106 protein-coding genes and 5 pseudogenes (1 of these 111 only partly in view) are annotated in these 114951 nt (G+C 62.6%); 70 read left to right on the forward strand and 41 right to left on the reverse strand.

The genetic code is table 11. The annotated features are described in order from the left end of the window. Positions 1–96 precede the first annotated feature (96 nt). The 4 genes and pseudogenes from DFR48_RS14555 to DFR48_RS14570 form a co-directional block, all read left to right on the forward strand. A pseudogene (locus DFR48_RS14555) lies at positions 97–372 on the forward strand (integrase core domain-containing protein); the annotation flags it as partial. 324 nt (positions 373–696) lie between these two features. Continuing rightward, a complete protein-coding gene (locus DFR48_RS14560) occupies positions 697–1815 on the forward strand; it encodes a nucleotidyltransferase family protein (RefSeq protein WP_170141889.1) in 1119 nt (372 codons plus the stop codon). 298 nt (positions 1816–2113) lie between these two features. Further along, a complete protein-coding gene (locus DFR48_RS14565) occupies positions 2114–3085 on the forward strand; it encodes a capsular polysaccharide export protein, LipB/KpsS family (RefSeq protein WP_210205999.1) in 972 nt (323 codons plus the stop codon). Between the two features lie 261 nt (positions 3086–3346). After that, positions 3347–4828, forward strand: coding sequence for a hypothetical protein (locus DFR48_RS14570; RefSeq protein ID WP_147273548.1), 1482 nt, complete (start codon positions 3347–3349; stop codon positions 4826–4828). Between the two features lie 194 nt (positions 4829–5022). Here DFR48_RS14570 and DFR48_RS14575 read toward each other — a convergent pair. Together DFR48_RS14575 and DFR48_RS14580 are read right to left on the reverse strand one after the other, a co-directional pair. After that, positions 5023–6325, reverse strand: a pseudogene (locus DFR48_RS14575) (IS3 family transposase). 111 nt (positions 6326–6436) lie between these two features. Next, entirely contained in the window at positions 6437–7120 is a 684-nt protein-coding gene (locus DFR48_RS14580; protein WP_114363881.1) for a class I SAM-dependent methyltransferase, read from the reverse strand. Positions 7121–7383: 263 nt separating this feature from the next. On the opposite strand from DFR48_RS14580, the gene pseB reads away from it, so the two are divergent. The 7 genes from pseB (at position 7384) to DFR48_RS14615 (ending at position 13639) form a co-directional block, all read left to right on the forward strand. Continuing rightward, positions 7384–8424 carry a UDP-N-acetylglucosamine 4,6-dehydratase (inverting) gene (pseB, locus tag DFR48_RS14585; RefSeq protein WP_114363882.1) on the forward strand — a complete coding sequence of 347 codons (1041 nt, stop codon included), beginning with the start codon at positions 7384–7386 and terminating at the stop codon, positions 8422–8424. Then, on the forward strand, positions 8421–9620 hold the full coding sequence (gene pseC / locus DFR48_RS14590) for a UDP-4-amino-4,6-dideoxy-N-acetyl-beta-L-altrosamine transaminase (RefSeq protein WP_114363883.1): 1200 nt from the start codon (positions 8421–8423) through the stop codon (positions 9618–9620). Before pseB ends, pseC begins: the two co-directional genes overlap by 4 nt. Before the next feature lie 62 nt (positions 9621–9682). Beyond that, positions 9683–10603, forward strand: a complete 921-nt coding sequence (locus DFR48_RS14595) for a hypothetical protein (RefSeq protein ID WP_147273549.1) — start codon at positions 9683–9685, stop codon at positions 10601–10603. Further along, positions 10600–11364, forward strand: a complete 765-nt coding sequence (locus DFR48_RS14600) for a cytidylyltransferase domain-containing protein (protein WP_114363885.1) — start codon at positions 10600–10602, stop codon at positions 11362–11364. Before DFR48_RS14595 ends, DFR48_RS14600 begins: the two co-directional genes overlap by 4 nt. A 13-nt stretch (positions 11365–11377) precedes the next feature. After that, positions 11378–12433, forward strand: coding sequence for an N-acetylneuraminate synthase family protein (locus DFR48_RS14605; protein ID WP_170141890.1), 1056 nt, complete (start codon positions 11378–11380; stop codon positions 12431–12433). Next, complete coding sequence (locus tag DFR48_RS14610; protein ID WP_114363887.1) at positions 12430–12909, forward strand: acyltransferase; 480 nt, start codon at positions 12430–12432, stop codon at positions 12907–12909. Before DFR48_RS14605 ends, DFR48_RS14610 begins: the two co-directional genes overlap by 4 nt. A gap of 43 nt (positions 12910–12952) precedes the next feature. Next, the gene (locus tag DFR48_RS14615; RefSeq protein ID WP_170141891.1) at positions 12953–13639 is read left to right on the forward strand and encodes a WbqC family protein; all 687 of its coding nucleotides are present in this window, start codon (positions 12953–12955) and stop codon (positions 13637–13639) included. Positions 13640–13660: 21 nt separating this feature from the next. Here the strand turns inward: DFR48_RS14615 and DFR48_RS14620 are convergent, their stop codons facing one another. Then, on the reverse strand, positions 13661–14425 hold the full coding sequence (locus DFR48_RS14620) for a PIG-L deacetylase family protein (protein WP_245415619.1): 765 nt from the start codon (positions 14423–14425) through the stop codon (positions 13661–13663). Further along, positions 14385–17465: a hypothetical protein gene (locus DFR48_RS14625; RefSeq protein WP_114363890.1), complete on the reverse strand. Its 3081-nt coding sequence runs from the start codon at positions 17463–17465 to the stop codon at positions 14385–14387. The genes DFR48_RS14620 and DFR48_RS14625 overlap by 41 nt, the downstream gene beginning before the upstream one ends. 246 nt (positions 17466–17711) lie before the next feature. Here DFR48_RS14625 and DFR48_RS14630 point away from each other — a divergent pair, with 246 nt between their 5' ends. The 10 genes from DFR48_RS14630 (at position 17712) to DFR48_RS14675 (ending at position 28676) form a co-directional block, all read left to right on the forward strand. Then, on the forward strand, positions 17712–18458 hold the full coding sequence (locus tag DFR48_RS14630) for a FadR/GntR family transcriptional regulator (protein WP_114364163.1): 747 nt from the start codon (positions 17712–17714) through the stop codon (positions 18456–18458). Between the two features lie 39 nt (positions 18459–18497). Next, positions 18498–19475 carry a sialic acid TRAP transporter substrate-binding protein SiaP gene (locus DFR48_RS14635; protein WP_114363891.1) on the forward strand — a complete coding sequence of 326 codons (978 nt, stop codon included), beginning with the start codon at positions 18498–18500 and terminating at the stop codon, positions 19473–19475. 75 nt (positions 19476–19550) lie between these two features. Next, a complete protein-coding gene (locus DFR48_RS14640) occupies positions 19551–20123 on the forward strand; it encodes a TRAP transporter small permease (protein WP_114363892.1) in 573 nt (190 codons plus the stop codon). A gap of 3 nt (positions 20124–20126) precedes the next feature. Beyond that, entirely contained in the window at positions 20127–21533 is a 1407-nt protein-coding gene (locus DFR48_RS14645; RefSeq protein WP_114363893.1) for a TRAP transporter large permease, read from the forward strand. 10 nt (positions 21534–21543) lie between these two features. Next, positions 21544–22587 carry an L-idonate 5-dehydrogenase gene (locus DFR48_RS14650; RefSeq protein ID WP_114363894.1) on the forward strand — a complete coding sequence of 348 codons (1044 nt, stop codon included), beginning with the start codon at positions 21544–21546 and terminating at the stop codon, positions 22585–22587. Positions 22588–22735: 148 nt separating this feature from the next. Then, entirely contained in the window at positions 22736–22873 is a 138-nt protein-coding gene (locus DFR48_RS14655; RefSeq protein ID WP_112691827.1) for a DUF1127 domain-containing protein, read from the forward strand. A gap of 426 nt (positions 22874–23299) precedes the next feature. Further along, entirely contained in the window at positions 23300–24898 is a 1599-nt protein-coding gene (locus DFR48_RS14660; protein ID WP_114363895.1) for a peptide ABC transporter substrate-binding protein, read from the forward strand. A gap of 118 nt (positions 24899–25016) precedes the next feature. Next, complete coding sequence (oppB, locus tag DFR48_RS14665) at positions 25017–25940, forward strand: oligopeptide ABC transporter permease OppB (RefSeq protein WP_114363896.1); 924 nt, start codon at positions 25017–25019, stop codon at positions 25938–25940. Further along, positions 25933–27081, forward strand: a complete 1149-nt coding sequence (locus tag DFR48_RS14670) for an ABC transporter permease (protein WP_114363897.1) — start codon at positions 25933–25935, stop codon at positions 27079–27081. The genes oppB and DFR48_RS14670 overlap by 8 nt, the downstream gene beginning before the upstream one ends. Before the next feature lie 2 nt (positions 27082–27083). After that, positions 27084–28676 carry an ABC transporter ATP-binding protein gene (locus DFR48_RS14675; RefSeq protein ID WP_114363898.1) on the forward strand — a complete coding sequence of 531 codons (1593 nt, stop codon included), beginning with the start codon at positions 27084–27086 and terminating at the stop codon, positions 28674–28676. A gap of 97 nt (positions 28677–28773) precedes the next feature. On the opposite strand, the gene DFR48_RS14680 is transcribed toward DFR48_RS14675, so the two are convergent. Both DFR48_RS14680 and DFR48_RS14685 read right to left on the reverse strand, forming a co-directional pair. Beyond that, positions 28774–29370, reverse strand: a complete 597-nt coding sequence (locus DFR48_RS14680) for a nucleotidyl transferase AbiEii/AbiGii toxin family protein (protein ID WP_425359257.1) — start codon at positions 29368–29370, stop codon at positions 28774–28776. Between the two features lie 123 nt (positions 29371–29493). After that, positions 29494–29763, reverse strand: a complete 270-nt coding sequence (locus tag DFR48_RS14685; protein WP_114364165.1) for a hypothetical protein — start codon at positions 29761–29763, stop codon at positions 29494–29496. A gap of 389 nt (positions 29764–30152) precedes the next feature. On the opposite strand from DFR48_RS14685, the gene DFR48_RS14690 reads away from it, so the two are divergent. The 4 genes from DFR48_RS14690 (at position 30153) to DFR48_RS14705 (ending at position 35181) form a co-directional block, all read left to right on the forward strand. Then, on the forward strand, positions 30153–32219 hold the full coding sequence (locus DFR48_RS14690; RefSeq protein WP_114363899.1) for an ATP-dependent helicase: 2067 nt from the start codon (positions 30153–30155) through the stop codon (positions 32217–32219). 141 nt (positions 32220–32360) lie between these two features. Continuing rightward, on the forward strand, positions 32361–33410 hold the full coding sequence (locus DFR48_RS14695; protein ID WP_114363900.1) for an aromatic ring-hydroxylating dioxygenase subunit alpha: 1050 nt from the start codon (positions 32361–32363) through the stop codon (positions 33408–33410). Between the two features lie 3 nt (positions 33411–33413). Continuing rightward, on the forward strand, positions 33414–34157 hold the full coding sequence (locus DFR48_RS14700) for a GntR family transcriptional regulator (RefSeq protein WP_114363901.1): 744 nt from the start codon (positions 33414–33416) through the stop codon (positions 34155–34157). A gap of 43 nt (positions 34158–34200) precedes the next feature. After that, entirely contained in the window at positions 34201–35181 is a 981-nt protein-coding gene (locus DFR48_RS14705; protein ID WP_114363902.1) for a PDR/VanB family oxidoreductase, read from the forward strand. A 302-nt stretch (positions 35182–35483) separates the two neighbouring features. Here DFR48_RS14705 and DFR48_RS14710 read toward each other — a convergent pair whose 3' ends face one another. The 8 genes from DFR48_RS14710 to DFR48_RS14745 all read right to left on the reverse strand — a co-directional run bounded on the left by DFR48_RS14710 (position 35484) and on the right by DFR48_RS14745 (position 45046). Beyond that, positions 35484–36773: an amidohydrolase family protein gene (locus tag DFR48_RS14710; RefSeq protein WP_114363903.1), complete on the reverse strand. Its 1290-nt coding sequence runs from the start codon at positions 36771–36773 to the stop codon at positions 35484–35486. Between the two features lie 16 nt (positions 36774–36789). Next, positions 36790–37734: an ABC transporter permease gene (locus DFR48_RS14715; protein ID WP_114363904.1), complete on the reverse strand. Its 945-nt coding sequence runs from the start codon at positions 37732–37734 to the stop codon at positions 36790–36792. Next, complete coding sequence (locus DFR48_RS14720) at positions 37731–38780, reverse strand: ABC transporter permease (RefSeq protein ID WP_114363905.1); 1050 nt, start codon at positions 38778–38780, stop codon at positions 37731–37733. The genes DFR48_RS14715 and DFR48_RS14720 overlap by 4 nt, the downstream gene beginning before the upstream one ends. Further along, the gene (locus tag DFR48_RS14725) at positions 38770–40290 is read right to left on the reverse strand and encodes an ABC transporter ATP-binding protein (protein ID WP_114363906.1); all 1521 of its coding nucleotides are present in this window, start codon (positions 40288–40290) and stop codon (positions 38770–38772) included. The genes DFR48_RS14720 and DFR48_RS14725 overlap by 11 nt, the downstream gene beginning before the upstream one ends. Then, positions 40287–41696, reverse strand: a complete 1410-nt coding sequence (locus DFR48_RS14730) for an amidase (protein WP_114363907.1) — start codon at positions 41694–41696, stop codon at positions 40287–40289. The genes DFR48_RS14725 and DFR48_RS14730 overlap by 4 nt, the downstream gene beginning before the upstream one ends. Before the next feature lie 9 nt (positions 41697–41705). Beyond that, positions 41706–42692 carry a BMP family protein gene (locus tag DFR48_RS14735; protein ID WP_114363908.1) on the reverse strand — a complete coding sequence of 329 codons (987 nt, stop codon included), beginning with the start codon at positions 42690–42692 and terminating at the stop codon, positions 41706–41708. Positions 42693–43131: 439 nt separating this feature from the next. Then, entirely contained in the window at positions 43132–43956 is an 825-nt protein-coding gene (locus DFR48_RS14740; protein ID WP_114363909.1) for a transporter substrate-binding domain-containing protein, read from the reverse strand. A 160-nt stretch (positions 43957–44116) separates the two neighbouring features. Further along, positions 44117–45046, reverse strand: a complete 930-nt coding sequence (locus DFR48_RS14745; RefSeq protein WP_114363910.1) for a LysR family transcriptional regulator — start codon at positions 45044–45046, stop codon at positions 44117–44119. Between the two features lie 158 nt (positions 45047–45204). On the opposite strand from DFR48_RS14745, the gene DFR48_RS14750 reads away from it, so the two are divergent. The 9 genes from DFR48_RS14750 (at position 45205) to DFR48_RS14790 (ending at position 53772) form a co-directional block, all read left to right on the forward strand. Next, positions 45205–46374, forward strand: a complete 1170-nt coding sequence (locus DFR48_RS14750) for an NAD(P)/FAD-dependent oxidoreductase (protein ID WP_114363911.1) — start codon at positions 45205–45207, stop codon at positions 46372–46374. Then, entirely contained in the window at positions 46371–46625 is a 255-nt protein-coding gene (locus DFR48_RS14755) for a 2Fe-2S iron-sulfur cluster-binding protein (RefSeq protein WP_114363912.1), read from the forward strand. Before DFR48_RS14750 ends, DFR48_RS14755 begins: the two co-directional genes overlap by 4 nt. Continuing rightward, positions 46618–47964 (forward strand): FAD-dependent oxidoreductase, encoded by a 1347-nt coding sequence (locus tag DFR48_RS14760; RefSeq protein ID WP_114363913.1) that lies wholly within the window; start codon positions 46618–46620, stop codon positions 47962–47964. Before DFR48_RS14755 ends, DFR48_RS14760 begins: the two co-directional genes overlap by 8 nt. Positions 47965–47977: 13 nt before the next feature. Further along, positions 47978–49372 carry an aldehyde dehydrogenase family protein gene (locus DFR48_RS14765; RefSeq protein WP_114363914.1) on the forward strand — a complete coding sequence of 465 codons (1395 nt, stop codon included), beginning with the start codon at positions 47978–47980 and terminating at the stop codon, positions 49370–49372. An 11-nt stretch (positions 49373–49383) separates the two neighbouring features. Beyond that, the gene (locus tag DFR48_RS14770; RefSeq protein WP_114363915.1) at positions 49384–50127 is read left to right on the forward strand and encodes a dihydrodipicolinate reductase C-terminal domain-containing protein; all 744 of its coding nucleotides are present in this window, start codon (positions 49384–49386) and stop codon (positions 50125–50127) included. Positions 50128–50153: 26 nt separating this feature from the next. Beyond that, on the forward strand, positions 50154–51071 hold the full coding sequence (gene dapA / locus DFR48_RS14775; RefSeq protein ID WP_114363916.1) for a 4-hydroxy-tetrahydrodipicolinate synthase: 918 nt from the start codon (positions 50154–50156) through the stop codon (positions 51069–51071). Positions 51072–51236: 165 nt separating this feature from the next. Then, positions 51237–51902, forward strand: coding sequence for an amino acid ABC transporter permease (locus tag DFR48_RS14780; protein WP_114363917.1), 666 nt, complete (start codon positions 51237–51239; stop codon positions 51900–51902). Positions 51903–51917: 15 nt separating this feature from the next. Beyond that, a complete protein-coding gene (locus DFR48_RS14785) occupies positions 51918–52691 on the forward strand; it encodes an amino acid ABC transporter ATP-binding protein (RefSeq protein WP_114363918.1) in 774 nt (257 codons plus the stop codon). 4 nt (positions 52692–52695) lie between these two features. After that, positions 52696–53772 (forward strand): saccharopine dehydrogenase family protein, encoded by a 1077-nt coding sequence (locus tag DFR48_RS14790; RefSeq protein ID WP_114363919.1) that lies wholly within the window; start codon positions 52696–52698, stop codon positions 53770–53772. Positions 53773–53992: 220 nt separating this feature from the next. On the opposite strand, the gene DFR48_RS14795 is transcribed toward DFR48_RS14790, so the two are convergent. From DFR48_RS14795 to DFR48_RS14815, 5 genes are all read right to left on the reverse strand, one after another. Continuing rightward, positions 53993–54280, reverse strand: a complete 288-nt coding sequence (locus DFR48_RS14795; protein WP_114363920.1) for a hypothetical protein — start codon at positions 54278–54280, stop codon at positions 53993–53995. A 60-nt stretch (positions 54281–54340) separates the two neighbouring features. Then, a complete protein-coding gene (locus tag DFR48_RS14800; RefSeq protein WP_114363921.1) occupies positions 54341–55381 on the reverse strand; it encodes a fatty acid desaturase in 1041 nt (346 codons plus the stop codon). 90 nt (positions 55382–55471) lie between these two features. After that, positions 55472–55840 carry a DUF6481 family protein gene (locus DFR48_RS14805; RefSeq protein ID WP_114363922.1) on the reverse strand — a complete coding sequence of 123 codons (369 nt, stop codon included), beginning with the start codon at positions 55838–55840 and terminating at the stop codon, positions 55472–55474. A 176-nt stretch (positions 55841–56016) separates the two neighbouring features. Then, on the reverse strand, positions 56017–56226 hold the full coding sequence (locus tag DFR48_RS14810; RefSeq protein ID WP_114363923.1) for a cold-shock protein: 210 nt from the start codon (positions 56224–56226) through the stop codon (positions 56017–56019). A 231-nt stretch (positions 56227–56457) separates the two neighbouring features. Beyond that, complete coding sequence (locus tag DFR48_RS14815) at positions 56458–56721, reverse strand: hypothetical protein (protein ID WP_170141892.1); 264 nt, start codon at positions 56719–56721, stop codon at positions 56458–56460. A gap of 1074 nt (positions 56722–57795) precedes the next feature. Between DFR48_RS14815 and DFR48_RS14820 the strand changes: the two genes are divergently transcribed. From DFR48_RS14820 to DFR48_RS14825, 3 genes are all read left to right on the forward strand, one after another. After that, positions 57796–58005 carry a cold-shock protein gene (locus tag DFR48_RS14820; RefSeq protein ID WP_114363924.1) on the forward strand — a complete coding sequence of 70 codons (210 nt, stop codon included), beginning with the start codon at positions 57796–57798 and terminating at the stop codon, positions 58003–58005. 111 nt (positions 58006–58116) lie between these two features. Then, a complete protein-coding gene (locus tag DFR48_RS21985) occupies positions 58117–58287 on the forward strand; it encodes a hypothetical protein (RefSeq protein WP_170141893.1) in 171 nt (56 codons plus the stop codon). A 598-nt stretch (positions 58288–58885) separates the two neighbouring features. Beyond that, the gene (locus DFR48_RS14825; protein ID WP_114364166.1) at positions 58886–60802 is read left to right on the forward strand and encodes a putative bifunctional diguanylate cyclase/phosphodiesterase; all 1917 of its coding nucleotides are present in this window, start codon (positions 58886–58888) and stop codon (positions 60800–60802) included. A gap of 31 nt (positions 60803–60833) precedes the next feature. On the opposite strand, the gene DFR48_RS14830 is transcribed toward DFR48_RS14825, so the two are convergent. After that, on the reverse strand, positions 60834–61664 hold the full coding sequence (locus DFR48_RS14830) for a p-hydroxycinnamoyl CoA hydratase/lyase (RefSeq protein WP_114363925.1): 831 nt from the start codon (positions 61662–61664) through the stop codon (positions 60834–60836). Positions 61665–61726: 62 nt separating this feature from the next. Next, a complete protein-coding gene (locus DFR48_RS14835) occupies positions 61727–63274 on the reverse strand; it encodes an AMP-binding protein (protein WP_425359259.1) in 1548 nt (515 codons plus the stop codon). 131 nt (positions 63275–63405) lie between these two features. On the opposite strand from DFR48_RS14835, the gene DFR48_RS14840 reads away from it, so the two are divergent. Together DFR48_RS14840 and DFR48_RS14845 are read left to right on the forward strand one after the other, a co-directional pair. Further along, the gene (locus DFR48_RS14840; protein WP_245415621.1) at positions 63406–63912 is read left to right on the forward strand and encodes a MarR family winged helix-turn-helix transcriptional regulator; all 507 of its coding nucleotides are present in this window, start codon (positions 63406–63408) and stop codon (positions 63910–63912) included. A 213-nt stretch (positions 63913–64125) separates the two neighbouring features. Further along, on the forward strand, positions 64126–64575 hold the full coding sequence (locus tag DFR48_RS14845) for an RrF2 family transcriptional regulator (RefSeq protein ID WP_114363927.1): 450 nt from the start codon (positions 64126–64128) through the stop codon (positions 64573–64575). 30 nt (positions 64576–64605) lie between these two features. Here the strand turns inward: DFR48_RS14845 and DFR48_RS14850 are convergent, their stop codons facing one another. Together DFR48_RS14850 and DFR48_RS14855 are read right to left on the reverse strand one after the other, a co-directional pair. Beyond that, positions 64606–65589, reverse strand: coding sequence for an acyl-CoA dehydrogenase family protein (locus DFR48_RS14850; RefSeq protein WP_114363928.1), 984 nt, complete (start codon positions 65587–65589; stop codon positions 64606–64608). Positions 65590–65894: 305 nt separating this feature from the next. Then, entirely contained in the window at positions 65895–66461 is a 567-nt protein-coding gene (locus tag DFR48_RS14855) for a flavin reductase family protein (RefSeq protein ID WP_114363929.1), read from the reverse strand. 145 nt (positions 66462–66606) lie between these two features. Here DFR48_RS14855 and DFR48_RS14860 point away from each other — a divergent pair, with 145 nt between their 5' ends. After that, entirely contained in the window at positions 66607–68061 is a 1455-nt protein-coding gene (locus DFR48_RS14860; RefSeq protein WP_114363930.1) for an FAD/NAD(P)-binding protein, read from the forward strand. A gap of 49 nt (positions 68062–68110) precedes the next feature. Here the strand turns inward: DFR48_RS14860 and DFR48_RS14865 are convergent, their stop codons facing one another. The 4 genes from DFR48_RS14865 to DFR48_RS14880 all read right to left on the reverse strand — a co-directional run bounded on the left by DFR48_RS14865 (position 68111) and on the right by DFR48_RS14880 (position 72010). After that, positions 68111–68938: an ABC transporter ATP-binding protein gene (locus DFR48_RS14865; protein ID WP_114363931.1), complete on the reverse strand. Its 828-nt coding sequence runs from the start codon at positions 68936–68938 to the stop codon at positions 68111–68113. 10 nt (positions 68939–68948) lie between these two features. Then, positions 68949–69785, reverse strand: a complete 837-nt coding sequence (locus tag DFR48_RS14870) for an ABC transporter permease subunit (RefSeq protein WP_114363932.1) — start codon at positions 69783–69785, stop codon at positions 68949–68951. Positions 69786–69850: 65 nt separating this feature from the next. Continuing rightward, positions 69851–71020 carry an FMNH2-dependent alkanesulfonate monooxygenase gene (gene ssuD / locus DFR48_RS14875; protein WP_114363933.1) on the reverse strand — a complete coding sequence of 390 codons (1170 nt, stop codon included), beginning with the start codon at positions 71018–71020 and terminating at the stop codon, positions 69851–69853. Positions 71021–71047: 27 nt separating this feature from the next. Next, positions 71048–72010, reverse strand: coding sequence for an aliphatic sulfonate ABC transporter substrate-binding protein (locus DFR48_RS14880; protein ID WP_114363934.1), 963 nt, complete (start codon positions 72008–72010; stop codon positions 71048–71050). A 557-nt stretch (positions 72011–72567) separates the two neighbouring features. Here DFR48_RS14880 and DFR48_RS14885 point away from each other — a divergent pair. Genes DFR48_RS14885 through DFR48_RS14915 form a run of 7 tightly spaced genes read left to right on the forward strand, consistent with a single transcriptional unit; the run spans position 72568 to position 80049 of the window. After that, positions 72568–72873, forward strand: a complete 306-nt coding sequence (locus tag DFR48_RS14885; RefSeq protein WP_245415622.1) for a helix-turn-helix domain-containing protein — start codon at positions 72568–72570, stop codon at positions 72871–72873. Beyond that, on the forward strand, positions 72870–74891 hold the full coding sequence (hyfB, locus tag DFR48_RS14890; protein ID WP_114363936.1) for a hydrogenase 4 subunit B: 2022 nt from the start codon (positions 72870–72872) through the stop codon (positions 74889–74891). Before DFR48_RS14885 ends, hyfB begins: the two co-directional genes overlap by 4 nt. Then, entirely contained in the window at positions 74882–75838 is a 957-nt protein-coding gene (locus DFR48_RS14895; RefSeq protein WP_114363937.1) for a respiratory chain complex I subunit 1 family protein, read from the forward strand. Before hyfB ends, DFR48_RS14895 begins: the two co-directional genes overlap by 10 nt. Then, positions 75838–76503, forward strand: a complete 666-nt coding sequence (locus tag DFR48_RS14900; protein WP_114363938.1) for a hydrogenase-4 component E — start codon at positions 75838–75840, stop codon at positions 76501–76503. The genes DFR48_RS14895 and DFR48_RS14900 overlap by 1 nt, the downstream gene beginning before the upstream one ends. After that, a complete protein-coding gene (locus DFR48_RS14905) occupies positions 76500–77963 on the forward strand; it encodes a hydrogenase 4 subunit F (RefSeq protein ID WP_114363939.1) in 1464 nt (487 codons plus the stop codon). The genes DFR48_RS14900 and DFR48_RS14905 overlap by 4 nt, the downstream gene beginning before the upstream one ends. Positions 77964–77976: 13 nt before the next feature. Further along, the gene (locus DFR48_RS14910; protein WP_114363940.1) at positions 77977–79488 is read left to right on the forward strand and encodes a hydrogenase large subunit; all 1512 of its coding nucleotides are present in this window, start codon (positions 77977–77979) and stop codon (positions 79486–79488) included. 15 nt (positions 79489–79503) lie between these two features. Next, the gene (locus DFR48_RS14915; protein ID WP_114364168.1) at positions 79504–80049 is read left to right on the forward strand and encodes an NADH-quinone oxidoreductase subunit B family protein; all 546 of its coding nucleotides are present in this window, start codon (positions 79504–79506) and stop codon (positions 80047–80049) included. 42 nt (positions 80050–80091) lie between these two features. Here the strand turns inward: DFR48_RS14915 and DFR48_RS14920 are convergent, their stop codons facing one another. Continuing rightward, entirely contained in the window at positions 80092–81039 is a 948-nt protein-coding gene (locus DFR48_RS14920) for a LysR family transcriptional regulator (protein WP_114363941.1), read from the reverse strand. A 93-nt stretch (positions 81040–81132) separates the two neighbouring features. Here DFR48_RS14920 and DFR48_RS14925 point away from each other — a divergent pair, with 93 nt between their 5' ends. The 3 genes from DFR48_RS14925 to DFR48_RS14935 are packed head-to-tail and all read left to right on the forward strand — an operon-like array spanning position 81133 to position 83160. Continuing rightward, on the forward strand, positions 81133–81579 hold the full coding sequence (locus tag DFR48_RS14925; RefSeq protein ID WP_114363942.1) for a cupin domain-containing protein: 447 nt from the start codon (positions 81133–81135) through the stop codon (positions 81577–81579). Between the two features lie 29 nt (positions 81580–81608). Beyond that, complete coding sequence (locus DFR48_RS14930; RefSeq protein WP_114363943.1) at positions 81609–82028, forward strand: hypothetical protein; 420 nt, start codon at positions 81609–81611, stop codon at positions 82026–82028. Positions 82029–82071: 43 nt separating this feature from the next. After that, positions 82072–83160, forward strand: a complete 1089-nt coding sequence (locus DFR48_RS14935) for a fascin domain-containing protein (protein WP_114363944.1) — start codon at positions 82072–82074, stop codon at positions 83158–83160. Between the two features lie 55 nt (positions 83161–83215). Here DFR48_RS14935 and DFR48_RS14940 read toward each other — a convergent pair whose 3' ends face one another. The 7 genes from DFR48_RS14940 to DFR48_RS14970 all read right to left on the reverse strand — a co-directional run bounded on the left by DFR48_RS14940 (position 83216) and on the right by DFR48_RS14970 (position 90782). Next, positions 83216–83437 (reverse strand): hypothetical protein, encoded by a 222-nt coding sequence (locus tag DFR48_RS14940; RefSeq protein ID WP_114363945.1) that lies wholly within the window; start codon positions 83435–83437, stop codon positions 83216–83218. Continuing rightward, positions 83434–84084, reverse strand: a complete 651-nt coding sequence (locus DFR48_RS14945; RefSeq protein ID WP_147273550.1) for a hypothetical protein — start codon at positions 84082–84084, stop codon at positions 83434–83436. The genes DFR48_RS14940 and DFR48_RS14945 overlap by 4 nt, the downstream gene beginning before the upstream one ends. A 438-nt stretch (positions 84085–84522) precedes the next feature. Next, on the reverse strand, positions 84523–86250 hold the full coding sequence (locus tag DFR48_RS14950; protein WP_114363947.1) for an acetyl/propionyl/methylcrotonyl-CoA carboxylase subunit alpha: 1728 nt from the start codon (positions 86248–86250) through the stop codon (positions 84523–84525). Positions 86251–86261: 11 nt separating this feature from the next. Next, on the reverse strand, positions 86262–87890 hold the full coding sequence (locus DFR48_RS14955; RefSeq protein WP_114363948.1) for a 5-oxoprolinase subunit B/C family protein: 1629 nt from the start codon (positions 87888–87890) through the stop codon (positions 86262–86264). A 7-nt stretch (positions 87891–87897) separates the two neighbouring features. Further along, positions 87898–88704, reverse strand: a complete 807-nt coding sequence (locus DFR48_RS14960) for a putative hydro-lyase (RefSeq protein ID WP_114363949.1) — start codon at positions 88702–88704, stop codon at positions 87898–87900. Between the two features lie 15 nt (positions 88705–88719). Beyond that, a complete protein-coding gene (locus DFR48_RS14965) occupies positions 88720–89484 on the reverse strand; it encodes a LamB/YcsF family protein (RefSeq protein ID WP_114363950.1) in 765 nt (254 codons plus the stop codon). Between the two features lie 11 nt (positions 89485–89495). Next, positions 89496–90782 carry an NRAMP family divalent metal transporter gene (locus DFR48_RS14970; RefSeq protein WP_114363951.1) on the reverse strand — a complete coding sequence of 429 codons (1287 nt, stop codon included), beginning with the start codon at positions 90780–90782 and terminating at the stop codon, positions 89496–89498. A 365-nt stretch (positions 90783–91147) separates the two neighbouring features. Between DFR48_RS14970 and DFR48_RS14975 the strand changes: the two genes are divergently transcribed. The 19 genes and pseudogenes from DFR48_RS14975 to DFR48_RS15065 all read left to right on the forward strand — a co-directional run bounded on the left by DFR48_RS14975 (position 91148) and on the right by DFR48_RS15065 (position 108639). After that, positions 91148–91810, forward strand: coding sequence for a GntR family transcriptional regulator (locus DFR48_RS14975; protein WP_114363952.1), 663 nt, complete (start codon positions 91148–91150; stop codon positions 91808–91810). Between the two features lie 129 nt (positions 91811–91939). After that, positions 91940–92953, forward strand: a complete 1014-nt coding sequence (locus tag DFR48_RS14980; protein WP_114363953.1) for an IS481 family transposase — start codon at positions 91940–91942, stop codon at positions 92951–92953. Next, a pseudogene (locus DFR48_RS14985) lies at positions 92943–93410 on the forward strand (transposase); the annotation flags it as partial. The gene DFR48_RS14980 and the pseudogene DFR48_RS14985, both read left to right, overlap by 11 nt. A 728-nt stretch (positions 93411–94138) precedes the next feature. Then, positions 94139–94372 carry an acylphosphatase gene (locus DFR48_RS22265; RefSeq protein ID WP_425359260.1) on the forward strand — a complete coding sequence of 78 codons (234 nt, stop codon included), beginning with the start codon at positions 94139–94141 and terminating at the stop codon, positions 94370–94372. Between the two features lie 153 nt (positions 94373–94525). Next, on the forward strand, positions 94526–95179 hold the full coding sequence (locus DFR48_RS14995) for a Rieske 2Fe-2S domain-containing protein (RefSeq protein ID WP_114363955.1): 654 nt from the start codon (positions 94526–94528) through the stop codon (positions 95177–95179). Next, on the forward strand, positions 95176–96021 hold the full coding sequence (locus tag DFR48_RS15000) for an aromatic ring-hydroxylating oxygenase subunit alpha (RefSeq protein ID WP_114363956.1): 846 nt from the start codon (positions 95176–95178) through the stop codon (positions 96019–96021). The genes DFR48_RS14995 and DFR48_RS15000 overlap by 4 nt, the downstream gene beginning before the upstream one ends. Continuing rightward, positions 96021–96674, forward strand: a complete 654-nt coding sequence (locus DFR48_RS15005) for a glutathione S-transferase family protein (protein ID WP_114363957.1) — start codon at positions 96021–96023, stop codon at positions 96672–96674. The genes DFR48_RS15000 and DFR48_RS15005 overlap by 1 nt, the downstream gene beginning before the upstream one ends. A 1-nt stretch (position 96675) precedes the next feature. Further along, entirely contained in the window at positions 96676–98055 is a 1380-nt protein-coding gene (locus DFR48_RS15010; RefSeq protein ID WP_114363958.1) for an amidohydrolase, read from the forward strand. Positions 98056–98082: 27 nt separating this feature from the next. Further along, on the forward strand, positions 98083–99180 hold the full coding sequence (locus tag DFR48_RS15015; RefSeq protein WP_114363959.1) for a BMP family ABC transporter substrate-binding protein: 1098 nt from the start codon (positions 98083–98085) through the stop codon (positions 99178–99180). 2 nt (positions 99181–99182) lie between these two features. Next, entirely contained in the window at positions 99183–100706 is a 1524-nt protein-coding gene (locus DFR48_RS15020) for an ABC transporter ATP-binding protein (RefSeq protein WP_114363960.1), read from the forward strand. Beyond that, positions 100703–101803, forward strand: a complete 1101-nt coding sequence (locus DFR48_RS15025; RefSeq protein ID WP_114363961.1) for an ABC transporter permease — start codon at positions 100703–100705, stop codon at positions 101801–101803. The genes DFR48_RS15020 and DFR48_RS15025 overlap by 4 nt, the downstream gene beginning before the upstream one ends. Further along, entirely contained in the window at positions 101800–102711 is a 912-nt protein-coding gene (locus tag DFR48_RS15030; RefSeq protein WP_114363962.1) for an ABC transporter permease, read from the forward strand. Before DFR48_RS15025 ends, DFR48_RS15030 begins: the two co-directional genes overlap by 4 nt. A 116-nt stretch (positions 102712–102827) precedes the next feature. Next, a pseudogene (locus DFR48_RS22270) lies at positions 102828–102893 on the forward strand (hypothetical protein); the annotation flags it as partial. A 163-nt stretch (positions 102894–103056) separates the two neighbouring features. Further along, positions 103057–104073 carry a LacI family DNA-binding transcriptional regulator gene (locus DFR48_RS15040; RefSeq protein ID WP_114363963.1) on the forward strand — a complete coding sequence of 339 codons (1017 nt, stop codon included), beginning with the start codon at positions 103057–103059 and terminating at the stop codon, positions 104071–104073. 77 nt (positions 104074–104150) lie between these two features. Beyond that, on the forward strand, positions 104151–105146 hold the full coding sequence (locus DFR48_RS15045; protein WP_114363964.1) for an ABC transporter substrate-binding protein: 996 nt from the start codon (positions 104151–104153) through the stop codon (positions 105144–105146). Positions 105147–105202: 56 nt separating this feature from the next. Next, positions 105203–106006 (forward strand): ABC transporter permease, encoded by an 804-nt coding sequence (locus DFR48_RS15050; RefSeq protein ID WP_114363965.1) that lies wholly within the window; start codon positions 105203–105205, stop codon positions 106004–106006. Between the two features lie 4 nt (positions 106007–106010). Next, complete coding sequence (locus DFR48_RS15055) at positions 106011–106799, forward strand: ABC transporter permease (RefSeq protein ID WP_114363966.1); 789 nt, start codon at positions 106011–106013, stop codon at positions 106797–106799. Next, positions 106796–107830: an ABC transporter ATP-binding protein gene (locus tag DFR48_RS15060; RefSeq protein WP_114363967.1), complete on the forward strand. Its 1035-nt coding sequence runs from the start codon at positions 106796–106798 to the stop codon at positions 107828–107830. Before DFR48_RS15055 ends, DFR48_RS15060 begins: the two co-directional genes overlap by 4 nt. Then, on the forward strand, positions 107830–108639 hold the full coding sequence (locus DFR48_RS15065) for a metallophosphoesterase (RefSeq protein WP_114363968.1): 810 nt from the start codon (positions 107830–107832) through the stop codon (positions 108637–108639). The genes DFR48_RS15060 and DFR48_RS15065 overlap by 1 nt, the downstream gene beginning before the upstream one ends. Positions 108640–108833: 194 nt before the next feature. Here the strand turns inward: DFR48_RS15065 and DFR48_RS15070 are convergent, their stop codons facing one another. From DFR48_RS15070 to DFR48_RS15085, 4 genes are all read right to left on the reverse strand, one after another. Beyond that, positions 108834–110105 (reverse strand): ABC transporter permease, encoded by a 1272-nt coding sequence (locus DFR48_RS15070; RefSeq protein ID WP_114363969.1) that lies wholly within the window; start codon positions 110103–110105, stop codon positions 108834–108836. Then, positions 110102–111250 carry an ABC transporter permease gene (locus DFR48_RS15075; protein WP_114363970.1) on the reverse strand — a complete coding sequence of 383 codons (1149 nt, stop codon included), beginning with the start codon at positions 111248–111250 and terminating at the stop codon, positions 110102–110104. Before DFR48_RS15075 ends, DFR48_RS15070 begins: the two co-directional genes overlap by 4 nt. Next, positions 111247–112758, reverse strand: a complete 1512-nt coding sequence (locus tag DFR48_RS15080) for an ABC transporter ATP-binding protein (protein WP_114363971.1) — start codon at positions 112756–112758, stop codon at positions 111247–111249. The genes DFR48_RS15075 and DFR48_RS15080 overlap by 4 nt, the downstream gene beginning before the upstream one ends. A 77-nt stretch (positions 112759–112835) precedes the next feature. Continuing rightward, on the reverse strand, positions 112836–113864 hold the full coding sequence (locus DFR48_RS15085) for a BMP family lipoprotein (RefSeq protein ID WP_114363972.1): 1029 nt from the start codon (positions 113862–113864) through the stop codon (positions 112836–112838). A 333-nt stretch (positions 113865–114197) separates the two neighbouring features. Here DFR48_RS15085 and DFR48_RS15090 point away from each other — a divergent pair. Then, positions 114198–114398: pseudogene (locus DFR48_RS15090) on the forward strand (transposase domain-containing protein); the annotation flags it as partial. A gap of 53 nt (positions 114399–114451) precedes the next feature. Here the strand turns inward: DFR48_RS15090 and cydX are convergent. Together cydX and cydB are read right to left on the reverse strand one after the other, a co-directional pair. Continuing rightward, positions 114452–114586 carry a cytochrome bd-I oxidase subunit CydX gene (cydX, locus tag DFR48_RS15095; protein ID WP_114363973.1) on the reverse strand — a complete coding sequence of 45 codons (135 nt, stop codon included), beginning with the start codon at positions 114584–114586 and terminating at the stop codon, positions 114452–114454. Positions 114587–114599: 13 nt separating this feature from the next. After that, positions 114600–114951, reverse strand: partial view of a cytochrome d ubiquinol oxidase subunit II gene (gene cydB / locus DFR48_RS15100; protein ID WP_114363974.1) — the 3' portion only. The gene runs 800 nt beyond the window's last position; 352 of the gene's 1152 nt are visible here — the last part of the coding sequence; its start codon lies beyond the right edge, outside the window — the gene reads right to left on this strand; its stop codon occupies positions 114600–114602.

Genomic DNA, 114951 nt, shown 5'->3' on the forward strand with positions numbered 1-114951 from the left:
CTGGTCTTCCGGGGCGCGCCCCGGAAGACCAGCGGCCGCAGCACCTGGGGAAGATTCAAACGGCACTATTGGGGAGTATTGCTCCGGTACTGACAGGAGCGACTGGCCGAGGCAGGCATCGAGCCTTCCGTCGGAAGCGTTGGCGACAGTTACGACAACGCCCTCGCCGAAACGATCAACGGCCTTTACAAGGCCGAGGTCATCCATCGGCGCGGACCGTGGCGCAGCTTCGAAGCGGTTGAATTCGCCACCCTGGAATGGGTCGACTGGTTCAACCATCGACGCCTCCTCGAGAGCATCGGAAACATCCCGCCGGCCGAAGCCGAGGAGCAGCACTACGCCATGCTGGACGAACCAGCCATGGCTGCATAACTTAAACCAAACAGCCTCCGGTAAAGCCGGTGCGGTTCATTTCCGCGCCGGAAGCTCATTCCACGGCGATGGCTTTCATACGCAATCGAGAGTCGTCGCAGTTCGGGCTTGTGAAGTCGGTCGCTCGGGGCTATTTTGGCGCGCAATATCGGCTCTGCTGACTTTCTTTCGGTTGTCGTTGCCGGTCTTGGCGCAATAGAGACTTGTGTGTTAAAGTATTGATATTGCTTGACATTCGTGTCGTTGAGTAATGCCTTTATGCTATTGTGTATCTCTGACAAAGCTGTTAATGAGGCCGAAACTTTTCAAGTGCGGAGAAGGATCATGATTGGTGTTTTTCTAAACGGCGTTTCATGCGAGACGGTCACGCACTTCTTTCTTTGGACACCGTTCCAGAATGCAATCATTACCGACGAAAACGGTCGCATGCTGGCCGAGGTTTGCTGTGACCGCTGGCGTCAATTCATATGGGAACACGAAGCGAAGAAGTTTACGGTCGCTGACGCGCTGAGCCTTATTCAAGGCGACGACAGTTCAACCGGACGTCTGCAATTTACGGATGTGCGGAAGTCATCGCGTGTGGAGCTCATTCCGAGGCTCGACGCCAATGGCTGTGTAATGGGTGTCGAGGTGCGGACCGGTTCGTTGTACAGGCCAATTGCCGCTCAAGGGCTGATTATGGCGGGAGGGTTCGGGCGTAGGCTAGGAGAGTTGACGAAGAATACTCCTAAGCCAATGCTGCCCATTGGCGACAAGCCGATTGCTGAACATCTCTTGGACAATCTGCTTGATAGCGGGGTCAGCGATGTCTTTATGTCCGTCCACTACTGTAAGGACGTATTGCTTAACCATTTTGGAGATGGCGAGGACTTTGGTGCGCGTATCCGCTATGTGCATGAGGACAAGCCACTTGGGACTGGTGGTTGCCTTTCACTGATCAGCAAGGACATCGAAGCGCCGCTTCTAGTAGTCAACGGCGACATCTTCACGGATCTGCAATTCCATCGCCTGATTGATCATCACAATGCATCCGGCGCCGATATTACAGTCACCGTTAAGCGCCACGCTGTTACAGTGCCTTATGGCGTGATCGAGACGAATGATTACGGCAATTTCATTATGCGTGAGAAGCCGACTTTTTCACACGCCATTAATGCAGCGATCTACGTCCTCTCGCCCAACATCCTCTCGAAGCTGGAACATGGTATCAGGATCGATATGCCTATGCTGATCCAGCAGATGGTTTCGCTAGGTGCCAAAATCAACCTCTTCCCATTGATGGAGACTTGGATAGATATCGGAACTGAGCCGGAGTTGCGTCGGGCACAAGCGACGGTGGGGGTCAAGCCACGGCCCCAGTTGCGAACGGTGCTGGCTGACTATAACCTCGTCAATGACGATCGTGATGTTGTTGATCTGGCGGCCGTGCGGATGAAGATGTGATTGGCGATCTATAGTTCGTCGACGTATGGCGATGAGTTTCACTAGGCGATAGACGCGCCGATGAAATGTGCAGGGGTATGTCTGTTGAATAAGCTGCTATCGTATGCGGCGCTGAACTGCTTGCGATACAGGTAGGTCGTTGATGAATGCGGTCAGTACCCCGTTACCGTCCAAGAAGGTCGTGCACAAATATAGAACAACGTCGTGGGCGCTTTCCAGGAACCCAACGCTTAGGGTCGCCTTGGGGGGACGCATCTCCTACTTGCCTCCGAGCCTTGAAAGGGGCAAAGGTGCCGTTATGGTCGGGTGGGGGCGCCGGCCATCAGGGCTCCAAGCCGTAATTGCCGCCAAAAAATCAGGTTCTCCGTTCCTGCTATTAGAAGATGGATTCTTGCGTTCGATAGACCGCAATAGCTCGTCTCTGTCTTTTGCCTTTGATTCTCAAGGAATCTACTACGACGCAACCGCGCCGTCGACATTGGAAGAATTGATCCGGCAAGGATTGTCTGAGGAGGAACGAAAGCGAGCTACAGACATCATTGCGCGCTGGCGGCTCTTGAGGCTTTCAAAATATAACGCCGATCCAGAGTTCGAGGGCGTACTCCCGGACAGATACGTCCTCGTTGTCGATCAGGTCGCCAACGATTGTTCCGTGGAGTTCGGGTTGGCGAACTCCAAGTCTTTCGGAGAGATGCTAGAAGCAGCGCTTCGCGACAATCCATCATCGACGATCCTCGTCAAGGTGCATCCGGATACCCTGGACGGCGTTAAGACCGGCTATTTTGATCTTGCTAGTTTGAAGGCCGATCCGAAGATAAGAATAATCGCTGACCGTTGCCATGCTGCTCGACTGATTGCTCAGGCTGAGAAGGTCTACACCGTGACGTCGCAGATGGGGTTCGAAGCTCTCATCTGGGGCAAGCCGTTGCGATGCTTCGGCATGCCGTTCTATGCAGGATGGGGATTAACGCAAGATGTCTTGCCAGCGCCGGTTCGCAGAGGACCTGCCTCCCTGGAGCAACTCATCTTTGCAGCACTCGTCCGCTATCCGCGATATGTCGACCCGGCAAACGGTCTTGCGCGCTGTGAGGTGGAGACGGTCATGGAGTACATAGGGCTGCAGCGTCTCGCGGCGCGCGAACAACACAAGACGTCTGGCGTCGTCGTAGAAGACGACAGTGCGAATGTGTCTCGAAACATCTCCAGACCGCGGGCGCTCGCCAATGGGGTTAGCCTTTGGCTGAAAGAGGTCGGCCTCTTGCGCAGGTGATCGTTGGCGTCGAAGAACGGCGATGCCTTACGGAAGGTTCATTGACTGGTGAATGGCAACGTTTCTCGGATGGGGAGTGCTCAAGGGGCAAGATGGAAGATCGGGCCGGCGGGACTATTTCACGTGGCTATATCTCGTTCGAGAGGTGGTCCGACGCTGAGAATCGATGGAGAACTCTTCGGCATTTCGCGGATGCGGATCCTGTCGACCGTTAGTGCCGACTATCATGTGCTGTGTGATACGCCGAGAGCGGCGGCACTGATGGCTAACGGGATTCCGCCAGAAGCGTGCTATATTCTTGGCAAACGACGACTTCTTTCACTCGACGCGGACAAAGCTGTCTACGAGCGAGCATGGAATATCGCGGCTTATCTTCGGGCCGGAACGCGGGGTGTTCGTCCAACAGCGTATCCTCATGAGGCCACCTTCGGCCTCATGCACGCGATTGCGCCAAAATTGCGAATTCATATGGAAATAAACGCACTCGTCGAAGAGCTCGGAGTCGAATGCATCTACATTTCCTCCGAGCGGCTTTTCGATGCCTTTTGCTTATGCGGCTTTCTAAATAATGGCTTCGGCGAGACCTCGCCACCGAGCGGGAATCCTACTCGGAAACCTGCGCGTGATGCTGCCACGTCGAGATCCGGAGCGATCTCCCTTGCCTTTGTTGACGCGGAGGCTCGAGAACGCCCCTTTTTGCAGAAGGCTGTCGACCAGTTGAAGCACGAGCTCTCTGCGGTTTTCAGACACGAGACCATACGGCTAGCGCCGATCAGATTCGGGCAGAAGACAAGGCTGCTCGGGCTGATGAGAATGATGCACCTGTATAGGCGTCTGAGAAAGGGTGGGCACAGCAAATCCGTTGCGTTGTCGATCGCCTTGTCTGCGGCAAGTTACGAGGGCGGGATGCTCGCTTATCTAAATGACATAGCGGCCAGCTTCCGCAAGAGAGCAATTGCCGAGCCGCAGGCCGTTGCGGTTGCGACAAATATAGCGCGGCTCCCAGTCTTATTTGCGATCGCGGGCGCACGATCCGGTGGAGGTCGCACTGCTGCAATTGAAACCATGCTGATCACGCAGCGGAGGCGCTACCCGACCTTCGAACCTGATGATCGCTTCGTGATCGACGAGGGGCAGTCGACACTTATAAAATCCACGGGCACCAATGCTCGTGTCCATGCTTGTGGGTCTGTGCTCGTTGAAGCACGTTCGAGGGAACTTGGACGCGAGCCGTCCGTGTCGCCCCGGGTAGTGATCGCCAGTCAACCTTCGGATCGGGATATGCGCCGAATTATGGCACTTTGCTCCGAGCTGCCGGCACCTGCGGAAATTCGGATATCTGCCCACGCCGAGGATCAGGCGGCGTTCAGAGCATGGCTTGCTGGCATGGGCGGTCGATTCAAGAACCCGGATGTGAGGCTTGACGAAGGCGGAGTGGATCCCTTGAAGACCGCAACCGTTGTGATTACCGCTACAAGCAACATCGCCGTTCTCGCGCAGGCATTGTCGATACCGTCCATTCTTGTGGCCGCGCGACGTGACCTTGAGGACATTTGGCTGGACGGGCCCTACCCCGGCTTGTGGGTCGACCCGGAGAGGGACGATGCGCAGGTTCTGTTCCTCCAAGCGTATCAGCGTGCGCTTTCGGGTGATCTCGGCGAATACCGGAAGATCAACGAAGATCACTTGCGGCCGGGCGTTGCCGCGAGGATCGCGACTGTCTTTGATCACCAGAGGGACTGACCCCGTCTACATCTTCCTGTTTCGTTCGTTCTGACGCTTGGATGCTTCGACGGGCGCCTGTCCGTCTGCGAATGATTTGAGACAGATTGGCTTTGCGAAGATCGGAGTTTCTGGTCCGTCTGTTTGTTGATTTTAAGCTGCTTGCTGCCGGTGTTGCAACCGGCGCTGTCTGATGGTTTCAGATCAGGTTCAGATCATTTGATCCTTTCTCTTTCCAGCAGAATGGTATGTCCGCGTCCGAAGTAGACGTCGGCCGGTGTCAGGTTGCCCAGACTTTCGTGATATCGGCGATGATTGTAGTGATCGACGAAGGCAGCAATCTGGGCCTCAAGGTCCTGCGAGAAGTAGTAGTTTTCCAGCAGGATGCGGTTCTTCAGAGTCTGGTGCCACCGCTCGATCTTGCCCTGGGTCTGGGGATGGCCGGGTGCACCATGCACTTGTTCGATGGATCGCTGTTCCAGCCAATCGCCAAGATCGGCGGCGATGTAGCACGGGCCATGGTCCGATAGCAGGCGCGGCCTGTGCTCGACCCTCACCATATCGCATCCCGAGGCCGTGAGCGCCAGGTTCAGCGTGTCGGTGACATCGTCGACCTTCATGGTGGTGCACAGCTTCCAGGCGACGATGTAGCGCGAGAAGTCATCCAGGATGGTCGACAGATAGAACCAGCCCCAGCCGATGACCTTGAGATAGGTGAAATCGGTTTGCCAGAGCTGGTTGGGCCGGGTCGTCTTATCCTTGAATTCGTCGCCGGCCTTGATGGCGATGAAGGCAGGCGAAGTGATGAGGTCATGGGCCTTGAGCAGGCGATAGACCGAAGCCTCCGACACAAAATACTTTTCCGTATCAGTGAAGCGCACAGCCAGCTCGCGCGGCGACAGTTCGGTTTGCTCCAGCGCCATGTCGATGATCCGGCTTCGACGTCATCCGGGATGCGGTTCCACACCCGTGACGGCGCTGAATGTCGATCCTCAAGTCCCTCGACGCCATGGGCGAGGAACCGATCATACCATCGATAAAAGGTCGAGCGCGGTATGGCGAGTTTATCGAGTGCGGCCTTGATTGGCAGGTGCGATTGCTCAACGATCCGGATGATCTCAAGCTTCTCGGAGGCGGGATATCTCATTCCTCGTCGCCCCCATCCGCTATCATGCTCTTTTTGAGAAGCCGCAGTTCCAGCGCCTGTTCGGCGACGACCTCCTTCAGATCGCGGGTCTCGCGGCGAAGCACCTTCACCTCGTCGGACATGGCAGCACGCGCCGTATCGCCAGCCAGGCGCTTCTTGCCAGCTTCCAGAAATTCCTTCGACCAACTGTAATAAAGGCTCTCGGCAATGCCTTCGCGGCGGCACAGTGCAGCGATACTCTCCTCGCCGCGCAGGCCTTCCAGCACGATGCGGATTTTGTCTTCGGCCGAGTGATGCTTGCGCGTCGCACGGCGGATATCCTTGATGACTTGCTCTGCCGCCGGTTTCTGCGGCCCGGATTTCTGTCTCATCTTCGCTTCCTATGATCGAGTTACGATGAACCAGAAATCCTCTCTTCTCAATTACAAGCCATTTGTCTCAAGGGCGTTGATGGCGGACAGACTGCTCCATCAGCGGCGCTTCTACTGTTTGATCGCGGAGACGTACCATTCAGCACGATCGAATCGACAATCGACATGGTCCTTGGACGAAAGCTCGCCAAGAGAGACAATTTCCCAGCCGCGGGAAAACGCGCGCCGGATGTCTTCCTCGTCCCAGAAGCAGATCGGACCGATGCCAGAAAGGCCACTGTTGACAATGTCATCCATCAGACCGTCGCCGATCTCCCTCGCCCTTCCAACGACAGGATGAGACTTTGAATAGGGGCTGAAAAGAAAAGCCCCGCCGGGCTTCAGGACGCGGCGAATTTCTTCGATCACATCACACGCAACGGACATACCGGCGCAGGTAATCGCGGCACGGTCTATGACGAGGTCGAAAGAACCGTCGACAAAATCGAGCGCACGGGTGAAGTCCCCAATCCGCAAGTCACCTGCAAGCCCCTCTTCAGCAAGCCGCCTCTTCGCCTTCCCCACCGCAATAGCGCTGCCTTCGATGCCGTGTACGGAAAATCCTTCTCGAGCTGCAAACCAAAGATTGGAGCCCGTCCCGAATCCCACTTCGAAGATGGAGACTTCGCTGCGCGCCTTATCACGCGGCGCGTTCCGGAAGACGAAGCTTACAACCGCATCCCAAGGCCAGTTTTGGCTGAAGCCGGCCTCGTAGACGTCATCCCAAATCTTGTCGTATCCAGCAGTACCCGCCACAGAACGTCCCCAATACTATTCTTTATTCCGTCGATATCGTGCATGCACAGCTGCCACCAGGCGCGCCTTCATTTTGCTCTGCAACGCTATACAGAGAACAGGACCCTTTCAGCAACCGCGAAAATCCCGCCAATCGTCGACGGCAACGTGAAAGTTCCTGGTCACTGACTGATCCTTCCTTCACTGCTCTACGCCCTCTAAAAAGAGTTGCACAGAAGAGCTGTTTTGTCCTAGACGTGCACAAACTTCGGAGGGGCTTAAGTATGTCGGCGACTGCGGGCACACGTCAGTTTGACGAGACAATCGAAAATCTTGACGGGGCCTCTATTCTCGTCACCGGTGGTACAGGCTCTTTCGGAAGAAGCTTTGTAAAGCGTCTCTTTGAGGTCGCTAAGCCGCACCGCGTTGTCGTTCTGTCGCGAGACGAACAGAAACATCAGATGATGATCCGCGACCCGGAGTTTGCGCGACACCCGGAGATTCGCTATTTTATAGGTGACGTCCGTGACCTTGACCGCTTGCAGCAAGCGATGTCACGCATTGATTACGTGGTACATGCCGCAGCGATGAAACACATCGACTTGGCGGAATATAATCCTTTTGAATGCATCAAGACCAACGTGATGGGCGCCGAAAACGTCGTGAAGGCCGCGCTTGCGTGCGGGGTCAGGCGTGTGATTGCGCTATCCACGGATAAAGCATGTAATCCGGTTAATCTTTATGGGGCGAGCAAGCTTGCGTCCGACAAGATTTTTATCGCCGGGAACAATCTCGCTGGCAATCACTCCACGCGTTTTTCGGTAGTGCGGTACGGCAATGTTCTCGGTTCGGCGGGTAGCGTCGTACCCTTCTTTCGGAAACTGATGGCCGAGGGAACGGACCACATTCCGATCACGGATGAGCGGATGACGCGTTTCTGGATCACGCTGCGTCAGGGGGTCAACTTCGTACTTTCCAACTTCACGTTGATGCGCGGAGGCGAGATTTTCATCCCGAAGATACCATCCTCTACGATTCCAGATCTTGCTCAAGCCTTAGCCCCGGATCTTCCCACCAAGATCATTGGCATACGCCCGGGTGAAAAACTGCATGAAGCAATGATCACACAGGACGACGCCAAGAATACCGTGGATCTCGGCGACCGCTATGTTATCGAGCCGAGCATTAATTTCTTTGAGCGCGAGCCCTTTCAGGAAGCCAGACCCGTCGATCCATATTTCGTATACAGTAGTGATCGCAATAGCGAGTGGCTGGACATCGACAGTCTGCGCCACTTGATAGACCGTGCGTTTCGAGGCCTATGAACTCCGAAAAGCGAGCTTTTCTGCCTTATGGCAGGCAGTTTTTGGATGAATCTGATCGCGAGGCCGTGATTGCGGCGCTCGAAAGCGATTATTTGACCACGGGACCGGAGGTCGAGCGTTTCGAAGCTGACCTTTGCCGCCACACCGGCGCTGAACACGCGGTCGCCTGCTCCAACGGGACCGCAGCGCTTCACCTTGCTGTTCTGGCACTCGGTATCGGCAAGGGCGACAAGGTTATCGTTCCGTCTATCACTTTTCTCGCTACGGCAAACGCTGTTCACTTGTGTGGCGGAGAGGTGATCTTTGCCGATGTCGATCCCGATACCGGAATTATGACGCCTGAAACGCTCGAGGAAGCGGCAAAACGTGCGGGGGGAGGTTTCTCCGCCGTAATCCCTGTGCATCTAGGAGGGCAATGCGCCGATATGGCAGCGGTTGCAGCCATTGCAAGGTCTTGTGGCGCGGCAATAGTCGAAGACGCTTGCCATGCACTTGGTAGCGTTACCTCCGATGGCGCCGTCGGTGCATGCGTCCACTCGGATGCGGTTGCGCTGTCTTTTCATCCGGTCAAGACGATAACCACAGCCGAAGGTGGCGCCGTCCTCACCCGACAATCCTCACTCGCGAAAAAGTTGCGCGCCCTGCGAAACCACGGCATGACGCGCGATCCGACTGAATTTCTTGACCACGATCTCGCACTCGCGCCTGACGGCTCGGTCAACGATTGGTACTACGAACAGCAACAACTCGGGCTGAACTATCGTCTTCCCGATCTCAACTGTGCTCTCGGACGTTCGCAGCTGGCCAAGCTCGACCGGCTTGTCGAGAGGCGGCGGGCGCTTGTCGCGCACTATGACGCGCTGCTCCGGCGGCTCAGTGACAAAGTGCGTCCGGTCACTCGACTTTCTGGTCAAGAGCCCGGCTGGCACCTCCAGGTGGTGCTTATAGACTTCGAGTCCGTGGGTAAGGATCGCGCTCAGGTAATGCGCGAATTGCGCGCTCGCGGGATCGGTACGCAGGTTCATTATATTCCCGTTCATCGCCAGCCTTGGCAGCGACAGAAGTGCGGACCCGCGAACCTTCCGGGTGCAGATACCTATTACAAACGTTGCCTCTCCCTCCCACTTCACGCCGGTATGAGCGAAGGTGATGTCGATTTTGTCGTCTCGGAACTCGCCGATATCCTGGAGGGTTGACGATGGGTCGAACGTTACACTTTATCGCAGACTGCGGTCCTAGCATCGGATTAGGACACGTAATGCGATGCGCTGCGATCGCATCGCAGGCCCGTGACGCCGGCGTCAATGTCGTTCTGGAGACTGCGCTCCCCGACCATCCGGCATTGGGCAGATGGAGACAACTTGGCTCGCAAATCCTCCGCGGAGCCGATCTTCCGCCGCTGGACGAACGTCCACCAGCAGATGAGACTGTTATTGTACTAGATCGTTATGGTACGCCGCCTGTGACCGGGGCAGCTTTGAAAGCGATAGCACCACTTTGTGTCATAGATGACCTCGGGGATACTGTCTGGCCTGCCGACCTCGTCATCAACCCCAATCCGGGAGCCGACGTTGTCTTCGCAAATGCCTATGCTCAAGCGGAGACCTGTCTTCTCGGCGCGGCATATGCCCTGATAAGACCCGAGATCGCCAACGCCGGTAGCCGAGAGCAGGAAGGAGGCCTCCTGATTACTGCCGGTGGGGGAGAGATGGCGCGGCTCTGCCTCGATCTAGCACAAAGCGTCGAGCGCGCCGGATGCCGTGTCTCAGTCGAGGTTGCCTGCGCAAGTGCCCGCCCCGACGGTCTGCGCGATGAAGTCATCTGGCACCACAATAGCGACCTAGCATCAGTCATGCCCGAAGCCGGTGCAGTGCTCTGCGCGGGCGGAGTCACTGCGCTTGAAGCGGCAAGTCTCGGCAAACCGCTCATCTTGATGATCCTCGCCGAGAACCAACGTGCTGGCGCAGAATGGCTCGTCGATCATGGGGCAGCCGTGTTGCTCGACCGGCCGGGCATGGCGGGTGAAACCGTCCGTCGGCTCCTTGCCAATCCTGTGGCACTTAGGGCGATGGGCGAGGCCGCTCAGAAGACTGTTGACGGCTTTGGCAGCGTCAGGGTCTTTGCAGCCATCGAAAGCCTGTTCGATCACACCAGAACGAGATCCGTGGAGGCCCGATGACCCGTACTGTTGCCATTATACAGGCCCGCTTCGCCTCAACGAGACTTCCGGGCAAAATCATGCTTTCACTCGGAAATTCGACGGTTCTCGCAGAAGTTATCGCACGCTGCCTGCAGGTCGTAGGCGTCGATGAGGTCTGCTGTGCAGTTGCAGAGGGGATTGCAAGTGACGTGATTGCAGCCGAGGCAAGGAAGTCGGGAGCATCCGTTTTTGTTGGCGCCGGCGACGACGTACTTGCGCGATATATCGGCGCTGCCCGCATGAGCCGCGCGGACGTCATCTTGCGGGTAACCAGCGACTGCCCTCTGATTGATCCCGGAGTTTGCTCTGATGTAATTGCGGTGCGAAGCCGCTTCGATCTCGACTACGCCACCAACAATCTGCCGCCGGGCTTTCCGCACGGGCTGGACTGTGAGGCATTTAGCCGTGATGCCTTGGAGGATGCTTTCGAAAAGGCGGCACTTCCAGCGGACCGTGAACATGTGACTCCTTTTCTCAGGCGGGAAAGTTGCTTCACACGGATGTCGGTACGGGCGCCTGACGCAAGCTATGCGCAGCAACGGTGGACGCTGGATCACCCGGAAGACTATATTTTTGTCTACAATGTATTTCGGTTGCTCGGTGGAGAAAGAGCTCCATGGATGGAACTTGCTCGCCTAGTTCAGGAGCGACAGGATCTACTCGGGATAAACGCCTCTCGTGTGGACACGGCAAGGCTGAGATCGTCAATCCTTCTGGCGGATCCTGAGGCGCATCGATGAGAGGATACTCATGATGAGACCCTACAGCATTGATTCGCGCAGCATCGGCACGGGCGATGCGGCTTTCGTCATCGCCGAGGTAGGTATTAACCATTGTGGTGATCGCGAGAGGGCGATCGAGATGTGCCGTGTAGCACATGAGTGCGGCGCCGACGCAGTCAAGTTCCAGACCTTTTCAGCAGAAGAGTTCTGCGGCGATCCCGCCCAGCTCTTCACCTATCGCTCTCAAGGGCGAGAGGTGACGGAGTCTTTGCTCGACATGTTCGAGAGACACGAGCTGTCGAAACCGGACTGGATCGCCATCGAGCGCGCCTGTCGGGAAATTGGTATTACGTTCTTTTCGACACCCCAGAATGTTTCGGATCTCGAACTTCTGCTCGAGCTCGACGTCCCTGCCATCAAGATCGGATCGGACGATTTCACCAACCTTCCACTTATAGAGGCCTATTCGCGAGCCGGACTACCGCTGATCCTCTCCTCGGGCATGAGCAATCTTGCCGAGGTGCACAGTGCCCTTGATGCCGCCGGTTGGTTTGAGGGCGGGGAGGTGGCGCTCCTGCTCTGCACGTCAATGTATCCAACTCCCCCCGAGGAGGTACATCTCGCGCGTCTGACAACGCTGCAAAACGCCTTCCCCGGACTCGTCACCGGATTCTCCGACCATACGATCGGTTCCCAGGCGGCGGCCATGGCGACGGGCTTGGGGGCGAAGATATTCGAGAAACACTTTACGCTCGATCGTGGCCTTCCTGGTCCTGACCATTGGTTTTCAGAGTCGCCGGAGGATCTTGCAGCCTGGATCGAGGCGATTCGGACTGCGGAACGTATCGTCGGGCAGCCGTATGTACGCGCTGCCGCCGGCGAGAACGGCATGAAGACGCTGGCCCGGCGTAGCGTCGTTGCGCTCTTCGATATCGTTGAAGGTGAAGAGCTAGGACCTCATAACATCGGGGCACGCCGTCCCGGTGGCGGTCTGCCCCCTTCCTTTCTTAGTAGCATCACCGGTCTGAGGGCATTGCGCTCCTTGCCGCGCGGCAGCGTTCTGAGCTTTGGAGATTTTGGCAGATGAACGAGGATCACGACAACACATTTGCCCACACGCTCTCGCAAGCTATCCACTTTCCCCCCAACCCCTTTCACCCCTTGGTGTGGATGCTCGGCGAACCGGAAATCGCGGAAGGTGTATTTATCGGAGGGCTGACTATCGTCAACGCGACGGGTGCGCGACTTGTCATCGGGAAAAACTGCGACATCGCATCGTTTGTTTCCATCAATTGCGCCGATTCCCACAAGCGTTGCATCGGTCTAGCCGACGAAATAGAACGCGGAGACATCATTCTCGGCGACCACGTTTTCGTTGGCTCACACAGCGTAATCAAAGGCGGCACCACCATCGGCCATAATTCCGTGATCGCCGCTGGAACAGTTGTGCCGACGGGTGAAATCCCGCCCTATTCGCTCGTGTCAGGAAATCCGGGAACGGTGCGGGTTGGCTACTACGAAGACCGGGTCGCAACTCGTGAAAATCCCGACATGGGGACCTGAGATGCGGACGGAATTTCGGGATGCATATCATGAAGGCTGTGTGATGTCCGATATTGTTCTATCGGCACACCAACCTGCGTATCTGCCGTGGCCCGGATACATCGAGAAGATCGCGCGTGCGGACGTCTTTGTTTTTCTCGATGACGTCCAGTTCGAGAAGAACAGCTTCACCAACCGAAATCGTATTAAGACGGCGAACGGGCCCACTTGGCTCACAGTTCCCATTCTTGCGAAAGGTCACATCAACAAGTCGATGATGGATCTGAGGATCGACGAAACTCGGGATTGGCGTTCCAAGCACCTGAAGTCCATCGAAGGAGCCTACCGCCGTTGTAGTGCTTTTTCTCACGTATTTCCAATCGTTGAAGGCTGGATCTCCAATCCTGAGGATGGCTTTGTAGATTATTGCTGGAATCAACTGCTTGGCTGGGTGAAGGAGGCCGGCATAACGACGCACCTTGTGCGTTCCAGCACACTTGGCATCGCCAGTCGGAAGTCAGATCTTGTGCTTGACCTATGCCTCACCTTCCATGCCACGCGTTATATTTCCGGCGCGCTGGGAACCAACTATTTGGATATTTCTTCGTTTGAAGAGAAAGGCATCTCAGTAGTATTTCAGGATTTTCAAATGGACCACTACCCCCAACCGTGGGGCGAGTTCATACCCTATTTAAGCACAGTGGATTACTGGTTTTCGACCGGTCAACTGCCAAACTTCAGATCACGCTGACGTAGCAAGACTCCGAGATCGTCAGGGCGTTTTTCCGCGCAAGATCCGGCGCGCCAGCACAAAGGCCTCTGCCGCTTCCACACCGACGGTTGCGCCCCGCCAACGGGCAAGATGTTTCACTGCCTCATAGGAGCGCGTGTGCGGCCAAGGTCGCATCTCGTGCGCATATTCAGCAAGAGCCTGCATTTTATCATCCAGGTACGGCGAAATCTCTACAAACCAGTTCGGCACGAAAGCCGCCCCGGTGGGGTCCAATTGCCATTCTGTGGAGGATGCGACTTCGAAAAACAATATCGTATCCACCCCGATACCCGGTTGCGCTCGGCACGCAGTCGCAACGGCTTGGGATACGACACGATGGTCGACGTTTAGATCATGTGGATGGTGGGTATAGATCGTATCCGGCTGAAACTCATGGATCTGTGCCTCGACGAATTTAGCCACGTCGAGAAGCGCGACAGTATCCATCGCGTTGTCGGGGAAATCGCCAAAGACCACCCGATCGACCCCTAAACGTGCATTCGCCTCGCGCGCCGCCCGACGGTGAGCGTCGAGATCAGCTTCGCTAACTGCACCCCTGGCAGTCAGGCCCTGCGCAACGATAACGGTGCGAACAATATGTCCAGCCGTACAATGCGCCCGTATCGAGCCCCCGCAACCGAGAATCTCATCATCTGGATGAGCCGCCACCACCAGTATTCGCCGCACATTTCCTCCTTCTATCACGTCTTTCGTCGAGATTTGGTCAGACCGGTTGCCGGAAGCCATATTCTGCGAGGTCAGCAATATGCGTCACATGTAGGTCGCCATTGGCAAGATATCGGTCCACACATTCCTTATTCCATCCCCATCTTGTTACACTTGCGGCTCGCAGCACCGAGAGCTTCGAATAAGGATAGGGAATAATGACTTCGTCACCGACGAGGTAGGAGATCAATTGCCTTGCTCGAAGTTGCGTGGCTGGGTTGACTGACTGGGATCCTCGCGTGGTAATCAGCGCCGCATAGTTCGCTCGGTCCGTTGGCGCCAGCACCTCAATCGGATGATCGAGTACTCCCCATTTAGCGGAGACAATCACCGGCACCCCCTGCGCAAGGCATTCCAGAGTTGCCGTTCCATGCCACAGCGTTACCAGATCAGTGTACCGCATGATTTCTGGCAAATTGAACCAACGATGACCAAGAACAATGCAATTATCCGGCAGCGGCACCTCAATAAGATCACTAAACATCTCGTTCGGATCTGCTATCTCGCGGATGACCTCATAAGGATGTGGTTTGATGACAAGAAGAACGTCATCGAGACCACGCACCACTTCGATAGTATGGTTTAGCCAGTCTGCCATGTCCCGATGGGCCGGCCCCCCTTCCTCCTCTATGGCGATGTCATAGGTGATCTTGCCGGGCAAGCAGACGACCTTCCCACCCCTGGCTCGATGGGCCACGAGACGGTCGTAGGCGGCCTTCGCCGCTTCCGATCCGTCACCGGGAGCACGCCGAAGCCGGAGAATTTCGTCACTCTCGCGTTCGGCCTCTCCATCTGCGGTCCTTCGGCTCAGCCACTCCTCGAACGCTCGTCTGGTGGCGTGGATACAAACGCGCTGATCGGGATTACGGGTGAGGTTCGCCACAGAAACGGTCGATCCAGCCTGGTTTGTGTTGTTATTCTTGTACTGCTCATAACCTGCATTGAATTCGACATATTCGATCGGCAACTGCCGTGAACAACGAGCAGCGAATTGCTTGTAAATGCAGGCGGGGGAGTAATGCGTCATCGAGCTGAAAATCAGGACACGCTTGCCGGTTTGCTTACTCCAGTTGGCAAGTCGCTCACACATCTGCATGGCGACGTCAGCCCGCACCATGCCGTCCTTGGCGAGTTCGTCCGCCTGTTTGCCCTCGATAATGCGATAGCGACGCTGCGCAGTCGCTATTCTCTCGGTAATGGGCTGATAGAGATCATAGCCATTGCGCTCGATGTTCCGCTGATACCCGCCCGGCCAGTCAGGATGCGGACCGCTTGCCTGTTCGGCATCGACGAAACGGCGGCCTGTCGGATCAATCGCACCGTTCAACGCCTTCAGCTCGGGATCAGCAGGCTCAAATGGCAAGACCGACGGAGAATCCAAGTATACCGTCTCGTAGCCACGTCGGCGCATTTCACAAGCGGCGATCCCCGTCCACAACATAACCAGCGGCGACCGTTGTGTAAGAATAGCAACGACGCCTTTCGCAGGTTCGGCCACTGCAACCGAGGAAATCAGTTCACCGGTGTCAACCACGATCTGAAGCCAGTCAAGGCGCAAGCGAAGCGCGGCATTTCCGTTCTCTCTCCCGCTGTATTCTAGTTCAACCTCGAGAGAGGACCGCGCCTCGGTAATCGCGTCGATCATTTCATCTCGCCTGCCGAGCGCATTCAGCGCCTCCGCCGCAATGATCGCAAGCTCGGCGTTATTGCCTCTCTGTCGCTGCACTCTTATCGCAATCTCAAGAGCCTCTTGTGGCTCACCCATCCGAAGGAGGTAGTTTGCTAGACTCGTTGAAAGCGCGGCGTCATGCGGCACAAGTTCTATGCCACGCCGACAAAGATCGACCGCCTCTCGAACCCGGCCTGCCTTGACCATCATAGCCGCCCAACTGCGCATCCAACCACCGTCCCCGGGCAACGCAGTAAGACCTTCGGAGCAGATTTCATCGATCGCGTTCCAGTCGCATCTTCGAGAAAGTCGATCGAGCAACCTATGGGCCAGCGCGAGCCACTCGGGATTTGCCTTTAAAAAGCCCCGAGCGCGGAAGTTCGCCTCCGTCTCTATGCCGGCATCGGCCAGTAACGTGTCTATCCTGATCGCGCGCCGCAAATCGGCAGGCTCAAGTTCCGCCAACCGCCTCGCCGCAACAGCCGGGCGTTCCGCCTCGGCCTCGACATAGAAGGACTCAACTTGGGGTCGTACTCTCACATCCTCAAGCGCAGCCGAAAAAACGTCCGCGAAATAGGCCATTCTGCCTGCATCGCGAGCGACCCGAACGAGGCTGTCCCAGCCCTCGACCGGAACGCCGTTCTCGATCGTCATGCTCCGAAGCTGAGACCAAGTCTCCTCGCAGTCGGTGCCGTGCAGCGCCACCAGAGCGGAGAGAAATTCCTCGCGGACGAGTCTGCCTCTGATGTCCGCTGCCTGCGCCGGCGTGAGGGCAAGATTTTCGCTTCGCCGAAGCCACATTATTGCCGCTTCGTGTCGGCCACAGGCACTTTCAACGTCGCACAACAGTATCGCGAATGCCGGCTGTTTGCCTGCGGCGATCTCCAAGCCCTTGGCACATTCGGCAGCGTCCTCGCAGCGCCCTCGCCGGAGAAGGACCCGCGTAACCGTATCTCGCAAGCTTAAATGATCGGGATTTTCGGACTGACGGCGGAGAATTGTGGCTACAAGCTGCGACGCCTCCGGCTGTTTACTGATCAACCGCCCCGCCGAAACCGCGAGCGCAATATCTTCCGGATCTCCGGCAAGTGCAGCGTCTAATAAGTTGAAGCCTTCCGCCGGGCAGACACCACGTATGAGTGCACGTGCAACTTCGACCAACACACCTCTCATAGCCGCGCCGCTGAAATGAATGCTGAGAACCCAACCCCGAGCTTCCTCTGCTGCCGCGTGCGAATAGAGCCGCAGTCCCTCATGAACGAGCTGCTCTCTGGACAGACTTTCCGCTGCATTCGTGGGGTCAGGTATGCTGACTGCACCTTTGCCATCGGCCGAAATTAACAAAACAACCCCCAAGTTCAACCATAGGTGAAATTGCGCGTAGAAATCACGGTACACCGGCAAAGTCAAACGGACATCCCTGGATATTGTCCCTCGGCTTACGATTGCCTTTTCAAACCGGCTGAATTCGCTGATGCCACCAGAAGGACCAGCTTACACCGCACAACCTGGAGCCATCTAAGCACGATACAAACATGCCACCATCGACCCCCTCCTCTCCATTTGACTCCCGCCCCACCCTCAGTATACCTTCACCTCCAAATTGGCTTGACCACCTGACGACCTGATTGGAAAGTCGACGCAATGGTGTCATCGATGTTCACGGTCATGGAGACGCGGCGGCTCTACCGCCAGGTCGCGGACCAGATGCGCAGCCTGATCGAGCGGGGCGAGCTGCCGGCCGGCTCGCGCCTTCCGGCCGAGCGCGAGCTCGCGCAGCGCCTCGGCGTCTCCCGGCCGACGGTTCGCGAAGCGCTGATCGTGCTGGAAGTCGAGGGCTTGATCGACATCCGCATGGGCTCGGGCGTCTATGTCGCCGCGCGCAAGGCGTCGGCGGCAGGCGCACCGCCCGAAGATTTCGAGGGTCCCTTCGAGTTGCTGCGGGCACGCGCCGTGGTGGAATGCGCCGTCGTCGAGGAGGCCGCCCGTCTCGCCCGGCCCGAACATATCGCACTCCTCGACCGGAACCTCGAAGAGATGGTGGCGGCGGTCGACGACCGGCACCGGGCGCTGGCACTCGACCGGGAGTTCCACGTCATTGTTTCCAGCATCATCGCCAACGCGACCCTCAACCGCTTCGTCGGCAGCATGCACGACATGCGCATGACGCCCTATTTCGAGAAACTGGCGAGCTATTTCGAGAACCGCCGGACCTGGCAGGCCGCGACGGAGGAGCATCGCGCGATCCGCGACGCGATCGCCGCCAACGACCCGGCCGCCGCCCGCAAGGCGATGTGCGACCATCTGCAACAATCCGAACTCCGGCTCTCGGAGAGCTTCGGGGAAGACCATTCGTCCGAGACAGCCGCGACTGCGGCGGGAGGACAGGCCGGAGGACTTTGACGACACGTTCCAGCGACTTCAACTTGGGAGGAGAAAAAGATGAAGTTCAGACTGACGATGCTACTCGGTGCGACTGCTGCAATTCTCGCCTCGGCGATCACCGCCCAGGCGGAGACGGTGCTCAAATGGGCCCATGTCTACGAAACATCCGAGCCCTTCCACACCGAATCGGTGTGGGCGGCGGAAGAAATCGCCAAGCGCACAGACGGGCGCTACAAGGTCGACGTCTTCCCGGCTTCGCAGCTCGGCAAGGAAGCCGACATCAACCAGGGCCTGAAGCTCGGCACCGTCGATATCATCATTTCCGGATCGAGCTTCGCCGCGCGTGAGTATCCGCCGATCGGCGTCACCTACTATCCCTATACCTTCCGCGATCCGGCGCACCTGATTGCCTATACCAAGAGCGACGTCTTCAAGAAGCTCGCCGCCGGCTACGAGCAGGCCTCCGGCGGCAACCATATCGCTGCCGTCACCTATTACGGCACCCGCCACACCACCTCCAACCGGCCGATCGCCAAGTGCGCCGACATGGCCGGCTTAAAGATCCGCGTTCCGGACGTCCCGGCCTACCTCGCCATGCCGCGCGCCTGCGGCGCCAACACGACGCCGATTGCGTTTGCCGAAGTCTACCTCGCACTCCAGAACGGCACCGTCGAGGCGCAGGAAAACCCGCTCACCACGATCGAGGCGAAGAAGTTCTACGAAGTCCAGAAGAACATCAGCCTCACCGGCCACATCGTCGATCACCTCAATACGGTGGTCTCCGGCATGCTGTGGGCGAAGCTCTCCGATGAAGACAAGAAGATCTTCACCGAGGTGATGCAGGAGGCTGCCGAGCGCAGCACGAAGATCATCGAGGAGCGCGAAAAGGCGCTGGTCGACAAGTTCAAGGAGCGGGGCATCACCGTGACCGAGGTCGACAGGTCCGACTTCGAGAAGGCGGTGATGGAGAAGGTGAGCTTCGAGGAGTTCGGCTACGACAAGGCCGACTGGGAAGCCATCCGCGCCGTCAAGTAAGACGGCACACGCCCATCGCGCCCGGTGCCTGCGTCGCCGGGCGCCCCCCTTCCCCGAGATTGGCGGAGTTTCCCGATGAAGGAACAACAGCACGCTCAGGTCAGCGTCGAAGAGATGGCGCATGCCTTCGAGGAGGACACCGGCCCGGCTGACCTCTCCTCCTATGCGGTGGAGGACTGGCTCAACATGGCCGTCTTCTGGCTGATGGCGGCCTGCGTCTTCCTGCAGTTCTTCACCCGCTATGCGCTGAACAACAGTCTCGCCTGGACCGAGGAGATCGCCGCGAACTGTCTCGTCGTCATCGTGTTTCTCGGCTCGGTCATGTGCGTGCGCATGGCGCGGCACATCCAGGTGGACCTTCTCTACCGCTTCCTGCCACCGAAGATCGGGCGTCTGCTGCAGCTCCTGGTCGATTTCATCGTCATCGGCTTCTTCGCCTACACGACCTGGCTGATGTGGCGGTATATCGCCATCGTCGGCAACGAACGCATGGTGACGGTCAACCTGCCGCGCGGCTATGTCTTCTATACCGTGTTTGCCGCCTTCGCGCTGATGCTGGCGCGCTCCGTGCAGAACTTCGTCAGGGACATGATCAACGAAAAGACCGTTCGCGAGCAGGCGAGCGAATCCGGCATTCAGGGGGTGTGACACGTGCTGCTGCTCATCGGATCCTTCCTCGCCCTCACGATCATCGGCACGCCCGTCGCCGTCTCGCTCGGCGTCTCGTCGCTCCTCTATCTTCTGATCTATGGCGTCGCCCCGGACATCATCGCCGCCCAGCGGATGATCGCCGGCGTCGAGAGCTTTCCGCTGATCGCCGTTCCCTTCTTCATCCTCGTCGGCAACCTCATGAACATCGCCGGCGTCACCGGCCGCATCTACCATTTCGCGCTCTCCCTCGTCGGCTGGATGAAGGGCGGCCTCGCACAGGTCAACATCATCGGCTCGGTCGTCTTCTCCGGCATGTCCGGAACGGCGCTTGCGGATGCCGCCGGCATCGGCACGATCGAAATCAAGGCGATGAAGGACCACGGCTATCCTGTGGAAGCCGCCGTCGGGGTGACGGCCGCCTCCGCGACCCTTGGCCCGATCTTCCCGCCCTCGCTCCCCTTCGTCATCTACGGCATGATGGCCAATGTCTCGATCGGCGCGCTGTTCATGGCCGGCATCCTGCCGGGCATCGTGATGGCGGGCCTGATGATGCTGACGGTCTTCATCTTCGCGCATCGCAAGGGCTGGGGCTCGGACACGCCGTTCGAACTGAGGCAGCTCGGGGCGGCCTCGCTCGAGGTCGCCATCGTCCTCTGCTTCCCGGCCGCGGTCTACATGCTGATTCTTGCCGGCCTGTCGATCAACATCGCCGTCTTCATCGCGCTTGCCGCGCTCATCGCGCTCGACTGGTATTTCGATTTCCACGCGGTCATGGCCCTGATGACGCCGGTGCTGCTGATCGGCGGCATGACCATGGGCTGGTTCACCCCGACCGAGGCCGCGGTCGCAGCGGTCATCTGGTCGCTCTTCCTCGGGCTTGTCCGCTATCGCACCATGACCCTGCGCACGCTGGCGAAGGCGAGCTTCGACACGATCGAGACCACCGCCTCGGTGCTCTTCATCGTCACCACGGCGTCGATCTTCGCCTGGTTGTTGACCGTCAGCCAGGCGGCCCAGCTCTTCTCCGACTTCATGTTCTCGCTGACGGACAGCTGGTGGACCTTCCTGATCATCGTCAACGTCCTGCTGCTGATCGTCGGCGCCTTCCTCGACACCATCGCGGCGATCAGCATCCTGGTGCCGATCCTGATGCCGATTGCGGCCCGCTACGGCATCGATCCGGTCCATATGGGCCTGATCTTCACGCTGAACCTGATGATCGGCCTCCTGACGCCACCGGTCGGCATGGTTCTCTTCGTGCTCTCGCGGATATCGAAGCTGTCGGTGGAGCGCACCTCGATGGCGATCCTGCCGTGGACGATCCCGCTGTTCGTGGCCCTGTTGCTGATCACCTTCATCCCGGCGATCACGCTCTGGCTGCCGACCGAACTCGGCCTGCTGCGGTAGAGGTGCGAGGATGCAGACGCGCTTCGCACGCCTCTACGGCCGCCGTGACCTCAGGGTCGAGGATGCGCCGGTTGCGTCGCCCGGGCCCGGCGAGGTCCTCCTGAAGATGGCGGCGGGCGGCATCTGCGGCTCGGACCTCCACTACTATCAGGATGGCGGCTTCGGCCCCGTCAGGGTGCGCGAGCCGATCATTCCCGGCCATGAGGCCTCCGGCCATGTCGCCGCCCTCGGCGCCGGGGTCACCGGCCTTTCGCTCGGCGATCTCGTGGCGGTCAATCCGAGCCGGCCCTGCGGCACCTGCCGCTTCTGCCGGGAGGGGCTTCCGATCCACTGCCTCGACATGCAGTTCATGGGAAGCGCCATGCGCCTTCCGCATGCGCAGGGCATGTTCCGCGACTGGCTCACGGTGCCGGCGTTCCAGTGCCTGCCGGCGGGCACCCTCGTCGGCGCGGACGAGGCGGCCTGCGCCGAGCCGCTCGCCGTCTGCCTTCATGCAGCCGCCCGCGCCGGCGGCCTCGCGGACAAGCGGGTGCTGGTGACGGGCGCCGGTCCGATCGGCGTGCTCGCCGTCGCCGCCGCGCGCCATGCGGGGGCCACCGAGATCGTCGCGACCGACCTTGCCGATGCCGCGCTCGACCGCGCGATTGCCATGGGCGCGACACAGGCGATCAACGTCGGGAAAGAGCCCGGTCGACTGGCGGCCTACGAAAGGGACAAGGGCTATTTCGACGTCGCCTTCGAATGTTCCGCCGCCGAGGCCGCGCTTCGCAATGCCATCGCAACGGTCCGGCCGCGCGGGACGATCGTCCAGGTCGGCGTGACCGGAGACATCACCCTCCCCCTGAATGCGCTCGTCGGAAAGGAACTCCAGCTCGTCGGGACACAGCGCTTCGATCGCGAGTTTGCGCTGGCCGTCGACCTCATCGCCGCCCGACGGATCGATGTCCGGCCGATCATCTCGCATAGCTTCCCTCTCGAAGAGGCAGTCGCTGCCTTCGAACAGGCTGGCGACCGCACAAGGGCCTGCAAGGTCCAGGTCACCTTCTTGCCCTGAGTCAGTCCCGATCACGGCCGGATTTTGCGGTCACGGCGAGATTCAGGCCGCAGATTTGCTGCCGACGCATGCCTCCCGTGCAAAATTTGATCTCCTGTTTTTTCGGCAAACGCCTAAATAGAAGGCGTCAGATCGAAGGACAAATGCTATGAAAATCGGCAACGCAATCACCGAATACTTCCGCCTCCGCAAGGCCTATCGCGAACTCTCCCGTCTCGACGACGCGTCCCTGAAGGACATCGGCGTCTCGCGGTCGCAGATCCGCCAGGCCGTTTTCGGCCGCTGAGGCGAAGAGGCCCGGCGACGGGCCAACCAAAGAAGCCGGCAGGGTGATCCTTTCCCGGCAGACGACGACAACCCGGCCATGGCCTTCAAAAGCCCGCGGCCGGGATATTTTTTTGAAGGTCCCGCGGGAATCGGCAGAGCGACCTTCCTCGCCTCCCATCCTTCCCTTCCCCTTGCGTCAGCAGATATGGCCACCCGCCGCGCCCGAGGTCATCGGCAACTGTGGACAAGTGCGGGCCGGCCCGAAGACTCTCCCGCAACCCCCTCTTGCTTTGTCAGAACTCAAGTCGTAGCGTCGGCGCACGTGCGAGTATTAGCTGTCTCTCCCAAAAGGAAGTCAGCTTATTCAAGCATTTACGAACATGAAACCCTGAGGAAAACGGCTCCTCAGGGCTGATCAACTGACAAAACAATAGGGGATATAACAATGAACGCTTCACTCAAGCGAACCCTCAAGACGGTTCTGCTTTCCAGCACGCTGCTTGCCATGACCGCCAGCCTCGCTTCCGCCGAGACGGTCATCCGACGCGGCAATGGCGGCGAACCGCAGACCCTCGATCAGGCGCATATTTCCATCGACATCGAAGGCTTTGTCGTCCGCGATATGTTCGAAGGCCTGACGATCTACAATCCGAAGGGCGAAGTCATTCCGGGCGTCGCCGAGAGCTGGACGATTTCGGATGACGGCACCGTCTACACCTTCAAGCTCCGCGGGGATGCCAAGTGGTCGAACGGTGATCCGGTGACCGCCGACGATTTCGTCTTCGCCTGGCGCCGCATGGAAGATCCGAAGGAAGCCGCCGAATACGCCAACATTCTCTATCCGGTGAAGAACGCCGAGGCCGTCAACACCGGCAAGGCTGCCGTCGACACGCTCGGCGTGAAGGCCATCGATGCCACGACGCTGGAAGTGACCCTGGAGCGCCCGACGCCTTACTTCCTGCAGCTCGCCTCGCACTACGCGGCTCTGCCGGTCAACGCGGCCGTCGTTCAGAAGCTCGGCGCAGAATGGACGAAACCCGGCAACATGGTCTGCAACGGCGCCTACTGCCTGACGGAAAACGTTCCGAACGACCACATCACCGCCGTCAAGAACGACAAGTACTGGGATGCGGCCAACGTCAAGATCGACAAGGTGATCTACAACCCCTCCGAAGACCAGTCCGCCACCGAACGCATGTTCGAAGCCGGCGAGCTCGACGTCGTCTATAACTTCCAGACGGACCAGAAGGCGTTCCTCGAGGAGAAGCTCGGCAAGGACCAGGTCCTCGCCAGCACCGACCTCGGCACCTATTATTACGTCTTCGACAGCAGGCACGAGCCGTTCAGCGACGTGAAGGTAAGGCAGGCGCTGTCGATGGCCGTCGATCGGGACTTCCTCGCCGAGAAGATCTACTCCGGCGCCCAGCTCCCGGGCTATTCCTTCGTTCCGCCGGGCATGGAAGGCTATACCGCGGCAACGCCGGAATGGGCGTCGCTCGACCAGCTCGACCGCGAAGACAAGGCCAAGGAACTGCTGAAGGAAGCCGGCTACGGCGAAGGCGGCAAGCCGCTCAAGATCGACATCCGCTACAACACCAACGAAAACCACAAGAAGGTTGCCACTGCGATCGCCGACATGTGGAAGGCCGTGGGCGCGGAAGTCACGCTGCAGAACCTCGACGTGAAGTCGCACTATGCCTACCTGCAGGAAGGCGGCGCCTTCGATGTGGCGCGCGCCGGCTGGTCGGCCGACTATGCCGATCCGGAGAACTTCCTCAATCTTCTCGTCTCCTCCAACACGAGCTTCAACTACGGCCACTGGGCCAATGCGAAGTACGACGAGCTGATGAAGGCCTCCTACGCGGAACGCGATCCGGCCAAGCGTATGCAGATCCTCCATGACGCCGAGCAGATCGCCATGGACGAGCAGGGCAACGCACCGTTGATGGTCCACGCCTCGACCTGGCTCGTTTCCCGCAAGGTCAAGGGCTTCGAGTTGAACGCCGTCAACGAGCACCTGACCAAGTTCCTCTCCGTCGAATAAAGCACATGCAGGACAGGCGGAATCCGGGAGAACCGGTTTCCGCCTCTTCGCGTTTTCGCGCGTAGGCCGGAGGAACCCTCCGGCTTGTTCTGCTGTTTCCGGATTTCAGGAGAGAGCAATGCTGTCATTCATCCTGCGACGACTGCTGTCGTCGATACCCACGATCTTTATCGTGATCACCCTGTCCTTCTTCATGATGCGGCTGGCGCCCGGCGGCCCGTTCAACCTGGAGCGGCCGCTCGAGCCGCAGGTTCTCGCCAATCTAAACAAGGCCTTCCTGCTGGATCAGCCCTTGCCGGTGCAGTACCTCCATTACCTTGGCAACCTTCTCCACGGAGACCTCGGACCGAGCTTCGTCTACCGCGATTTCACGGTCGGAGAGCTGATCGCCAAGAGCCTGCCATACTCGCTGATCCTCGGCTCCTGGGCGCTCGCCGTCGGTGTCACGGGCGGCATCATCCTCGGGAGCTTTGCCGCGATCCGGCAGAATTCGGCGTTCGATCATCTCGTCATGAGCTTCGCCAATATCGGCATTACCGTGCCGAGCTTCGTCGTCGCGCCCATTCTTTCGCTGGTCTTCGCCGTCATCCTGCGCATGGCGCCGGCAGGCGGCTGGGGAGACGGCGGGTTCAACAATCTGGTCCTGCCGGTCATCGCGCTCGCCCTGCCGCAGGTCGGGATCTTCGCCCGCCTGACCCGCGGGTCGATGATCGAGATGCTGCGGGCCGACCACATCCGCACGGTGCGCGCCTATGGTCTTCCCCAGCGCAGCATCATCGTCGTGCATGCGCTGCGCGGCGCACTGATGCCGGTCATCTCCTATTTCGGCCCCACCGCCGCGGCCGTGCTGACCGGCTCCGTCGTCGTCGAGACGGTGTTCTCGCTGCCCGGCGTCGGACGCTATTTCGTCCTCGGCGCTCTCAACCGCGACTACACGCTGGTCATGGGAACGGTCGTCCTTATCTCCGTCTTCATCGTGGTCTTCAACCTGATCGTCGACATCCTCTACGCGCTGCTAGATCCGAGGGTCCGCTATGAGTGAACCACAAATCCAAACCGGACCCGGCGCAATCTCCCTCGAAACGGATGCCCGGGAAGGCCTCAGCCTCTGGAAGCTGGCCCGCATCCGCTTCCGCCGGAACACCGCCGCCATGCTCTCGCTCGGCTACCTGCTGTTGATCGTCGTCTTCAGCTTCGGCGGGCCGGTCTTCTGGCCGCATCGCTACGACGCGGTCTTCACGAGCTATGTCGCCGTGCCGCCCTCGCTCTCGCCGTACCCGCACGAGGCGACGCTGCAAGAGGTCATGACGAAGGCCGTCGAGCGCGCCCGCGTCAGCCTGAACGCCTTCGACGTCTCGGGCTCCGCCTACACCGCCACGATCTCCTCCGACAAGCCGATCGACGAGCGCGTCCTGCGCTATCTCGACCGGCCGGACGAGTTCGACGGCGCCGCACTCCAGGAGACGCAGAACGACGGCAAGACGCTCGTCGTCACCGGCCGGGTCAACGGGCAGTATTTCCCCTTCGGGACCGACCGCAACGGCCGCGACCTCCTGCCCCGCGTGATGCTGGGCGGTCAGGTCTCGATCGTCGTCGGCCTGCTCGCGACCTTCGTGTCGCTGGTCATCGGCGTCACCTACGGCGCGACCTCCGGCTTCATCGGCGGGCGTATCGACAACGTCATGATGCGGTTCGTCGAGATCCTCTACTCGTTGCCGTTCATGTTCTTCGTGATCATGCTGGTGGTGTTCTTCGGTCGCCACTTTGTGCTGATCTTTGCGGCGATCGGCGCCATCGAGTGGCTGGACATGGCCCGCATCGTGCGGGGCCAGACCTTGTCCCTCAAACGACGCGAATTCGTCGAAGCGGCCCGCGCCATGGGGCTATCCAACTGGCAGATCATCCGCCGTCACGTCATCCCGAACACGATCGGTCCCGTGGTGGTCTTCGTCACGGTGCTCGTGCCCAAGGTGATCCTGCTCGAGAGCTTCCTCTCCTTCCTCGGGCTCGGGGTGCAGGAACCGATGACTTCGTGGGGCACGCTGATCGCCGAAGGCACCGCCAGCATGCAATCCGCATCATGGCTGCTGGTCTTCCCCGCGATCTTCTTCGTAAGCACGCTGTTCGCGCTCAATTTCGTCGGCGACGGCCTGCGCGACGCGCTCGATCCCAAGGACCGCTGACGATGACAAAGACAGATATGCTGCTTCAAATACGCGACATGCGGGTCTGGTTCGACACGCCGCTCGGCAAGGTCGAGGCGGTCAAGGGCATCAGCCTCGACGTCAAGCGCGGCGAGACGCTGGCGATCGTCGGCGAGTCCGGCTCCGGCAAGAGCCAGACCATGATGGCGATGATGGGACTGCTCGCCGCCAACGGCTCTGCGTCCGGTTCGGCGAAGCTCGACGGTGCCGAAATCCTCGGACTGCCGCTGAAAGGGCTGAATCACGTCCGCGGCGAGCGCGTGACCATGATCTTCCAGGAGCCGATGACCTCGCTCGATCCGCTCTACAAGATCGGCTACCAGCTCGCCGAGCCGATGATCCATCACAAGGGTCTCTCGGCGAAGGAGGCACGGGCGAAGGCGATCGAGCTGCTGAAGCTCGTCAAGATCCCCGACCCCGAGCGCCGGATAGATTCCTACCCTTACGAACTGTCCGGCGGCCAGCGCCAGCGCGTGATGATCGCCATGGCGCTCGCCAACGATCCGGAACTGCTGATCGCCGACGAACCGACCACCGCGCTCGACGTCACCATCCAGGCGCAGATCCTCGACCTGATGCGAGAACTGAAGGAGCGGATCGGTCTCTCGATCATCTTCATCTCGCACGATCTCAACGTCGTGCGGCGCTTCGCCGACCGCGTCGCGGTGATGAAGCACGGCGAAGTGGTCGAACAGGGTCCGGTCGAGGCGATCTTCTCGAACCCGCAGCACGACTATACGAAAATGCTGCTCGCCGCCGAGCCGACCGGCCACAAGGACCCGGTTCCCGCCGAGTCCCCGAGACTGCTCGAGGGCCGAAACGTCGCCGTGACGTTCACCGCCGGTGGCGGCTTCCTCGGCCGGAGGAAGCTGGAAGTGAAAGCGGTTCGCGACGTCAGCATCACGCTGCGCAAGGGACAGACGATCGGCATCGTCGGCGAGTCCGGGTCGGGCAAGTCGACCCTCGGGCGCGCTCTGCTCCGTCTCTTCGACAGCGACGGCAGGGTCATCTTCGACGGCCAGGACATCTCGAAGGCAAGCCCGCAGCAGATGCGTGCGCTGCGCCGCCAGATGCAGCTCGTCTTCCAGGATCCGTTCGGCTCGCTCTCACCGCGCATGACCGCCGGCCAGATCGTGACCGAGGGTCTGTTGGTCCACGAGCCGCAGATCAGCCGTGCCGAGCGCGACCGGATCGCCATTCAGGCGTTCAGGGACGTCGGCCTCGATCCTGCCTCGCGCAACCGCTATCCGCACGAGTTTTCGGGCGGCCAGCGCCAGCGCATCGCCATCGCGCGCGCCATGGTGCTGAAACCGAAGGTACTGGTGCTCGACGAGCCGACGTCTGCACTCGACCGGTCGGTGCAGAAGCAGATCATCGAACTGCTACGCGATCTGCAGCAGAAGCACGGTCTCTCCTATCTCTTCATCAGCCACGATCTCGCGGTCGTGCGGGCGCTCTCCGACTATATCATCGTGATGAAGAACGGCGTGATCGTCGAGGAAGGCGAAACTGCAGCCATCTTCGACGCGCCACAGCAGGCCTATACGAAGGAGCTCATGGCGGCGGCCTTCTGAGACGTGCATGGGCTCTGGCCGACGCCGGCAGCTAAAGCACCGGCGTCGGCAGATCAATGATAATGGAGGGCCGCGGACCTCCACGAAAGGGCCTTCGTCAGGCCTTTTCATCCGGACTGTTATCGCGCGGATCGGTAACACCGTCCGAAGACGCGCAGACGGCCTCCAGGAGTTCGGTCGCCATCGCCTGCGCCTGCTTCGGAATGTCGGAGAAGCGCTCACGATAGAGAAGACTCATCATCACAGTTTTCGCGAACTGCGGGTCCATACGCCGCGCGACAGACAAGGCCCTCCGGCATTCTTCCTTGAAGGGCGACAAGGCATTGACGACGTATTCTCCGCCGAGAACCTTCATGACGCAGGCTATGTCGAACATGTCGCGCGGCTGCATCGACGATCCGCGGTAGTAGATCTTCTTGGCGATAATTTCCGCAGGAGTCTCAAGCAAGACGTTGTGGCCGCGAACCTTCGCCAACTGCATCGGACTAACGGTCAGACCCGCTGCGCAGATGAAGTCGATCTCGCCTATCTTCTCGAAGACGATCTTCAATGCCCTCGTTCCATCGGACTGGTAGCCGTCCGGCCATATGGGGAGAGTATAACCTTGCATCCAAGGGTTCAGAAACGGCAGAACCTGAGGATCATCGACGAAGATGTCGACATCGAAGCTCTCGCGGTGATCGATCTGCAGCATCAGTGCCGTGCCGCCCCCGAAACTCCAACTGTCAATCAAGGTGAACCTGGAGTTTGCAAGGTCGATGATGCGCGCGGCCTGATCAAACAGGTCGCCCCATCTGCTGCTTGTGCGTCCGGACAACTAGGCTGCCCGCGCCAGCGGCAGTGTGTAGCCGGCAAGTACCGAAAACTTGCGCGCCAACTCGGAGGCGATCTTCGGGTCGACGCACATCTCGTCGAGGAACGAATACTGAAGGCTCTCGTCTACCTCCGAAAAGAAGCAGAACACCGACGAATCGAAAAGATCGGCGCTGGCGGGATCAGAAATCTTCGACGCCAACTGCTCGGCCGAAAGCGCCGTCCCGTAGGGGGCGTTGACAGTGGAGAGAACCTTTACTGCAACAGCCGACATGTTTCCGGACCGCATAGCTCTTTCAATCACTTATATATAACGCCACAAAACTCGGGAAACAAGAATTCCGCTTCCATGTGCCTTTGGGCAGCTCGCGGAGCCCTTCTGGTCAGCCGTAAGAGGCCCGGTCGATGCTACGGAACACCCGTTTGCACCGACACCCTTCCCATCTGCCGTCAGTCGAGCTATGTTCTCAATTCGTTCTCCGCGTCTTGCGCTCTCGCATAGCGCGGAAAGCGATGACGAGGAAATGCGGCGGCAAGGTCAACTCACCATAGTCACGGACGCCCCGGGCATGTCCCGGCGCGCGTGCGCGCTGTGTTGCTCTCTCCGCCACGCCCGGTGACATGCCGCTGCATGTCTCGGCGCATGAGGGGACTGAGTTTCTGATGAGCCTTGCCTATCTGGAGAAGCTGAACGACCGCCAGCGTGCCGCGGTCGAGCATGGTGTCGGCGCGTCCGGCGGCGGATTGCCCGAACCGCTCCTCATCATCGCCGGCGCCGGATCGGGCAAGACCAACACGCTCGCCCATCGCGTCGCCCACCTGATCGTCAACGGCGCCGATCCCCGCCGCATTCTCCTGATGACCTTCTCCCGCCGCGCCGCATCGGAAATGGCCCGGCGCGTCGAGCGCATCTGCCGCCAGGTGCTGGGCGACAAGGCCGCGGTCATGACCGATGCGCTCGCCTGGGCCGGTACCTTCCACGGCATCGGCGCTCGTCTTCTCCGCATCCATGCGGACCAGATCGGCCTTGCGGAGGACTTCACCATCCATGATCGCGAGGACAGCGCCGACCTCATCAATCTCGTGCGTCACGAGCTCGGCTTCTCGAAGACCGAGAGCCGCTTCCCGACCAAGGGCACATGTCTCTCGATCTATTCCCGCGTGGTGAATTCGGAGACCTCGATCGCCGAGGTGCTGAAGGCGCACTACCCCTGGGTCGCCGGCTGGGAGGAGGAGCTGAAGCAGCTCTTTGCGGCTTACGTCGAGGCCAAGCAGGCGCAGAACGTGCTCGATTACGACGACCTCCTGCTTTATTGGGCCCAGATGGTGAGCGAGCCGGAGCTTGCCGACGAGATCGCCGGCCGCTTCGACCATGTGCTCGTCGACGAATACCAGGACACCAACCGCCTGCAGGCGGCGATCCTGCTGGCGCTGAGACCCGGTGGACGCGGGTTGACGGTCGTCGGCGACGACGCCCAGTCGATCTATTCCTTCCGCGCCGCGACGGTGCGCAACATCCTCGATTTCCCGGAGGCCTTCTCGCCACCGGCCCATGTCGTCACGCTCGACCGCAACTACCGTTCGACGCAGCCGATCCTCGCGGCGGCGAACGCGGTCATCGGCGAGGCGCGCGAGCGCTTCACCAAGAACCTCTGGAGCGACCGGGAGTCCGAGGAGCGTCCGGCGCTGGTGACCGTCCGGGACGAAGCGGATCAGGCCCGCTACATCGTCGAGCAGGTGCTCGAAAATCGCGAACGCGGCATCGCGTTGAAGCAGCAGGCCGTGCTCTTCCGCTCGTCGAACCACAGCAGCTCGCTCGAAGTCGAGCTCACCCGCTCGAACATCCCTTTCGTCAAGTTCGGTGGCCTCAAGTTCCTCGACAGCGCCCATGTGAAGGACATGCTGGCGGTGCTGCGCTTCGCCCAGAACCCCCGCGACCGGGTCGCCGGCTTCCGCCTGCTGCAGCTCCTGCCGGGGATCGGCCCGCAGACCGCGGGCCGCATCCTCGACACGATCGCCGCCGATCCAGAACCGCTGGTGACGCTCGCCGAGATCCCCGCGCCGCCGAAGTCGGGCGCGGACTGGCCGGCCTTCCTCGACCTGCTGCTCGGCCTGCGCAAGGCGGGGTCCGGCTGGCCGAACGAAATCAGCGCGGCGCGCGCCTGGTACGAACCGCATCTCGACCGCATCCACGAGGATGCCGAGACCCGCAAGGCCGACCTGCTGCAGCTCGAACAGATCGCGGCCGGCTATGCCAACCGCGAGCGCTTCCTCACCGAACTCACCCTCGATCCGCCGGACGCCACCAGCGACCAGGCGGGCGTGCCGCTCCTCGACGAGGACTACCTGATTCTCTCGACCATCCATTCGGCCAAGGGGCAGGAATGGCGCTCGGTCTTCATGCTGAACGTCATCGACGGCTGCATTCCCTCCGATCTCGGCGTCGGCACGACCGCGGAGATCGAGGAGGAACGCCGGCTCCTCTATGTCGGCATGACGCGCACCCGCGACAGCCTGACGCTCGTCACGCCGCAGCGCTTCTTCACCTACGGGCAGAATGCGCAGGGCGACCGCCATGTCTACGCCTCGCGCACCCGCTTCATCCCTGCACCGATGCTCGGCCTCTTCGAGGCGAAGAGCTGGCCGATCGCGCCGGCGGCGGCCGGCGAGCGCGGCACGCGACAGGTCCGCGTCGACGTCGGCGCCCGCATGCGGGCGATGTGGAGATAGGGGGGCAGCGATCTCCGGGTGCGTCCGGTGCGGCATTCCATATCGCTGTATACATTCTGGAGCACACAAGACGGAATCTCGCTTCCGTCTTGACGAATTGTATACATTGTGTCTTCCTTGTCTGCGGAGGAGGACTTGACCATGAACAGACCGAGCTTTCCGCTGAACGCCTGGTATGCGGCCGCCTATGACGTGGAACTGAAGCGAGCGCTTCTGCCACGCACCATCTGCAACAAGCCGATCGTCCTGTATCGCAAGGAAAACGGCACCCCGGTCGCGCTGGCGGACGCATGCTGGCACCGCCTCGTGCCGCTCTCGCTTGGGCGACTGGACGGCGACAATGTCGTCTGCGGCTATCATGGCCTCGAATTCGACGATACCGGCCGGTGTGTATACATGCCGTCGCAGCAGACCATCAATCCGTCGGCCTGCGTGAAATCCTATCCCGTCGCCGAGCGTCACCGTTTCATCTGGATCTGGCCGGGCGACCCCTCGCTCGCCGATCCCGCGCTGATCCCCGACCTGCACTGGAACGACGACCCGGCCTGGGCCGCCGACGGCAAGCTGATCGAGCTCAAATGCGACTACCGGCTGGTGGTCGACAATCTCATGGATCTCACCCACGAGACCTTCGTCCACGGCTCCTCGATCGGCAACCGCGCCGTCGCCGAGGCGCCGTTCGAGGCAAGTCATTCGGATCGTTTCGCCTACATCACCCGCTGGATGGAGAACATCGACCCGCCGCCCTTCTGGAAGAAGCAGTACGGCAAGCCGGGCAAAGTCGACCGCTGGCAGATCATCCGCTTCGAGGCCCCCTGCACCATCGCAATCGACGTCGGCGTCGCAGCGGCCGGGACCGGTGCCCGCGAGGGCGACCGCTCGCAGGGCGTCAACGGCTACGTGCTCAACACGATCACGCCGTCGACCGACAAGACCTGCCTCTACTTCTGGGCCTTCGCCCGCAATTACGACCTCCACAACCAGGCCCGCACCCACGAGCTGCGGGAGGGGGTCGCGGGCGTGTTCCGCGAGGACGAGGTCGTCCTTGAAGCGCAGCAGATCGCAATCGACGCCAATCCGGACCACCAGTTCTACAATCTCAACATCGACGCCGGCTCCATGTGGGCGCGCAGGCTGATCGACCGGATGATCGATGCCGAGACCGGTCCGGCAACGATGGCAGCGGAGTGAGAGATGACGAAGGAACGGGCGGCCGGTCCGCGCCAGCAATCGGTGAAGGCCCTGCTGGGCATTCGTGACCTGATCCTCAAAGGTGAAATCGAGCCCGGAGAGCGACTGTCGGAGGTGGCGCTTTCCGAGCGGCTGGACGTCTCCCGCACGCCGCTCCGCAGCGCCCTGCAGAAGCTCGAGCAGGAGGGCCTCGTCACGCTCATTCCCTCCGGTGGCTATGCGGTGCGCAGCTTCAGCCGGCAGGACATCGTCGACGCGATCGAATTGCGGGGCGTGCTCGAAGGGACGGTGGTGCGGCTCGCCGCCGAACGCGGCGCCGCACCGGCACGGCTGAAGGCGATCCGCGAGGTGGTGGAGCAGCTCGACGAGGTGCTTGGAGGAGGGCCGGAGGCGCTCGACATCGGCCGCTACGAGGCTCTCAACGGCCGCTTTCATGCGCTCCTTTCCGAGCTTGCCGGCAGCGAGGTGATGCGCCGCGAGCTCGAACGGATCACCAGCCTGCCGTTTGCGAGCCCGAACGCCTTCGTCAACACCGATGTCGACGTGCCCGCCTTCTACCGCTCGCTCGTCGTCGCGCAGGCGCAACACAGGGCAATCGTCACCGCAATCGAGCTTCGCGAAGGCGCACGCGCCGAGGCGCTGGCGCGCGAACATGCGCGCATCGCGCGGCAGAATCTCGACTTCGTGCTCGAGGAAAACCCGGACCTGCGTCGCAAGGTTCTGGCGCTCGCGCTGATGTCGGGCTGAGTGCCACGGCGGACAAGTTTTTGAAATACGGGAGGAGAAATCAATGCGCTCCAGAGAAGAATGGCGCAAGGCGCGGGTCATCGCTGTCGAAACGCCCGCCGAGGACGTGAGGGCCGTCACTTTCGCCGTCGAAGGGCCACTGCCGGCCTTCGACCCCGGCTCGCACACCAATATCAGGGTGGTGATTGCTGGCAGCCCCGCGATCCGCACCTATACGGTCGTCCCGAGCGCGCCCGGCACACTGAAGATCGCCGTGAAGCGGCACCCGAACAGCCGCGGCGGCTCAGCCTGGGTCTGGACGCTCGCACCCGGCGACGAAACGGAGATGACGGTGCCGGAGAACCGCTTCGAGCTCTCCTGGCGGGCGCCGCACTATCTGCTGGTCGCCGGCGGCATCGGCATCACGCCGATCTACGGCATGGCGAAGGCACTTGCCGGTCGCGGGCAGCCGCTCCGCCTCGTCTACGCCGCAAGGGCGCGCAGCCAGATGGCCTTTGCCGACGAACTCGAAGGCCTGCTCGGTGACCGGATGGAGTGCTTCGTGGACGACGAGGGCCGTTCGCTCGACCTCGCCGCCGAATTCGCGCGCCTGCCACCGGAGGGCGAGGCCTATGTCTGCGGACCGCTCGGCATGCTCCATGCGGCGCGTGCGGCCTGGCAGAAGAGCGGCCGCTCGATGAGCCGGCTGCGCTTCGAGGTCTTCGGCGACAGCGGCCGTTTTGCCGAACAGCCCTTCCGGGTCGAGGTCGCGGGTCTCGGCCGCACGGTCGAGGTCAGGGCCGACCAGAGCATGCTCGATGCGCTGACGGAGGCGGGCGTGCCGATGATCTACGATTGTCGGCGCGGCGAATGCGGACTCTGTGCCGTCGACATCGTCGCCGCCGAGGGAGAGATCGACCACCGCGACGTCTTCTTCTCGGAGGCCGAGCGGCGCGAAAACGACCGCATGTGCGCTTGCGTCTCCCGTGCGCTGGGCGGCCATCTCGTCATCGACACCGGCTACCGGCGCGAGGAGGCGGCGTGAGGAGCGGCACGCGTACAGCTTCTCCGAAGTCGAAGACATGGCGAGCCATCCCGTCAAACTCGCGAATACTCACCCTGGTCCCCGGTCCGTCTATTTCGTCGCTCTTTCTTCTTCCTCAAGAAAAAGATCCTGCAAGTCTCCGTTGAGCGGATCGGCCTCGTGCATCCTCTTCGAACACCTACCCGCTCAAAGCGACGACAAGAACGCCTCGGTCCCGCAGATCTCCACCTGCACGGAGATCCGCTCGCCCTTCACCGCCCGTCCGGTTCCCTTCCCGCGCAAGGGAAACGAAAATGGCCCGCTCAGGAGCGGGGTACGTAATCCCGGCCGGGGTCGATGCTGGCCGGCCGACCTTCGAGGAAGAGTTCGCCGATACGCGGCGCCGAACGGGAGATGACCTTGCCGCCCTTCACGACCAGAAGCCGTGTCGGTTTCAGCCGCAAGGCTTCCACGACGTCCGCGGCTTGCAGCACGACGAGGTCGGCCTTGCAGCCGACGGCGAGCCCGTAGCCTTCGAGGCCCATCGTCTTTGCCGAGTTGACAGTCAGCGCCTCGTAGATCCGCTTCTTGTCCTCGATACCGCCCATCTGCGCCACATGGATCGCCATGTGACCGACCTCCAGCATGTCGGCCGAGCCCATCGCATACCAGGGATCCATCATGCAGTCCTGCCCGAAGGAAACATTGAGACCTGCCGCCATCAGTTCGCGCACGCGCGTCATGCCGCGGCGCTTCGGATAGGTGTCGTGGCGACCCTGCAGCATGATGTTGATCAGCGGATTGGGGATGACGTTGATTTCGGCCTCCGCCATCAGCGGGATGAGCTTGGAGACGTAGTAGTTGTCCATCGAGTGCATGGAGGTCAGATGCGAGCCCGCCACACGTCCCTGCAGCCCGTGGCGCACGGTCTCGGCCGCCAGCGTCTCGATATGCCGCGACATCGGGTCATCCGTTTCGTCGCAATGGATGTCGACGGGAAGGCCACGCTCGGCAGCGATCCGGCAGAGCGCCTCGAGCGAACGCCGGCCGTCCTCCATGGTCCGCTCGAAATGCGGGATGCCGCCGACGATGTCGAGACCCATGTCGAGGGCGCGTTCGAGCGATTTCTCTCCCTCGGCCGCGCGATAGTATCCGTCCTGGGGAAACGCGACGAGCTGCAGCTCGATATAGGGTTTCACCCGCTCCCGCACTTCGATCAGCGCCTCGGCCGTCACCAGCCGCGGGTCTGAAGTGTCGACATGGCTGCGGATGAAGAGAAGACCCTGGCTGACGGCGAGATCGCAGTAGCGCAGCGCCCGTTCGACCAGCGCCTCTTTCGTCAGCAGCGGCCGCAGCTCGCCCCAGAGGGCGATGCCTTCGAGAAGCGTGCCGGAGACGTTCATGCGCGGCAGGCCGAGCGAGAGCGTCGCGTCCATGTGGAAATGCGGATCGCAGAAGGGCGGGCTGACGAGGCGTCCCGTCGCGTCGATCTCCTCGCGGGCTGCCGCGTCGATGCGCTTTTCGATAGCGGCAATCCTGCCGCCGGCAAGGCCGACGTCGAAACCTCGGGAACCGTCGGGCAGGTTGGCGTTTCGGATGATCAGATCGAACATGGTCGGCCTCGTCGGGTCAGCGCTCGCCGCGCCGGTAAGGTTGCATCAGTGCCTGCGGAACACGGGCGTGCCGGGACATCAGTGCCAGCGCCGCAATCGACAGGATATAGGGGATCATCAGGAAAAGCTGGTAGGGAACCACGCCGCCCAGCACCGTCTGCAGGCGGAGCTGGAAACCGTCGAAAAAGGCGAAGAGCAGCGCGCCGAGAAGCGCCCGGGTCGGGCGCCAGGAGGCGAAGACGACAAGCGCGATGCAGATCCAGCCGCGTCCCTGCACCATGGTCGGGAAGAAGCTGTTGAAGGCGGAGAGCGTCAGGAAGGCGCCCGCCATGCCCATCAGGGCACTCCCTGCGATGACCGCGCCATAGCGCACGGCCATCGGATTGATGCCCTGCGCCTCCGCCGCGTGCGGGTTCTCGCCCGTCATGCGGATCGCAAGACCGAGCGGCGTGCGGAAGACGAGATAGGCGAGCGCGAGCGAAAGCAGGATCGCGAGATAGGTCGGCGGCGTCTGGGAAAAGAGCGCCGGGCCGAAGAACGGCAAGTCGCTGAGCCCCTCGATCGAAACCGGCTGGAACGGAACGATGGTGGGCGGCGTACCGGCGACCGGCACCAGGAGGCGGAACACGTAGTAGCTGACGCTTGCGGCAAAGAGCGTGACGCCGAGCCCCGACACGTGCTGGGAAAGACCGAGTGTCACGGTGAGCCCCGCATGCAGCACGCCGAACATCCCCCCGGCGAGCGCCGCGACCAGAAAACCCGTCCAGAGATCCGCGCCGTTATAGACCGCGAGCCAGCCGATCATGGCGCCGAAGGTCATGATGCCCTCGATGCCAAGGTTGAGCACGCCGGCGCGCTCGCAGAGCAGCGCCCCGAGCGTCCCGAGGATCAGCGGCGTGGCGATCCGGAGAACCGCCGTCCAGAGGCCGGCGGAGGCGACAATGTCGAGAACCTCTGTCATCGGCGGATCCTGTATTGAGTGAAGAAGACGGCGACCAGCATGGTCAGCAGGGAGAGCGCCACGATCACGTCGGCGATGTAGCTCGGAATGCCCATGCTGCGGCTCATGCCGTCTGCGCCGACGAACATGGTCGCGGTGAAGAGCGCTGCCAGCACGACGCCCAATGGACTGAGATTGGCGAGCATCGCGACGACAATGCCGGAATAGCCGTAACCGGGCGAGAGATCGGTCGTCACGTAGCCCTTGACGCCCATCACCTCCACGGCACCCGCAAGGCCTGCAAGTCCGCCTGACAGACAGGCGACGGCGACCAGCGTGCGCCCGAGCGGAACCCCGGCGAAGGCCGCGCCCTGCGGATTGAGCCCCGCTGCCCGCGACTGCATGCCGAAGACGGTGCGCGACTGCACGAAATGCAGCACGAGGGCGAGCACCACCGCGACCGGCAGGCCGAGATTCAGGCGCGAGCGGGCGAGCAGTTTCGGCAGCATCGCCTCGTCGGTCACCGATTGCGATTGCGGCCAGCCGAAGGCCATCGGGTCCTTGAGCACCGTGTCGATCAGCATCGAGACGAAGAGCACGGCGACGAAATTCAGGAGCAGCGTCGTCACGACCTCGTCGACGGAAAACCGCAGCCTGAGCCAGAGCGGCACGAGGAGGAGCACCATGCCGGCCAAGGCGCCAAGCGTGAAGAGCAGCGGGATTTGCAGTGCCGGCGAAAGCCCGCCGAAGAGGTGCGAACTCGCCCAGGCGACGGTGATCGCACCGAGATAGAGTTGCCCTTCCGCGCCGATGTTCCAGAGGCGGGCGCGGAAGGCGACGGCCGCGGCAAGACCGGTCAGGATCAGCGGTGTCGCCCGTGTCAACGTTTCCGTCGCCGAAAGCCGGGAGCCGAAAGCTCCCTTCAGGATACCCCAATAGGCATCGAGGACCGGCGCCCCGGCGACGGCGATCAGAACGCCGGCAATGGCGAGCGCCGCGGCGATCGCGATCAGCGGCGTCGCCACCACCAGCGCCACCGGTCTGTGTTCACGCCGCTCAAACCGCATGGGCGACCTCGCTTTCCCATTCGCCGGCCATCATCAGGCCGAGCCTGCGCGCGGAAACCTCGTCCGCGGAAACCGGCGGCGACAGCCTTCCGCCGACAATTGCCTGGATGCGGTCGGCGAGCGCCATAACCTCGTCCAGATCCTCCGAGATCAGGAGAACCGCCGTTCCCTGCCGCCGCGCCTCCAGTATGCGTTCGTGCACGGCGGCAACCGCACCCTCGTCGAGCCCGCGGGCGGGCTGCGCGGCAAGAAGGATGCGCGGCCGGTTGATCAGATTGCGCCCGAGAATGAGTTTCTGCATGTTCCCCCCGGAAAGAAGCCGGGTCCGGGTTGCCGGAGAACCGCCGCGCACGTCGAACGCTTCGATGATCTTTCCGGCGAACGCGATCCCCGCCCGCCGGTCGACGAGGCCCCGGCGGGAGAAGGCGGGCAGCCGCTCGAGGACGGCGTTCTCCCAGATCGCCATCTCGCCGATGGCGCCTTCCCTGTTGCGGTCCTCGGGAATGCGCCCGATGCCGGCGGCGATGACGTCCGCGACGGAAAGCTCATCGACGGGTTCCCCGAACAGCAGGAGATCACCGGAGGTTTTCGGCAGTATGCCTGAGAGCAGCTGCGCCAGCGCCGCCTGGCCGTTGCCGGAGACCCCGATAATGCCGAGCACCTCGCCGGCATGAAGCCTGAAATCGACGGACTTGAGCTTGTCCACCCCACCCGTCCGGACGGTGACGGCAGCCGCCTCCAGCACCACCTCGCCGGGCGTTGACGGCTCCCGCACCGGCCGAATGACGGTGCGTCCCACCATGAGTTCGGCGAGTTCCGCCTTGCTGGTCTCCGATGTCGCGCGCTCGGCGACACGGCGTCCGCCACGCAGCACCACGATGCGGTCGGCGGTCGACATGACCTCGTCCAGCTTGTGGGAAATGAAGATCAGGGAAAGCCCGTTCGCAGCCATATCCTTCAGGGTCGAAAACAGCCGTTCCGCCTCGATTTGCGTCAATACCGCTGTCGGCTCGTCGAGCACCAGGATGCGCGCATCGTTGTAGAGGGCTTTGAGGATTTCCACGCGCTGTTGCTCGCCGACCGAAAGGTCGCCGAGCCGCGCATCGGGGTCGACCCTGAGGCCGAAGCGTTCCGAAATATTGAGAAGCTTCTCCCGCGCCTCGGCGCGGCGTGAGCGCCACGACCAGAGGCTTTCCGTGCCGGTCGCGACGTTCTCGAGCACCGTCAGGTTCGGTGCCAGCGAGAAGTGCTGATGCACCATGCCGATTCCGGCGCGGATCGCCGCACGGGGACGTCCTGGCGGCAATTCCCGGCCCTCGACCAGCACACGGCCGCTGTCGGGCATGTAATGACCGAAGAGAATGCTCATCAGCGTCGTCTTGCCGGCGCCGTTCTCGCCGAGCAGCGCGACGATCTCGCCCCGCTCCAGCGTCAGCGAGATATCGTCGTTGGCGAGGTTGTCGCCGAAGCGTTTGCTGACGCCGAGGATTTCCAGAACCGGGGTGTTCATGCGTTCAATCCTGCAACGGGAAAGCGATGCTGCCAGCGCCCATCCTGCTCCAGCCGTGCAGCGAGTCGCAACAGCAACGCCTCCTCTCCCATCGGCGCCATCAGTTGCACCGGCAGCGGCAGGCCGTCGGCGTCCATGCCGAAGGGCAGCGTGACCGCCGGGAAGCCGGAAGCGTTGGCGAGTGCTGCGAGCGGCGCGAAGGCCGCCATCCGCTCGAAATGGCGATCCGTATCGGCATGATCGGTTGGGAAGGAGCCGACCGGCAACGGCGCCGATGACAGGATGGGACAAAGCAGGCAGTCGATACCGTCAAAAAGGCGCCACAGATCCCGGCTCACGGCGACCATGGCGTTCAGGCTCTGCCACAGTGCGCGCGCCGAGAGCGACAGACCACGTTCGATGACCGCCTGGGTCAGACGCTCCGTCTTCGACGCGTCGAGGTTGAAGCGGGTGATGGTGTCGGCGAGATTGATGCAGACGATGTCGGCGAAGGCGCGGCGGCTCGTCGCCGCCATCGCTTCCAGTGCCGAAAAATCGACCGGAACCAGCGTGTGAACATCGGCCTCCAGGAAGCGGCCCGCCGCCTCGACGACCGCAAGCCGCTCCGCCTCGGTCGGGAATTCCGCCCCGCTGTCTATGAGAAGACCTATACGCAACCGCTCCTGCCCGGCGTCCTTGCGCGCCACGGGCGGAAACGGACCTTTCGCCTCGCCGCCGAGGGCCGAGAGGATCAGGGACGTGTCGCGCACCGACCGGCAGACGGCAAGCTCGCTTGCGATGCCGGCGAGATGATTGCCGAAATGGGGGCCCGCCGGCATCAGGCCGCGGCTGGGCTTCAGTCCGACAAGGCCACAGCAGGCGGAAGGCACACGGATCGACCCGCCCGCATCGGTCGCGTGCGCGATCGCGACGATGCCGGCCGCGACAGCAGCGGCCGCACCGCCTGACGAGCCGCCGGCCGACAGCTCCGGCGCAAGCGGATTGCGGGTGATCGGACCTGCTGCCGGCTCGCTCGCCAGGGAAAGACCGAACTCCGGACTTGTGGTGAGGCCGAAGAGGCAAAGGCCTGCAGCGCGGAAACGTTCGGCAAGGTCGGAATCGATAAGACCGCCCCGCCTTGCGATCAGCCGCGACCCCGCCGTCATCGGAAACCCGGCGAAAGGCCCGCCGAGATCCTTGCCGAGCGTCGGGACGCCGGCAAAGGGCATCATGCGGCGCGGCGGCGCATCGGACGCGACAGCATCAATGCGCGAAGCTGCGTCCAGACCTCTGGCGGCGTCCGTATAGGCAACGGCCCCGAGATCCGCCAGGGCCTCGCAAGCCGAAAGGGAGGCCTGCATGGCCTCGGTGCTGGTGAGGCAACCGCTTGCGATCGCCCCGGCCAGTGCCGTTGCATCCGCCTGCATGGACGAAGCTTACTTCGGCGCGTCCATGATCTTCGGCACTTCGAAGGTGCCGGCCTTGATCTCGGCGCGCTTGGCCTCCATCGCCGCTTCCGCGTCGGCGGGTGCCACACCCTTCACGTAGACGATGTCGCTTCCGCCTTCCTTCATCAGACCGTAGGCTGTGTAGTCACGGCCGGTCGGCTTGCCGGCTGCGACGTCGGCGAGCGCCGCATTCAGGATCGGCCGGAAATTCCACAGCGCGTTCGCGAAGACCGTGTCGGGATAGCGCGGCGTATAGTCGATCAGCGAGCCGATGGACTTGATGCCACGCTCCTTGGCGGCGTCCGCCGTGCCGATACGCTCGCCGAAGAGGATGTCGGCGCCGGCGTCGATCTGGGCGAGGCCCGCCTCGCGCGCCTTCGGCGGATCGAAGAAGGTGCCGATGAAAGTCACAAGATGCTTCGCGTCCGGATTGACCGCCTTGACGCCCGCCGCGAAGGCGTTGATCAGCATGTTGACCTCCGGGATCGGCATGGCGCCGACGGAACCGACGACGTTCGACTTGGTCATCTTGCCGGCGAGCATCCCCGCCAGATAGGCGCCGTCGAAATTCCAGGTGCCGAAGACACCGAAATTGTCTCCCGATTCCTGTCCGCTCGACCCCATGACGAAGGCGGTTTCCGGATAGTCCGCCGCCACCTCGCGCGCCTGCTTCTCGACGGGGAAGGTCTCGCCGATGACGAGCTTCACGCCCTGCTCGGCATATTCGCGCATCGCCCGCGGATAATCCGTGCCGGAGACCCCCTCGGAGAAGACGTATTCGATCGCGCCTTCCGCGGCGGCGTCCTGCAACGCCTTGTGAAGGACGGAATTCCAGGCGTTCTCGACCGGCGATCCGTGGATGCCGGCAACCTTGATCGGCTCGGCGGCGCGCAACGGTGAAATGAAGGAAGAGGCGCCGAGCGCCAGGCCAGACGCCAGAATGGTGCGCCGGGTAAGCATGAAGTCGTTGGTCATTTTCGGGTTCCCCATTTTTTACCAATTGGTAGAAATTGTTAGGTCCAGCACAAAAATGTGTCAAGGCGATTCGGCGGCTAAAAAATGGTCATTTCTGGACCTGAATCCGTGTCTGCCCGGATCGCAGGTTGTGCACTGCCGGGACTTTGCGCGACCGGCAGGCAGCGTCGTGACAACAGGCAACTTTGGCTGCCGATGAAGAGACTGGCACGAGACCGGAGGACCACGAAATCAAGATGTTCTTTCCAGGCCGTTTGGCGGCTTTACCCGGGAGCCTTGCCCGAGTTCGGCCGTGCGTAGTACCAAGACGTCAAGGCAGGTTTGCGTAACCTCTCCCTACCCCGTGGCCCATGCAACCGGAAGCCGGCGAGCACTTTCATGCTCGCCGGCGACAGTTCGTCCGGATGACCGTGAAGGGTTGTGACGGTCTATGACAGCCTCAGCCGCCGAAGCCAAAACCCGGAGGCATGTCGGTCAGTTCGATGCCGAAGGGCTTCAGGCTGTTGAGAATCCAGGTCTGGTTGTTGCCGATGCGGCGATTGTATTCGGCCCAGGCGGAGACAAAACTCTTGAAGGTTTCATCGGTGCCGTAGTTGACGGCGATGACCGACGGTGTGGAAAGGACCGGCGTCGGAACCTTGACGTTGCCGATCGTCGGGGCCTTCTTGGAAATGACGAGGCCGTTCAGCATGGTGTTGACCAGAGCGTCGGCCTTGCCGGTGGTCACGGCGACGATGGCTTCGTCGCGCGTCTTGAAGCGCAGCATGTTCGCCTTCGGAAGATACTGGCTCGCCATCAGGTCCTGCGCGGAACCGAGGTCGACGGCGAAGGTATATTTCGGGTCGTTCAGCTCGTTCCAGGCCTTGCCCGTCAGTTCGTCCTTGGCCGAAACGAGCACGAAGCTGTTGTAGTAGGTCGGGTCAGAGAAGGAGACGGACATGGCGCGCACCGGCGTCGCGGTCACCGCGAACGCCATGTCGACCTTGCCGCTCTGCACGTCCAGAATGGCATTCGCCCAGCTCGACTCCACGACTTCCAGCTTCACGTCCAAGGTCTTGGCGATGTCACTGGCCATGTCGATGACGAAGCCCTGCCACTCGCCCGTGCGGGGATCCTTGTTGAAGTAGGGCACCTCGTTGAGGATGGCCGGGATCCTGAGGACGCCGCGCGAGCGGATGTCGTCGATCGTGCCGGCCGAGGCCGATGTCGCAAACAGCGATGCCGCGACCGCGGCTATGCTGCAAAGCTTGGCGAAAATCTGCATGTTGGGTTTCTCCCTTGTTCCCCGAGAACGATTGTCTACCCGCCTTGCATCCGCCGGTTTCCGTCGAAGCAATTGCGGCCATGGACAGCGTATCGCCGAACGGAAGCGGCACAATGCTAGAGAACCGGACACACTTATCGGCATTTTTGTATGTTGCCGCTCAAAGGGTATCACGGGGGAAGTCGCCGCCCTGCGGCGGGTCGAGCACGGGTCCGACCAGTTCGCGCTGGCAATCCTCGAAGAGCTTCAGGACCATCGGATGTTTCTGGAGGAAGCCGGCAGTGCCGAAATAGACCCGCACCTCCGGCAGCGTGTCCAGTTTGACCGAAGCAATGGTATGGTCTTCGGGGCCGATGCACCAGGACGGGATGATCGAAAAGCCAAGTCCCTCCTCGACACAGCGCTTGACGCTTGAACTGCCCGAGGTCGAGATGACCGGCTGAACGACCGCACCGTCACGTGCAAGAAAGTCGACCGACAGGTTTCGTAGCGTCTGCCCGGGCTCGTAGGTGACGAAAGGCCGGCCTTCCGCCCAGAACGGTATCCCCGCCACGGCAGGCGCCTCACCCCACACGCGGGGATAGACGAGGCTCAGCCGGTAACTGCCGAGAAGCCGCTGCGGCACGACGGGATCGCCGAAATAGCGCTCGGAAATACAGATATCGAGACTGCCGTTCTTCACGAGCTCGGCGAGCACCGTGTCGCGCTCGTAGACGGCGAACTCCATTTCCGGGAAGCTCTCGCGGAAACGCGCCAGAACCTTCGGGAACAGGTAGAAGAAGATGGCCTGCGGCATGCCGACACGAAGTGACGAGCGCTGGCTCTCGATCAGCTTGGTGAGCCGTTCGAGCATGATATCCAGCTCCGGATGGAGGAGATTGTAGAGGGCGCGGCCGCGGGGCGTCAGCGATATCCTCTTCGCCCCCTGCTCGCTGTCGATGAGCTTGCCCTTGAGGATCTGCTCCAGCCGCCGAACGTGGTTCGCGGCCGACTGGTAGCTCAGGTTGAGATCGCGCGCGGCTCCCGAAAAGGAGCCGTGCCGTGCCACCTGGTAGAAGGTCTGGATGAGAGTAAGGCTGATCTTCGCCATCGCTGGTCCCCTTGATACCCGGTCTCGGCATATGGGTTCTTCTCTCTCCAGCGGATACAAATTTCGTGAACTGGGAAGGCCGTCATCTTGTATCGACGGGCGAGGCCGCACTTCGCCAATATCAGATGTATCGAACGCAAAAATCTCGGTCAAATGATATGAAGTTCCGCCCGCCAGCATCAGCCATCGTCATCGGATCGGGGATATCCGGCGCGGCCGCCGCCTATTTCCTCGCCCGGCGCGGCGTGAACGTTGAGGTCGTCGAAGCGAGCGCTCCCGCGGCTGCGGCAACGGGGGCCGCCGACGGCGCCGTCTCGGTCGCCAGCAAGCGGCCGGGTCCGTTGATGGAAGCCGCACTCTGCGGCATCCGGCTCTACCGCGCGCTCGCCGGCGAAGGCCTGTTCGCCGATCTCTTCAAGGCCCGTTCGACCTTCATCGTCGCCTCGTCGAAACAGGAGGCGGAGGTGCTCCACGCCCATGCCGATGCTCTTTCGTGCGCCGGCGTGCGTGTCGACAGGCTTTCTCGCGCCGAGACCGCACGGCGCTTTCCGGTGCTCTCACGCAGCGCCGAAATGGCGGTCGAGGTCCACGACGAGGGGCACGCGATCGGCTACCGGATCGTCCATCGCCTGCTGACGGCCGGCGGCATAAACGTCCGCCGCGACGAGCCAGTGCGCCGGCTTCTTGTCTCCGGCGGACGTGTCGAGGGTGTGGAGACCACCAAAGGCATTCTGAAGGCCGACACGGTGATCCTCGCGGCCGGGAACGGATCGGCGCATCTGCTCGGCCTTCGCGACACGCTCGCGCCGCGCAAGGGGCAGCTCCTCGTCACGGAGCGCGCACCGCACCTCAACGCCGCCATGCCGGGTGCGATCATGTCCGGGCGCTATCTTCTGAGCAAGGGCAGCCAGAAGGCCGCCGCCGGCAAGCCCGCTCGCGGGATCGGGCTGGTGATCGATCCGCTGACCACCGGGCAGTTTCTCATCGGCGGCACACGCGAGGATACCGACGACCATCGATCGAACGATCTCGATGCCGTGTCACGCATTCTCGCGGATGCGGTTGCGCTGGTTCCCGGCCTCGCCGAGGTCCGGCTGCTGCGAAGTTTTGCCGGGGTGCGCACCGCGGTCGTCGACGGACTGCCGCTCATCGGCCGCCTGCCGGGTCTCGACAATGCCTATGTCAGCACGGGCTTCGAAGGCGACGGCATCTGTCTCGGTCCGATCGCCGCCAAGGCAATCGTCGAGCTCGCCTGCGACGAGGAGCCGTCCATCGATCTCGCCCCGTTCGATCCCGCCCGGTTTGCCGGCATCGAGGTGGCGGCATGAGCGGCCATCTCTTCGATTTCATGGGCCGGGAGATTCCGTTCCGTCCGGGCGAAAGCGTGGCCGCGGCACTGGATGCGGCCGGTATCACGATGCTCGGCCGTGACACCCTCGACGTGGAGGCGCGCTTCTTCTGCGGGATCGGCGCCTGCCAGTGCTGTCTGACGGTGATCGACGGTGTGATGCGCGAAGCGTGCCTGACACCCGCGCGCGCAGGAATGAAGGTCGAAAGCATAGGGGCGCATCATGACTGACGTCGATGTCCTGATCGTCGGTGCCGGCCCCGCCGGGTTGGCCGCGGCCGTCGAGCTCCGCCGTGCCGGCCTCTCGGTCGAAATCATCGAGCAACGCGAGACCATCGGTGGTGCGATCTATCGCCAGCCGATCGCCGGCGCCCGCCCCGTGCGGCAGGCGACGGGCGCCGAGCGGCGCTGGCGCGCTCTTGCCGATGACTTTGCGGCGAGCGGCATTCCGGTCCGGCATGCCTGCATCTTCGTCGGCATCGACGGAGCCGGCCTCGTACTCATCGAAGATCGCCATGCAGGAAAGATCCGGAAAGTCGCGGCCCGAGGCGTGATCCTCGCCGTCGGTGCTGTGGAGAAGGTATTGCCCCGTCCCGGCTGGCAGCTTGCCGGCGTGTCGACGGCGGGCGGCCTTCAGGTGATGATGAAGGAAACCGGCCGGGCACCAGGCGGGCGCGTTCTGCTCGCCGGCAACGGCCCGCTGCTCATTGCGGTCGCCGCGCAGATGGTGAAGCTCGGCAATCCTCCCGCCACCATCATTGAGGCCGGCGACCCCGTCGGCCGGTTTGCTGCCGGCATCGGGCTTTGCGCTTATCCGGAACTCGTGACCGAGGCGCTGTCCTATCTGCGGACAGTCCATCTCCATCGTATCCCCTGGATGAGGGCAGCATCGGTCACCAGAATCGAGCGGCGACAGAAGGGACTGCGGGCCGTCGTGCGCGACGGCCGCGGCCGCGAGCATGTCTTCGACGTCGATCGCATCGGCCTTCATGACGGCATTCGGCCCAACGAATTCGGGCTTCCCCCCGAAGCCGCAAAGGACGCGTCGCTTCCCGTCATCCTGCGCGCCGGCGATTGCCGGGAGGCGCTTGGTGCAAAGGCGGCGATTTCGGACGGAAGGCGTGCGGCCGGCGAAATCCTCGAACGGCTCGCCGGTAAGGGTCGGCAGGCGGAACGAGAGATCGAAAGATTACGCCGAGCGCAGGATGTCCTTGCCCGTCTCTTCCGACCGGTCGATCGCGCTGATCCGCTGATGCGCCTGCCGGACGAAACGATCCTTTGCCGCTGCGAGAACCGCACCGTCGGCGACCTGAAACGGCTATGTGCCGGGCCGGATACCCCGAGTGGACGCGAGGTCAAGCACAACGGTCGCTTCGCCATGGGGTCCTGCCAGGGGCGGTTCTGCGCCGACAATACCGCAGCCCTGATGGCAGCACTCGGACCCGACCGCCCGCCCCCCTCCCCTGAGGATCTGACCGGCCGCCGCTGGCCGACACGTCCCTTGCCGATCGGCGCCTTTGTCGCCGCGCATGCCGAAGAGACGACCCCTCGAGACGAACAGCAAGATTAGAAGAGGCACCCTGATGACCCAAGTCGCGACCTTCAAGGCCGGTTCGACGATCACCGTCCGCAACCCGTTCAACGGCAACATCGTCGGCGACGTCGCCGAAAGCACGCCGTCTGGAATTGCCGCGGCCGTGGCCCGGGCGAAGATTGCCCAGCAGGAATTTCGGCGCTCCACGCCGGCGCTCCGTCGCAGCCTGCTGAATGCCCTTGCCGCCGAAATCGCAGCGGATGCCGAAGAGCTGGCCCGGATTATCTCGTCGGAGATGGGAAAGACCATTCGCGAAGCCCGAAACGAGGTCCGTCGGGCCCAGAACACGCTGAAACTCTCGGGCGATGCGGCGACCTTCCTCGACGGCGAGGCGCTCCACTGCGCGATCGTCGAGGGGGGAGCCGACCGGCTGGCAACGATCACCTACGAACCGGTCGGCGTCGCTGCCGCCATCACTCCCTTCAACTATCCACTGAACCTTCTTTGCCACAAGCTCGGCCCGGCCATCGCCGCCGGCAATGCGGTCGTCGCCAAGCCCTCGCCGAAGGCGCCGCTCGCGGCCGAAAGGCTTTGCGCGCTGGCCGAGAAGGCCGGCTGGCCCTGCAATCTCTTCCAGGTCGTCCATGGCGGCGCCGACGCGGCCCTCTCGCTCGCCCGCTCGCCGATCAACCTTCTCTCCTTTACCGGCGGCCCGGCGGCGGGTCTCGCGTTGAAGAACGCGAGCGGGCTCGTCCGCTGCCTGATGGAACTCGGTGGCAATGATCCCCTCTTCGTGATGCCGGACGCGGACCTCGACAAGGCGGTCGCCACCACGATCGGCCATCGTTTCGAGATTGCCGGCCAGAGCTGCGCGGCCGTCAAGAAACTCTATCTCCACCGCGACATCGAACGGGCGTTCACGGAGAAGCTGCTCGCCGAAGTCGACGCGGTCGAATTCGGCGATCCTTCCCTCGACGACACCGATATGGGTCCCCTCATCGATGCGGCCGCCGCGCGGAACGTCCAGGAGCGGATCGATGCGACCATCGCCGGCAAGCGCGGCAAGCTCTTGACCGGTGGCAATCACGCCGGCGCGCTCTTTGCCCCGACCGTCATTTCGGAGATCACCGCCGACGCACCGGTGATCGCGGAGGAAACCTTCGGCCCCGTCATCGCCATCCGCACCTTCAGCGAAGCAGCCGAAGCGATCGCGGAAGTCAATGCCGGGGAGTACGGATTGCAGGCTGGTGTCTTCACCAACGATCACGCGGTCATCAGGCAGTTCTCCCGGGACCTCGTGGTCGGCGGCGTAATGATCAACGAAGGTCCGGACTTCCGGGCGGAACACGTGCCGTTCGGCGGCGTCAAGCGTTCGGGCCTCGGCCGCGAAGGAGTCCGCATTGCGCTCAGGGAGATGTCCGAGCCCAAGGTGGTGATCGATTGAGGGCCGGGACGATGAGAGTAGGCATTCTCGGCGCATCCGGCCGCGTCGGCACAAGGCTGGTCGAACTCGTCCTCGCCAATCCCGGCCTGCAGCTGGCGGCGGCCTTCGTCTCCCCCGTGTCCCGGCTCTGCGGCACACCGGTTGCCGGCGGCAGCATCGAATACCGGCCGGCCGACGGTGCGATGAACAGCCATTGCGACGTCGTCATCGATTTCTCGACGCCAGCGTCAAGCCTCGCCTTCCAGGCGCTGGTCGGCGAGAAACCCATTCCCATGGTGATCGGCACGACCGGCTTCTCCGTGGAGGAGAGCGAGGCGCTCGCACGCTACGCCGCATACCGGCCGATGCTGGTCAGCGCCAATTTCGCACGTGGTTTCGAGGCCTTCCGCCTCGGCGCCGTCGATTTCATGCGTCGCATGGCTGCGGCGGAGCCGTCGGTCGCCGAGATCTACCACGCGCGCAAGAAGAGCGAGCCGTCCGGCACGTCGCGACTTCTGGCAAGCGAACTGCATGCGACGCGCAGTCAGGTCATGGGATTTGCCGCGCCCGAGCCGCCGATCGTCGTCCATCGGGAAGGTGACACCGTCGGTATCAACGAAGTCCGCTTCGACCTCGGTTCGGCGGAGGTCGCCTTCACCTACCGCGTCCATACGCTTGCGGCCTACGCGGAAGGCGCACTTGCAGCAGCCGAATGGCTGATATCGGAACCACGCGCCAACGGGCGCTATACGCTGGCCGACAGTCTGGCCAGGTAACAAGAGACAGGAAAGGATCGAGGCACATGCAGGATTTGGCCCACCGCTTCAAAGGCGTCTTCACCGCGCTCGTCACCCCCTTCAGGAACGGCAGCGTCGACATCGCCGCCTTCGACGCGCTCGTCGAGCGGCAGCTCTCGGCCGGCGTCACGGGCCTCGTTCCCGTCGGCACCACCGGCGAGGCCGCCACCTTGTCGGATGAGGAAGCGGTCGAGCTCATCGCCCGCGCCGCAGCACTCGCCAAGGGCCGCGCGCTTGTCGTTGCCGGCGCCGGCGCCAACAATACTCAAAAGGCCATCGAGAAGGCAAAGGCGGCGGAAGCAGCCGGAGCCGATGCGCTGCTGGTGGTCACGCCCTACTACAACAAGCCGACCCAGGCCGGACTGATCGCCCATTACGGGGCCGTGGCAGAAGCGACGACCCTGCCGATCATGCTGTATTCCGTCCCCGGCCGCTGCGGCGTCGAAATCGCCCCGGAAACCTGTGCCGCACTGACGGAACGGTACGCCAATATCGTGGCGATCAAGGAGGCCGGCGGCAATCCGGGCCGCGTGACCGCACTGCGCCGCACCTGCGGCAATGACCTGATTATCCACTCCGGCGACGATGGCCTCACCCTGCCCTTCCTCTCTCTCGGCGCCTGCGGCGTCACGAGCGTCGTCGCGAACGTCGCCCCCCGCGAGATGGTCGAGATGGTAAAGGCGTGGGAGAACGGCGACACGAGCCTCGCGCTGGCGCTCAACGATATCATCGCCGAGCTCACGGAAGGGATGTTCATCGAGTCCAATCCCGGACCGGTCAAGGCGGCACTCGCCTTGTCGAACCTCGCCGGCCCGGAACTTCGCCTGCCGATGGTGCCTGTTTCGGACGCGAACCGCGAACGCCTCACCGGAATCCTCGGCCGCTACAGCGCGGCCACGGCCGCCTTCCAAGAAATGCGGTAAGCGCCCGCCGCAGCTTTGCATTGCCGCCCGCCGCGGAAGATAGGACCATGAAACCGTGGCTGGACCACGCCAGTCCCGGATCACGAAGAAGATGGGGAACGACCATGAGAGCCAGTAACACCCGCCACACTGGCGGTGGAAACGCCTGCAGGAGAGAAGACCAAGATGACCTATAAATGGGATTTCCACTCGGTCTGGGTCTTCTACGACCTTTTTCTCGAAGGGCTGTGGATCACTGTCCTCTACACCTTCGGGTCGATCTTCTTCGGCGTGATCATCGGCTTCGCCACCTGCGGAGCGCGTCTGTCGCGCTTCAAGGTTCTCAAGGCGGTGGCGCGGGTCTACCAGGAGATCTTCCGCTGCACGCCGCTTCTCGTCCAGTTGCTCTGGTTCTACTATGCCTTCCCACTGCTGGTCGGCGGCTCCATCGACAATCGCGTGGCGGCCATGCTGACGCTTTCGCTCTATGTCGGCGCCTTCTACGCCGAGATTTTCCGCGGCGGCATCGTCTCGATCGACCGTGGCCAGCGCGAGGCGGCCGCCGCCATCGGCATGAGCCCCTGGCAATCGATGACGCGGATCATCCTGCCGCAGGCGATCAAGCGCATGCTGCCCTCCTTCATCAACCAGTCGGTGATCCAGTTCAAGAACACCTCGCTGGTCTCGGTGATCTCCGTCGCCGACCTCGCCTACATGGCGGCCGTCGTCAACGGGCAGACCTACCGGCCGCTGGAGTCCTACACCATCATGGCCGGGCTCTACATCGTCATGCTCCTGCCGCTGACGCAAGCTGCCGACTGGATCGAAAGACGCCTCAGGGCGAGCGACTAAGGAAACGGTACGACCATGAGCATGAACAAAGAAACAAGCGCGCCGGTCATCGAAGCGGTATCGCTACGCAAGAGCTACGGCCCGCTCGAGGTCCTCAAGGGGCTGGATCTCAGTCTCGCCCGCGGCGAGGTGGTGGCACTGATCGGTCCGTCAGGCTCCGGCAAGTCGACCTTCATCCGTTGTCTCAACATGATGGAGATCCCGAGCGGCGGCACGATCCTCTTTCGTCAGAAGAAGGTCGGCGACCGTTTCCGGGACAAGGACGGCGACATCGGCATCGGCACGCTTCGCCGCCATGTCGGCATGGTCTTCCAGCACTTCAATCTCTTTCCGCACAAGACCGTTCTCCAGAACGTCACGGAAGGCCCGATCGTGGTCTGCAAGACGCCCCGCCGAGAAGCCGAGGAGCGCGCCATGGACCTGCTCGCCAAGGTCGGCCTCGCCGAAAAGCATGCCGCCTATCCGAGCCATCTGTCGGGCGGACAGAAGCAGCGGGTGGCGATCGCCCGTGCACTTGCCATGGACCCCGAGGTTCTCTTGCTCGACGAGGTGACCAGCGCGCTTGATCCCGAACTGGTCGGCGAGGTCCTGACGGTTATTCGCCAGCTGGCGGACGCCGGCATGACCATGGCGATCGTCACCCACGAAATGGCGTTCGCCGCCGAGGTCGCCAATCGCGTCCTCTTCCTCGATCAGGGCGTGATCGCCGAAGCCGGATCGGCCGACGAGGTCATTCTCAACCCGCAGAACCCGCGCCTTCAGGCGTTCGTCTCACGCTTCAGAGGGTAAACCTATGGTTGGCTTCCGTGTATCGATCGTCGGCGCAGGCAGTATCGGCTCGGCGCTTGCCGCCTGCCTCGGCACGGCGGGAGGCTTTGCCGTAGAGGTCATCGATCCTTCGGAAGAGGCTCTCGACCGGCTGCTGGATCTGAACCTGCCCGTTTCTCTGCGCCACCTCGGCTCGCACGAGCCGCTCGCGAACCTCCTGAAGCAGAGCGATGTCACGGTCGCGGCCGTGCCCGAGCGGGCGGTGCCGGCGATCGCCCGGGCGGCGGCATCGGCGGGCACGCATTTCCTCGATTTCTCACCGCTGCATGCCGACACCCGGCAGGCGCTGGAGCCGCTTGCCGGCGAGCGTGTCGTGCTCAATGGCTGCGGCGTGTCGCCGGGTCTCGTCGAGAACATCGCAAGCAGCCTCCTTGCCCGGTGTGCGCCAGTCTCCGAACTGACGATCCGCGTCGGCTCCATACCGCGCTTGCCGACGAACCGCCTCGGCTACGGACAGATCTGGGACATCGACGGACTGATCGACGAATATACGATGCCTTGCGAGGCGCTGCGCGGTGGAGAGCGCGTTCATCTCGCGCCACTCGAGGGCAAGGAACACGTCGTGCTCGACGGCGTGACCTATGAAGGCTTCACGACCTCGCGCGGATTGAAGGATCTCGCAATGTTCGCCACGGCCGGTGTCGGCAACGTTACCTTCAAGACGCTGCGCTATCCCGGGCACCTCGAGCACATGCAGTTCCTCCTCGACGACCTCGGCCTCAGGAACCGCCGCGACATGCTGCGCTCGCTCCTGCTCAACGGTCTGCCCATTATCGAGGAGGACGAGCTGGTGATGTTCCTGACGGCCCGTTCCGCGAGGGGTGCACGCAAGCTCGAAGCCTCGTCGTCCTATCGGTTCCGCCCGAGCCCGGTCCTCGGCCCCTTCAACGCGATGACGTCCGTCGCGGCGGGCTACGCCGCCGGTTTGCTGTCCTTGCTGCGAAACGGTGACCTCGGAGAAAGGGGCTTCGTCGCCCACCACAGCGTTTCAGGCGCCGGGGTTCTGGAGAATCCCTATTTTTCGCCCCTGCTGGCGGCGTGACGGCATCCAGGAATGCTCGCCGCCAGGGGCATCGCGCAGCACGGATCCGCCATCGCGGTGCAACGCCGACCTGAGACCCGAGACCAAAGCTCCGCGACCCTGCCGTAGCGACAGGGGCTTGGCGGAGATTCGTGTTCCGACGAACGCGCTGAAGGAGATGTCCGCCACCCGCATCGAGAATGCGTCTTGGTGGTGCACGGCCAATGCTCCCTTGCGGGCGTCACTTGTTCTTGAGAAGCCACATCTTTCCCGCCATCGTGATGGCGTGGGCGGATTCTTCTGTCTGCGCTTCGGGATTGAGCCTCTTCAGAAGACCTAGTTCGGTCAGTTCATTCAGCGTGCTGGTCTTCAGGAATTTGACCTTCTGCGGTCGTTCCTTGAACCGGTCCGTCTTTGCATAGGTTTCGGTGGCGTCGCGATGCGTCCATTTCTTGCCGTCCTGGAGAAACAAATCGCCGTCCTTTGCGAGTTTCAGACCTCGTATCTGTATCGGTGTCAGTTCGATCATCGTCGTCTTTCGTTGTCGTGGTGAGGAAGCGCGGCCGGCAAGCAGCCGGCTGCAACGCATTCACGCGCCGGCTGTAACCTGCGCGGCATCCCGGAAGGAGAGGAGTTTTCGGCTTCTCTCGTCCCAGAGGACGAGCTTCACGCACTTCAGGCTCTCCCACAGCGTGATGCGTCCGATGGAAGCAAGCTCCGGGTGATGACGAAGCACTTCCGGGAGCCGGTAATAGGGGATGCGGCTCGACAGGTGATGCACGTGGTGAATGCCGATATTGCCGGTGATCCACCGCAACACCAGCGGCAAATCGTAATGGGAAGCGCCGTGAAGCGCCGCCTCCGGGAAATGCCAGTCGTCGCCCTTGGCCCAGTGGGTCGTCTCGAATTGATGCTGGACATAGAAGAGCCAGACGCCGGCCGCACCCGCCAAGAGCACGATCGGCAGGTGAATGGCAACAAAGGGCCCGATTCCGATGAGCCATACCAGCACCCCTGCCAATACGACAATGGCGGCGTTGGTGGCCATCGTCGACACCCACGGCAAGGCGCCCGATCGCATCATCCCGAACGGCAGACGTTGTTTGAAGAGGAACAGCCACGCGGGACCGATGCCGAACATCACCAGCGGGTGCCGGTAGAGGTTGTAACCGAGACGCCCCATGCGGGAGAGCGAACGATACTCGGCGACCGTAAGGGTGGTGATGTCGCCGACGCCCCGTTCGTCCAGATTCCCGGCCGAGGCGTGGTGGGCGGCATGAGCGCGACGCCAGTAGTCATAAGGCGTCAAGGTAAGTACGCCGAGCAGACGCCCCACCCAGTCATCGATACCGCGACGAGCGAAAAACGAACCGTGCCCGCAATCATGCTGAATCATGAACAGGCGCAAGAGAAACGCGGCAGCGGGTACGACGAATATCAGCCCCAGCCAAACACCGCGGGAGATGGAGAAATATGCGAGAAACCAGAAAATCGCGAAGGGAACGATCGTAACCAGGAGCTCAAAGACGCTGCGCCGTGCCCGTGGTTGGCGATATCGCGACAAGGTTTTCAACCAGGCCGCGGCATCGACTTCGGCAGGTTTCGCAGGCGCTTGGATCATAGTGTTCATCGGAAAACCATCCGTTCACTCGCTTCGCTGCATGAAAGTGCAGACGGCGGTGTTGTTACTCGCGCCCGATCACGGGCGCATCTCGAATCGTCAGGACCGGCGCGCCTTTCGGGCGGCATAGCGACGATCTCGTTCCGCCTTGCGGGCCGCCTCGTCTGCGATCATGCGAGTCTTGACGTCGTCCTGTTGTGCTTTGGCGGCTGCCTGCTCGGCTTCTGCTGCAGCCGCACGAGCCTCTGCATCCGCGAGCATTCGCGCGTGCTCCGCGACTTTCATCGCTTGCCGCTCGGCCCGGCGTTGCTCTCTGGCGATGGCGACCGCTTCACGAGCGGCCAATCGTTCCCGCATCTGCGGATCGATCGCCTTGGGTGCAGATGCGAATTTTTCCAATAGTGCGCGTTTCGCCTCGGCCGCGGCCGTACGGCGCGCATGAAAGCCGTTGTCGTTCGGGTGTCTCAATCTCTCATCCTTTGGAACTCGTCAGTTCGAGAGCTCCCCCGCGTCCCGCCCTGAGCGGGACCGGGTTCAGAATTTGCAGCGGTGTGCAAGTTAAGAAAAAAGGCCAGACGCATGCCTGGCCTTTCCAACCTTTCGCCGCGATGCCAGTACATCCGTGGTCACCTGCGGCTGAAGCTTCAGGCGGCGCGAAGCGTGCCCGCCGACATCTTGCCTGACTTGCGGTCACGTTCGAGTTCAAAGCCGATCTTCTGGCCTTCAACGATCGTGTTCATGCCTGCCCGCTCGATAGCGGAAACATGGACGAAGACGTCCGCGCTGCCATCGTCAGGCTGAATGAAGCCGAAACCTTTGGTGGAATTGTACCATTTGACTGTGCCAGTGGCCATAACGAGCCCTTTCTCAGCAACGTTGAGTGCCGCCGGGCGACGCACGGCGGTGTTTTCGACTTTTGAAGGGGGAAGTTCGTCACGAAGCGCGAGGCGCAGCCAAAACAAATATCAGCAAACAAAGTATCGATGAACACTCAATATACGATCGCCGGATCCGCGTCAACCTTTTGTTTTGCGTTCTTCTGTTTTTCTACTTATGGTATACATTGTCCGGATAGACGCACCCCGTCACGGGCGCCGACGGCCCGAGGGGCTGCGTCGGAGAAGCGGATAGTCCTCGGCTTCGTAGAGCTTCTGCATCTGCATTCCATCGAAGCGGTCCTCGTCGACCTCGAGCACGCAGCCCCGGAGCATCGAGCTGGGCATGTCCTCGATTGCAAAACGGAGCGCTTCCGCCACGCTGTCAAACCTCTTGTACCGAAGCCTGCTCGTCCGGCGCACGGTCTTGCAGGGATAGAGTCCTGCGGCGGCATGGTAATCAACACTCTTCATCGCCCAATTCCTCTCTTTTTGAAGCTGAACACGCGGGGAAACCGCCGCAGCGGCCTCCAGCTCTTCGCGCGCAAGCGAGCATCGGAAGGAACTCTCGGCCGAACGGCAGGCCATATCCGTCATGAACTGAAACCTCGAGCATTTCCGGCCAATTCGGAGTCGTTCCGACGGGAGCTCGAAGTCGGGACGCTCCCTGGAAGGGCAGCACCGCCAGAAGCCAGCCGATCCGGTCAATCGGGAGTAGGAAACGCTCGTGATCCAAACCGTCCGCGAAGGTCCCGTTGCTTTGCTCGCGGCAGCTATCGCTGTTTCTTGCCGAGGCTCAATCCGCTGCTCGCCAGCTTGACCTGAGCGCCCGAAACGGCGGGCGGGGCGGACGAGGCCTTTTCCTTCTTTGGTTTCCGCGCCTCGCGGTTACTTCGCATTTGGCCCTTTGCCATAGGAATTGCTCCAAGTTGGATGTGTAGCGAAAGAATGAAGAGCGAGCGGACCGCTTTGATGGACGTATCGCCCGAAGCGGAACATCGACTACCGGATGGTGTTCAGATTTGGAGAACCGCAGTTTCCATTCGCCCGCCTTGCAAGACAGACATGACGCCGAAGCCCGTAAGCGACGACGAACACGGAAGCTGCTGATCCGGCGCGGAAAGAACTGCCCGGAATCGCCTTACAATCCGTGCAGCGGCGTTCGATGGACCGGTCTCATGATGCTGGATGTTCTCACGATATCCAGACCCGCTTACGCTGAGGAGATTTCGGTGTAACTGCAGCTCGGAAGACATAAGCGTCCTCCTTTCGTTGGGGCCGGGGCATGACAGCCCTGGGCAGCAGCGCCCTGAACATGGCTGCCGACAAATTTATGATACGCCTCGCCTCCGAAAGGTGCAACAAAATAAAAATCAAAGTCGCCTTGTGCCGGACACAATCGACTGATAGTTTTCACAAATCGAATTTGGCTGCTTAGCTTCATTTTTGTGCCAATTGTGCGGATGTGACCTTCCCTTTCAAAATCGATGACTGCGCGGCCTGCATAATACCGGCTGCAAATTCCTGCGATAGCGAGAGGAAATTGTTATGAACACCGGCATCGTGAAATTCTTCAACACGGCAAAAGGCTTCGGTTTTATCGAGCCCGCGGACGGCGCGAAGGACGTGTTCGTCCACATCTCGGCGGTCGAACGCTCTGGCATGACGCACCTCATGGAAGGTCAGAAGATCAGCTATGACGTCGTCACCGACCAGCGCTCAGGCAGAACTGCCGCCGAGAATCTTCAGGCGGCATAAGCCTGGACGGGTTCAGGTCTCTGACCGCCGTCGCGGACACAGACCGCAGAACCATATGGCAAGGTCGGGCTCGCCCGGCCTTTTTTTCATTTCCAACCAGGAAAGACTCCCATGAAAAAGACGGACGCAGGACAACAGATCCTCAGGGCGCAGCGGCAGGTGGCAAACACCAGTGGCGGCGGACACCTTGGCGGAACGAACCACGGTCAAGGCTACGATGCAAAGACATCATCGGCCAAGGGCAAACTCGACAAGACCCGACGATTTGGCGGCAAGAAGTGACATCGGCAAGGACCGGAGTACATCCGGTCAATCCGGGTTCGTTCTGACGAAACGACCCAGGCGAGATCCGACGGAGATGCGAAGGCCATGTCCACCGATACGGTCGAGCGGCTTCGTCGATTTTGACACGGAGACCCCCGTTTCTCCGGTCACCCGCTTCGACGAGGTCGAGGCAGGGCGCCCGGAGAGATCTCCATTTTCGTGTTTGCCTTCGGCAAAGAACGAGAGTGACGTCAGTTAGCGGAATCAGATCGCGTTCCGATCTTGCGCGATGCCGCTTGTTGCTCCGCCTCAGAGAACAGCACTGCCCCTGAAGAAGTATTGGCGGAGACACCCGCGCGCGGCTTTCTCGGCAATACCTGCCTCGTCCGACAAATCCTCCGCCCACCAAGCGTCCCACGACGCGACGAACCCCTGTCTCCGAAGAGCGCCGGCTCAAGCCACGGCGCGTAACCGATTCTTAGCGTCCGTCGCCGACAATGCAGAACGTTTCTTTACGCGATCTGTCTGAATGAACTTATTCGAACGCTTTGCCGAACACGAACCCGACGGACGGACCCACCCTTTGAAATCGGCCGTGTCGCACGTGGTCGCCTTCATGTCGGTGCCCTCCGACAATCCGTCGCTGCTCAGGGAGCAGTACCGCGCCTTCGCCCGGCAGCTGCCGATGATGTACTTCATCCTGATGACGAGCACCTGGGCGGTCGCCGCGACACACATGGCCACCGCGCCCCTCTGGCTGACGACCGCCCTTCCCGCGCTCTTCACCGCGGTAAGCCTCGCCCGTATCCGGCACTGGTGGTTATCGCGCAGTATCGAACCGACGCCGGAAGCAGCGCTCCGCGCGCTCCGGCGTACCAACCGGCTGGCCTTCGTCATCGCGGCCGTCTTCACCGGCTGGTCCTACATGCTCTTTCCCTATGGCGACGCCTATGCGCAGTCGCACCTCGCCTTCTACATGTCGATCACGGTGATCAGCTGCATCTTCTGCCTGATGTTCCTGCGGTCGGCCGCGGTGACCGTGACGGTGATCGTCAACGGCACCTTCATCCCCTTCTATGCCCTGACCGGCCAGCCGACCTTCGTCGCGATCGCCGTCAACATCGCCCTCGTCAGCGTCGGCATGCTGGTGATCCTGATGGTCAACTACCGCAACTTCGCCGAGATGGTGAACGCGCAGGTCCGCACCGAGGCGCTGAGCAACGAGAACCTGCGGCTTGCCAATCTCGACAGCCTGACCGGCCTGCCGAACCGCCGCGCCTTCTTCTCGCACCTTCAGGACGTCTTCGCGGAGGCCCGGAAAGACGGAACACGGCTCGCGGTCGGCATCCTCGATCTCGACGGTTTCAAGCCGGTCAATGATGTCTACGGCCATTCGGCCGGCGACAAGCTTCTCGTTCAGGTGGGCGCGCGCCTCTCCGACCTCAATACCGGCTCCGGCACGCATTTCTTTCGCCTCGGCGGCGACGAATTCGCCTTCGTGACGACGGACGCGACGGAAGGCAGCGCCGTCATGGCACTGGGCAAGGACATCTGTCACACGTTGCAGAAGCCCATCATTCTGCCCGCCGCCACCGTGCAGATCTCCGCCTCGGTCGGCGTCGCCATTCACCCGGACGCGGCGACCTCGCCGGAAACCCTGTTCGACCATGCCGACTACGCGCTCTACCACGGGAAGCGGACCCGTCGCGGCACCTGCACCCTGTTCTCGAACGCGCTCGACGCGCAGATCCGTCGCGAAGCGTTGATCGAACAGGTTCTGAGACAGGCGGACCTGGAACAGGAACTGACAGTGGTCTTCCAGCCGATCGTCGACAGATCGAACGGAAGAACCATGGGCTTCGAGGCGCTTGCGCGCTGGGAGAGCCCCGTTCTCGGATGCGTACCACCCGGCCAGTTCGTTCCCATTGCCGAGCGGGCTGGCTTCGTCGGCACTCTCACCCGCATCCTGTTGCGGAAGGCGGTGGCCACGGCGGAAACCTGGCCCGCCGGGACGCGGCTCTCGTTCAACCTGTCGGCACACGACCTGAACACCGAGGAAAGCGTGCTCGCGATCGCCGCGATCCTCGGCAACAGCGCCTTCGGCAGCCACCGCATCGATTTCGAGATCACCGAGACGGCCTTCGCCCATGATTTCGAGCAGGTGCGGAAGTCGGTCGAAGCACTGCGCGTGATGGGCTGCGGAATCTCGCTCGACGATTTCGGCACCGGCTATTCGAGCCTGACCCGGCTTCACGCGCTGCCGCTGACCAAGATCAAGATCGACCGCAGCTTCGTCAAAGACCTCCACAAGAACCCGGCAAGCTACAAGATCGTGAAGTCGCTGCTCGCGCTCAGCCGCGACATGCACCTCGACTGCGTGATCGAAGGGGTGGAGACGCAGGAGGAGATGGACGCCCTGGCGGCGCTCGGTGCCGTGCTGATCCAGGGCTATTTCTATTCGCCGCCGGTCGCGGGACACGAACTCGGCAACTATCTCTATGCCGCCGGAACCGTCGCCCCGCAGGCGGGGTGACGGTTGGCGAAGGGCAAGCGCCCGTCCAGGGTCAGCGCTTGTACGCGCCGAGGCCCGGCCGGTAGGTCTTGTCGTCGAGGAACTGCTTCAGGCCCTCGTCGCGGCCACGCGTCTTGTCCAGATAGAGCATCTGCTCGAGCTTGGCGTAGATGTAGTCGTCGGCAAGATCCCAGGGCATGTTGCGGACGCGTTTGAAGGTGTCCTTTGCCGCTTTCAGGGTGACCGGGTTCTTTTCCAAGAGGCTCGCGCAGATCTGCCGCACACGCGTTTCGAGTTCGGCGAGCGGCACGGATTCGTTGACGAGACCCATCTCCCGGGCCTTCTCGCCGCCGAAGGTCTCGCCGGTCATGATGTAGTAGAGGGAGTCGCGGTGGTTCATCACCTCGGCGACGGCGCGGGTAACGTTGCCGCCGGGCAAAATGCCCCAGTTGATTTCCGAAAGACCAAAGGTCGCCTCGTTCGCCGCGATCGCAAGGTCGCAGGCGACGAGCGGGGTGAACGCCCCGCCGAAGCACCAGCCATTGACCATGGCGATGGTCGGCTTTTCGAAGAACATCAGGCGGTTCCACCAGCCGCCGGACTGCCGGCGGCTCTTGAGCGTCACGTGACGCCCCTTGCCGTCGTTGTCGCGGAAGTATTCCTTGAGATCCATGCCCGCCGACCAGGAGGAGCCGGCGCCCCGAAGGACCAGCACGCCGCAACGCTCGTCCCCTTCGAGATCGTCGAGAACCTCCATCATCCGGCGGTTGAGCGCCGGGTTCATGGCATTTCGCTTTTCCGGCCGGTTGAGGGTCACGAAGGCGATACCGCCGTCGAAGTCGACGACGACGGGGTCGGCCTTGCTCTTGTCGGTTTCTGTCATGGTCTCTGTCCTTTCATCTGGATCGACGCGGGGTCGAAGGTCGCCGCCGCAAATGCTTGAGTTCACGAGGGAAGGTGATGGGTGCGCAGGATGTGCTTCTGCGCCTTTCCGGATGCAGTGCGCGGGATCGCCTCGAGGAAGACGACGCGGGCCGGCCGCTTGTAGGCGGCAAGCCGCTCGGCGCAATGGAGGAGGATCTCCTCATCCGTCGCATCCGCGACCGCAGCCACGACGAAGGCGATGCCACATTCTCCCCACTTCGGATCCGGCGCCCCGACGACCGCGACATCCAGAACCTTCGGATGGGCGCCGATCACTGCTTCCACTTCGGCGGGGAAGACGTTCTCGCCACCGCTGATATACATGTCCTTCAGCCGGTCGGGCACGTAGATGACGCCACCCGGACCGCGGCGGCCGAGATCGCCGCTACGATACCAGCCGTCGACGAAGGCGCGCGCGGTCTCCTCCGGCTTGTTCCAGTAGCCGGGGGTCACGGAGGGGCCGCTGAGCCATATTTCCCCGACCTCGCCGTCGGCCACGTCCCGACCGTCCTCGCCGACGAGGCGGATGGCGAGCATCGGCGCCGGAAAGCCGACGCTGCCGGGGAAGGTCGCCACCATCTCGCGATCGAGCGGCATGTGGATCGCGGTCCCCGCCTCGCTCATGCCGTAACCGTTGACGAGCGGGATGCCGTCCTCGAGGAAGGTCTCGATCAGCGCCGGAGAGAGCGGTGCCCCGCCGATGAAGATCGCCTGGAGGGCCTTCAGCGCGGCGGCGTTCCAGTTCGGCGAGGCACGCAGCGCCGCCGCCATCTGCGGCACGGCGAAGTAGTGGCTCACGCAAAGGGAAGGATCGCCGAGCGTTGCAAGCGTCCGTTCGGGCAGGAACCGGTCGGAGATCACCAGCCGTCCGCCCATCATCAGCGTCGTGCGGGCGATCGCGACGAGACCGATCGTATGGAAGAGCGGCAGGTCGAGAAGCGCGACCGAGTGTGCCGTCACTTCCCCGACCAGTGCGAAATTGAGCGCCGCGGCGAAGGCGTTGCGGCGCGTCACGACGACGCCCTTCGGCGCCCCGGTCGTGCCGGAGGTGTAGAGCATGATGCAGGGCCCGTCGGCGACGGGCGCTTCCGGCTCGGCGCGCGGGTTCTCGGCGATGAGCGCGAGCAAGCCATCCTCGCCGTCGACGGGCAGCAGCGGCGGAAGCGGATCGGCGATCTCGCCGATCGTACCGGCAAACTCGGCCGCGTGGACGATGAGGGAAGGTCGGCAATCCTCGACGATCTGTCCGATCTCGACGGGGCCGAGCCGCCAGTTGAGAGGAACGAAGACATAGCCGGCACGCTGGCAGGCGAGGCAGGTTGCGACCTGAACGATCGAATTGCGCCCGAGATATGCGATGCGAGGATGAGGCTCCGGCACCGCGACCTTCAGCAGCAGGACCGCGGCGATCCGCGCGATCAGGTCGTCGAGCTCCGCATAGGTCAGCGAACGACCGGTCTCTACCTCGTAGACTGCTGGCCGAGCCGGCCCTACAAGGGCACGGTAGCCGACCGGATCGCCGAGCGCGAAAGTGGTGTCCGTCGACGCGGCGACGAAAGCGTGCTGCAGCATGTTCTCCTCCCGGGTCCGCACTCCCATACGAACCAAAATAGTATGTAGTACATATTATATAAACCGGTCGCCGACACAAGTGGAAAATGATAGGAGTGCCGCGATCGTAGACTTTGCGGGAGACCGGTGTGGCAGACGAGGGAAATCTGGAGGCGGAAAAGGACCCTACGTCCAATATCGGCAACGCTTCGGCCGGGCCGTCACTGGACATGGGCTGCCTGACGCGGGTCCTCGGCTTCCACCTCAGGATGGCGAATGTCGCGATCTTCCAGGACTATCAGCAGACAATGGCCGGTCTTTCGCTGACGCCTAAACAGTTCACCGTGCTGGAACTCGTCGGGTGCAATCCCGGTGTCGTGCAGATCGATATCGCCGAGCTTCTCAGCATGGACAAGGCGACGACGATGGCGCTCGTAGACCGGCTGGAGGCGCGCAGCCTTCTCGAACGACGCCCCTCCCGGACCGACCGGCGCCGCAAGGAACTCTTCCTCACCGAGGAAGGCAAAAAGGTGTTGCAGGAAGCGCGCGAACTCATCGCCTTGCACGAGAAGCGCTTCACCTCCCGCTTTTCCGAGGCGGAACTCAAATCCTTCGTCGAGCAGTTGCGGCGGATCTACCGACCTTTGCCGGACTGACGTGGCCGACCACGCCCTCGACACCCGGATGCGCATCGAAAGAGCGCTTTGCGGAGGAGCAAGCTGCATGTTTTCCGCGCCGATTGCGGCAAGAGCCGCCGGCGAATGCCGCAATCGGTCATTGCACAGGAATTCCTTAAAAACTATATGCATAGTATAGTTCTTCGATGGCGAGCTCCGTTCGTCGCCACCTCTCAGGATGGAATCTCTGGAATGCTGACCAAGAAGGGCAAATATGGGCTGAAGGCGCTCGTCGATCTCGCGCGTCTCGGCCCCGGTGAGACCGCATTCGTCACCGAGGTGGCGGCCCGCAACAACATTCCGAAAAAATTCCTCGACACCATCCTGCTCGAATTGCGCAACAACGGCATGCTGCGTTCGAAGAAGGGGCCGAACGGCGGCTACGCCCTCTCGAAGCCGGCCTCGGAGATCCGCATCGGCGCGGTGATCCGCGCCCTCGACGGCCCACTTGCCCCGATCCGTTGCGCCAGCCGCACGGCCTTCGAGGCCTGCGACGACTGCGACGACCCGGTGAGCTGTCAGGTACGCATCTCGATGACGGAAGTTCGCGACGCGATTGCGGCGATCCTTGACAACATGACCCTTGCCGAATTCGTCGCCAAGGGCGAGGACCTGCTCGCCGACGCGCCGGCGCTCAGCTGATCCAAGGCTTCTGGGCGGCGTCCTGCGATGTCAGCGTCCGCCAAACAGCACCGAATTCCCCACAGCGCGTAGCGCCGCACGGTCCTCCCCCGAGGGACAGGGCAGACCTGTCTCGCGGATAACGACGTCGAGTATGGTCGAGACGCGGCACGCCTCCTCGATCGCCTGTGTCGTCGGGCTCACCTGTGCGCGATCGAACAGCGCGCCGCAGCGATGCGCAATGCCCCGCAGGGTCTCGATGCGCACCGCCAGCAGGCCAGCGCGTTCGGCCCGGTCGACCACATCATCCGCGCCTTGATCCGGCGAGATCAGGGCCGAGAGTTCGCTCTCGCATCGGCCGAGCACCGTCGCCGCCGTCAGCAGGCGTGAAAGCGCCGTCGAGAGCAAAAGCGCGTCCTGCTGGAGCGCCAACATCGCATCGACATGCGGCGCTGATGTCTTTCCGATAAAAGCCCCGAGAGGCGAGCGTTCGACATCCTCCCGAACAGTGCCGGTTCGCGCGAGCATCATTGCGACGGGACTGTCCTGAAGGCTCTGCAGGCAGATGATCCGCCAGTCGGGCGGCAGCGCGGCCGCCTCCTCCGCCTTTCCGATTTCGACTGTCACGTCGGTCAGCTGGACTTGCAGGTCGGTCGGCAGTCTTGCGAGCGCAAAACGCTGGCCCTGGCGGGCACGATCGAAGACAGCCCGCCGCTGATCTTCCGTACCGCCGCCGCGCAGCAATTCGAGCGCGGCAAAATGGGCGGTGAGGGCTGTCGCCGCCTCGGCGGATGCCCGGGCGAAGGCAGAAACGATCTCCGCCAGGACGACATTGGAGACGTCGATACCGCCCAGTTCCGCGGGCACCGAAATCGCCAGCAAGCCTGAACGTGCAAGCCACTCGCCGACGGCATCCGGGGAGATGACGGCAAAGATCTCGGTCGCCTTGGCGGCGACGGAAAGCGCCTCCTCTTCAGAGGTGATACGGGCCGGAAGTCCGCGCCCGTGTACCCCGAGATGCGTGATGGTTGCCATGGCTTCCGCTCCCAGCGTTCCCAAGGGATATCATGCACATCGGTTCGAGCGGAGGACAACGCCGACTGGACGACTCCGGAACCCGACCTTCGGCACCAAAGCCATGCAAGGCCAACATTTCGGCTGCAAGACCTGGCGTCCAAGGACGTTCCTGGCGGCCGCGAACGATGCATTCGGGATACCCACAGGCATGGAACCATCCTCCTGTTCGCTCTCGTCAGAGACCAGCGAGTGTCACAGCGAATGAAGCGTCCGTCAAGGATTTCTACTAAATCTGTGCATTTAAAGGACTTTGCGCCGCCTGCTCAGCCGTTGAAGACGCTGCTCTCGGGGATCGGGACATAGCGGCCGGCGCAATATCCGAGCGACTGACCGCCGCGGCTGCGGATCGCGGCCACTTTCCCGATGACCAGTACGTGACCATGGCGCGGCAAAACCTCTTCGACGACACAGTCGACCGCGGCAATCGCGTCGTCGAGAACCGGCGCACCACTCGCAAGTCGCGTCCATTCCGCTCCGCGGTAGCGCTCCGGACCCTTCAGCCCCCCGCGACCGGCGAACTGGTTGGCCAGAGCCTGATGGTGCGGACCGACGAGGTTCACGCAGAAATGGCCGTAGCGCTCGACCACCGGCCAGGTCGAAGACGTGTGATTGAGAGAGACGAGCATTCGCGGCGGGTCGACGGAGAGACCCGTCGCGGAGGTTACGGTGGCGCCGGTACGGTCGTCGCCCTCGCCTGCGGTGATGATCGTCACCCCGCCCGCCAGCAGACGCAGAGCCGATCTGAGACCCTCTGCATCGGGCGGGCTGTCCAGCAGCGGAGGTGTCAGATCGAGGACACCGAATGCCGGGGATGACAGTTCCTTGCTCATGCTTCGATCCTTTCCCATACGGATTTCAAAAGCTTGGGGTCATTCTTGGCGAAACCGGGCCGGAACTGTAGACATCGCTTTCTATTTTACATATAATTTATAGAAAATATCGTTAGCGCAACGCGAGAATCGGAAGGAGAAGGTGATGCTGCAGCTTTCCTCTGCGATCGGAGCGCGGACCGCGCCCGTCTTTCATCGCTGCCGCGTGGTGGTGATTGGTGGCGGCTTTTCCGGCGCCTCGGTCGCCCGGCAGCTCGCCCTCTGCGACGGCGTCGAGAAGGACGGCGTCGTGATCTTCGAACCGCGCAAGCGGATCGGCGCCGGACTTGCCTACGACACGACGGACCCGTCGCTCCGGCTCAACGTTGCAGCCCACAGGATGCGTGCGCTCCCCGGTCGGCCGGAGGCCTTCGCAGAGTGGCACGCAAGAACCGGCCGCCTTGCGGCCGATCCCCGGGCGGTCGCCGGCGAACACGTCTTCGCACGTCGTGGCGACTTCGGCGAGTTCATGGCCACGCAGATGGCGCCACTCATCGAACAGGAGAGGATCGTCCACCGCCGCGAGCAGGTGGTGCACGTGACGCGGCGGGCCGACCTCTGGCTCGTCACCGGCGAGGCCGGCTCCTCCGTCCTTGCCGACGAGCTGATCATTGCGACAGGTCAGCCCGGACCGCGAGCGCCCAAGGCCATCGCATCCGCGCTCAATGGTCATCCCCGCCTGGTGGCAGACGGCCTCAAAGGCGAATGGCTATCCCACGTGCGCACAAATGATCGTGTGCTCGTCTTCGGCGCCGGCCTGACCGCAGCGGACGTCGTCGGACAACTTGCGGGCCGCGGCCACGCAGGCGTGATCACCCTGCTCTCTCGGTCGGGCCTGCTGCCGCAAGTGCAGTCCGTCTCGGACGTCGAACCCTTCGGCGATTTCTCGGTGTTCTCCCCACGGAGCGGACGGCAACTGCTGCAGCGTGTGCGCGCAACCGTCGCCGAGGCCGAGAGCCAGGGGCTTTCCTGGCAGAGCGTGTTCGATGCTCTCCGCCAGCAGGGGCAAACAATCTGGGCCGGCCTTCCGCTCGAAGAGCAGGCGCGTCTGTTGCGCCACCTGAAGCGCCAGTTCGAGACCCGCCGCTACCGGCTGCCACCCCAGAACGCCAGGATCATGCACGACCGTTTCGAGGCCGGACTGCTCCGCCACCGGGCCGGCCGCATCTGTCGGATCGAGCGTAGCCGCCACGAGATCTCGGTCGACGTGATCAAGAAACCCGCGGGCACGGTCGAGCGACTGGTCACCGACTGGGCCGTGGTCGCAACCGGTCCGGATTTCGGTTCGGTCATCACCTCGCAGCCGTGGCTTGCAGAACTCGAACGCCTGGGGTTTGTGGCGACCGACCCCCTCGGCCTCGGGATCGCCTGCGATCGGACAAGCAGGGCGATCGGTCGCGACGGCTATCCTATCGACAGCCTGTTCATCGCCGGGCCGCTCGCCCGCGGCACCTTCGGTGAACTGACCGGCGCGCCGGAAATCGCCACCCAAGCCGACCAGATCGCCCGCACGATCATCGCCCGCCGGACCTCGGCTCGCACGACCTGCGACCTCGTCTGACGTCAACCCGAACGCAGGGAGATGAACCGATGCCTGCGATGCGAGGCGCTCACGCCTCGCCGAGAATGGCCTCGAGCAGCTGCCGCTCGTAACCGGCAAGCTCCGGATCACCGTGATGGCGGGGATGTTCCGTCTCAATCGCGAGGTCGAGCGACACACGCCCCTGATCGAGAACGATCACCCGGTCGGCCAGGTGGACGGCCTCGCTGACATCGTGAGTGACGAGCACGGCGGTAAAGCCGAGTTCACGACGGACGCGGCTCACCAGCTGCTGCATGGTTATGCGCGTGAGAGCGTCGAGAGCACCGAGCGGTTCGTCCAGCGCCAGCAGTCCCGGACGGCTCACCAGGGCGCGGGCGAGCGCCACGCGCTGGCGCTGTCCTCCCGAGAGAAGGGCCGGCCATTGTTCGGCCTTGTCGGCGAGCTGCACGTCGCGCAGCGCATTCGCCGCCTCGCGACGCGCCTCCGAACTGGGAACGCCGTCTCGCAGCCCGACGGCGACATTGTCGATGACGCTCGCCCAGGGAAGGAGCCGTGGCTCCTGGAACACGATGCGGGTGTTCGCCGCGGCCGCACCGTTTCCGTCGCGGATCGCAATCGCGCCACTGGTCGGCCGGTCCAGGCCCACCAGCAGGCGAAGCAACGTGCTCTTGCCGCAGCCGCTCTTGCCGACGATGGCCAGGAACTGGCCTGCCGGAACTTCGAGGTCGACGCCCCTCAGCACGTGATTGTCGCCAAAACGCTTGTCGACATGCGTGAGCGAAATCGAGACCGGTCCGGAAGGCACCGGAGGAGCGGGAGCGATATCCGTCCCCCGTCCCGCGGCGACATCCCGCCCTGACGGGCCGTGATGAAGGCTTGCTGTATGGCGGATCATGTCGGTATCCTCACTTCTGATAGGCGGGGTTCCATGCCAGCATCCGTCGCTCGAGCGTGCGCGCGATCTGGTCGGCAAGCTTGCCGAGCGCGGCGTAGATCAGCAGGGAAAGGATCACCACGTCGGTCATCATGAACTCCCTCGCCTCGTTCGCCATATGGCCGATACCCGAGGATGCCGCGATCGATTCCGACACGATGAGCGTCAGCCACATGATCCCGAGCGCATAGCGCAATCCGACGAAAATCGAGGGCAGCGCTCCCGGCAGGATGACACGACGGAACAGCGTCCAGCCGCTCATGCCGTAGATGCGGCCCATCTCCAGAAGGTCACGATCAACACTGCGCACCCCGTGGAAGGTGTTGAGATAGACGGGAAACAGAACCCCGAGCGAGGTGAGAAAGAGCTTCGATTCCTCGCCGATGCCGAACCAGAGGATGACGAGCGGAATCATCGCAAGATGAGGGATGGTGCGCAACATCTGCAGCGTCGTATCCGTCAACTGCTCAGCAAGCCTGGAGACGCCGTTCGCGATGCCGAGGGCGAGCCCGATCGCGCCCCCGACCAGCAGGCCGGCAAGCGCCCGCGCGCCGGAGACCGCGATGTCGTGGACGAGCGCGCCGCTTGCCAGATGGTCTACGAACGCGAACGCGACATCGGTCGGAGCCGGCATCACGCGGGCCGATATCCAGCCGGCCGAGGAGAGAATCTGCCAGACGAGGAGAACGAGGCCGGGAACGGCGAAGGGCAGCAGGCTGCCCGTATCGATCCGCAACCGCGCCCGCCCGGCGCCTGCGAGACGGCTACGTGTGATCACGCTACTCGTCGGAATGTCAAACGCGGTCATATCGCTTTCCTTTCTTCTCGAAGCCTTGCCGCGCGGACGAAACCGCACGGCGTCCTCCTTGGGCCTTAGGAGCCGGAAACGACCCGAAGATTGCCGCCGTGGCCACCGCCGCCGAAGAGTGGCCGGTCGCCGAAGGACGAACGGATCTGGTTACGCGGGCCGCCGAGGCCGATTTCCGGGAAAAGCAGCTCGGAGACGCGATAAGCCTCCTCGAGATGCGGATACCCCGAGGCGACGACGGTATCGATGCCGAGCGCCTGGTATTCCCTGAGGCGGGCGGCCACCGTCTTCGGAGAGCCGACCAGCGCCGTACCCGCACCGGAGCGCACGAGACCGATGCCGGCCCAAAGGTTCGGCGAGACCTCGAGCTTGTCGCGCCGGCCGTTGTGGAGCGCGATCATGCGGGTCTGGCCGACGGAATCGGAGGTTCTGGCGAAGGATTCCTGTGCGGCAGCGATCGTCTCGTCGGAGAGCCTCGAGATCAGTCGGTCCGCAGCCTCCCATGCCTCCTCGTCGGTTTCCCGGACGATGAAGTGGAGACGGATGCCGAAGCCGACGTCGCGACCTTTTGCAGCCGCGGCCCTGCGGACCGTGGCGATCTTCTCCGCGACCTGTTCCGGCGGCTCTCCCCAGGTGAGATACTTGTCGACGAAACCGGCGGAGAACTGGATCGCGGCATCCGACGAGCCGCCGAAATAGAGCGGTGGACGCGGCGTCTGCACCGGCGGAAAGCCGAGCCTTGCCCCGATCGCCTTGATGTACTGTCCGTCGAGGTCGGCGCTACCCGTCTCGATCAGTTCGTTGAAGACCCGGAAGAACTCGTCCGCATGGGCATAGCGCTCGTCATGCGGCAGGAAAATGCCGTCGCCCGCAAGCTCCTGCGGATTGCCGCCGACAACGATATTGAGCAACAGTCGCCCGTTCGACACACGGTCGAGAGTCGCGGCGAGACGGGCGTAATAGGCAGGTGAGGCAGTGCCGGGGCGGATCGCCACCAGGAATTTCAGCTTCTCAGTGTGCGCAGCCAGATTGGCGGCGAGCACGAAGGACTCCTCGCAGGCGACCCCGGTCGGGATCAGCACGCCCGAATAGCCGAGACGGTCGGCGGCGGTGGCGATCTCGCGGAAATAGCCGGGATCGGCGGGGCGGCTCAGCGTGTCCGAGCCGATATAGGTGCCGTCGCCCGATGTCGGGATGAACCAGAGGAAATCGAGCGGCTTCTGGGTGTGGGTCATGGCAATATCCTTTCCGTGAACACAATGTCAGCTGGCTTTCGGGCGCCAGACGATGTCGGTGATGGCGAGCTTTTTCGGCAGGATGCCGAGGTCGTGGAATTCGTCGGCGAGCGCCTGCTGATAGGCAACCGCCTCGTCCCCGAGCGTCTGGACCTTGCCGAGATCGGCGCCGCGGCGGGTGAGCACGGTACGGGTGACCGGCTCCGGCACGCCGGTGATCTCGGCGATCGCAGGGATGGTCTGGTCGAGGTTCGCCTGAGCCCAGACGCCGGTCCTGGCGAGCTCGTCGAGCACTTCGACGATTACCTCGGACTGATCACGAACGAAGTCGCCGTTGCCGAGAAAGAAAGACCAACTGTCGACGATGCCTTCCGCCGTCGTCAGCACGCGGGTGTCCGGGTCGGCTTCGGCGATCGCGAAATAGGGGTCCCAGATCGACCAGGCGTCGATCCCGCCCGTCTTGAAGGCGGCGGCGGCATCCGGAGGCGTGAGATCCAGAGCCTCGATATCGGCGACCGAAAGTCCCGCCTTGCGCAACGCCTTCACCGTGAAATTGTGGGCGCTCGACCCGCGCTTGAAGGCGACCTTCCGGCCCTTCAGGTCCCCGATCGCCTGGATCGGTGACTGCTTGTGAACGAGGATGGCGGAGCCTGCCGCCGTTCCCTTGTAGGTGCCGACATAGACGAGATTGCCGCCGGCGGCCTGGGCGAAAAGCGGCGGGACGTCCCCGGTCGGGCCGAAATCGAGCGCGCCGGCGCCCAGCGCTTCGAGAAGCGGCGGGCCGGAGGTGAATTCCGACCAGCTCACCGTGATGCCGCGGGGCGCAAGTCGCTTCTCGATGGCCCCCGTGCGCTTGGCGAGCGCCAGCACGCCGTTCTTCTGCCAGCCGATGCGAAAATTGCCAGACGCGGCGGCAGTCCGGATATTCGGCATGGCGAGCGCCGCCGCGGAAGCACCGAGAAGTGCGAGGCCTTGTCTTCTTGTAATCATCATGAACCTCCGGGTAGGGCGCAGCTCCCGCGCCGTTCGATGATGTCAGATGATAATATTTTCTATAGTTTCAGTAAGAAATAAAGTTGCGCCAGGCACGGACAAAGGGGATTATCCATCGCGACCGACGGCGGATCATGGATTCATCGCGTTCGATGCCGGAGCCACGCGGGGCGACGCGCCACCGCGCACTGCAATTGAAACGACCAGACCTTCCGCAACGACAACGCCTGAAATCCATGGTCGGCATCGGCTGTCCGCACAGCGATCGAGCATATTGGACATTTCCGGCTAATTCGGAGTCGTTCTGACGGAGCGAATCTGCCGGAAATGCTCATTGATCGGCAAGTGTCTCGAAGAAGAGCCTGACCGCAAAAGTCTACCGGACAAGATGCACGAACGTCCGGACTCATCCCCGTCTCGTCTCCCCCTCGACGGAACCGGCGTGACCGAAGGTCGCCATGCGCGCGAGACACGGGAATACGATTTGAAACATCAATAGATTGGTAGTAGACATGAAACACCAAGGCTGAAACATGAGAAGCGATGGCGGAACCGTGATTACATCCGCTCAATTGCGAGCCGCCAGGGCTCTTCTCGGAATTGACCAGCGCAAACTGGCCGGCCTCGTCGGTGTGTCCGTCCCGACGATCCAGCGAATGGAAGCAAGCCCCCACGTCATCCGCGGCAATGTCGACTCGCTGATGCGGCTCCTGCGCGCTCTCGACGATGCCGGAATCGCCTTGATCGACGACGGAGAGGCGAGCGAGGGGGGCGGTCGCGGCGTGCGGTTGAAGGCGCCGCCGTCCCGCGGAACAACCGAAGAGGCAGCAAGCACCCCAGGTGCGGGGGAACCGTCATGACCCCCGTCCAGGTCGTCCTCGTCTCGGTCGGCGCCTATCTGGGCACAGCAGTGCTCGGGGCGGCCGCGGGACGGAGAGCCTGGGCAACATCCCTCGTCTACGCGCTCGCCTTTTGCGTTTCCGCGGTGGTCGTCGCGACCGCAGTCTCGCATCTGCTTGGCGCGGCAACAGGCGGCACGGCGTCCGAGGTGGCGCTGCCGCTCGGGCTTCCCTGGCTCGGATCGCATCTCCGGCTCGACGCGCTCTCGGCCTTTTTTCTTTCTGTCGTCGGGCTCGGCGGCGCGCTCGCGAGCCTCTACGGCCTCGGCTACGGGCACCATGAAGAGGCACCGCAGCGCGTGCTTCCCTTCTTTCCCGCCTTCCTCGCCGGCATGACCCTCGTGATCCTCGCGGCCGACGCCTTCACCTTCCTCATCTCCTGGGAATTCATGTCGCTCGCCTCCTGGGCGCTGGTGATGGCGCACCACCATGAGGCCGCCAATCGCAAGGCGGGCTATATCTACATCGTCATGGCGAGCTTCGGCACGCTCGCACTGCTGCTCGCGTTCGGCCTACTGGCGGGGTCGGACGGCAATTATGCCTTCGCCGCGATCCGCGCCGCAGAGCATACGCCGCTCGTTGCTGGAAGTGTGCTCGTGCTTCTTCTTCTCGGCGCCGGTTCGAAGGCGGGCCTCGTGCCGCTGCATGTCTGGCTGCCGCTCGCCCATCCGGCAGCACCCAGCCACGTTTCGGCGCTGATGAGCGGCGTCATGACCAAGGTCGCCATCTACGGCTTCGTCCGCATCGTCTTCGACCTTCTGGGACAGCCCGCACCCTGGCAGGGCATTTTGGTCCTGGTGATCGGCGGAGCAACCGCCAGCCTCGGCATTCTCCATGCCCTGATGGAACGGGATCTCAAGCGCCTGCTCGCCTACAGCACGATCGAGAACATCGGCATCATTTTCGTGAGCCTCGGACTGACGCTCGCCTTTGCGGCAAACGGCATGACGGGCCCGGCGGCGCTCGCCTTCACGGCCGCGCTTTTCCATGTCCTCAACCACTCCTTCTTCAAGAGCCTGCTCTTTTTCGGCGCCGGCGCCGTGCTGAGCGCGACCGGCGAGCGCGATATGGAAAAGCTCGGCGGTCTGATCCACCGCATGCCGGTCACCAGCTTCGCCTTCCTCGTCGGCAGCGTGGCGATCTCGGCGCTGCCGCCGTTCAACGGCTTCGCCTCGGAATGGCTGGCCTTCCAGGCGGTTCTGCAAAGCCCCGATCTGCCGCAATGGGGCCTGAAGATCATCGTGCCGGCGATCGGCGGGCTCTTGGCGCTCTCGGCAGCCCTTGCCGCCACCTGCTTCGTCAAGGCGTTCGGCGTGACCTTCCTCGGGCGCCCGCGCACGGCGATCGCCTCCGTGGCGGCCGAGGTCGATCGCTTTTCGCTTGCCGCGATGCTGGTGCTTGCAGCACTCTGCCTCCTCGCCGGTATCCTGCCGGGCCTCGTCATGGATAGCCTCGCCCCGGTCGCGCTCGCGCTTCTCGGCGACCGCCTGCCTGTCCAGGCCGGTATTGCCTGGCTGTCGATCGTGCCGATCACCGAAACCCACAGCTCCTATAACGGCCTGCTGGTCTTCCTCTTCATCGCCTTCTCGGCCTCGGTTGCCGCCTTCCTCGTCCATCATCTCGGCTCGCGGGCGCTCCGGCGGGCGCCGGCATGGGACTGCGGCTTCCCCGAGCCGAGCCCGATGACGCAGTATTCGGCGGGCAGTTTCGCGCAACCGATCCGCCGCGTGTTCGGCACGCTGGTCTTCCGCGCCCGCGAGCAGGTCGACATGCCCGCCCCCGGTGAACTGCGGCCGGCGCGACTGACGGTCACGACCCGCGACCTGATCTGGGATTGGCTCTATGCGCCGTTGACCGGTGCGGTCGGCTACATCGCGGAGAAGCTCAATCACCTGCAATTCCTGACGATCCGGCGCTATCTCAGTCTCGTCTTCGTCGCCCTCATCCTCCTGCTTCTGGTGGTGGCGCTATGGACGTAATTTCCTCCTTCCTCATCCAGTCCCTGCAGATGGCGATGGTCATATCGCTGGCGCCCTTGCTCACCGGCTTCGTGCGCAAGGTGAAGGCGCGGCTGCTGCGCCGCCGCGGACCTTCGGTGTTCCAGCCCTACCGCGACCTCGCACGGCTCTTCCGCAAGGAAGCGATCGTGGCGGAAAACGCCTCATGGCTCTTCCGGGTCGCGCCTTATCTCATCTTCGCGGCGACCTGGGTTGCGGCCGCGATCGTCCCGACCTTTGCGACGGGGCTCATCTTCAGCTGGACGGCGGACCTGATTGCGATCGTCGCCCTCCTCGGCAGCGCGCGCTTCTTTCTCGCTCTGGCCGGCATGGATGTCGGCACGAGTTTCGGCGGGATCGGATCGAGTCGCGAGATGATGATCGCAACCCTTGCCGAGCCGGCAATGCTGCTCATCATCTTTTCACTGGCGCTCGTCGCCGGCTCGACGCAGCTTTCCAGCATCGCCGCCTTCGTCAATTCGCCGGAGGTCGGCCTGCGCGTCTCGCTCGGCATCGCCCTCGTCGCGATCGTCATGGTAGCGATCGCGGAGAATGCACGCATCCCCGTCGACAATCCCGCGACCCACCTCGAGCTCACCATGGTGCACGAGGCGATGGTGCTCGAATATTCCGGCCGGCATCTGGCAATGATCGAACTTGCCGCCTCTTTGAAGCTCCTGCTTTACGTCTCGCTGATCGCCTGCATCTTCGTGCCCTTCCAGCTTGCCGGCCCCGGCGACGCACCGGCCGCCTACGTAACAGCGGCACTCGCCTATCCCGTCAAGCTCGCCGTCGCCGGCATTCTGCTCGCCGTCTTCGAGACGGCGACCGCCAAGATGCGGATCTTCCGCGTTCCGGAATTCCTCGGCGCAGCCCTTATGCTCGGCCTGCTCGCGACCCTTCTGCGCTTCGTATCGAGGAGCTTGTGATGCACGGTCTCGTCTTCGACATAGCGCACCTTCTGGCCGGCGGCCTCGTCGTCGTCAGCATGATGATGCTCTATCAGGATCGGCTTTACGCGCTCCTCAACGTCTTTGCGCTGCATTCGCTGGTGCTGACCCTTTCGGTCGCCTGGCAGGCCTATATCCAGGATGCGCCACACCTCTATGTGACGGCGGCGATCGCGCTCATCTTCAAGGCGATCGTCATTCCGGTCGTCTTGCACCGGATGATCCGCCAGCTCGGCATTCACCGCGAAATCGAGACCGTCGTCGGTATCGGGCCGACCATGCTCGCCGGCATCGGGCTCGTCGCGCTCGCCATGGTGGTCATGCTCAGGGTTACCCCCGGTGCCAATCCGCTGGTGCGCGAAGACCTCGCCTTCGCGCTCTCGGTGCTGCTGATCAGCCTGCTGGTGATGGTGACGCGGCGTAACGCGGTGAGCCAGGTGGTCGGATTCATGTCGCTCGAAAACAGCCTCGTGCTGGCCGCGACCGGTGCCAAGGGCATGCCGCTCGTCGTCGAGATCAGCGTGGCCTTCTCGATCCTGATCGCCTTCATCGTCATCGGCGTCTTCCTCTTCCGCATTCGCGAGCGTTTCGACACCGTCGACGTCGCAGCCCTCGACGACTTCAAGGGGAGGATGCGCAAATGAACGCGCTCTCACCCCTCCTCGCCTTCGACGCCGAGCGTGTTGTCCTCGTGATCCCGATCGTCGCGGCCGTGGTGCTCGCCGTCCTGCCCGGCTACCGCCTCACCGCGCGGCTCAACGTGGTCGCGAGCCTGCTCACGCTGCTGGCGGCGCTTTCGCTCCTTGTCACCCCGCGGCCCGAGGCCGGGCAGTATCTCCTCGTCGACGACCTCAACATCGTCTTCATCGTGCTCAACACCTTCGTCGGTTTCACGACCAGCGTGTTCAGTGCGAGCTACATCGCCCATGAACTGGAGATCGGTCGGCTGACACCGGCAAACCTGCGGTTCTACCACGCGATGTACCAGATCATGATGTTCGGCATGAATCTCGCCTTCGTGTCGAACAATATCGGCCTGATGTGGGTGGCAGTCGAACTTGCGACGCTGACCACCGTGCTGATGGTCGGGATCTACCGGACCCACGAGGCGCTCGAGGCGGCATGGAAATACTTCATTCTCGGCAGCGTCGGGATCGCCTTCGCCCTTTTCGGGACGATCCTCGTCTATCTGGCGGCGCAGCCCGTGGTCGGGGAAGGCTATGACGCCATGGTCTGGACGATCCTGATCCAGCACGCCGCTGCCTTCGACCCGGCGCTTCTCAACATCGCCTTCGTCTTCCTCTTTCTCGGCTACGGCACCAAGGTGGGGCTCGCCCCCCTGCACGCCTGGTTGCCGGATGCCCATGCGGAGGGGCCGACACCGATTTCGGCAGTGCTTTCCGGCCTGTTGCTGAATGTCGCGCTCTATGCGGTGCTGCGCTTCAAGATGCTGCTTTCGGCAAGTCCCGAGGCGCTGGCGCCCGGACCGCTGATGATGACGATGGGGCTCGCCTCGCTGATCTTCGCCGGCTTCATGCTCTACCGTCGCCGCGACATCAAGCGCATGTTCGCATATTCCTCGATCGAGCACATGGGCATCATCGTCTTCGCCTTCGGGCTCGGCGGGCCGCTCGCGAACTTCGCCGGTCTCCTGCACATGGTCATGCATTCGCTGACCAAATCGGCGATCTTCTTCGCCGTCGGCCACATCTCGCAGATCAAGGGGACGCAGCGGCTTTCGGCAATCCGCGGGCTGACCGAGACGCATCCGGGCCTCGGCTGGGGACTGCTCGCCGGGGTCGTGGCGATCGCCGGCCTGCCGCCCGGCGGCATCTTCATGAGCGAGTTCCTCATCGTGAGTTCGGCCTTCTCCAGGCAGCCCGTGCTCGGCGTCCTGCTGGTGTTCGGGCTTCTCGTCGCCTTCGGCGCGCTCCTCCTGCGGCTGACCGGTGCGGCCTTCGGCCGGCCGCGCGGCAGCACGGCGCCGGCGGAAGCCTCCTACCTGCCGATGTATGCTCATCTCGCGCTCGTACTGATCGCCGGGATTTACCTGCCGCCGCCGCTGGTCGCCTGGTTCCAGCACATCGCAAACCTTCTTCGCTGACGGGAGGGAGATCGTGACGACACTCGCCGAATTCCTCCTCGAAGGCCGAATGGTCGAACAACATCGCCCGTTCGCACGGGCTGTCGTCGATGAAGCGGGCTGGAACGCCGCGGCCGAGGCGCTCGCCGCGGGACGCTGGACGCTCGTCGGCCTCTGGGGCGAGGCGAAGGCCGTGCACATGGCGCTCTTCGAGGAACCGGGAACAATCGGCGTTGTGAGCCTCGAAGGCGTGACCGGCAGCTATCCTTCCGTCGCGCGCCACCATCCGCCGGCGATGCGACTCGAACGCACGATCCGCGACCTTTTCGGACTGGAACCGGCCGGACTTCCCGATCCGCGGCCGTGGTTCGACCATGGGCGCTGGGGCGTCCGCGCTCCCCTCGGCGAAGCGGGGCCGGCGGTCGACACCGGCCGCGCCTACGCTTTCCTGCCGGCGGAGGGCGAAGGCCTGCATCAGATCCCCGTCGGTCCCGTCCATGCCGGCATCATCGAGCCGGGACATTTCCGGTTTACCGCGAACGGCGAAACGATCGTCCGGCTGGAGGCGCGGCTCGGTTATGTCCACAAAGGCATCGAGGGGTTGATGGCGGGCGCCGATATTGGCCGCGCGGCGCAGCTTGGCGGACGGACCTCCGGCGACAGCACGGTCGCCTACAGTCTTGCCTTCGCGCGCGCCGTCGAGGCGGCGATCGGTTTCGAGGCTCCGCCGCGGGCCGTCTGGCTGCGCGCGCTGATGGCCGAACTCGAACGGCTGGCGAACCATCTGGGCGACATCGGGGCGATCTGCAACGACGCGGCCTTCGCGTTGATGCTCGCCCATTGCGGCGTGCTGCGCGAGACGGTGCTGCGCGCCGCCGAGACCGCCTTCGGCCACCGGCTGATGCGCGACCGCATCGTGCCGGGCGGCGTGACCGCCGACCTCGAAGGCGACGGGATTACCGCAATCCGGGCGCTCGTCACCAAGGTCCGCCGGCGCTTCCCGCATCTCGTCGAACTTTATGACAACACCGCCTCGCTGCAGGACCGGACGGTGACGACCGGCATCCTGAAGCCGGAACTGGCGCGACAGTTCGGCGCCGGTGGCTATGTGGGACGCGCCTCGGGACGCGGCTTCGACGCGCGCCAGGTGCTGCGCTACGCGCCCTATGACCGGCTCATTTTCGACGTCCCGGTCTTTGCCGAGGGCGACGTCAACGCGCGGGTCTGGGTACGCATCCGCGAAGTAGAGCAGAGCCTTTCCATGGTCGAGCAACTGCTCGACCCTCTGCCCGATGGACCGATCGCGGTTCCCGTGCCGGACCTCGGCATGACTTGCGAGGGCGCGGCCCTCGTCGAGGGTTTTCGCGGCGACATTTTCGTCTGGCTGCGGCTTTCGGCGAACGGCACGATCGAACGGTGCCACCTGCGTGACCCGTCCTGGTTCCAGTGGCCGCTGCTGGAGGTCGCAATCGAAGGCAACATCGTCGCCGACTTCCCGCTCTGCAACAAGTCCTTCAACTGCTCCTATTCGGGCCACGATCTCTAGGGAGGGATGGAAGCCATGCGCAAACTTCTCTTCGAGAGCCTCCTGCGGAAACCGCTAACCGAGAAGGGCCCGGCACCTTCGGATGCCGCAGTCGAAGAGCTTGCCCGTGCCGTCGAGAAGGCGGCGCGCCGCAGGCTCGGACGCAGCCTATCGATCCGCGAGGTCGACGCCGGATCCTGCAACGGCTGCGAGCTCGAAATCCACGCGCTCAACAACGCCTTCTACGATGTCGAGCGTTTCGGTATCCGCTTCGTCGCCTCGCCGCGCCACGCCGACGTGCTGCTCGTCACCGGCCCGGTGACCAAAAACATGCGCGAGGCGCTGGAACGGACCTATGCCGCAACGCCCGCCCCCAAATGGGTGGTCGCCGTCGGTGATTGCGCCCGCGATGGCGGCTGCTTTGCCGGAAGCTATGCGGTGACGGGCGGCGTCTCCGACATCGTTCCGGTCGACCTTCACATTCCCGGCTGCCCGCCCTCGCCCACCCGCCTCCTCGAGGGCTTGCTGGCTCTCCTCGAACGGGTGGACGGAAGGAACGGGACCTCCGCGGCACATTCCTAAGACGCGACAATCGGCAAGCGGCCGCCTTCCTCGAACGCTGGCCTACGTCCGTTCCTCGTCGCCGTTCAGGGGTGCGAGAAGCTTCAGAACCAGGTCCCGCAGCCAGCGGTGGGTCGGGTGATTGGTGTTGCGCCGGTGCCAGATCATGCAGATCAGAACCGGGTTGATCGGCATGGGTGGCGTGTAGATAGCGAGGCCCAGACGGGGCGCCACCTTGCGCGCGAGCTGCTCCGGCAAGAGCGCGACGAGGTCGCTGCCCGCGACCGCATTAGTGACCCCTCCGAAGACCGGCATGGTCATGACGACACGCCGTTCCCGCCCGACCCGTGCCAGCGCCGCATCGCCCATGGCCTTGAGTTTGCCTTCGGGCGAGAACACCACGTGGCCGAGATCGCAGAAGAGATCGATCGGCACGATCTCGCCTTCCCGGACTTCAGCCCGGCCGAGCCGCGGATGTCCTCTGCGCGCAATCATCACGAAGCGGGAGCGGAAGGCCGGCGCGTAGTCGGTCCAGGTCGGAAAGTCGATCTTCGGCACGAAGGCGAGGTCTATCCCATGCCTTTCGAGGGTCCCGACGTAATTGTCAGGCACCAGATCGACGAGTTGCACCTGGATCTTCGGCGCCAGCCGCGAGAGCGCGTTTGCAAGCGAGGGCATCAGCATTTCCGCAAAGAAATCCGAGCCGGAGATCTTGAAGCTCTGCTCGGCCTTCGCCGGATCAAAACTCTCAGGCCCGGCAAGGAGCGCCTCGACATCCTCCAGAATGCGACGGAGAGGGAACTCGAGACTTCTTGCATATTCCGTCGGAACGAGACGCTGCCCCTCTCGCACGAAGAGTGGATCGTTCAGGGCATGGCGAAGACGGCCGAGCGCCGAGGAGACGGCCGGCTGCGAAAGGCCGATGCGTTCGCCGGCCTTCACGGTCGATTGCTCGTGCAACAGGGCGTCGAGCACCCGCAGAAGATTGAGGTCGAAGCTCAATAAATTCATTCAACGAATTTATTCAATAACGACTATCGATTTCAATTATAGATTCCGATCTGGCACGCTTCCCCGCATTAATCACGACGGCGGGAGGCTTCGATGATTGCGCGTCCGGTACCCTACAGCGTCCAGTGGCTCGGTACGACCTACAGGATTTCCCTGACGGCGGAGCAGACGCAGGCGCGCGTCGGCATCTTCGAGAGCCTCGACCAGCCGGGCTATGGCCCTCCCCGCCACATCCATAATCGCGAGGACGAGACCTTTCACATCCAGTCCGGCGAAGTGGAGTTCTGGATGGATGGCCAAAGACGACTGGAGGGTCCGGGCAGCGTCGTCTTCGTTCCGCGCGGAACGGAGCACACGTTCCGGGTTGTCGGCGATCTGCCGACACGAATGCTTACGATCATGACCCCCGGCGGCTTCGAAGGTTTCTTTGCCGAAATGGCCGAACACAATTGCCGTATCCCCGAAGACATGGATCAGGTCACCGCGATCGGCGCGCGTTTCGGCCTGACATTCACCGGGCCGCCGCTCGGCGCGGCCTGATCCCATCATCGCGAACAGGAGCAACGGACATGCGTGGCATCTCCTTCTGGTTTTTCATGACGGCGATCGTCTACGTGACGCTCGGAATGATCTGGGGCATCGTCATGGCCGCGACCGGCGACCACAGGCTGGCGGCAGCCCACGCCCACCTCAATCTCGTCGGCTGGGTGACGCTCGCCCTCTTCGGCATCTACTATCACCTCGTTCCCGCGGCCGGCGAACATCTACTGGCAAAGGTGCATTTCGCCGTGGCCACCGCCGGCGTGGTGTTGATCGTTCCGGGCATAGCCATGGCCCTTACGGGTGCAGGCGAATTGCTGGCCAAGGTCGGTTCGGTTCTCACCCTTGCATCGATGCTCCTGTTTGCCGTGGTGGTCTTCCGTAGCCGCAAGACGGCGAACACGCCCGAAGGGAGGACAGTCGAACAAGGACTCGTGCAATCCGCCTGACGTGACGGGCAACGAGCTATCCTGTTGAACGATGGAGGGACAGATGGTTCTCCGACCGATAGGAGGTGCCGAAGGACAGGTTGAAGGCCGCGCCGATCGCGGTGGGCCGATCGGGCGCGTCGAGGATCGTGTTCCCGATCCCGATCGGTCGCAACGAGGGCTGCTCCTGCATGGCGGCGCGTTCGACATCGACCACTTCCTGGCCGATCCCGAGACCTATAAGGCGATCCACGAGATCGTTCGGGAAGGCCCGTCGGCTGGCGAGTTCAGGATGAAGGGTCCGGTATGGACGCTGATCCTCGATCACGACCAGACGACGAAGCTGAGCCAGGTTCTCATCGAGGTAGGAGGACCGCTTCTTGCGGCAGCCGGCGTCGCCGCTCCGGTGATTGCCGGCGCCCTCTTCGCCTCCATCGTCTACATCAACTTCGTGGATCGGCTCGGCGGCAACAATGGCGTGGAGATCAACGGCGTCGTGGGCGTCCAGGGGATCCTTGTTCATCCCCGCCTCATGGGCGGCCGGTTCGAACTCCTCGCCGACAGCGCAAGGATCGGCGTCGCCGGGGTCACCATCACCGCCTGGCTCGTCGCGGCCATCGCGAAGTCACCGGCTCTGGCGACCGCGCTGCAATTTGCGCCCCTGGCGGCGATCGCCAATGCGGTTTCGATCGGAACGCCGCTCGGCCTTGCTATCGGCGCGGCACTGGGCCTGGCGCTCGAAGGCGAGCCCGACCCCGACACTTTCGGCCCCGTGGTCGCAAACCGCAACCAGGTCGGTGAATGGGAAGCGTTCGAGATCGGAACCTGCCGTGACAGCAGCGAGGTTTCGCTGATGTCGCACATGGGCCATTTCTCGGCCGTCGATGGAGGTGGAAAGGGCGTCTACGCAAACCGCCCGGACGTCGGAGCGTGGGAGCGCTGGGGATTGATCAAGCATGGGGACGGGACAGTGAGTTTTCTGACGGCCAACGGGCACCTGCTGACCGCCGAGTCGGGAGGCGGGCGAGAATGCAACGCAAATCGCACCACGATCGGCCCCTGGGAGAAGTTCCATATGGAGCCCCTCGCCGGCGGCAAGTTTGCGCTCAGGACCTTCACCACCGGCCATTACGTCTGCGTGGAGCCACGGTGACTCCGACCGCCAGCGGCCATCCATTGCAGACATCGCTCGCGCTGTCGGCGCCTCGCTAGGAGATGACGATCTCGCCGTTGCAGTCATAGGCGAGGGCGTAGAAGCCGGCGGACTGCCAAGCTTGATATTCCGGCGCACCTATTCCTACTGCCGTTCTATCGATAACGGAGGCTTGCCCGACTTTGGTCGCATTCAAACCGTCAATACCAGAGTTATACTCCCGATTATAAGCATCCATTGAAAGGACAGCCATTAGTAGTTCGGTAGAAATCGTCATTTGTAAAGCTCCGTCGAAAAAGCACCGGGAGTTAAATACTGAATGTCAGGATCAGTCGCATTCTCGCGAAGAAGTGGCGTATTTGGAATTAGAGTTGGACGCTCGCGCCCTATCGCAGCGAGCCACTCCAGCACCGTCTCCACCCGCCCCTCAGTCACCGGCTCATCGGTGATCGACAGGGTGATGGCATTGAGCCTGTAGTCGGGGCCGAAGCTGGCCGTGAGATCACCGGGATCAACGCGGCGGAGGCTGGTCGGGTTATGGATGTCGTCGAAAGTGACCAGCAGAGGATAGTACTCGCGCTGGAGGTCACGCGACCCGCGCATTCGTTCAAGCCGGTCATAGGCGGCGGTGGCCTCCGCTTTAGTCCGGGGCTGCTCACCGTTCGGAATGAAGGTCTCGCGCGCGGTCTCGTAACTGTAGTCCTTCAACAGTGCGAATAGGTAGCGACCGTTCCCCAGATCGACCGTCACGGACTCTCCGGACAGGCTACCGCCGCCCGCACCCTTGAAATCGCCAAGGCCCCACCAGCTTGGCGTAGCGTAGACATTGACGCTGACCACCGAGCTGCCGGTCTTCATCCCCTCGGGTGTCATCACCGACACAGTCAGCTTCTGCCGCCACTGCCACTCGTGGAAGCCGAGCATGTCACATCCCGAAAGGGCAGCGACGACAATCAGGCTGAGCGCCGACTGCAGATTTCTTGTTATGCATCTCATGCTGGGCACCTACGCGACATGAATGATCATCCCCGCCCAATGGGGTCGAGAGTGATTCTGCGCCACCACGGATGAGCCGGATTGGCCGTATCCGTTGTCTACTTCGTATCTCCTTCATTGTCGGAGGCGAGGAAAACGCCGCCGGCCACCGACGTAATGCCACGAGAGAGGCCAACGGCCACAACCACTGGCAGCACGCTAGACACGTGTCACCGTTGATACAAGCCGGTATGCACCATCTCTGCGTGCAAATCGACCGCCTGCAATCGAGATTGTTCTATCGCTGTTTACCGTCCGTAAACAGGCGGGCATGGCGCGTCCGGTCGGCGGCGGCCGCGACGAAAAGCGCGAGCCCCCGCCAGCCCCCTACGCCTCGTAGCGGCCGAGGGTGGCGCCGGCTTCGAGATAGCTGCCCGTTCCCGCGATAAGCCGGAAGGTGCCGCTGCGGGTCGCCGTCACCTGGGTCTCCATCTTCATCGCTTCCATGACTGCGAGCAGGTCACCCTTTTCCACCGTGTCGCCGTCGGCGACCTTCCAGGCCTGCAGCGTCCCTGCGATCGGCGCCGAGAGGATGGCCGGGTCGGCGGCGGGAGTAACCTGAGGTGCGTTTCCGCCGGCGGGCGCCGCCGCAAGGCCCTGGAAGAATACTGCCGGAAGGGCAAGTTCGTGCCGCCGCCCGTCGATCTCGACATGGGTACGGACAAGCGCGGGCTCGGCGACCGGCTCCGGCCGCGCTTCCGCTTCCAGCCGTCCGGCGAACTCGTTCTCGATCCAGCGGGTATGGACCTTGAAGCCGTCTGCACCGACGAAATCCTCCGCCTCGATCGCCGCGCGGTGGAAGGGGAGCACCGTCGTCACCCCTTCGATCCGGAACTCGGCGAGCGCGCGGCGGGCGCGTTTGAGCGCCTCTTCCCGCGTCGCGCCGGTGACGATGAGCTTCGCCACCAGCGAATCGAAGACGCCGGGGATCGAGGATCCAGTCTCGACGCCGCTGTCGAGGCGAATGCCGGGGCCGGACGGCGGGGCGAAGGTGCCGATGCGGCCGGGCGTCGGCAGAAAGCCGCGGCCGGGATCCTCCGCATTGATGCGGAATTCGATCGCATGACCTCGCGGCGCCGGCGTCTCCGTCACGCGAAGCGGCAGGCCCTCGGCGATACGGAACTGTTCGACCACGAGGTCGAGACCGGTCGTCTCCTCTGTCACCGGATGCTCGACCTGCAGGCGGGTGTTAACCTCGAGGAACGAGATGGTGCCGTCGACGCCGAGCAGGAATTCGACCGTGCCGGCGCCGGAATAGCCGGCCGCCGCGCAGATCCTGCGCGATGCGTCGTGGATCGTCTCGCGCTGGGCATCGGTCAGGAACGGTGCCGGTGCCTCCTCGACGAGCTTCTGGTTGCGTCGCTGCAGCGAGCAGTCGCGGGTGCCGAGCACGACCACATTGCCGTGCTTGTCGGCGATGACCTGCGCCTCGACGTGGCGGGGGCGGTCGAGAAAGCGTTCAAGGAAGCATTCGCCGCGGCCGAAGGCGGCGGTCGCCTCGCGCACGGCGGACTCATAGAGCTCGTGGATCTCTTCCATCTTCCAGGCGACCTTCATGCCGCGTCCGCCGCCGCCATGGGCGGCCTTGATCGCGACCGGCAGACCGTGCTCTTCGGCAAAAGCGAGCACTTCGGCGGAGGACGAGACGGGGCCGTCGCTGCCGGCGACGAGCGGCGCGCCGACGCCTGTTGCGATCCGCCGGGCCTCGACCTTGTCGCCGAGCGCCTCGATCACCTGCGGCTCCGGGCCGATCCAGGTGAGGCCGGCCTCGATCACCGCGCGCGCGAATTCCGCGCGCTCCGAGAGGAAGCCGTAGCCCGGATGAACCGCATCGGCGCCGGAGCGGCGGGCGACCGCGATCAGCTTGTCGATGTCGAGATACGTCTCCGCCGGCCGGGTGCCGGAAAGACCGTAGGCCTCGTCGGCCAGCCGCACGAAGAGCGCGTCCATGTCGGGGTCGGCATAGACGGCGACCGACTGCAGGCCGTAATCGCGACAGGCGCGGATGATCCGCACGGCGATCTCGCCACGGTTGGCGATCAGGACTTTTTTCATCGGGCGTCTCCTCACTGTCTTTCCGCGGCGTCTCGGCCGGCCGACGGCGTGATCTCGGCAAATTGCGAGACAGGCCGGAATCTTATTTTCGCATTGGCCGGTATCTGTCCGGCGAGATCGAGATGGTATTCGGCAACCGCGCCGATCACCGGATAGCCGCCGGTCAGCGGATGGTCGGCGAGGAAGAGCACAGGCTGGCCGCTGTGCGGTACCTGGATCGCCCCGGTCGCCGTCCCCTCGCTCGGGAGCTCCGCGCTGTCCCGGCGCTCGATCGGCTGGTCGCCCGAAAGCCGGATGCCGACGCGGCTCGACTGCGGGGTCACCGTCCAGAGCTGATCGGTGAGCCTTGCGAGACCGGCTTCGGTGAACCAGTCGGTACGCGGCCCGAGAACGACGTCGAGCGTCACCACGTCTCCGGGTTTCGGCGCGGGGAAGGCCGGCGTCTCGGTCAGCGAGACACTCGTCAGCCCCTCACGCCCGTCCGCAAGCGCAAGCACCCCACCCGCGCCGACCGGCTCGGGTCCGACGACGGCGAGCGTGTCGGTCGCCGCACTGCCGAGCACCGGCTTGACGCTGAAGCCGCCGCGGACGGCAAGATAGCTGCGCATGCCGGCCGGCGGATGGCCGAGGGTGACGACATCCCCCGGTTCGAGCGCGATCGGCTGGTAACTGGCGGCCGCGATTTCCCGGCCCGCCTCGTCGCGGACAAGGATCGGACACGGTGCACCCGCAAAGGCGATGGTAGCGCGGCCGGTCGCCTCGAAAGAGAAGCCGCCCAGCGTGATTTCGAGGCAGGCCCAGTCGGGCGGGTTTCCGACGGCGCGGCTCGCGGCTTTCAGCGCGCCCTGGTCGAGGGCGCCCGACGCCGAGACCCCCTGCCCCGTCTGGCCGAAACGTCCGAGATCCTGGAAGAGCGCGGGGATCGGCGCGGCGAGAACCTTGAACAGAGGTGCCGCATGCCCGACGTCCGGTGTCTTCACCACCGTCCTCGGGGCCGACCCTACCGCTTCCGCTGTGCTCCGGCGGCGCCTTTCGAGATCGAAGAAGCGCACCCGGTATCCGGGTTGAAAGAGTGCCGGCGGATCGCGGGAGAGGTCCCACATCTTTTCGGGCGTCGTGCCGATAATCTGCCATCCGCCGGGGCTCGCCTGCGGATAGACACCCGAAAAGGCGCCCGCAAGCGCGACGGAGCCGGCCGGAATGCGGGTACGAGGACTTTGCCGCCGCGGTACTTCGAGCGCCGGATCTCCGCCGACCAGATAGCCGAAGCCCGGCGCAAAGCCGCAGAAGGCGACCGTGAAGTCACTTTCCGTGTGTCGGCGGATCACCTCCTCGGCGGAAAGGCCGGTCAGCCGCGCGACCTCGTCCAGATCCTCGCCGTCATAACGCACGGGGATTTCCACAAGGTGCTCGGAGGGCGCGGTGCGGACGGAAAGGTCCCGACCCGAGATCGCCGCGGCGAGCGTGGCCGCGCTCAGGCGCTCCGGCCGGAACCGGACCATCAGCGTGCGGGCGGCCGGCACCAGGTCCTCGATCCCGACGACCGGATCGGCCTGAAGGGACGCAAAGAGGGCCAGCGTCTCGTCGAGATCGGCAAGCTCGACGAGGATCGTCGTCAGGCTGACGGGCAGAAAGCGCATGCGGACCTCAGGCGTGATAGGCGGAATCGGGAATATCGGTGATGAACATGTGCCCCGGCGCATGGGTAATGGCAAACGGTACGCCGGAGGCCATGACGGCTGCCTGCGGCGTCACCCCGCAGGCCCAGAACACCGGCACCTCGCCGGGCTCGATGCGCACCGGATCGCCGAAATCCGGTTTCGAAAGATCGTGGATGCCGATCAACTCCGGCGCGCCGACATGCACCGGGGCGCCGTGAACGGCGGGAAAGCGGCCGGAGATCGTCGCGGCATCCGCAACACGCGAGGCCGGGATCGGCCGCATCGACACGACCATGTTGCCCTTGAGCCGCCCCGCCGGCCGGCATGGCTGGTCGGTCAGATACATCGGCACGTTGGACCCGTCGATGATGTGCCGGATCTCGATGCCCGCCTCGATCATCGGCGTTTCGAAGGTGAAGCTGCAGCCGATCAGGAAGCTTGCGAGGTCAGCGTGCTCGGCCCAGGCCGCCGTCGCATCCGGCGTCTCTTCGGCCAGCTTGCCGTCGCGCCAGATGCGGTAGAGCGGAATATCCGTGCGCAGGTCGGCGCCCGGTGCAAGCACCGTCTCATGCGAACCCGGATCGGAAACGTCGAGGACCGGGCAGGCCTTCGGGTTGCGCTGCGCGTAGAGCAGGAAATCGAAGGCCCAGTCCCGCGGCAGCACGATCATGTTCGCCTGCGTGAAACCGGGTGCCACCCCGGACGTCGGCTCGACGGCGCCGGCACGATAGCGTTCGCGCGCGGCCCGCGCCGGGCTTGCATCGACGTGGCGGAGATATTCGGGAGCGATCATGCCGGTCTCCTCCCGTCACTTCACAAGGAAGGAACGGACACGGACGCCATCGGCCTCGAAGGCGCGGCGGATGTCCCGGGCAATGGCAACGGCGCCGGGGCTGTCCCCATGAACGCAGATAGATTGCGCATCGATCTTGATCGTCGACCCATCAATCGCTTCCAGCGTTCCCTGGTAGGCGAGCCGCAGCATGCGCCGGGCGATCAGCTGCGGGTCGTGTAGCACGGCACCCGGCTCCCGGCGCGAGACGAGCTGGCCGTCCGGCTGGTAGGCGCGATCGGCAAAGGCTTCCGCCACCACCTGAAGCCCCGCCTTGCGGGCGAGATCGAGGATCGGCGAGCCCGCGAGCCCCATCAGGACGAGCGAGGGATCGACCGCCTTGATGCCGTCGATCACCGCCTTCCCCTGCTTCGGGTCATGGGCGATGCGGTTATAAAGGGCGCCATGCGGCTTGACGTAGCCGACGGTCGTTCCGGCAGCTGCAGCAAGTCCCTTGAGGGCACCGATCTGGTAGATGACGTCGGCGGTGAGCTCGCCGCTCGTGACATCCATGTCGCGCCGGCCGAAGCCGACGCGATCGGGATAGGAGACATGCGCACCGATCGAAACACCTTTCCCGGCCGCCGCCTTCACGGTCTTCAGGATGCCGGCGGGGTCGCCGGCATGAAAGCCGCAGGCGACATTGGCACTGGAGACGATGGCGAGCATCGCTTCGTCATCGCCCATCTTCCAGGCGCCGTAGCCCTCGCCGAGGTCGCTGTTGAGATCGATTGCGGTCATCGAGAATCCCCTTATGCGGTTGCCGTCAGAAGCGCGAAGATCGGGCCGATCGACTTGTAACCCATGTACCAGGTGAGCGCACAGACCGCTGCACCGAGGACGAGCAGCCAGCGCGGATAGCGGTATCCGCCCATCAGGTCGGAGCGCGCCCAGGCGGCATAGACGAAGATCGAGAGGCCGATCGGCAGGATAAGGCCGTTGAGGCCCCCGACGAAGACCAGCATCTGCGCCGGCGGCGTGGTGATCACGACGTAGAAGAAGAGCGAGACGGCGATGAAGACGACCGTTGCGAGATTGCGGGCGCGCTCGCTGATGTCCGGCTTGAAGGCGGTGAGGAAGGAAACCGAGGTATAGGCCGCGCCGATGACGGAGGTAATGGCAGCGAACCACAGGACGGCGCCGAAGATGCGCAGGCCGACATTGCCGGCGGCGGCCTCGAAGGCCTGTGCCGCGGGGTTGGCGCCCTTGCCGGAAATATCGATGACGATGCCGCTGGCGACCACACCGAGGATCGCGAGGAAGAGCACGTAGCGCATGAGGCCGGTCACCGCGATGCCGGAGAGTGCGGCCCGGTTCACGGCGCCGAGATTCTCGACCCCGACCGTTCCCTTGTCGAGCAGGCGGTGGGCTCCGGAATAGGTGATGTAACCACCGACCGTTCCGCCGACGATGGTGGTGATGGTCGCAAAATCGATCGTGGCCGGCAGGACGGTCTGGTAAAGCGCGTCACCGACCGGCGGTCCGGAGACGATGGCGACGTAGAGCGTCAGGACAATCATCATGACGCCGGCGACGATGATCAGCCGGTCGATGGCGACGCCTGCGCGTTTTGAGAGAAAGATGCCGATCGCGATCAGGGCGCTGATCGCCCCGCCCAGTTTCGGGTCGATGCCGAGCATGGCATTGAGGCCGAGGCCGGAGCCGCCGATATTGCCGATATTGAAGAACAGGCCGCCGACGATGACCAGCACGGCGAGAACGTAGCCGGTTCCCGGAATGGCGGCATTGGCGATGTCGGAAGCGCGCATGCGCGTCAGCGTCACGATGCGCCAGACGTTGAGCTGGACCACGAAGTCGATGATGATCGAGGCGAGGATCGCAAAGGCAAAGGCAGCGCCGAGCTTGGACGTGAAGGTGGCCGTCTGGGTGATGAAGCCGGGGCCGATGGCCGAGGTCGCCATCAGGAAGATGGCGGCGGTGAGCGAAGCGCGGCGCGACTTGGCCGACTGGCTACCCGGAGTGGCGAGCGAAGCATCGGCCATCGGGCCGGCACCTGTGGATATCGAATGCTGTTCCATGAACCCTCTCCTTATGATTACGGCCCGCCTGAGCGCCGAGGCCGGCAGGTCTGCTGTATTCGACGGAGACAGCGTCGCTGTGTTTCACAATTCTGTCAATATTGTTGAACAATTTTCTCTTATGATTCTATGATCGTGCTATTTTGTTGAGCATTCATGCGTGGATATGTGCAGAACCTGCCTTCATGCTGCGCATATTTGCCGCTCCCGGCACGCGGACCTTGCCTCCTCTCGTGCTTCGGGGATATTGGCCCATGGGGTCGCCCGATGGCGCTGACCGGCAAGTCCAGGATGCGCGGCGTCCGGTGAAGGCGAGCTCACCGGAGCGGGCGGAAGAACACGGTGCACGCACCGAAAAGGGGCCAATGACACAACACGATCCAGCACTGACCCTGGCACAGCGGCTCGCCGAACAGATCCGCGCGCGGCTGATCGCCGGCGAGCTGAAACCCGGCCAGCGGCTCTCGGAAGCAGCGCTGAGCGACGATCTCGACGTCTCGCGCAATTCGCTTCGGGAAGCCTTTCGCCTGCTCACCAAAGAAGGTCTCCTGCGGCACGAGCCGAACCGCGGCGTCTTCGTCGCCACGCCGAGCATGGCCTCGATCATCGACATCTACCGGGTCCGCCGCCTGGTCGAGTGCCGGGCGCTCGAACAGGCCTACCCGGAGCATCCGGCCGTGATACGCATGCACGCGGCCGTCGAGGCAGCCCTGAAATGCCGCGAGGCGAAAGACTGGGTCGGCGTCGGCAGCGCCAACATGGCGTTTCATGCGGCAATCGTCGACCTCGCCGACAGCACGAGGCTCAACGCCTTCTACGGCCAGATCGCCGCCGAACTGCGCCTGAGCTTCGGCCTTCTCGAGGATCCGGAGTTTCTCCACGCGCCTTACGTCGACCTCAACGCGACGATCCTGGAGCAGCTGAAAGCGGGCAAGTCGGTCGAGGCGGCACGCGCGCTGGAGGCCTATCTCGAACGCTCCGAACGCACCGTGCTGGCGGCATTTGCAAGGCTTGGAGAGGTGGGGTAGGCCCGTACTTGGGCGCCTGATTTGTAACCCTCCGCCGAAGGCCGTCTGCCTTGATTTGATAAATGGCTTTAGATGTTTGATCCCAGGTTTTGATGGTGCAATTTTCTCGCACGAATGGAGGGAAGCACTATGAGCCAGGTTCTACACGGGAGCGCCACGACGACAGAGGCAATCCGTCGAGCGATACAAAATAGTCAAGAGAGCCTGAGGGTGCTTTCCAGACGGTACGGGATCAATCAGAAGACCGTCGCCAAATGGAAAAAGAGAACGTCTCTGGCTGATCTACCAACGGGGCCGAAAGAGCCGCACTCGACAGTTATGTCACTGGAGCAGGAAGCAATCATCGTCGCGTTCCGCAGGCACACGTTGCTTCCTCTCGATGATTGCCTCTACTCGCTCCAGCCGGCGATCCCGCATCTGACACGCTCGTCGTTGCATCGATGCCTTCAGCGTCATGGTATTTCTCGGCTGCTCGATGTGGAAGGCGACAAGGAACCGAAGAAGAAGTTCAAGCGCTATCCCATCGGCTACTTCCACGTTGACATTGCCGAGGTGCATACGGCGCAAGGCAGGCTCTATCTCTTCGTAGCCATTGATAGAACTTCCAAATTTGCTTTTGTCCAATTGGTCGAGAAGGCAACCCGGCGCATTGCCGGAAACTTCCTCCGCGCTCTGGCCATGGCCGTACCGTACAAGATCCACACCGTGTTGACTGATAATGGGACCCATTTCACTGATCCGACCGGCGATGGCTGGACACCGGAAGATATCAATGCGATGCGCCGGGACAATGTGCCCTTTCGCTGTCATTCATTCGAACTGGCATGTGCTGATCTCGACATCGAACATCGCCTGACCAAGCCCCGCCATCCGTGGACCAATGGTCAGGTCGAGCGGATGAACCGCACCATCAAGGACGCGACGGTAAAGCGCTTCCACTACGAAGACCACGATCAACTACGCAGGCACATGAGTGAATTCATCGATGCCTACAATTTCGGCCGCCGGTTGAAGACGCTTCGAGGTCTCACACCATACGAATTCATTTGCAAAATCTGGACAACAGAGCCGGAAAGATTCACGATCGATCCAATCCATCAAATGCCGGGACTAAACAACATCTGCCGCGAGCAAGCAGCATGATATCGCCATTCCGATGTTCGATTACAGGAACCATGCCGGCATCGACCGGGCGCACGGCTTCATCCGGGGATGGACGGTGACGAGTGCGGCCGCCCATAACGGCACTCAGCTCAGGAACGTCGTTACCAAGGACAATACGGCCTCGACCGTCTGGGCCGACAGCGCCTACCGCTCCAAGACCAACGAGGAATGGCTGAGGGACAATGGCCTGAAGTCGGATATCCACCAGCGAAAGCCGAAGGGCAAGCCAATGCCGGAAACGATGTCGCGGGCAAACGGACGACGATCAAAGATCAGGTCCGCCGTCGAGCATGTCTTCGCCAGGCAAAAGGACAAGATGAAGCTCTTCATCAGGACCATCGGCATCAGCCGAGCGAGGGTGAAGATCGGCATGGCCAATATCGCCTACAATATGCTGCGCTATGTCTTCCACGAGGCGAAACGCGCCACCGCATGACGACGCAAGCCCCGAAAGGGGCGTCGACACCACAAAATCTTCCATGAAATCGGAGGCGAAAGCCACAAACAGCCATCACGCCGCCCCGCCGATCTCGAAATCAGCGGTATTTCGAGGTCTCCACGTTTCGAATGCTACGGTGGAGCACAGGCGTTGGCTTATTCATACTGCAGGAAGCGCATGGGAAGCAGGAGACGTAGTGTGTTCAGGGCGAAAGGCGCCATTCGCAAAGGATGATGCCGGAGAGATGTCCGCCCCCCCTTGTCCCATGAACGCCTGATTCCTTCATTGAAAATGCCAGCCACTTCTCCGCCGTCGATCGACGAGGACAGCGCGTGGGGGCGAAAGGCACGAACAAACGGTGACTATCCGAAAACGAACAATCTCAAGCCCGCAAACAGCCCAGCGATGGCGACGAAGAGCAGGACGGTTTGCAGCTTCGTCCATGGCCTGCTGGCGTAATCGTTCTCCGGTCCAGGCGATTTTGTCCCAACCACTCACCATCATCAATCCTCCTGGCCGCTCTGGCGTGTACCTTGACGCTCCACGGCCCATTCCAGGTTCGATGCAAAGGCCTTCGCCGCCTCAAGCGACAGCATCGACCTGCCCTGCCCCACCTGCGACTCGGCAATCTGCTTGCATCGAGCGTGATTTTCCTGTGACTTTCCCTTGAACGTAGGGACACGATACGAATGGCGAAACAAGCAGTCGAATTGCAGAGGCAGCGGATGGTGATCCTCGGAGAGCTCCTGCCGGACTCCTTTCTTCCCTGGATCGGCCGTCATGCATCGAAACTGGGGCTTTCCTCCACCATCACGCACGCCTCGGCAGGCAGGATAGAACTCGATCTTGTCGGCCGCGAAGAACTGATAGACATGATGGAAATAGGTTGCATCCTGGGCCCAATCGACGTCTGGGTAGAGAGTATCCAACGGCAAGAGCCGAGCGACCACATCCTCTAAACTCTCGCGCGCTCCGGCATTGTGCGCTTTTTTTCATCACTCATTGCCAATGTGCAATAGTTGTGCAACTTTGTCTTTTGACGACTGGTCGAAGACCGAACACGCGCACCAACTACATCCTATAAGCATTTGACTAATTTGGGAAATTTTAACATGCCCTCCGACACGACGGACAGATGGATGCCAGTCGCACTGTCTGCTGATCTTCCGGCAAGAACGGTCATGCCGGCCCGGATCGGGGCCGAGACCATCGCACTTTGGCGCAGTGCCTCCGGCCAGGCCGCCGCTTCCGCCGACCGTTGCCCACATCGGGGCATGCGGCTCTCCCACGGCTTCGTTCGTGGCGAGGCACTGTCCTGCATCTATCACGGCTGGCGCTATGCAAAAGCAGGCAACTGTCTCGGCATCCCCGCCCATCCGGGCCTCACGCCGCCGGAGACGATCCGCGTCGCGACTTTCCCGGTCGTCGAACAGGATGGCTTCGTCTGGGTCGGCAAAGGCGCGCCGCAAAGTCAGCCGCCGCGCCTTGAGGGGCTCTCGCCGCTCCGCTCCCTGACCGCCACCGCAACCATTGCCGCAATCGAAGCTGCGGCGGGTGCAAGCACAGATGCCGATGGCCTGCTGAAGCCGGCCGGTGCCGCGGACGGCCTTTGTCTTCTTCTTTCCGATCAGGCCGATGGCCAGACGCTCATGCATGTGTTGTTGGACCACCGGGCGAAGTCCCGGGAGCGCATCGCTGCCTCGCGCTTCGCCGAAACCCTGCGCCGCCGCGCGGAGGCGCTCGCCGTGGAAGGAGCACGACCATGAGCAAGATGGGAATGCTGAACGAATGGTATCCGGTCGCCCTGTTCAGCCAGCTCGCCAAGGCGGATTACGCGACTATCCTGATGGGAGAGCCCATCACGGTTGCCCTCGACGCGAATGGCGCGGCGACGGTGACGGAGGGCAAGGGTCGCGCCCTTCCCGTTCGCGTGCGCTACGGTCACGTCTGGACCTCACTCGGCACACCGGCGCACGAACTCTTCGATATCCCCGAAGGGGACCAGCCGGGCCGCCGCCTCGTCGAGGTCGGCGTGGTCCGTGTTCGCTGCTCACCGCTCAGGGCGGTAGAGAACTTCCTCGACATCGCCCATTTCCCCTTCGTCCATACCGATATCCTCGGCTCCGAACCACACACCGAAGTGGAAAATTACAAGGTCGAGATCCGTGAGGAGGAAGACGAAGTCTGGGCGACCCAGGTGAAGTTCTACCAGCCCCAGGCGGCAAAATCGGCAGCGGGCGGCATCACCACCGACTATATGTACCGTGTGCCGGCACCGACCTGTTCGATCCTCTACAAGACCTGCCCGCCGCGACCGGGTGAATGGGATGTCATCACGCTCTTCGTGCAGCCTCTCGCAGAAGACCTCTGCGACGTATGGCCATGGATGGCGCTCTTTGATGACGAGTCTTCCATGACGGATCTCATCCATTTCCAGCAGACGATCTTCCTGCAGGACCGCTCGATCCTCGAAAATCAGATCCCGGCCCTGCTGCCGCTCGATCCCGGCATGGAAATCCCGACACGGGCCGACCTGACCTCGGTCGCTTACCGGCGCTGGCTGAAGCGCCACAAGTATACCTATGGCGCGCAACTGGTGGCGCAATAATGAAGCTTTACGACTACGTCCTTTCGCCCAGCTGCTACAAGGTGCGCCTCATGGCCGCCCTCGCAGGCGTCAAACTCGAGCTGCGTCCGGTGGATTTCCACCCCGGAGCCGAGCACCGCGGTGCAGAGATTCTGGCACTCAATCCGGCAGGCACGATCCCGATCCTCGAAGACGGCGATCTGCTCTTGACGGAATCATCCGCCATGCTCGCCTATCTGGCTGCCAAGGCGGCACCCGCTTGGCTCGGCAATGGATCTGCCGAAGAAATCGCAAAGACCCAGCAGTGGCTCGCCTTTTCCGCGCGCCTGACCTCCTCGCTCGGCGGCGCTCGCCTTCACCAGATGCTGCTGGTTCCCGGCGACATCGAGAGCCTCCAGGCCAGGGGTATCGCTGCCTTGCGAGAGCTGGAGCAAGGGCTGTTCGAGCAGGCCGAACGCGGACAACGCTTCCTCGCAGCCGATCGTCCGACCATCGCCGACATCGCCTGCTTCCCCTATGTGGCACTCGCGCCGGACGGCAATGTATTGCTTGATCCCTATCCGATGATCCGCCTTTGGTCGCGCGCGCTTCGATCGCTCGACGGGTTCATCGAAATGCCCGGTATCCACCGTCTTCACGACCTGAAGCCCGAGCCTGAAGTGGCGGAGGCATGAGATGAGCGGTCATCTCCTCAAAAACTGTGCAGCCGTCATCGTTGACGACGGCACCGGCCCGGTGGTCCACCGCCAGGTAGACCTGCTGACCGAAGGTCCTGCAATCAAGGCAATCGGCAAGGATCTTGGCGCCCGGACGATGCCCGCGGGTACCGAGGTCAAGGATGCGACCGGCTGGTTCGTCTATCCGGGCCTCGTCAACACGCATCACCACTTCTTTCAGTGCTTCGTGCGAAATCACGCCGACCTCGACTGGACGGCGCTTTCGGTCATCGAATGGCTGGACCGCATCTACCCGATCTTTTCGCGCCTCACCGAAGACTGCTTCTATCATTCATCGGTCACGGCCATGGCGGAGCTCATCAAGCACGGCTGCACAACCGCCTTCGACCATCAGTACAATTTTCCGCGCCATGCCGGAAAACGGCTGGTCGACCGGCAGTTCGAGGCCGCGGACCTGTTCGGCATGCGCTTCCACGCCGGCCGGGGCGGCAACACACTGCCGAAATCCGAAGGATCGACCATCCCCGACGAAATGCTCGAGACCACGGATGAATTCATCGCCGACTGCGCGCGCCTGATCGACGTCTATCACGACGCCAGTTCTTTCAGCATGCGCCAGGTGGTGGTTTCCCCCTGCCAGCCGGTCAATTCCTACCGCGAGACCTTCGTGGAATCGGTGGCACTTGCGCGCGACAAGGGCGTCTTCCTGCACACCCATGTCGGCGAAGGTGAAAGCCCGGTGATGGAGGCCCGCCACGGGCTTCGCACCGTCGATTACCTCGAAGAAATGGGCTTCGCCGGTCCCGACACCTTCTATGCCCATTGCTGGGAATTGACCCATGACGAGCTCGCCAGGATGGCGGCAAGCGGCACAGGTGTCTCCCATTGCCCCGAACCGGTCTATCTGGTTGGTGCCGAGGTTACGGATCTCCCGGCCATGGCAGCTCTCGGCGTCAGGGTCGGGCTCGGTTGCGATGGCGCGGCCTCCAACGACAATTCCAACCTGATGCACTGCCTGCATTCGGCCTACATGCTGCAATGCCTCGCCGCGTCGAGCCGCAAGCACCCGGTACCGCCGCCGGCCGAATTCCTCGCCTACGGCACGACGGGCGGTGCGAGCCTGCTGGGTCGCAAAGACATAGGGCGGTTGGCGCCGGGCATGGCGGCAGACCTGTTCGCCATTGACACCCGCCGCATGGACTATGTCGGCACGCGGCACGATCCGCTGGGCCTGATCCCGCGCGTCGGCGTCGGCTCCGTCACCGACATGACCATGATCAATGGCCGCATCGTCTGGCAAAACGGCGAGTTTGCCGGCCTCGACGAGGGAAAACTGTTCGCCGATGCCGAAGCGGCACTCGCCAGCGTAACGATCTGAAAAGCCAAAAAGAGGGAAACAGCAATCATGACCAACCTGACCCGCAGAACTTTGATGCAGGCGGCTGCAGCGACCGGCCTCGCCGGCGTCTTCGCCAGCCGCTCCGCCTTCGCCGCCGACGAGCCGCTCGGCATCGCGCTCGTCGTGCCCTCGCCCGTCGGCGACGTCGGCTGGGCCCATGCACTCGCCGTCGGTCTCGAACCGGTCAAGGCGGCCTATGGCGACAAGGTGAAGGTCACGATCATCGAGAACGTGGCCGAAGGCCCGGATGCCGACCGCATCATGAACAAGGTTGTGGCCGACGGAGCCAAGTTCCTGATCGCCGGCTCGTTCGGTTACCAGAACGGCGCGCTTCAGATTGCCCGCCGCGATCCTTCGGTCAGTGTCCTTCACGCCTCGGGCTTCCAGGTGGCGCCGAACTTCTCGCCCTTTGCCGCGAAATACTTCCAGGGCACCTACCTGCTCGGCATGGCGGCCGCCACGCTTTCCAAGACCGGAAAGCTCGGTTCCGTCTCGGCCTTCGCCATTCCCGAGCTGATCACCTCGATCAACGCCTTCACGCTCGGCGCCCAGGCCGTCAATCCGAATATCGAAGTCTCCGTCGTATGGGTCAACTCCTGGTTCGATCCGGCCAAGGAGCAGGAAGCCGCCAAGGCACTGATCGCGCAGGATTGCGACGTGATCTTCTCCAACGCCCAGGACACGCCGTCCGTCATCTCGGCCTGCGAAGAGGCCGGCGTCTACGCCTTCAATCTCAATTCCTCGATGAAGAAGTATGCGCCGAAGACCTATCTCGGTTGCGTCACCACCGATTGGTCGCCCTTCTTCAAGGCCTCGGTCGACGCCCATCTCGCCGGCACGTTCAAGGGCCAAAACGCCTTCCTCGGCATGGCGGACAATGTCGTCGAAGTCGTCGACTGGAACCCGAATATCCCGGCAGACACGATGACCAAGATCAAGGAGATCGAGGCGAAGATCGCCGATGGCAGTTTCTCGCCCTTCGCCGGCCCGATCACCAAGGCCGACGGCAGCGAGGGCGTGGCAGCCGGAGCAACCCTGCCCGACGGCGACATCATCGCCATGAACTGGCACGTCAAGGGTGTCGCAACGCCGCTGCCGAAGTAAGTATGACCACGCCCCTCCTGTCGCTTCGCGGCGTTTCCAAGAGCTACGGTCAGATCCAGGCCAACAAGAACATTGGCCTGGACGTTGCGCCGCGGTCGATCCACGCGATCCTGGGTGAAAACGGGGCTGGCAAGTCGACCCTGATGAAGCTCATATCCGGGGTCGAACAGCCGGACGACGGAAGCATTTCCTGGAAGGGCGAACCGCTGACGTTCGCCTCGCCTGCCGAGGCGAGACGTCAGGGCATTGCCATGGTGTTCCAGCATTTCTCGCTGTTCGAGACCCTGACCGTGGTCGAGAACATCCAGCTAGTGATGCCGGGCAAAAAGGCGGAACTTGCCGATCGCACACGTGCGCTCGGCCGCGATTTCGGGCTGGAAGTCGACCCGCTCGCCCATGTCCATGCGCTCTCCGTCGGCGAGCGCCAGCGGGTGGAAATCATCCGCTGCCTGATGACAGATCCGAAGCTCCTCATTCTCGACGAACCGACCTCGGTTCTGCCGCCGCAGGCGGTCGAAAAACTGTTCGAGACGCTCCGCAAGCTGCGCGATGGCGGTGTCTCCATTCTCTTCATCTCGCACAAGCTGGAGGAAATACGGTCGCTTTGCGACCGCGCCACAATCCTGCGCGCCGGCGAAGTCACCGGGCATGTCGATCCCCGTGACCATGACGCCCACGATCTCGCCGGCATGATGATCGGCCGGGACATGCCGCCCCCCATGCCGGCTGCGGCGAATGCCCCCGGAGAGAAGCGTCTGGAACTCGTCGGCCTCGACTACAAACCTGACGATCCCTTTGCCGTACCGCTATCCAAGATCAGCCTTACGGTGCGGGCTGGTGAAATCATCGGAATTGCCGGAATTTCCGGAAACGGCCAGAGCGATCTGGCGATGTTGATCTCCGGAGAAACGACGCTTCCAAACGGAGAGCAGGACCGCATCTTCATGATGGGCAAGGATGTCGGCCAGCTTGATGCCGCCGCCCGCCGCAAGCTCCGTTTCGCCTTCGTGCCAGAGGATCGTCTCGGACGCGGCGCCGTGCCGGAAATGTCGCTGACGCTTAATGGCCTGTTGACCGCTCACCCGCAAAAACTTGTCCGCCGCGGTCTTGTCGACAAACCCCTCGCGGAGGATTTCGCGCGCGACTGTATCCGCGACTACGATGTCCGAACGCCCGGCCCCGATGCCGAAGCCGGATCGCTCTCCGGCGGCAATCTGCAGAAATTCATCGTTGGCCGCGAGATCATGCTGGCGCCAAAGCTGCTCTTCGTCGCCCAGCCCACCTGGGGTGTCGACATCGGAGCAGCCTCCGCCATTCGCCGCCGTCTCGTCAACCTGCGCAACGAGGGCGTGGCGATCCTCGTGATTTCGGAGGAACTGGAAGAATTGTTCGAACTCTGCGATTTCATCCAGGTCCTGCACCACGGGAAGCTCAGCGAACCGCTCGTGACACGCGAAACGAGGCCGGAGGATATTGGGCGCTACATGATCGGATCGGAAAACGCGCCCGGAAAGCTGGCATCATGAGCGCACCGGCCCGTGCCCTTCTACCGAGCCTCGTGCGCCGCGAACGCGCATCGCTGGCGGCAACCGTTCTCGCTCCGCTGGCCGCGCTGGTCGTCGCGATCCTGCTCAATCTCGGGCTCTACGTGCTGATGGGCCGACAGGCAGGCGCCGTCATGCATGCAATGCTGCTCGAGCCCTTCATCTCCTGGTCCTCCTTCTCCGAGGTCCTCCTGAAGACGGGGCCGCTGCTCTTCATTGCCCAGGGGCTGGCCATCGGTTTCCGCGCCAAGGTCTTCAACATCGGCGCCGAGGGCCAGTTCATCCTCGGTGCGATCTTCGCATCCGCCATTCCAATCTGGTATCCGCAAGCGACCGGCGCCTGGATCTGGCCTTCGATGCTGCTGCTCGGTGCCATCGGCGGCGCGCTCTGGGCCTCGGTCACCGCGTTCTGGCGTATCCGTCTGAACGCCAACGAGATCCTCGTCTCGCTCATGCTGAGCCTCGTTGCGGCACAGTTTCTCTATTACCTGCTGCTCGGCCCCTGGAAGGATCCGAACGGCTTCAATTTCCCGCAATCCGTGATGTTCCAATACGACGCCATGATACCGACGCTCATCCCGCGGACACGGGTGAATGTCTCGCTGCTTCTGGCCGTGGCGCTCTCGATTGCCGCCTGGATCTTCATGCAGAAGAGCTTCATGGGCTACAAGCTGCACGTCGGCGGCCTGGCACCGCGCGCAGCCGGCTATGCCGGTTTCAGCGAAAAGCGGGCGATCTGGCTCTCCCTCCTGATCGGAGGCTTTGCCGCAGGCCTTGCCGGAGCGACGGAAGTGGCAGGCCCCGTCGGCCAGCTGCAGCGCTCGATCGCCACCGGCTATGGATATGCCGCAATCATCGTCGCCTATCTCGGCGGCCTTCACCCGATCGGTATCATGGTCTCGTCGCTTTTCATGGCGGCGCTCTATATTGGCGGCGACAACGCCATGGTGTCCGCCAACCTGCCGATTGCCGCCGTTCGTGTCTTCCAGGGCAGCCTGCTGCTTGCCTATCTCGTGGCCGTCGCCTTTGTTCGCTACCGGCTGGAATGGCCGCATACAGCCTACCGGAGGCCGACATGAACGCCGTCGATTTCATCCTCGCTGGCATGTTGGCCGCCGCGACACCCTTTCTGCTCGCAGCCCTAGGCGAACTCGTGGTCGAGCGCGCCGGCGTCTTGAACCTCGGAGTCGAAGGACTGATGGCACTGGGTGCGGCAATCGCCTTCATCGTCACCTATCATGGCGGCGGCCATTTTCTCGGCTTCGTCGCCGCCGGAGTGGCAAGCGCGCTGCTCTCGCTTCTCTTCGCCTTCATCGTGCTCGGCTTTCGCGCAAACCAGGTCGCCGCCGGGCTTGCGATCGGCATTCTCGGACAAGGATTGTCGGCCCTGGTCGGCAAGACCTATGAGAGCCTGACGGTGAAAGGCCTGCCGAAGCTCGCAATCCCCGGTCTCTCCGATATTCCCGTTGTCGGCGGTCTCTTCGTACAGGATATCGTCGTCTGGCTCTCGCTTGCGGTCACCCTCGGCGTCTGGTTTCTGCTGTCGCACACAAGGGCCGGCCTCACCATCCGTGCCGTCGGCGAAAACCCGAAGGCCGCCCATGCCATCGGCTATTCGGTGATCGGCGTGCGGCTCGCGGCCATTGCCTTTGGCGGCACCATGGCCGGATTTGCCGGCGCCTATGCGGCAATTGTCTACACCCCGCTCTGGGCCGACGGCATGATCGCCGGTCGCGGGTGGATCGCCATCGCGCTCGTCGTGTTCGGCACCTGGCTCGCCGGCCGGGTCTTCCTCGGCGCCTGCCTGTTCGGAGCCGTCTCTCTGATGGGATTGGCGGCCCAGGCCACCGGCATCGACCTGCCCTCGCAGATCCTGTCCAGCCTGCCCTACCTCGTCACCATCATCGTCCTCGGCATTATCTCCGCCGACAAACGCCTCCTGAAACTAAACGGAGTCGCTTCGCTCGGTGAACCTTTCGAACGCTGAACTGAAACAAGAAGTTGCCGCCTACCGGGCTCTATGGGACACGAACCTGCATAGAGCCCTTCTGATCCGCGTGCGCATCGCTCGCCTGGCAGCCGACAAACATATTCCTGCCCGGCATGGACGATCGCACCAATCATGTGCGGCGTGCGCCCCATGGTGTGGTCGGCGTCATTTCGCCTTTCAACTTCCCTCTGGTTCTCACGGTCCGCTTGATCGCTGCAGCGATCGGACTTGGCAACACGTCGTCCATAAGCCGGACCCGCGCAACCCGATTTTACCGCCTGTTGTCATCGGGCTGTAACAAAGCCTGGCTAACGTGGAAACGTTTCCAGCCGGGGCCAGATCATGCAGCAAAAGACGTCCGTCACGATCCGCGATGTTGCGCAGGCAGCCGGCTGCAGCGTGGCGACGGCGAGCCGCGTGCTGAACAAATCCGGCCCCGCCAGCGCCGAGGTGCGCGAGCGGGTGGAGCGGGCGGCACGCGATCTCGACTTCAGCTTCAGTTCCATCGGACGTGCTTTGCAGAGCCGTCGCTCGATGACCATCGGCTGCCTGGTGCCCTCGTTGGCGAACCCGGTCTTTGCCGAGGCAGTGCAGGGCGTTCAGTCCGAGCTGAAGGATTCCGGCTACCAGCTGCTGATCTCCTGTTCAAACTATGACGAGACGGCGGACAACGCCGCCATCGAAACACTGATGTCGAAAGACGCGGACGGGCTGATCGCCACCATGGTCGCCCCGGACCGCAGTGCCGCGCTGAGACAGGCGCAGCAGCGCGGCACGCCGGTTTCGCTGATGTTTCACGATCCCATCGAAGGCTTCACCACCGCCTATGTCGACAACTTCGAGGCAGCGCGGGAAGTGGCGCGGCAATTCGTGCGCCTGGGGCACCGGCGTATCGGCTTCCTGGCGTTGCGCTTTTCGACCTCCGACCGCTCGCGCAATCGCTATGCAGGGTTTTGTGCCGAATGCCGGGCCCGCGGTCTGCCCGACCCGGTGCTGATCGAAATCGGCGAGGCCGAGGCGAGCCGGCCGGACAGCCTCGCGGCCATTCTCAACGATCATCCCACTCTGACGGCGATCTTCGCCTCGAATGATTTCCTGGCGATCGCGGTACACAAGGCAGCCCGCCTGTTGGGTCGGCGCGTGCCGCAGGATCTGTCGGTCGCAGGGTTCGACGGGATCGAGATCGGCAGGCTGCTCGAGGCGCCGCTCGCTACCATAGAGACATCACCCGAGGCGATGGGCCGTCAGGCGGCGCGATCGCTTCTCGAAGCCATGCAGGGGCAGGTACCCATTCAGCCGCCAGCCCTGCCGTTCCATTTCCGAGCCGGCGCAACCCTTGCCGCGCCGAACCCGGAATAAGGTGACGACGGTCGGGATGCCGCCCAACCGCCGTCCGTTCTCCTCGCTCAAGACCTCTCTCAACCAAGGATCAACCCATGAAACATACTGTTTTCGCGTTGCTTTTCGCAACAGCCTTCGTAGCCCCTGCCGTTGCCGAAGACGCCGTCTGCTACAACTGCCCGCCCGAATGGGCGGACTGGGCCTCGATGCTCAAGGCACTCGACGAGAAGGCCGACGTCAAGATGCCGCACGATAACAAGAATTCCGGCCAGACACTGAGCCAGCTCATCGCCGAAAAGGCGAGCCCGGTGGCCGACATCGCCTATTATGGCGTGACCACCGGCATCCAGGCTGCGGGCGAGGGCGTGGTTCAATCCTACAAGCCAAAAGGGTTCGACGAAATCCCCGAGGGGCTGAAGGACCCGGAAGGCAAGTGGTTCGCAGTGCACTACGGCACGCTGGGTCTCTTCGTGAACGTCGATGCGCTCAACGGCGCTCCGGTGCCGCAGTGCTTCGCGGACCTGACCAAGCCGGAATACAAGGGCATGGTCGGCTATCTCGATCCCGCCTCTGCCTTTGTCGGCTATGCCGGTGCGATCGCCGTAAACCAGGCCTTCGGTGGCAACCTGACCAATTTCGAGCCGGCACTCAAATACTTCAAGGAACTGGCGGCGAACAGCCCGATCGTGCCGAAGCAGACGTCCTACGCCCGCGTCGTTTCCGGCGAAATCCCGATCCTCTTCGACTACGATTTCAACGCTTATCGCGCCAAATACAAGGAGAACGGCAAGTTCGAATTCGTGATGCCGTGCGAAGGCACCATCCGCGTGCCTTACGTGATGAGCCTGGTCGCTGGCGCGCCGCATGCCGAAACGGGCAAGAAAGCGCTCGACTTCATCCTGTCCGACGACGGACAGGCGATCTGGGCCAACGCCTACCTCAAGCCCGCCCGCCCGGTCGCCCTGCCGGCCGAGGTCGCCGCACGCTTCCTGCCCGACACGGAGTATGAACGCGCAGTCCCGGTCGACTATGCCGAAATGGCCAAGGCTCAGGCGGCATTCGGCGAACGCTACCTCGCCGAAGTCAAGTAATCCGCCAACGGGCAGAGCGGCGACGCTCTGCCCACTTTAGAATCGGAGCTATCCGGATGTCTTCCCGACAGTTCTTGGCCCTTTGCCTCGTTCCGCTGACGGTCTTCTCGCTCGCCTTCCTGGCATTGCCGCTGGTGAGGCTCGTCCTCGCCTCGGGCGAGGGCAATGCCGGCTGGGGGGTATATCTGCAGATTCTGCAGACTCCCCGCTACACGGCCACCTTGGTGCAGACCGTGCTTGTATCGACATTGGTGACGGTCGCGGCGCTTGCAGTGTCCACTACCGCCGGGCTCTACCTTGCCCGGAATCGCTTTCGCGGTCGCGCCGTGCTGCTGTCGATCCTGACGCTGCCTTTGGCTTTTCCCGGCGTGGTCGTCGGATTCATGATCATCCTCCTCGGCGGGCGACAGGGCCTGTTCAATCAGATCCTGCCGGGTCACATGATCTTCGCCTATTCGACGCTCGGTCTCTTCCTGGGTTATTTGTATTTCTCCATCCCGCGGGTCCTGCTTACGGTGATGGCGGCGATAGAAAAGATAGACCCTTCGCTGGAGGAAGCTGCCCGCACGCTGGGGGCATCGCCGTATCGCGTCATGCGGGATGTGCTGATCCCCCAACTGGCACCGGCATTGGTCGCAGCCGGCGCCATTGCCTTCGCCACCGCCATGGGCGCCTTCGGAACGGCTTTCACGCTGGCCACCAATATCGACGTCCTGCCCATGGTGATCTACACCGAATTCACACTGTCGGCGAACATCGCCATGGCGGCGGCCCTGTCGGTCATGCTCGGCTTCGCGACATGGACCATCCTGTTCCTCGCCCGGTCCTTTTCAGGCGCCGGCGTCGCGGCGGGAGGCTGAGCTCATGACATCCTTAGGTAAGATCGTGCAAATTTCGGTCACGCTGCTCGCGTCGGCGTTCTTGCTGGTACCAACGATCCAGTCCGTGCTGGCAGGCTTGACCGTCAACTATTTCCAGGGCTTGCGGTCGGGACTGACACTCGAATGGATCGCCGTGGTCTGGGAACTCTATGCATCCAGCACCTTCCTTTCACTCGGCCTTTCGCTCGCATGTCTCGCCGTCACGCTGGTCATCGGCGTGCCCGCCGCCTATGTCCTGGCACGCAATCCGGGCCGTATCGCCCGCGCCATGGAAGAATTCATCTCGTTGCCGCTGGCCATACCCGGCTTGGCGCTGGCTTTGGCGCTTCTGCAACTTTATGGCACGTTCAAGGAGTTCCGGATAAGCTGGACTTTCATCCTCGTCGGGCACGTCCTCTATACACTGCCCTTCATGGTGCGCTCCGTGCAGTCGGTGCTTGCGGCAATCGACCTGAAGACACTTGAGGAGGCAGCGGCAAGTCTCGGGGCCGGGCCTGTCCGGCGCTTTGTCGACGTTGTCGTGCCGAACGCCCTGCCCGGTATTCTCGCCGGCGCGCTAACGGTGGTTACCCTTTCCATCGGTGAGTTCAACCTGACCTGGATGCTGCACACGCCCTTTCTGAAGACACTGCCGGTAGGACTGGCTGACAGCTACGCCTCCATGCGCCTGGAAATCGCCTCGGCGTATACGCTGATCTTCTTCGTGATGATCGTGCCACTTCTCGTCACCATGCAATGGGCCAGCGCGCGCGCCCAGAGGATCAGCCAATGACACTGCATCTGCACAATATCGCAAAGACCTTTCCGGGCGGCACGCAAGCCCTTTCTCCAACCGATCTCGATATCGCAGAGGGCGAGATCGTGTCGTTGCTGGGCCCCTCGGGCTGCGGCAAGACCACGCTACTGCGGATTATCGCAGGGCTGGAGACGGCCGATCCCGGCGCAGAGATCCGCTTCAAGGGCGAGGACATCACCTCCCAGCCTGTCGAACGGCGGAAGGTCGGTATGGTATTCCAGTCCTATGCGCTGTTTCCGAACATGTCGGTGGGCGCCAATATCGGCTACGGGCTGAAGATGCAGAAGCTGCCGCGCGCCGAAATCGAGGCACGGGTCGATGACGTGATCGCGCTCTGCCGACTGGAGCCTTACCGGGCGCGCCCAATTTCCGCGCTGTCGGGCGGCCAGCGGCAGCGTGTCGCTCTTGCACGTGCCTTTGCACCGCGTCCGCGACTTCTCTTGCTGGACGAGCCCCTGTCGGCGCTCGATGCCGCCCTGCGCGTGCAGTTGCGCGACGAACTCGCCCTGCTGCTGCGCCAGTTCGGAATCACGGCGATCTTCGTCACCCACGACCAGGACGAGGCCATGGCGATCGCCGACCGCGTGGTGGTGATGTCACAGGGTCGCGTGGCGCAGGTAGGAACACCCGAAGCGCTCTACCGCGCGCCGGAGACACCCTTCGTCGCCCGCTTCATCGGCAATGCCATGCCGTTGGGCGGTACGATCGCAGGCGACCGGCTGCATCTGCGCGGCGGCGTGCTGACCCTTTGTGCGGCAGCCGAGGGCAAGACGGCCTTCGTGCGAGCCGAGGACGTGAAGATCGATGCCAATGGTCCTCTTGCGGCCCAGGTCGAGACGGTGACCTTCCTCGGCACGCATTACCGCATCGCGCTGTCAGGTGCGTCGGACGAACCGCTCTATTGCTTGCATCAAGGGCTGTATGCCCCGAAGCTCGGCGAAACCGTCCGCCTGTCTGTCGCTCCCCAATCCATTCTGACCCTCGAAGAAGAGAAAGACGCCGCCTGATGCCCGCCTTCATCCAGATCAGCGACACCCACATTGTTGCGAAGGGGCAGCTTGCCTGCGGCCATTCCGATACGGCCGCCGCGCTCGCCAACGCCGTCGCTTCGATCAATGCACGCCTTCCGGCGCTCGGGTCCGTCGATTGCGCGATCCTCACCGGCGATCTGACCGACCATGGAACTGCCGAGGAATACGACCATTTCCTCGAGATCATGTCTGCGCTGGAACTGCCATGGCTTGCCATTCCCGGCAATCACGACAGGCATGCGGAGATGCGCTCGGCCTTTGCCGGAACAGACTGGATGCCGGAATCCGGCCCGATCCAGTGGCAGCGTGATTTCGGGCCCTTCGTCGTGATCGGGCTCGATACGCTGCTGGATGGCGCTCATCACGGAATGTTGTCGGATGAGGGCTTCGCTTTTGTCGACCGGACACTGACTGCGCTGGGCGAACGTCCTGTCATCGTGGCGACGCATCACCCCTGGATGTTCTCGGGCATATCGGCAATGGATGCCGACAACTTGCGCAATGGCGCGGCGCTGATGGACCGGCTGCAGGCCCATCCCGGGCCTGTGCGCATGATCTCGGGTCACGTGCATCGGGCGATGACCACGCACATCGGCAAGGTCATTTGCCAGATTGCGCCCTCGACCGCCCATGCCGTCCATCGGGATGTTCGGCCGGAGGCAGTCAATTCGCTGATCCTGGAACCCGGCGCCATGATGCTTCACACCTGGCTTGAAGGTCCACGAAGTGGCCTCGTCTCCGATATCTTGCCAATCGGGGCGTTTGCGGGACCCTGGCCCTTCTGAGCGAAGAATGAACGGCTATCGCCGGCGGATCGACATTTCCAAAGCTCCCGTTGATGGAAATGCCGCCCGCGATCGTCGATGATTGTGATCCTGGCGCTATCGAAGGGCTCTGACCGCCGGTTGGCCAATGCCGCACCGCCAGAACGGCAACTGGACCGTCAACGCCGACCAGCATCGCTTTGCCCGTTCCCGCGCTATTCCTTGATGTAGGGTTTGCCATCCGCGGCGGGAGGCCTCGCACGGCCGATCAACCCCGCCACGACGATGATCGTCGCGATATAGGGCGCCATGGCAAGAAATTCCGATGGGATCGGGGTTTGCAGCAGGGCGAGCTTTTGCTGCAATGAATCGGCAAATCCGAATATCAGTGCGGCCATCAGCGCGCCGACGGGATGCCAACGTCCGAAAATCATGGCGGCAAGGCCGATGAAACCACGTCCGCCGGTCATGTTTTCATCGAAGCGACCCACCGAGCCGAGGGTGAACCATGCCCCGCCGAAGCCCGCGACCATGCCGGCCATGACGACGTTCACATAGCGGGTTCGATAGACATTGATCCCGAGCGTATCGGCCGCGCGCGGATGTTCGCCCACCGCACGGGCCTGCAATCCGTGGCGTGTGTAGAAGAGATAATAGGTAGCGAGGGCAACCATGACCAAGGCGCCATAGACGAAGAGATTCTGCTGGAAAAGCATGGGGCCGATCACGGGTATGTCGCCGAGAAGCGGGATTTTGAACGCGCGAAACACGGGGGCGTCGTTCAAGAAGCGGTATTCCTGGAAGACCTGGCTGCTGACATAGGATGTCAGGCCGAGCACGAACAGGTTTATCACGACGCCGGCAATGATCTGATCCATGCGGTAGGTGACAACGAGGGCAGCCAGGATAAGCCCGAAGAGGCCGCCGACAATGACCGCAGAGATCAATCCGCCGAACCCGCCGATCAAGGATCCTACCAGCGCACCCGTGAATGCGCCGGCGAGCAACATGCCCTCGATGGCGATGTTGACCACCGCGACCCGCTCGGACAGCACGCCAGCCAATCCGCCAAGTGCAATAGGCACTGCCCTCACCATCGTGGCCTGCAGCATTCCGGTCAGCGAAAAGGACTTGCCCGCAGTTGCCCAGACCAGAAAGGCGGCGACGGCAAGAACCAATCCGAATCCGATCGAGAGCGCGGTCCACCTCGCCCCACCACGGAAGAACTGGCGCACGCCCAGGAAGGCCAGAACCGCTGCCGCCAGATAGTTGAACGGGGCGGCGGCGACCACGAGATCCGGAAGAACCCAGGTATCGGACGGACGCGACAGTCGAAACACCGCGTTGCCGGTCGTTTCGAAGCTGAACACGGTTGTCACGAGAATGGACAGCGCGATGAGCGTGGCGCCCGATATCCACGCCTGACGGTTCTTGCGCGTATCGATGTCGCGCGCGGAAGAGGTTGAATGCGGCGCTGCCATGGTCATGCCGCGCTATCCTTCTGATCCGTGACAGATTTTCGAAATCCCCAGGGGAAGATCGCACGCACCAGCAGAGGTGCAGCTATGAAAACGATGATCAGGGCCTGAATGATGCCTATCAGATCGATGCTGACGCCGGCATCGACCTGCATTTGACGCCCTCCCGCTTTCAGTGCGCCGAAGAGCAGCCCGGCAAACAGGACGCCTACGGGATGGGAACGTCCGAGCAGAGCAACCGAAATCGCATCGAAACCGATACCGGCGGAAAAGCCCGGTGTCGCGCGGCCGAGAACGCCCAGCACCTGGTTCGCGCCGGCGAGCCCCGCAAGTGCGCCGGCCGACCCCATCGCGGTGACGATAATGAGCGGTGCGCGGATGCCAGCGTAGCGTGCTGCGTCGGCGTTCTCGCCGCTTGCACGGAACTCAAATCCCAGTTTCGTACGAAACAACAGCCAGTAGATCAGGATGACGGCCGCGACCACGAGAAAAAGGCCGGCATGGACGCGGAGGTTCGCATCAATCCACGCGAGCAGCCGCGGAAGTTCCGCGCTTTCTACGACCGATTTGGAAATCGGATCGGCCCGTTCCGCCTTCTGGACCCAGGGCAGTCGTAGCATGTAGTCAAGCAGGCGGTAGGAGATCAAATTCAGCATGATCGTCGAGATCACTTCATGCGCGCCCGTGGCGGCCCGCAACCATCCCGCAATCGACGCATAGGCGGCGCCGGCAAACGCTCCGGCCAAGAGCGTGAGCGGCAGATGCAGGGCCCATGGCAAGCCTTCGATACTGAAGCCCACGATTGCGGCCACGAGCCCGCCAACGATGATCTGTCCTTCCGCCCCGATATTGAAGAGGCCCGCCCGGAAACCCAATGCAAGGCCGAGGCCGGCCAGGACAAGCGGCGCAGCTGCCGTCAATGTCTCTGAAACGGCGTTGAGCGAACCGACCGAGCCTTCCAGCAGTGCAATGTAGGAGCGGCCGATCGTCGCCGGATCGACCGCGGTCGCCAGCATGACCAGGGCCCCGATGATCAACGCGACGATGAACGCGAAGATCGGCACGACCACGAGGTCCTCGTATTCGGTACGGCTCGGTGCCGCTCGCTGCAGGAGCTTCTCAGAGAGCGTATCGCTGCTGGTTTGAACGGTCATGCCTGTGCTCCTGCCATGGCGAGCCCGACGGCGTTCTTGTCGACAGGACCTTTGGTCGCATCGAATTCCGCAACAAAGCGACCTTTGAACATCACAAGGATCCGATCCGACAGGGACAGGATCTCATCCAGTTCCGAGGAGACGATCAATACGCCATCTCCTGTGTCGCGGGCATGCATCAGCCGGCCATGGATATATTCGATGGAACCCACATCGAGGCCGCGTGTCGGCTGCGCGGCGACGACCAGGCACGTCTCTCGTTCCAGTTCGCGCGCCACGATGAGTTTCTGCTGGTTGCCGCCCGACAGGCTGCCTGCCCTCGTAAAAACCGAAGGCGTGCGCACGTCGAAATCGACAGCGTACTTCGCTGCGCTCTCGAACACGTCAGGCCAGCGGATATTCGGGCCGGATGCATATCGTTCGTCGTAATAGGTGTTGAGCACCATGTTCTCTGCGACGGTGAAATTCGAGATCATTCCGCTTCGTTGCCGGTCCTCCGGAATGTGCGCCATACCCATACGGTGGCGTTCACGAACCGACGCGTGCGTAATATCCTTGTCGAGGAACAGTATCTTGCCGCTGGCGGCATAATGGAGACCGGTCAATGCCTCGATCAGTGCCGACTGGCCATTGCCCTGGACGCCGGCGATGCCGACGACTTCACCGCTCTTGACCTGAAAACTGACGCGATCGACAGCGATCTTGTCGTCGTCGCTCAATACCGTCAGTTCGCTGACATCAAGAAGCGTGCGGCCCGGCGCATAGGCTGCCTTTTCGACCTCGAAAACAACCGGCCTGCCGACCATCATTTCCGCAAGCTGCGCCTCCGTCACCGTCTTGGGGTCGCCCTCACCGACGATCTGGCCGTCCCGCAACACGCTGATGCGGTCGGCGATTTCAAGAATTTCGTTCAGTTTGTGCGTGATGAAGACGAGTGCCTTGCCGGCGTCGCGCAGTGACTTGACGATTTCGAAGAACTCCGTCACCTCCTGCGGGGTCAGAACTGCTGTCGGCTCGTCCAGGATCAGGACATCGGCCGAGCGAAACAAGACCTTGATGATCTCGACGCGCTGCTGAAGTCCGACCGGAAGGTCTTCGACACGGGTGCCGGGATCAACCTCCAGACCATATTTTCCATTGATTTCATTGACTTTATCATGGGCGGTCGCCAGATCGAGCCAATCGAGCTTGCCGGTCGGTTCGACGCCCAGAATGACGTTTTCCGCGACGGTGAATACAGGAACCAGCATGAAATGCTGATGCACCATTCCGATCCCTGCCGCGATCGCATCCCCCGGCCCCCGGAACACGACGGGTTTGCCATCGATCAGGATCTGGCCCTCGTCGGCGGCATAAAGCCCGCTCAAGATATTCATCAACGTCGATTTGCCGGCACCATTTTCGCCGAGGAGCCCAAGCACCTCTCCCGCGCGGATCGTCAGATTCACATTCGAATTGGCGATTACCGGACCGAAGCGTTTGGTGATCCCCTTTAGTTCGATGTCCACTGCCGCTCTCCCCCAAGGTCGACGCAAGAAACCGTGCCCGCCGCCTGGCCACAGGCGACGGGAAAGATGCGATCGGGTTATTCGTTGACCTTGATCGTGCCGTCGATGATCGCCTTGCGAAGGTCGGAGAGCTCCTGCTTCATTTCGGCAGAGACTTCATTTTCCATGTCATGGAACGGGGCAAGCCCCACGCCGTCGTTTTCAAGCGATCCGGCGAGAACGCCGCCCTTGTAGGTGCCCTTCATTGCCGCTTCGATGACCGCGTAAACGGTCGAATCCATGCGCTTGGTGATCGATGTGAGATAGACATGCTTCTTTTGCGGGTCGGTCAGATAGAGGTCCGCATCGACGCCGATGATCTTCAGCTTGTCTGTCCCGAGCTCATCGGCGAGCGCCGCTGAACCAAGGCCTACGGGACCTGCGACCGGCAGCACGATGTCTGCGCCTTCGTCAAAGAGGTTCTGAGCGAAGGCGCGTCCGTCATCGAGTGAATCGAAATTGTTCGTGAATAGGCCTTCGCGCGTCTCGGGGTTCCAGCCGAGAACGGCAACCTTCGTTCCCTTCTGTTTGTTGTAGTAGTTCGCTCCGCGGTAGAACCCGTCCATGAAGATCGTCACCGGCGGAATGTTGATGCCTCCGAAGACGCCAATCGTGCCGGACTTCGAAACGCCAGCGGCAAGGTAACCGGCGAGAAACGCTGCTTCATCGGTGGAGTAGACCTGGCCCACCACATTGTTGAGTGGCGGATCGTACGAAAAGTCGACGATGGAAAACTTCTGATCCGGATTCGCCTCGGCAGCCTTTTTGGTCGCATCGCCAAGCAGGAAGCCGACGGTGATGATAACATCGCACTGCCCGCCGAGCAGGGAATTGATATTGGCTTCGTAGTCGGTTTCGGCCTGCGATTCGAGGTATCTGGCTTCGACGCCAAGCTTTTCCTTCGCGTCCAGAACGCCTTTCCACGCCGTCTGGTTGAAACTGTTGTCGTCAATTCCGCCGGTGTCTGTCACCTCACAAGCCGTGAATGCCGCAGCGGCAGAAACGGAGCTTAGCAACAACGATGCCGTTACCGCAGCACTCGCGAAGAACTTCTCACTGTAGAGCATGATGGTAACCTCCCTGGTTGTGTGGCACGCTCGAGATTCTCATCTGGAAATGCAATTGTATCGGAAGAATTCCATTTTGTTAGAAGTAACATCATTCGAGACACGCGACTTGACGCATATCAATAGCAAACGGTCGGGTTTACCGCTTTTTGTCGCGAAGTAAGCTGCGCTCATTTTAGCTCTGGCACAACCTGCTTGGCTTCATGGGGAATGCAGACCTAGTAGGCGCTGGGCCGCTTCCGGCGACGGGACCGTCGAGGTCGACGACAACGCGGCGGGCGATCTGTACGTCCAACCACACTTGGGCCGAATATTCGGATCTTTGCTTAGGGGAGAATTTGGTTCTTCGCCGGATCAGATCGCGGTGGTGAGTGCGCGGCAGGAATTCCTTCTCTCACCGAAGCCGTAAAGCTGAACGGTATCGCCCCTGAGGCCTGTCTGCGCGATGGCCTCACGCGCATCGCGGACCATCCGATCAATCGGATTGATGGACTATTGGCCTGGAACTACCAGATCACGCCGAAAACCGCCTGACCAGGCGCTGACCTGGAAAGTGGGGCGGCAAACGCCGCCCCACTTTCAACTCATCACACCGAGGTGTCGGCGTCTTCGGGCGAGCCGCCCATCACCGCACGGTCTTCCTGCATTTCGAGCCACATGGCGTTGACGACCGCGAAGATCGCGGCGAGCGGCAGGCCGAGAAGCCAGGCGAAATACCACATTGTTGTTTCTCCCTCAGTAGACGGTGCTGCTGTTGTCGGTGATCTCGGCCTCGGTCACCTTGCCCCACAAGACCTTGTAGACCCAGGCGGTGTAGGCCAGCACGATCGGGACGAAGATCACGGCCATCACCAGCATGACGAAGAGTGTCTGATGCGATGAGGACGCGTTCCAGACCGTCAGCGACGACTTCGGATCGAGCGAGGACGGCAGGATGAACGGGAACATCGTCAGGCCGACCGAGGCGATGATGCCGGCGATCGAAAGCTTCGAGAACAGCAGCGTCGAGACCTCGCGCCCGGCCCTGAAGCCGAGGAACACCAAGGCCGCCCCGACGAACCCGAGGACCGGGGCAACCGCAATCCAC

It is taken from the genome of Ciceribacter lividus, assembly GCF_003337715.1.
In the GTDB taxonomy this organism is placed as follows: Bacteria; Pseudomonadota; Alphaproteobacteria; order Rhizobiales; family Rhizobiaceae; genus Allorhizobium; species Allorhizobium lividum.

Coding starts and splice junctions, on each gene's coding strand:
- DFR48_RS14730 (WP_114363907.1), bottom strand. CDS start 41,696: ATGCAGGCGGATGCAACGGCACTGGCCGGGGCGATCGCAAGCGGTTGC.
- DFR48_RS14820 (WP_114363924.1), top strand. CDS start 57,796: ATGAACACCGGCATCGTGAAATTCTTCAACACGGCAAAAGGCTTCGGT.
- DFR48_RS14825 (WP_114364166.1), top strand. CDS start 58,886: ATGTCGGTGCCCTCCGACAATCCGTCGCTGCTCAGGGAGCAGTACCGC.
- DFR48_RS14855 (WP_114363929.1), bottom strand. CDS start 66,461: ATGAGCAAGGAACTGTCATCCCCGGCATTCGGTGTCCTCGATCTGACA.
- DFR48_RS14745 (WP_114363910.1), bottom strand. CDS start 45,046: ATGGCGAAGATCAGCCTTACTCTCATCCAGACCTTCTACCAGGTGGCA.
- DFR48_RS14925 (WP_114363942.1), top strand. CDS start 81,133: ATGATTGCGCGTCCGGTACCCTACAGCGTCCAGTGGCTCGGTACGACC.
- DFR48_RS14720 (WP_114363905.1), bottom strand. CDS start 38,780: ATGCGGTTTGAGCGGCGTGAACACAGACCGGTGGCGCTGGTGGTGGCG.
- DFR48_RS14905 (WP_114363939.1), top strand. CDS start 76,500: ATGAACGCGCTCTCACCCCTCCTCGCCTTCGACGCCGAGCGTGTTGTC.
- DFR48_RS14650 (WP_114363894.1), top strand. CDS start 21,544: ATGCAGACGCGCTTCGCACGCCTCTACGGCCGCCGTGACCTCAGGGTC.
- DFR48_RS15040 (WP_114363963.1), top strand. CDS start 103,057: ATGCAGCAAAAGACGTCCGTCACGATCCGCGATGTTGCGCAGGCAGCC.
- DFR48_RS14770 (WP_114363915.1), top strand. CDS start 49,384: ATGAGAGTAGGCATTCTCGGCGCATCCGGCCGCGTCGGCACAAGGCTG.
- DFR48_RS14795 (WP_114363920.1), bottom strand. CDS start 54,280: ATGATCGAACTGACACCGATACAGATACGAGGTCTGAAACTCGCAAAG.
- DFR48_RS14765 (WP_114363914.1), top strand. CDS start 47,978: ATGACCCAAGTCGCGACCTTCAAGGCCGGTTCGACGATCACCGTCCGC.
- DFR48_RS14630 (WP_114364163.1), top strand. CDS start 17,712: ATGTTCACGGTCATGGAGACGCGGCGGCTCTACCGCCAGGTCGCGGAC.
- DFR48_RS14780 (WP_114363917.1), top strand. CDS start 51,237: ATGACCTATAAATGGGATTTCCACTCGGTCTGGGTCTTCTACGACCTT.
- DFR48_RS14680 (WP_425359257.1), bottom strand. CDS start 29,370: ATGCTGCAGATCGATCACCGCGAGAGCTTCGATGTCGACATCTTCGTC.
- DFR48_RS14750 (WP_114363911.1), top strand. CDS start 45,205: ATGAAGTTCCGCCCGCCAGCATCAGCCATCGTCATCGGATCGGGGATA.
- DFR48_RS15005 (WP_114363957.1), top strand. CDS start 96,021: ATGAAGCTTTACGACTACGTCCTTTCGCCCAGCTGCTACAAGGTGCGC.
- DFR48_RS14955 (WP_114363948.1), bottom strand. CDS start 87,890: ATGCGCTTTCTGCCCGTCAGCCTGACGACGATCCTCGTCGAGCTTGCC.
- DFR48_RS14960 (WP_114363949.1), bottom strand. CDS start 88,704: ATGATCGCTCCCGAATATCTCCGCCACGTCGATGCAAGCCCGGCGCGG.
- DFR48_RS14695 (WP_114363900.1), top strand. CDS start 32,361: ATGAACAGACCGAGCTTTCCGCTGAACGCCTGGTATGCGGCCGCCTAT.
- DFR48_RS14895 (WP_114363937.1), top strand. CDS start 74,882: ATGGACGTAATTTCCTCCTTCCTCATCCAGTCCCTGCAGATGGCGATG.
- DFR48_RS14700 (WP_114363901.1), top strand. CDS start 33,414: ATGACGAAGGAACGGGCGGCCGGTCCGCGCCAGCAATCGGTGAAGGCC.
- DFR48_RS14610 (WP_114363887.1), top strand. CDS start 12,430: ATGAACGAGGATCACGACAACACATTTGCCCACACGCTCTCGCAAGCT.
- DFR48_RS14655 (WP_112691827.1), top strand. CDS start 22,736: ATGAAAATCGGCAACGCAATCACCGAATACTTCCGCCTCCGCAAGGCC.
- DFR48_RS14900 (WP_114363938.1), top strand. CDS start 75,838: ATGCACGGTCTCGTCTTCGACATAGCGCACCTTCTGGCCGGCGGCCTC.
- ssuD (WP_114363933.1), bottom strand. CDS start 71,020: ATGACCCACACCCAGAAGCCGCTCGATTTCCTCTGGTTCATCCCGACA.
- DFR48_RS14810 (WP_114363923.1), bottom strand. CDS start 56,226: ATGGCCACTGGCACAGTCAAATGGTACAATTCCACCAAAGGTTTCGGC.
- DFR48_RS14850 (WP_114363928.1), bottom strand. CDS start 65,589: ATGGCAACCATCACGCATCTCGGGGTACACGGGCGCGGACTTCCGGCC.
- DFR48_RS14640 (WP_114363892.1), top strand. CDS start 19,551: ATGAAGGAACAACAGCACGCTCAGGTCAGCGTCGAAGAGATGGCGCAT.
- DFR48_RS15055 (WP_114363966.1), top strand. CDS start 106,011: ATGACATCCTTAGGTAAGATCGTGCAAATTTCGGTCACGCTGCTCGCG.
- DFR48_RS14675 (WP_114363898.1), top strand. CDS start 27,084: ATGACAAAGACAGATATGCTGCTTCAAATACGCGACATGCGGGTCTGG.
- pseB (WP_114363882.1), top strand. CDS start 7,384: ATGTCGGCGACTGCGGGCACACGTCAGTTTGACGAGACAATCGAAAAT.
- DFR48_RS14710 (WP_114363903.1), bottom strand. CDS start 36,773: ATGTTCGATCTGATCATCCGAAACGCCAACCTGCCCGACGGTTCCCGA.
- DFR48_RS15065 (WP_114363968.1), top strand. CDS start 107,830: ATGCCCGCCTTCATCCAGATCAGCGACACCCACATTGTTGCGAAGGGG.
- DFR48_RS14735 (WP_114363908.1), bottom strand. CDS start 42,692: ATGACCAACGACTTCATGCTTACCCGGCGCACCATTCTGGCGTCTGGC.
- DFR48_RS14945 (WP_147273550.1), bottom strand. CDS start 84,084: ATGCTCGGCTTCCACGAGTGGCAGTGGCGGCAGAAGCTGACTGTGTCG.
- DFR48_RS14790 (WP_114363919.1), top strand. CDS start 52,696: ATGGTTGGCTTCCGTGTATCGATCGTCGGCGCAGGCAGTATCGGCTCG.
- DFR48_RS14800 (WP_114363921.1), bottom strand. CDS start 55,381: ATGAACACTATGATCCAAGCGCCTGCGAAACCTGCCGAAGTCGATGCC.
- DFR48_RS14740 (WP_114363909.1), bottom strand. CDS start 43,956: ATGCAGATTTTCGCCAAGCTTTGCAGCATAGCCGCGGTCGCGGCATCG.
- DFR48_RS14970 (WP_114363951.1), bottom strand. CDS start 90,782: ATGGAACAGCATTCGATATCCACAGGTGCCGGCCCGATGGCCGATGCT.
- DFR48_RS14670 (WP_114363897.1), top strand. CDS start 25,933: ATGAGTGAACCACAAATCCAAACCGGACCCGGCGCAATCTCCCTCGAA.
- DFR48_RS14635 (WP_114363891.1), top strand. CDS start 18,498: ATGAAGTTCAGACTGACGATGCTACTCGGTGCGACTGCTGCAATTCTC.
- DFR48_RS14860 (WP_114363930.1), top strand. CDS start 66,607: ATGCTGCAGCTTTCCTCTGCGATCGGAGCGCGGACCGCGCCCGTCTTT.
- DFR48_RS14595 (WP_147273549.1), top strand. CDS start 9,683: ATGCGATGCGCTGCGATCGCATCGCAGGCCCGTGACGCCGGCGTCAAT.
- DFR48_RS15075 (WP_114363970.1), bottom strand. CDS start 111,250: ATGACCGTTCAAACCAGCAGCGATACGCTCTCTGAGAAGCTCCTGCAG.
- DFR48_RS14980 (WP_114363953.1), top strand. CDS start 91,940: ATGAGCCAGGTTCTACACGGGAGCGCCACGACGACAGAGGCAATCCGT.
- DFR48_RS22265 (WP_425359260.1), top strand. CDS start 94,139: ATGGTGATCCTCGGAGAGCTCCTGCCGGACTCCTTTCTTCCCTGGATC.
- DFR48_RS14965 (WP_114363950.1), bottom strand. CDS start 89,484: ATGACCGCAATCGATCTCAACAGCGACCTCGGCGAGGGCTACGGCGCC.
- pseC (WP_114363883.1), top strand. CDS start 8,421: ATGAACTCCGAAAAGCGAGCTTTTCTGCCTTATGGCAGGCAGTTTTTG.
- DFR48_RS21985 (WP_170141893.1), top strand. CDS start 58,117: ATGAAAAAGACGGACGCAGGACAACAGATCCTCAGGGCGCAGCGGCAG.
- DFR48_RS14600 (WP_114363885.1), top strand. CDS start 10,600: ATGACCCGTACTGTTGCCATTATACAGGCCCGCTTCGCCTCAACGAGA.
- DFR48_RS15050 (WP_114363965.1), top strand. CDS start 105,203: ATGTCTTCCCGACAGTTCTTGGCCCTTTGCCTCGTTCCGCTGACGGTC.
- DFR48_RS14815 (WP_170141892.1), bottom strand. CDS start 56,721: ATGAAGAGTGTTGATTACCATGCCGCCGCAGGACTCTATCCCTGCAAG.
- DFR48_RS14950 (WP_114363947.1), bottom strand. CDS start 86,250: ATGAAAAAAGTCCTGATCGCCAACCGTGGCGAGATCGCCGTGCGGATC.
- DFR48_RS15060 (WP_114363967.1), top strand. CDS start 106,796: ATGACACTGCATCTGCACAATATCGCAAAGACCTTTCCGGGCGGCACG.
- DFR48_RS15070 (WP_114363969.1), bottom strand. CDS start 110,105: ATGACCATGGCAGCGCCGCATTCAACCTCTTCCGCGCGCGACATCGAT.
- DFR48_RS14930 (WP_114363943.1), top strand. CDS start 81,609: ATGCGTGGCATCTCCTTCTGGTTTTTCATGACGGCGATCGTCTACGTG.
- DFR48_RS14565 (WP_210205999.1), top strand. CDS start 2,114: ATGGTCGGGTGGGGGCGCCGGCCATCAGGGCTCCAAGCCGTAATTGCC.
- DFR48_RS14865 (WP_114363931.1), bottom strand. CDS start 68,938: ATGATCCGCCATACAGCAAGCCTTCATCACGGCCCGTCAGGGCGGGAT.
- DFR48_RS14690 (WP_114363899.1), top strand. CDS start 30,153: ATGAGCCTTGCCTATCTGGAGAAGCTGAACGACCGCCAGCGTGCCGCG.
- DFR48_RS14660 (WP_114363895.1), top strand. CDS start 23,300: ATGAACGCTTCACTCAAGCGAACCCTCAAGACGGTTCTGCTTTCCAGC.
- cydX (WP_114363973.1), bottom strand. CDS start 114,586: ATGTGGTATTTCGCCTGGCTTCTCGGCCTGCCGCTCGCCGCGATCTTC.
- DFR48_RS14915 (WP_114364168.1), top strand. CDS start 79,504: ATGCGCAAACTTCTCTTCGAGAGCCTCCTGCGGAAACCGCTAACCGAG.
- DFR48_RS15085 (WP_114363972.1), bottom strand. CDS start 113,864: ATGCTCTACAGTGAGAAGTTCTTCGCGAGTGCTGCGGTAACGGCATCG.
- DFR48_RS14785 (WP_114363918.1), top strand. CDS start 51,918: ATGAGCATGAACAAAGAAACAAGCGCGCCGGTCATCGAAGCGGTATCG.
- DFR48_RS14830 (WP_114363925.1), bottom strand. CDS start 61,664: ATGACAGAAACCGACAAGAGCAAGGCCGACCCCGTCGTCGTCGACTTC.
- dapA (WP_114363916.1), top strand. CDS start 50,154: ATGCAGGATTTGGCCCACCGCTTCAAAGGCGTCTTCACCGCGCTCGTC.
- oppB (WP_114363896.1), top strand. CDS start 25,017: ATGCTGTCATTCATCCTGCGACGACTGCTGTCGTCGATACCCACGATC.
- DFR48_RS14870 (WP_114363932.1), bottom strand. CDS start 69,785: ATGACCGCGTTTGACATTCCGACGAGTAGCGTGATCACACGTAGCCGT.
- DFR48_RS14570 (WP_147273548.1), top strand. CDS start 3,347: ATGGCTAACGGGATTCCGCCAGAAGCGTGCTATATTCTTGGCAAACGA.
- DFR48_RS15000 (WP_114363956.1), top strand. CDS start 95,176: ATGAGCAAGATGGGAATGCTGAACGAATGGTATCCGGTCGCCCTGTTC.
- DFR48_RS14935 (WP_114363944.1), top strand. CDS start 82,072: ATGGTTCTCCGACCGATAGGAGGTGCCGAAGGACAGGTTGAAGGCCGC.
- DFR48_RS15015 (WP_114363959.1), top strand. CDS start 98,083: ATGACCAACCTGACCCGCAGAACTTTGATGCAGGCGGCTGCAGCGACC.
- DFR48_RS15030 (WP_114363962.1), top strand. CDS start 101,800: ATGAACGCCGTCGATTTCATCCTCGCTGGCATGTTGGCCGCCGCGACA.
- DFR48_RS14880 (WP_114363934.1), bottom strand. CDS start 72,010: ATGATTACAAGAAGACAAGGCCTCGCACTTCTCGGTGCTTCCGCGGCG.
- DFR48_RS14705 (WP_114363902.1), top strand. CDS start 34,201: ATGCGCTCCAGAGAAGAATGGCGCAAGGCGCGGGTCATCGCTGTCGAA.
- DFR48_RS15010 (WP_114363958.1), top strand. CDS start 96,676: ATGAGCGGTCATCTCCTCAAAAACTGTGCAGCCGTCATCGTTGACGAC.
- DFR48_RS14615 (WP_170141891.1), top strand. CDS start 12,953: ATGTCCGATATTGTTCTATCGGCACACCAACCTGCGTATCTGCCGTGG.
- DFR48_RS15045 (WP_114363964.1), top strand. CDS start 104,151: ATGAAACATACTGTTTTCGCGTTGCTTTTCGCAACAGCCTTCGTAGCC.
- DFR48_RS14920 (WP_114363941.1), bottom strand. CDS start 81,039: ATGAATTTATTGAGCTTCGACCTCAATCTTCTGCGGGTGCTCGACGCC.
- hyfB (WP_114363936.1), top strand. CDS start 72,870: ATGACCCCCGTCCAGGTCGTCCTCGTCTCGGTCGGCGCCTATCTGGGC.
- DFR48_RS14715 (WP_114363904.1), bottom strand. CDS start 37,734: ATGACAGAGGTTCTCGACATTGTCGCCTCCGCCGGCCTCTGGACGGCG.
- DFR48_RS14685 (WP_114364165.1), bottom strand. CDS start 29,763: ATGTCGGCTGTTGCAGTAAAGGTTCTCTCCACTGTCAACGCCCCCTAC.
- DFR48_RS14725 (WP_114363906.1), bottom strand. CDS start 40,290: ATGAACACCCCGGTTCTGGAAATCCTCGGCGTCAGCAAACGCTTCGGC.
- DFR48_RS14995 (WP_114363955.1), top strand. CDS start 94,526: ATGCCCTCCGACACGACGGACAGATGGATGCCAGTCGCACTGTCTGCT.
- DFR48_RS14760 (WP_114363913.1), top strand. CDS start 46,618: ATGACTGACGTCGATGTCCTGATCGTCGGTGCCGGCCCCGCCGGGTTG.
- DFR48_RS14940 (WP_114363945.1), bottom strand. CDS start 83,437: ATGACGATTTCTACCGAACTACTAATGGCTGTCCTTTCAATGGATGCT.
- DFR48_RS14560 (WP_170141889.1), top strand. CDS start 697: ATGATTGGTGTTTTTCTAAACGGCGTTTCATGCGAGACGGTCACGCAC.
- DFR48_RS15020 (WP_114363960.1), top strand. CDS start 99,183: ATGACCACGCCCCTCCTGTCGCTTCGCGGCGTTTCCAAGAGCTACGGT.
- DFR48_RS15025 (WP_114363961.1), top strand. CDS start 100,703: ATGAGCGCACCGGCCCGTGCCCTTCTACCGAGCCTCGTGCGCCGCGAA.
- DFR48_RS14605 (WP_170141890.1), top strand. CDS start 11,378: ATGAGACCCTACAGCATTGATTCGCGCAGCATCGGCACGGGCGATGCG.
- DFR48_RS14845 (WP_114363927.1), top strand. CDS start 64,126: ATGCTGACCAAGAAGGGCAAATATGGGCTGAAGGCGCTCGTCGATCTC.
- DFR48_RS14755 (WP_114363912.1), top strand. CDS start 46,371: ATGAGCGGCCATCTCTTCGATTTCATGGGCCGGGAGATTCCGTTCCGT.
- DFR48_RS14975 (WP_114363952.1), top strand. CDS start 91,148: ATGACACAACACGATCCAGCACTGACCCTGGCACAGCGGCTCGCCGAA.